Origin of the sequence: Streptomyces lateritius, assembly GCF_014649715.1 — a bacterium.
GTDB lineage: Bacteria > Actinomycetota > Actinomycetes > Streptomycetales > Streptomycetaceae > Streptomyces > Streptomyces lateritius.
On the sequence record NZ_BMTO01000009.1, the window covers coordinates 1 to 115,343 of the forward strand.

A 115,343-nucleotide genomic window follows, 5' to 3' on the forward strand; every position below is an offset into this window, starting at 1 on the left:
GCCGATGGTACTGCAGGGGGGACCCTGTGGGAGAGTAGGACGCCGCCGAACAATCATTGTGGGAAAGCCCCGCACCTTATGGTGCGGGGCTTTTCTGCGTTCAGAGCCAGTTGGCACGGCCACTACGGTGCGGACCCCTTGGAGAGGGCCCGCCCCGTCATACGTCAGAGGCGGCCGGCGGCCTTGAGGGCGAGATAGGCGTCCGCAAGGGCAGGCGCGAGATCCTCCGGGGTGGCGTCGACGACCGTCACGCCGTGGCGACGCAGCTGGTCCGCCGTACGACGGCGCTGAACCTGGGCCTGGGCCGCCGCTGCGGCCTCGTAGACGCCGTCGACCGTGCCGCGGCGCGTGGCCATCGTGGTGGTGTGGGGGTCGGCGACCGAGGCCAGCAGGACCGTGTGGCGCTGCGTGAGCTGAGGGAGGACCGGGAGCAGCCCCTCCTCGATCGGGGCCGCGTCGAGGCTGGTGAGCAGGACGAGAAGCGAACGACGAGGGGCCCGCGCCAGCGCCGTGGCGGCCAGACCACGGCAATCAGTCTCCACCAGCTCGGGCTCGAGCGGGGCCATGACGTTGACCATCGCGGACAAGACGTCCCCCGCAGGGCGGCCCTGTACGTGGGCACGCAGGCGGCGGTCGTAGGCCAGGAGGTCGACGCGGTCGCCGGCGCGGGAGGCCAGGGCCGTGAGGAGCAGGGCCGCGTCCATCGAGGCGTCGAGACGGGGGACGTCACCGACGCGGCCGGCGGAGGTGCGGCCGGTGTCGAGGACGATCAGGATGTGACGGTCGCGCTCCGGGCGCCAGGTGCGTACCGCCACCGTGGTCTGGCGGGCGGTGGCCCGCCAGTCGATCGACCGGGTGTCGTCGCCGGGGACGTATTCGCGAAGGCTGTCGAACTCGGTGCCCTCGCCGCGGGTGAGGACGCTGGTGCGGCCGTCGAGCTCACGGAGGCGGGCCAGTCGCGAAGGCAGGTGCTTGCGGCTGGCGAACGGGGGCAGGACGCGGAGCGTCCAGGGCACCTCGTGGTTGCCCTGGCGGGCGGCCAGCCCAAGAGGTCCGTAGGAGCGGACGGTGACGCGTGCCGCGCGGCGGTCGCCGCGACGCGTCGGACGCAGGGTCGTGCTGATCCGGCGGCGTTCGCCGGCGGGCACGGTGAGCCTCTGGCGCGAGGCGGCCTGCTCGGTGCCAGGGAGCCAGCTGCTGGGCGGCCAGGCGTCGCGGAGCTGGGCGCGCAGGCGGCGGCGAGAAGGGTTGGCGACGGTGAGCTGCACCTCCGCGCCGTCACCCAGTCGAACAGATGTGTCACCACTTCGAGTGAACCGCAGCGTTCGCACTGGCGCAGCCATCGCGTAGTCGCACAGAATTGCGATTGAGAGGGGCGCGTTCACCGCGAGCATCCCCGTCCAGCTGGGGGCGAGGATGCCGACGGGGAGCGATCCCAGGGCGGCGAGCAGTGCGGTTCGTCCGGTGAGGGCCATGGGGCGCCGTTCTCAGCGGGGTACGGGGACGTGGGCGAGGATCGAGCTGATGACGGAGTCGGCGGTGACTCCTTCCATCTCGGCCTCGGGGCGCAGCTGGATGCGATGGCGCAGGGTGGGCAGGGCCAAGGCCTTCACATCGTCCGGGGTGACGTAGTCCCGGCCGGTGAGCCAGGCCCAGGCGCGGGCGGTGGAGAGCAGCGCTGTGGCACCTCGGGGAGAGACACCGAGGGTGAGGGAGGGGGATTCACGCGTGGCACGGCAGATATCGACGACATAGCCGGCGATCTCGGGGGAGACCGAGGTCTTGGCGACGGCGGCGCGGGCGGCCTCGAGTTCGGCGGGGCCGGCGACCGGGCGGACTCCGGCGGCTCGGAGGTCGCGGGGGTTGAAGCCGTCGGCGTGCCGGGTGAGAACGCTGATCTCGTCCTCGCGTGAGGGCAGTGGGACCGTCAGCTTGAGGAGGAAGCGGTCGAGCTGGGCCTCGGGGAGGGGGTAGGTGCCCTCGTACTCGACCGGGTTCTGGGTCGCGGCGACAAGGAACGGGTCGGGGAGCGGGCGGGGGGTGCCGTCGACGGTGACCTGACGCTCTTCCATCGCCTCGAGGAGCGAGGACTGGGTCTTGGGGGGCGTGCGGTTGATCTCGTCGGCGAGCAGCAGGTTGGTGAAGACCGGGCCGGGCTGGAAGGAGAACTCGGCGGTACGGGCGTCGTAGACCAGGGAGCCGGTGACGTCGCTCGGCATGAGGTCGGGGGTGAACTGGACGCGCTTGGTGTCGAGTTCGAGGGCGGCCGCGAGCGCGCGGACGAGGAGCGTCTTGGCGACGCCGGGCACTCCTTCGAGGAGGACGTGTCCCCGGCAGAGCAGGGCGACGACGAGCCCCGTGACGGCGGGGTCCTGGCCGACCACGGCCTTCGCGATCTCGGTGCGCAGCGCCTCCAGGGAGGCGCGGGCGCTGTCCGAGTTCGTAGGGGTCGCGGGGGTCGGGGCGCTCATGAGGTGCGTACCTCTCTTTCGAGGGCGTCGAGTTGGTCCGCCAGGCGGATGAGGGCGGCGTCGCCGGCGGGAGCCGGGCCGAAGAGGAGGTCCCTGAAATCTGCGGCGGTCTCGGGGAGACGGACGGAGAGCGCGGGGAGCAGGGCCTCGGGGGAGTGGGCGTCCCGTTCGGGGACGCCGAGGAGGGGGGCGACCCGGGTGCGGGTGGCGGTACGCAGGACGGTCGCCGCCCGGTCGCGGGCGTTCGCCTTGCGGTAGAGGCGGGCACGGCCCTCGGTGGCTTCCGAGGCGCGGATGGCGACGGGGAGCGGTTCGGTCACCAGCGGACCGAGGCGCCGGCCGCGCCAGATCGCGGCGAGGACGGCGGCGACCGCGAGTTGGAGGGTGCCCCACAGCCAGCCCGAGGGGACGAGGGAGAGGAAACCGTCTGCGGTGCTGTCGGGGGACTCGTTCTCAGGGTCGCCCTCGGCGGCGGAGACATCGGACAGCGAGGGGAGGTACCAGACGAGATGCGGGCGCGAGCCGAGGAGTTGGAGCGCGAGCGAGGCGTTGCCCTGCTCGTCGAGACGATCGTTCTGAAGGAGGTCGGGGGAGCCGAGCAGGAGGGTGTCACCGGTGCCGGGGTGGTCGAGGCTGACCAGGGTCGGCAGGCCGCCGCTGAGATAGCAGGTGTCGGCGTCGTCCTCGCGGGTGGTGTAGCGCTCGCCGCCGATGTCGACGCTGCCGGCGCGGACGGCGGCGGGCAGGGGGCAGCCGGGTTCGCGTACGGCCACCGAGGTGCTGGTGGCGGCGCTGACGCCGGGCGCCAGGGTGGTGACGGAGGCGTCGCCGGCGCCGAGGAGGACGGTGCGGCCGCCGGAGGCGGTCATGGCGGCGCGGAGGGTGCGCTGCTGGTGGTCCGTCAGGAGATCGGGGGTGGTGACCAGGAGGGTGGTGTCGGCGCCTGTCAGGGCGGTGGCCTCGTCCAGGGTGGTGGTCACGCGGAGGGTGACGCCCTGGGCCTTGAGGATCTCGGCGACGGCGCGGCTGCCGTTGGGGTCGGCCGAGCGCGGGTCGAGTGCGCCGTGGGCGTCGGCGGAACGCATGGTCGCCAGGACGATGCCGCCGATGAGGATCAGGGCCAGGACGAGGAGCACACCGCGGGCTCGGGCCCAGATCTGGCGGGGGGCGAGCGAGGTCGAGGTGGGGCTGGTGGCGGGCGGGGTCATTCGGCCGCTCCCGAGGAGGCGGTGTCGAGTGTGGGCCTGGTCCGCTCGAGGGCCGTGTCCAGTTCCTCGACGCGGCGGTACGCGGGCTCGTCGGCGGTGCGCCCGCCGTATGTGACGTCGTCGAAGGCGCGGGCGGCGGCGCGGAGTTCGTCCGCGTGGGCGGGGAGGGAGCGGCCCGCCTCGGCGGCGGCCTCGTCGGCGGTGCGGCCGGGGCGCGGGTCGAGCAGCGTCCGCTCCTCCAGGGAGCGGACGACGGCCCTCATCCGTTCCTGGAGGGCCTGGTTCCAGCGACCCGCGGCGGCGTGCCGGGCGGCGGCGGCGCGGTGCTCGGCGGCCGTGCGGGGACCGTCCGTGAACAGGGAGTCCGCGGTGGTGGGTGTGCGCTGGGGGGTGCCGAGCCGCCACCAGAGGGCGGCGGCCAGGGCGAGTGCCACCAGGACGATGGCGAGAAGTCCGATCAGGCCTCCGGGGGTTGCGCCGGAGGCCGCGTCGAAGAGCTCGCCAACCCACTCCCAGAAGCGGTCGAGGCCGCGTTCGAGCAGGTTGGGATCGTTCTCGTGGTACATCGGTTTGGACAGTTCCCGCTCGGCCGCCTCTCTGGCGGGCACGCGCGGGGTGTCCAGTGGAATGTCGTCGGCGCTGATCAGGCCGGCGAACGCGCCCCCCGTGGCCGTCACCGCATCAGCTCCCGGACGTGTAACCGGGGAGGCCGGCGGCCCGGGCGAGTTCGAGGTCCAGGGCCTCGCGACGGATCCGCTGGTCCACGTAGAGCAGAACGGTCACGCCGGCGGAGATCGGGTACGTGATCGCGCTGGTGATCACGCCGCCGATGCCGGTGATGATGAGGAAGGTCCAGCCGAACTCCGGGTCGGAGCCGGAGAGGATGCCGCTGAAGCCGTCGCCCTCGGCGGCGATTCCGATGGTGGCGAACGGGATCGCGATGATCATGGCGACGAGGAAGATCAGCAGCTGCGTGAGCAGCGTGATGCCGAAGATCCGCCACCAGGAGCCCTGGACCAGCTTGGCGGAGCGTTTCATCGACTGGACGATGCCCTGCCGCTCCAGCATCAGGGCGGGAGACGCCAGGCTGAAGCGGATCATCAGCCAGATGACCAGGACGAAGCCGCCAAGGCCGCCGATGCCGGCGAGGGCGGCGCCGCCGGAGCCGCCGAGCAGGAGCCCGGGCAGCATGCAGACGAACATGATGGCCGCGCTCAGCAGGGGCAGCAGGAGGGTCAGACCGAGGAGTTGGAGCAGGCGAGGGCGGGCTTCCTGCCAGGCGGCGCCGACGGAGATCGGGCGGCCCAGGACCGCACGGCTGATGACCACCGTGAGGAGTGCGGCGCTGACCAGCGTGGCCATCAGCATGATGAGGAACGCGGGGCCGAGGCCGATGAGGCTGGACTGCATGGAGTCCATCGCGTGGTCCAGCTTTTCGGCGGGGGTCGCGTCCGGGTTGAGCTTGGGCGGGGCCGGGACGAGATAGCGCTGGGCCAGGAGTTCGGCGACCTGGGAGATCACCGCGACGGTGACCGAGATGGTGAGGACCGTGCGCCAGTACGTACGCAGGGTCGTCACCGCGCCGTCGAGGATCTCGCCCACGCCGAGGGGGCGCAGAGGGATCACGCCGGGCTTTGCGGCCGGCGGCTTGCCCCAGCCGCCGGGACGGCCGGGGCCACCCCATCCGGCAGTGGGCTGGGGAGGGGGGGACTGGCCGGGGACCGGGGCCGACGGCGCGGACCACTGTCCGGCGGGCGGCTGGTCCTTGGACCACTGAGGAGCGGAGCCGTTCGCGTCACCGGGCGTGGCGGGCCGGGGGACCCCGGAACCGTCCTGGCCTTCGGAGGGAGCAGACCCGGGCGAGGTCCAGCCCGGAGTGTCGTTCACGGTCGTCCACCTCGAGGAATGGTCGCGGGGCCGGTTCGGCGAGCCGGCACGGTCACAACGGCCGACCGCCTTACGGAGCGGCGGGCCGGGGGCCATCGTGCCACGAGGGGCCCGCCGGTGGGCGGGGGCAGGGATCTTCTTCTCACCTTCATTGTGCGCGCCCCGGGAGGAGGACCGGCCAGCCGCCTCAACGGTGCGTAAGAACCGTGCCGCGGAGGCGAGGAAGGGACGGAGCGAGAGGGGGCGAGAAGTTGCCCGAGCCGCTCCGTGGGCCACGGGAGTCCGCTCGGGGTACGGTTCAGCACGGCCACGGGGGTACGGGGGTGACATCCATGTCTGGCATCAGCACCCACGGACAGGGGCGAGCGACGGTGGACGATCACGGACGTCGCCGCTGGTCAGTGAGGTATCTCACCAGCCGCCTTGAGACTGATACGGAAATGGGATGATGTCGATATGAAGGGACGCGTTCTTGTCGTCGATGACGACACCGCACTGGCCGAGATGCTCGGGATTGTGCTGCGGGGTGAAGGGTTCGAGCCGTCGTTCGTAGCGGACGGTGACAAGGCGCTCGCCGCATTCCGTGAGGCCAAGCCGGACCTGGTGCTGCTGGACCTCATGCTGCCCGGCAGGGACGGTATCGAGGTGTGCCGGCTGATCAGGGCCGAGTCCGGTGTGCCCATCGTCATGCTGACGGCCAAGAGCGACACCGTCGACGTGGTCGTGGGACTCGAGTCCGGGGCCGACGACTACATCGTCAAGCCGTTCAAGCCGAAGGAGCTCGTCGCCCGTATCCGGGCGCGGCTGCGGAGGTCGGAGGAGCCCGCTCCGGAGCAGCTCACCATCGGCGACCTGGTCATCGACGTGGCCGGTCACTCGGTGAAGCGGGACGGGCAGTCCATCGCCCTGACGCCGCTCGAGTTCGATCTGCTCGTCGCGCTGGCCCGTAAGCCGTGGCAGGTGTTCACCCGTGAGGTCCTGCTGGAGCAGGTCTGGGGTTACCGGCACGCGGCCGACACCCGGCTGGTGAACGTCCATGTCCAGCGGCTGCGCTCGAAGGTCGAGAAGGACCCCGAGCGCCCGGAGATCGTGGTGACCGTCCGCGGTGTCGGTTACAAGGCGGGGCCGAGCTGACATGAGCGCAGGCAGTACTGCTCCGAAGCCCGGCGAGCCGGGAGACCGGTCGGGGCGGACTGCCGGACCGGGGCGGGGGGGCTCGCGATTCGGCCGTCTGCTCCATGACGGACGGCTGCTCCAGGACGGGGCACCGGGCGGCCCGGTGCTGCGGCTCTTCGCGCGCTGGGTGCGCCGTCCGCTGCTGCCCGCCGTACGGCTGTGGCGGCGGAACATTCAGTTGCGGGTGGTGGCGGGCACCCTCCTCATGTCACTGGGTGTGGTGCTGCTGCTCGGCCTGGTCGTCATCGGTCAGGTCCGCAACGGTCTCCTCGACGCCAAGGAGAGGGCCGCTCAGAGCCAGGCCGCCGGAGGGTTCTCGGCGGCGCAGGATCGCGCGGCGACCACGCCGTCCGTTCCCGGCGCGCAGGACGGCGGCCGCGCGGGTGCGTCGGTGAACTGGCGCTCCACGCTCGTCGAGCAGCTCGCCAGCGGTGGCCAGAGCGCCTTCAACGTGGTCGCGCTCTCCCTGGAGGACTCCGACGGGGCCGCGAGCCGGGGTGCCCGGGCCTCCGGCGAGGTCGACCCCGCCACCAGCATCCCCGGCGAGCTGCGGCACGCCGTGGCGCAGGGGGCGGGCACCTTCCAGACGTACGCCCGGATCCACTACACCAACGGCAAGGGGTCCGAGCCGGGCCTCGTGGTCGGCAAGCGGCTCAACGACGCCGAAGGCACCCAGTACGAGCTGTACTACCTCTTCCCGCTGGCGCAGGAGGAGGACTCCCTCGACCTGGTCAAGGGCACGCTGGCGACGGCCGGACTGTTCGTGGTGGTGCTGCTCGGCGCCATCGCCTGGCTGGTGGTGCGGCAGATCGTCACCCCGGTGCGGATGGCGGCCGGGATCGCCGAGCGGCTCTCGGCCGGCCGGCTGCAGGAGCGGATGAAGGTCACCGGCGAGGACGACATCGCCCGGCTGGGCGAGGCCTTCAACAAGATGGCGCAGAACCTCCAGCTCAAGATCCAGCAGCTGGAGGATCTCTCCCGGATGCAGCGGCGGTTCGTCTCGGACGTGTCGCACGAGCTCCGGACCCCCTTGACGACCGTACGGATGGCGGCGGACGTCATTCATGAGGCTCGTGTCGACTTCGACCCGGTCACGGCGCGCTCCGCGGAGCTGCTCGGCGACCAGCTCGACCGTTTCGAGTCGCTCCTCTCCGACCTGCTGGAGATCAGCCGCTTCGACGCGGGAGCCGCGGCGCTGGAGGCCGAGCCGATAGACCTGCGCCAGGTCGTACGGCGGGTGATCGGCGGCGCGGAGCCGCTCGCCGAGCGCAAGGGCGGCCGGATCGTGGTCGTCGGCGACGAGCAGCCGGTGGTGGCCGAGGCGGACACCCGCCGGGTCGAGCGGGTCCTGCGCAATCTGGTCGTCAATGCCGTGGAGCACGGCGAGGGCAAGGACGTCGTCGTCAAACTGGCCGCCGCGGGCGGGGCCGTCGCCGTCGCCGTGCGCGACTACGGCGTGGGGCTCAAGCCGGGCGAGGCGACCCGGGTCTTCAACCGGTTCTGGCGGGCCGACCCGGCACGCGCGCGTACCACCGGCGGCACCGGCCTGGGCCTGTCCATCGCGGTGGAGGACGCACGGCTGCACGGCGGCTGGCTGCAGGCGTGGGGCGAGCCCGGGGGCGGCTCGCAGTTCCGGCTCACGCTGCCACGTACGGCGGACGAGCCGCTGCGCGGGTCGCCGATCCCGCTGGAGCCGGAGGACTCGCGGCGCAATCGCGAGCAGGCGGCGGGTGGGCCGCGGGAGGACGGGGCGCGCCGGGTCTCGGTGCCGGTGCAGTCCGGTGCGGACCGTGCGTCCCTGCCCGTGCCGCCCAGGATGCCGCCGGTGCCGCGAGCCACGGCGGATCCCACCGCTCTGCCGGGCAGTGGCGCCCGGGTGGTGGCGCGGGCGGCGGCCGAGGCCGACATCAGTGAGGCGAGGGCGTCGACGAACGCCGAGGCGGAGGACGGTTCACGTGGGCGCTGACTTCCGAGGGAAGCGGAAGCGGGCGGGCGGCGGCGGGCGCGGGGCGCGGACGAGCGTCCTGCTCGCCTGTGGCGGGTTTCTGGTGGCCGGGTGCGCGACCATGCCCGACAGCGGGGACGTACGGAACGTGAAGGCGTCCAATCCGGGGGACTCGCAGGTCCGGGTGTACGCCGTGCAGCCGCGGGAGAACGCGGAGCCCGACGAGATCGTCGACGGCTTCCTGGAGGCCATGACCAGTGACGATCCCGGCTTCGCCACGGCCCGGACGTACCTGACGAAGCAGGCCGCGCGCACCTGGCGGCCGGCGCAGAGCATCACGGTGCTCACCACGGCCCCCGACCGTGAGCAGGCCGACCGGCTGGCCGACCCCGAGAACCAGGGGCGGTCCTATCCGATCCGTGGCCGGCAGATCGCGACCGTGGACTCCCGGCACGCCTATCAGCCCGTCCACCCCGTGGAGTACAAGGACTTCATCCACGTGGTGCAGCAGCCGGCCGCGGACGGCAAGGGCAAGGAGTGGCGCATCGACCACCTGCCGCCGGGTCTGGTGCTCAGCGAGGCCGACTTCCAGCGCAACTACCGCTCCGTCAACAAGTACTACTTCGCGTCCGGAGAGGACTGGGTCGTCGCCGACCCGGTCTACATCCGGCAGCGGCAGGACCCGGCGACGCGGATGGATCCGGTGACCCAGACCGTCAAGGCGCTGCTGGAAGGGCCGACGAACTGGCTGAAGCCGTCCGTCGATTCGCGGTTCCCCTCCGGTACGCAGCTGAAGGCGGGCGTCACCTCGCTGGCGACCGACGACCAGTCCACGCTGAAGGTGCCGCTCAACGCCAAGGCCGACCGGGTGGGGGGCGAGGTGTGCCGGCGGATGGCGGCTCAGTTGCTGTTCACGCTCGGAGGGCTGACGTCCGTTCGTGTGGAGCAGGTGGAGCTGCAGCGGGCCGACGGCGAGCGGCTGTGCGTGCTGTCCAAGGCTCAGGCGGAGGAGTTCGCGCCGGTGCGCGACTCGGGCAGGGCGGAGATTCCGTTCTTCGTCGACGAGGACGGCACGCTGATGGCGATGCCGGTCGGCGGAAAGGCGGACACGCCGGCGGACGAGACGCCGGGACCGTTCGGCAAGGGCCGGATGCCGCTGCGCTCGGTCGCCGTGGACCGTGACGAGAGCCGGGCGGCCGGCGTGAGCAAGGACGGCAGGGAGCTGCGCGTGGCGTCGATCCTGTCGGACCAGGAGCTCCGCCCCGCGTTGCTGACGAGCCGCGCGGCCCGCCCGGAGGACCGGCTGTCCGCCCCGAGCTGGGACGGCAGGGGCGACCTGTGGGCGGCCGACCGCGACCCCTCGAAGCCCCGCCTGTGGGTGGTGCCGGACGGTGAGGGGGAGCCGGTCGAGGTGCGTGCGCCCTGGCTGACGGACGGAGTCCGCGTCGAGTCCCTGCGGGTCTCGGCGGACGGGGTCCGGATCGCTCTCCTTCTCAAGGGGAAGGACGGTGACACGACCCTGAGGATCGGGCGGGTGGAGCGTGAGGGAGGCGGGGCGCGGCCGGCGGTCGCGGTCGTGGACCTGCAGCCCGTGGCGCCGCGGATGGAGGCGGTCACCTCGGTGTCCTGGGCCGGCCCGAGCAGGCTGGTGGTGGTCGGCAAGGAGGCCGGCGGGGTGCAGCAGATCCGGTACGTCCAGACGGACGGTGCGACCTCCACGGCTTCGGTCCTGCCGGGTCTGAACGGGGTGACCGCCGTGTCCGCGCCGCACGACGACCGCGCTCCGGTGGTGGCCTATTCGGGCAACGACGGCATCGTCCGGCTGGAGACGGGCGCGAACTGGCAGCGGATGGTCAAGGTCCTGGGCTCCTCGCCGGTCTACCCGGGCTGACCCCCGCCTGCCGTTGTCCACAGGGCCGCTGTCCAGGGTGGCGGCGGGGGGCCGGCAGGAGGACAGTGGTCCCATGCGGGGGTGGTGGCGCGAGATCGCCGGGCTGGTGCTGCCGGTCGCCTGCGGAGGCTGCGGCCGACCGCGCACAGAGCTGTGTCCGTCGTGCCGGGCGGAGTTGGAGGGCCCCGGGCCCCGCCGGGTCCGTCCTCGTCCCGAGCCGGCCGGCCTGCCGGCCGTGCACGCCGCCGCTCCGTACGCCGATGCCGTACGGTCCGTTCTCCTCGCCCACAAGGAGCGGGGTGCGCTTCCCCTCGCAGGGCCCCTGGGCTCCGCGCTCGCGGGCGCCGTGGAGGCCGCTGCCGGGCGCTGGGACGACCGTGGGGGCGGCCCCCTTCTCCTCGTACCGGTGCCCTCCTCGCGGCGCTCGGTGCGGGCGCGTGGACATGATCCGACCCGGCGCATCGCCCTGGCCGCGGCGGGCCGGTTGCGCCGTCGGGGGTGGGCCGCCCGGGTGGTTCCGGTGCTGCGCCAGCGCCGGTCGGTGGCCGACCAGGCGGAGCTCGACGCCCGTGGGCGGTTTGCCAACCTGGCCGGGGCGCTGGAGGTCGTGGCGGGCGGTGAGCGGCTCGTCGAGAGCGGGCGGGTGGTGCTGGTGGACGATCTGATGACCACGGGGGCGTCGCTGGCCGAGGCCGCCCGGGCACTGCGTGCCGTACATCCCCCGTTCATTCCGGCATGGAACGGAGAGGTCGGGGAATCCCGTTTCTTACGTCCGGTGGCGGCGGTGATCGCATGCTCTCCTTCGTCGTTCGATTTGAGGCGGAACTGACCGAGAGCCTGTGTCGTTGCAGGTGGTGAGAGGTGAAAACACCCGAACGGAGGTATGTGGCGGCAGCGGGTGCCGACACCCGTCCGAACGAGCTATGTTCGGTTGTGAGGAATGGCGAATGCCACGCCTCACCGAATGCACGGGTGCGCCTACAGGACAGGAGTTCAAGGCGAATTAACCTCAGGTTGGTGGGGTGGGGATCATGCCGACTGGGGAGGAGGAGGTGAAAGTCGCCAGTCCGAGACTCCGGCATTCACCGGAGTCTGGTGCAAAGGGAGATGCTCAGCGGCCGTGGAGCCGATCTGAGTGATCCGGGAACGGAGTTCTGCGTGGACATCGTCGTCAAGGGCCGCAAGACCGAGGTGCCCGAGCGGTTCCGCAAGCACGTGGCCGAGAAGCTGAAGCTGGAGAAGATCCAGAAGCTCGACGGCAAGGTGATCAGCCTCGACGTCGAGGTGTCCAAGGAGCTGAACCCGCGGCAGGCCGACAGGTCCGACCGCGTGGAGATCACCCTCCACTCCCGAGGCCCGGTGATCCGGGCGGAGGCGGCAGCCGGCGACCCGTACGCAGCCCTCGACCTCGCCAGCGACAAGCTGGAGGCGCGACTGCGCAAGCAGCACGACAAGAGGCACACCCGCCGTGGCAGCGGCAGGCTGTCGGCGGCCGAGGTCGCCGATGTGGTGCCGGGCGTCGCCCAGCTGAACGGAAGCGGCCAGCTCGTGGGTGAGGAGACCTCCGAGGTGCCCACCACGATGATGGGCCCGCTCGAAGTGCAGGGCGAAGGGCCGCTGGTGGTCCGCGAGAAGACCCACCGGGCCGCGCCGATGACGCTCGACCAGGCGCTCTACGAGATGGAGCTGGTCGGGCACGACTTCTATCTGTTCGTCGACTCCGACAACAAGCAGCCGAGTGTTGTCTACCGGCGACACGCGTACGACTACGGCGTCATCCATTTGGAGAGCGACCCGCTCGCCGAAGGCGGCGGTGCCGGTGGTGCCCTCGGCGGCTGACCCCGCAGGCCGCACACCTCGTTCACTTGTCTGTCACGGTGCCCCTGGAGCGCCCTTTGCGCCCCCAGGGGCACCCCCGTGCGACCACGGGATCACCACGCTGTCGTCCGGGCATGAAATCATGGCGTGCACGCCAACCGGTGCTCCAAGAGCAGTGGTTGGAGGACCGAACACGAATTCAGGCCACGGCCTTCAGGGGGAGGAACGATGGCGGACAGCTTCGGGCCGGTGCACAGCGGGCGGGAGCCCCATTGCGCGGCCACCCCGGAGGGATCGGATTCGGACAACGGCGAGTCTCGCCGGGAGCCGATCCGGGTCCTCGTGGTGGACGACCATGCCCTCTTCCGGCGGGGTCTGGAGATCGTTCTCGCCCAGGAGGAGGACATTCAGGTCGTCGGCGAGGCCGGTGACGGGGCCGAGGCCGTCGACAAAGCCGCGGATCTGCTGCCCGACATCGTGCTGATGGATGTCCGCATGCCCAAGCGCGGCGGCATCGAGGCCTGTACCTCCATCAAGGAGGTGGCCCCCAGCGCGAAGATCATCATGCTGACGATCAGCGACGAGGAGGCCGATCTCTACGACGCGATCAAGGCGGGCGCGACCGGCTACCTCCTCAAGGAGATCTCCACCGACGAGGTCGCCACCGCCATCAGGGCGGTCGCCGACGGCCAGTCGCAGATCAGCCCGTCGATGGCGTCGAAACTCCTCACCGAGTTCAAGTCGATGATCCAGCGGGCCGACGAGCGCCGGCTCGTCCCGGCGCCCCGGCTGACCGACCGGGAGCTGGAAGTCCTCAAGCTCGTGGCGACCGGGATGAACAACCGGGACATCGCCAAGGAACTGTTCATCTCCGAGAACACCGTGAAGAACCACGTCCGCAACATCCTGGAGAAGCTGCAGCTCCACTCCCGGATGGAAGCGGTCGTCTACGCGATGCGGGAGAAGATCCTCGAGATCAGGTGAGCGCGGCGGCGAGCCGGCCGGCCAGCTCGGGGTGGTCCGTCCGCTCGACCCGTACCGTGTCGCAGCCCACCCATTCGGCCGCTTCCCGCAGCGCCCGCGCCATCGGCTCGACCGCCTTGGCCGACTCCAGGGACACCTGCTTCGCCACCAGCGTCCCCCCGTCACGGGCGGGGTCGACCCGGCCGAGCAGCCTGCCGCCCGCGAGCAGCGGCATCGCGAAGTAGCCGTGCACCCGCTTCTGCTTGGGGACGTACGCCTCCAGACGGTGTGTGAAGCCGAAGATCCGCTCCGTGCGCGCCCGCTCCCAGATCAGCGAGTCGAACGGGGACAGCAGCGTCGTGCGGTGCCGGCCGCGCGGCTCGGTCGCCAGCGCCGCCGGATCCGCCCAGGCCGGCTTCCCCCAGCCCTCCACGACGACCGGGACGAGCCCGGAGGCCTCGACCACCGCGTCGAACGCCTCACCCTTGATCCGGTGGTAGTCCGCGATGTCCGCGCGCGTCCCCACGCCCAGCGCCTCGCCCGCCTGCCGCACAAGGCGCCGCAGGCACTCGGTGTCGTCCAGATCGTCATGGAGCAGGGTCTCCGGAATCGCCCGCTCGGCCAGGTCGTAGACCCGCTTCCAGCCGCGCCGCTCGGTGCACACCACCTCGCCGTACATCAGCGCCCGCTCGACGGCGATCTTCGACTCGGACCAGTCCCACCACTCGCCCTTGTTCTTCGCCCCGCCGAGCTCCGTCGCGGTCTGCGGGCCCTCGGCCCGCAGCTGCTTGATCACCGCGTCGTACGCCCCGTCCGACAGCTCGTGGTGCCACTGCGGGCGGTCGCGGTAGGCGCGGCGGCGGAAGGCGAAGAGCGGCCACTCCTCGATGGGAAGGATGCAGGCCGCGTGCGACCAGTACTCGAAGGCGTGCCTCTCCGTCCAGTACGCGTCCTCGACCGTCGTACGGCCCACCGCGCCCAGGCGCGCGTACGGGATCAGCTCGTGCGAGCGGGCAAGGACCGAGATGGTGTCGAGCTGGATCTGGCCGAGGTGCCGCAGCACCCCGCGCACACCCCCCCGCCGGTCTGGCGCGCCGAGGAACCCCTGGGCGCGCAGGGCGATCCGGCGGGCTTCGTCCGCGGAGAGTTCGGCAACGGGCGGCTGCGCAGTCGTCATGCTCCGCACCCTAGAAGGCGCCACTGACACCGCCGCCGGCGGCCGGGGCGGGCAGATACGGCAGCGGCCCCGGCAGGCCGAGGTCGGAGGGGAGCAGCGAGGCGACCCAGCAGTCACGGAGCGTGCCCTTGTTGGTCAGGCCGGCGCGCTGGACACCCTCCATCCGGAAACCGCTCCGCTCGGCCACCGTGCGCGAGCCCGTGTTGCCGACCTCCGCCCGCCACACCAGACGGTGACAGCCCCCCTCGGTCAAGGCCCACCGGGACAGCGCGCCGACGGCCTCGGTCACGTAGCCCTGGGCGCGGTGCTCCTTGACGGCCCAGAAACCGACCTCCCGCACGCCCGGACCGCGGTCGTGCAGACCGGTCGCGGCGATCAGCGGCCCGCCGTCCCGGGGCTCGACGGCGAAGGTGTACTCCACGCCGTCGCGCCACCCCTCCGGCACGAGCCGCTCCAGGAAGTACACGGCGTCCTGGCGGGTGTACGGCGAGGGCACCGTCGTCCAGCGCTGGATGTCGGGGTCCTGACAGGCGGCGAAGACCGCCTCCACGTCCTCCGGGACGAAGGGGCGCAGTCGCAGGCGGTCCGTGGTCAAGGTGATCGGCTCCATGACGGGATTGTGGTGACCGCGACACGGAGACGCGAACACTTTTCGGACCCGGCGGCACCTTCCACGCACCTCGTGCGTTCTCTTTCCGGGCGGTAGTGGCACTCCGGCACTGCGGGCCTCCCGACGCGACGGCGGTCTCGCTTACGATGGCCGTTGCGGTGGGGACCACCTGCCGTGCCCGCGCCCGAGTCATGACAAGACCCAGTGCCAGGCCCGACCGGCAAGGAGACCAGCCTCAGTGTCCGTCTTCAACAAGCTCATGCGTGCAGGCGAAGGCAAGATCCTGCGCAAACTGCACCGCATCGCGGACCAGGTCAACTCCATCGAAGAGGACTTCGTCAACCTCTCCGACGCCGAGTTGCGGGCGCTCACCGAGGAGTACAAGCAGCGGTACGCCGACGGTGAGAGCCTCGACGACCTGCTCCCCGAGGCCTTCGCGACCGTCCGCGAGGCCGCCAAGCGCGTCCTCGGCCAGCGCCACTACGACGTCCAGCTGATGGGCGGCGCCGCCCTGCACCTCGGCTACGTGGCCGAGATGAAGACCGGTGAGGGCAAGACCCTCGTCGGCACGCTGCCCGCGTATCTGAACGCGCTCTCCGGCAAGGGCGTGCACCTGATCACGGTGAACGACTACCTCGCCGAGCGCGACTCCGAGATGATGGGCCGGGTCCACAAGTTCCTGGGCCTGTCCGTCGGCTGCATCCTGGCGAACATGACTCCGGCCCAGCGCCGTGAGCAGTACGCCTGCGACATCACGTACGGAACGAACAACGAGTTCGGCTTCGACTACCTGCGCGACAACATGGCGTGGTCCAAGGACGAGCTCGTCCAGCGCGGCCACAACTTCGCCTGTGTCGACGAGGTCGACTCCATCCTCGTCGACGAGGCCCGTACGCCGCTGATCATCTCCGGCCCGGCCGACCAGGCCACCAAGTGGTACGGCGACTTCGCCAAGCTGGTGACCCGCCTGACCAGGGGCGAGCCCGGAAACCCGCTGAAGGGCATCGAGGAGACCGGCGACTACGAGGTCGACGAGAAGAAGCGGACCGTCGGCATCCACGAGTCCGGCGTCGCCAAGGTCGAGGACTGGCTCGGCATCGACAACCTCTACGAGTCGGTGAACACCCCGCTCGTCGGGTACCTGAACAACGCCATCAAGGCCAAGGAACTCTTCAAGAAGGACAAGGACTACGTCGTCATCGACGGCGAAGTCATGATCGTCGACGAGCACACCGGCCGTATCCTCGCCGGCCGCCGCTACAACGAGGGCATGCACCAGGCGATCGAGGCGAAGGAAGGGGTGGACATCAAGGACGAGAACCAGACCCTCGCCACGATCACCCTGCAGAACTTCTTCCGCCTCTACGACAAGCTGTCCGGCATGACCGGTACGGCCATGACCGAGGCCGCCGAGTTCCACCAGATCTACAAGCTCGGTGTCGTCCCGATCCCGACGAACAAGCCGATGGTCCGCAAGGACCAGTCGGACCTGATCTACCGCACCGAGGTCGCCAAGTTCGCGGCCGTCGTCGACGACATCGCGGAGAAGCACGAGAAGGGCCAGCCGATCCTCGTCGGTACGACGTCGGTCGAGAAGTCCGAGTACCTCTCGCAGCAGCTCTCCAAGCGCGGCATCCAGCACGAGGTGCTCAACGCCAAGCAGCACGACCGTGAGGCGACGATCGTCGCCCAGGCCGGCCGCAAGGGCGCCGTCACCGTCGCGACGAACATGGCCGGCCGAGGCACCGACATCAAGCTCGGCGGCAACCCGGACGACCTCGCCGAGGCCGAGCTGCGCCAGATGGGCCTGGACCCGGTCGAGCACGTGGAGGAGTGGGCCGCGGCCCTCCCCGCCGCCCTGGAGCGCGCCGAGAAGGCCGTCAAGGCGGAGTTCGAGGAGGTCAAGTCGCTCGGTGGGCTCTACGTGCTGGGCACCGAGCGCCACGAGTCGCGCCGCATCGACAACCAGCTGCGCGGCCGTTCCGGCCGTCAGGGCGACCCGGGCGAGTCCCGCTTCTACCTGTCGCTCGGCGACGACCTGATGCGCCTGTTCAAGGCCCAGATGGTCGAGCGCGTCATGGCGATGGCCAACGTGCCGGACGACGTGCCGATCGAGAACAAGATGGTCACGCGCGCCATCGCCTCCGCGCAGTCCCAGGTCGAGACGCAGAACTTCGAGACGCGTAAGAACGTCCTGAAGTACGACGAGGTCCTCAACCGCCAGCGCGAGGTCATCTACGGCGAGCGTCGCCGGGTCCTGGAGGGCGAGGACCTGCACGAGCAGATCCGCCACTTCATGGACGACACGATCGACGACTACATCCGCCAGGAGACCGCCGAGGGCTTCGCGGAGGAGTGGGACCTCGACCGGCTGTGGACCGCGTTCAAGCAGCTCTACCCGGTGAAGGTCACCGTGGAGGAGCTGGAGGAGGCGGCCGGCGACCGCGCGGGCATCACCGCCGAGTTCATCGCCGAGGCCGTCAAGGACGACATCCACGAGCAGTACGAGGCCCGGGAGAAGTCGCTCGGCTCGGACATCATGCGTGAGCTGGAGCGCCGGGTCGTCCTCTCCGTGCTCGACCGCAAGTGGCGCGAGCACCTCTACGAGATGGACTACCTCCAGGAGGGCATCGGCCTGCGCGCGATGGCCCAGAAGGACCCGCTGGTCGAGTACCAGCGCGAGGGCTTCGACATGTTCACCGCCATGATGGAGGGCATCAAGGAGGAGTCCGTCGGCTACCTGTTCAACCTGGAGGTCCAGGTCGAGCAGCAGGTCGAGGAGGTCCCGGTGCAGGACGCGGCTCCTTCGCTCCGCAAGGAGGACGCGGTGCCGGCCGGGCGTCCGGAGATCCGCGCCAAGGGGCTCGAGGCCCCGCAGCGGCCCGACCGCCTGCACTTCACCGCTCCCAAGGTGGACGGTGAGGGCAGCATCGTCGAGGGCGACTTCGTCAGCGACGACGCCGCCGGTGACGGTCTGACGCGCGCGGAGCGCCGCAAGGCGCAGAAGAGCAGCGGCGGACGGCGCCGTAAGAAGTAAGGCGCCGCGAGACGCAGGACGGATGGGCGGAGGGGCCGGGCACCTGGTGAGGTGCCGGCCCCTCCGTCATGTCCGGCCGGCGGGACGGCCTTGGGCGGGCACGCGCGCGTGGAGGCCGTCCAGCTCGATCGCGGCGCAGCGCCACCGGCGGTCGGCTCCCCGCTCCAGGCGGAACGCCATGGCCCTGACCCTTCCTCCGCCGACGGCGATCACCGCGAAGGCCTCGACGGCGCCGGGGCGGGCCTGGACGGCGCAGCGGCGGATCACGGGGCGGGTGCCGTGAGCCTGAGCCCTGAGGGGGCTCTGCGGGGCGAGCCGGACGAGCTGTTCGTACGCCTCTCCGACCGTCTGCCCGAGCATCCAGTGGACGGGCCGCTCGCCGCTCAGGACGGCGAGCAGACGCTCGGCGAACATCGCGTGCGGGGGGAGGACGCGGGGCGCCGTCCGGGCGCGTGAGAGGCCCACCGGGGGGCGGCTGCCGGCCGTACCGCGGGGGCCGGTTCCGGCGGGGCCCCGGGGCGCGGTTCGCGGGCGTGGGGTCCGGGGGCGGGTGGTGGCCGCGGGTGGGGCGAGATCGTCGGCGGTCGTTTCCCGGCCGCGGGTGGCTGTCGTGGTGGTGGTGATGGTGTCCATTCCCGGTCCCCGTCCTTCGCACCCGGCGGTCTACCGGGCGGTAACTTCTGTTGGGGATCTTGTACGGGGCTGCTCACCGCCCCTGCAAGAGGCTCGGGGCGCCCGGGTGGCCGCCCGGAAGATTCACCTATCAGAGTGACCGCGTGCTTCTGCGGGCCTGATGTCACGGGGCCCGGGCAATGCGTCGGGTGGACCGCCGGGAGGGCGGCCTGGAGACCCCGAAGGGGGACTCCGCACGTATCCTGAGGGCGTTTCCGACTACGAAAGCGGCCAGCCAATGCGCGTGTACGTCCCCCTGACCCTCCCCGGTCTCGCACAGGCGCACAAGGCGGGCGAGCTGGGCCCCGGCTTGCTGACCGCCTACGCCGTCACCCCCGCCCTGCGCGAGTGGTACGTCTCCGACGACATCGAGGAGCTCGAGTACGCGGCGCTCAGCAGGGCCGCCGCCGCCTCGCTGCGACTGATCGCCGGCGACCCCTCGGCCGCGCGGCGCCGGGTCGTCGTCGCCGTCGACGTGGCGGACGAGGACGCGACGGCCGACCCCGACCGGGGCTTGGACGCCGGTTCGCTGGGTGAGGTCCGGATCGCCGGTCCCGTACCGCTGACGAAGGCGGCGGCCGTGCACGCCGACGCGGATGACGCGGAGACGGACGTCGCCGCCGCGGCGGCCGCGCTCGGGGCGGCGGACCAGGGTGACGACGACGCGCAGTTCACGGTGGACGGGGCGGAGGACCACGAGCTGCTGTGGTTCGGGGTGCAGGAGATTCCGGGGCTGCTGGCCTGAGGAGCGGCCGGCCCAGGGCGTTTGTCGGAGCGGGCCGGTACCGTCTTCGCATGGGGAAGCGCGGGAAGAACGGCAAGCACGCCAAGCACCTGGTCTGGGACTGGAACGGCACACTCCTCGACGACATCGAGGCCGTCATCGGGGCGACGAACGCGGCCTTCGCCGAACTCGGCCTGGCGCCGATCACGCTCGCGCGCTACCGCGAGCTGTACATGGTGCCCGTGCCGAAATTCTACGAGCGGCTCATGGGACGGTTGCCCACGGACGACGAGTGGACGCTGATGGACGGCGTCTTCCACAAGCACTACTGGCAGCGGGCGGAGACGTGCGGGCTCACGGTCGGGGCGGCGGAGCTGCTGGCCGCGCGGCAGGAGTCCGGACTGACACAGTCGCTGCTCTCGCTGGCGCCGCACACGGACCTGGTACCGCTGGTGCGGCGGCACGGGATCGAGGAGCGGTTCGTCCGCGTGGACGGGCGGGTCGGGTCCTCCACGGCGGGGAAGTCGGCGCACATGGTGCGCCATCTGGCCGCCCTGGAGGGTGTCGACCCCTCGCGGATCGTGGTGATCGGGGACGCGGCGGACGACGCGGTGGCGGCGGCGCACGTCGGTGCGCGGGCGGTGCTGTACACCGGGGGGTCGCACAGCCGGGCGTCGCTCGAGAGGGTGGGTGTGCCGGTGGTCGACTCGCTCGCGGAGGCGGTGGAGGTGGCGGAGGAGCTGGTCTAGGCAGGGGTGACGCGGCTCGGTGACACGGCCGGGGAGCCCGGGTGCGTGGCGTCAAGCCTCACCTTCTGCCAAACCAGAGCCCGTCGCTGTCCATAACGTCAAACTTCCACACCCCCTCTTGTACACAAACGGAACATGACGGCACCGTGGCGACGACCGGTAGGCTCGTGATGCGCTGACGGACGGTCACACCTCTCAACGGGCTTACGCCCAGCGGGTCTTGACGGAAGCGTCCGATGGCAGCGCGTCCGACGGCCCCTGGACGTGACGAAGGGAGACCCGGGCGAGGCCCTTGCTTGGCGGCTGGCCTCGTTCTTTCCCGGATCTCCCTCGCGCGCCGACGGGGTCCCCTGTTGCGAGGAGAGTGGTTCCCATGGCGTCTCTCGACGGTATCTCAGACAAGCCCGACGGCGGCAGCCGTGCTCTGCCCTGGTTTACGGCCTGCGTGGGTCTGCTGGCGATGGTCGTGGCGGCCGGCCTGGCGGTGGGCGGTCACGGCGAGGTGGCCGTGGCCGTCGGTGCGGTCGGGGTGGCTGTCGCCGGTACCGGCGGGCTGCGGGTGACCGTGAACGTCCGGCGGTGAGCGAGAGGCGCGGGCGGAGGTGGTCGCAGAACGACGCCCCGCCCGCGCCCCCGCCCGTCGCCCCCCGGTCAGGCCTTGCTGCGGAGGACCTTCAGGAATTCGCGCATCCAGGCGGGGTGGTCGGGCCAGCCGCGGGAGGAGACGAGGGTGCCGTCGATGACGGCCTCGGTGTCCTGGAAGCTCGCGCCCGCCGCCTGCATGTCGATCTCGAGTGCGGGGTACGCGGTGACCCTGCGGCCCTCCAGGCCGCCGATCGCAGCCGTCAGGAGGGGGCCGTGACAGATCTGGGCCACGGGCTTGTCCGCGTCGAAGAACGACTTGAGGATCTTGCGAAGCTCCGGGTCGTTGCGGAGGTACTCCGGGGCGCGGCCGCCCGGGATCACCACGGCCACGTAGTCGCCCGGGTCGACCTCGGAGAAGGCCAGGTCGGCGGGCCAGGTGTACCCCGGCTTCTCCGTGTACGTGTCGTAGCCCGGCTCGAAGTCGTGGACCACGAACCGCAGCCGCTTGCGCGCCGGGGCCGCGATGTCGACTTCGTAGCCCTCCTCGAGGAGACGCTGGTAGGGGTAGAGGACCTCCAGCGACTCCGCCGCGTCCCCGGTCACGATCAAGATCTTCGCCATCACGACTCCCAGATCCGGTGGTGGTGCCCCGCGCGTCGGAGTGTTGCTGCCAGACTCCTCGCGTCGCCGTGCCTTGCCAAGAGGACATGTGTCGCTGTCCATAACGTCAAACTTCCACCCCCTCTTTTGTACACATACGGCTCATGACGGCGCGGGGGTCGGGAGCGATAGGCTTTTCCCGTGATCAGCGCGATACGCCGTGGGGGCAGCGAAGCCCCCGGCCTCCGCCCGGCCCGTGTCAACGGCCGGGTCGACAGGGCGTTCGCTGATCCTCTCCGTCCGGACGTGCCACCCGCGGTGGCCGGATTCGACCTGGACATCTCTCATCACGGCCTCACGTCGACTTCGACCGGTATCACCGCGTCGTGGCGATGTGCCGTTTCTACCGACGTCACGCAACGGCGCGCGACAGGAGCCAGAGGACATGCAGACCAAGCTGGACGAAGCCAAGGCCGAGCTGCTCGACAGGGCCGCCCGGGTAGCTGAGAACAGCCCGGCCGGGGGGCGACTTCCGACGGGGCCTGAGAACGGGGAGAGGCCCGACCGGGACACCCTGCTCGACTACCTCCAGCGCTACTACCTGCACACCGCGCCCGAGGACCTCACGGACCGCGATCCGGTGGACGTCTTCGGCGCCGCCCTCTCGCACTACCGGCTCGCGGAGAACCGCCCCCAGGGCACCGCGAACGTCCGCGTGCACACCCCGACGGTCGAGGAGAACGGCTGGACCTGCAGCCACTCCGTCGTCGAGGTCGTCACCGACGACATGCCGTTCCTCGTGGACTCCGTCACCAACGAGCTCTCCCGCCAGGGCCGCGGCATCCACGTCGTGATCCACCCGCAGGTCCTCGTCCGCCGTGACGTCACCGGCAGGCTCATCGAGGTGCTCAGCTCCGAGTCCGCCGGGACCAAGGCCGGGCTGCCGCACGACGTGCTCACCGAGTCCTGGATCCACGTCGAGATCGACCGCGAGACCGACCGGGCCGACCTCAAGCAGATCACCACGGACCTGCTGCGCGTCCTGTCCGACGTCCGCGAGACGGTCGAGGACTGGGAGAAGATGCGCGAGGCGGCGCTGCGCATCGCCGAGAACCTGCCCGGCGAGCCGACCCCCGACGACCTGCGCTCCACCGAGGTCGAAGAGGCCCGCGAGCTGCTGCGCTGGCTCGCCGCCGACCACTTCACCTTCCTCGGCTACCGGGAGTACGAGCTGGTCGACGGTGACGCGCTGGCCGCCGTCCCCGGCACCGGCCTCGGCATCCTGCGCTCCGACCCGCACCACAGCGGCCAGGACGACCACCACGCCCACCCGGTCTCGCCGTCCTTCAGCCGGCTGCCCGCCGACGCCCGCGCCAAGGCGCGCGAGCACAAGCTGCTGATCCTCACCAAGGCCAACAGCCGCGCGACCGTGCACCGCCCCTCGTACCTCGACTACGTGGGCGTGAAGAAGTTCGACGCCGAAGGAAACGTGGTGGGGGAGCGGCGCTTCCTGGGCCTGTTCTCCTCCGCCGCGTACACCGAGTCCGTCCGTCGGGTTCCGGTCATCAGCCGCAAGGTCCAGGAGGTCCTGGAGGGCGCCGGCTTCTCGCCGAACAGCCACGACGGCCGCGACCTGCTCCAGATCCTGGAGACGTACCCCCGCGACGAGCTCTTCCAGACCCCGCCCGACGAGCTGCGCGAGATCGTCACCAGCGTCCTCTACCTGCAGGAGCGCCGCCGGCTGCGGCTGTACCTGCGCCAGGAGGAGTACGGCCGTTTCTACTCGGCCCTCGTCTACCTGCCGCGCGACCGCTTCAACACCGGCGTCCGCGAGCGCCTGACCGACATCCTCAAGGAGGAGCTCGGCGGCACCAGCGTCGACTTCACCCTCATGAGCACCGAGTCGGTGCTCACCCGGCTGCACTTCGTCGTGCGCGTCGCCGCCGGCACCGAGCTGACCCACCTGACCGACGCCGACAAGGAGCGCATCGAGGCCCGTCTCGTCGAGGCCGCCCGCTCCTGGGCCGACGGTTTCGCCGAGGCCCTCAACGCCGAGTGCGGCGAGGAGCGCGCCGCCGAGCTGCTGCGCCGCTACGGCAACGCCTTCCCCGAGGGGTACAAGGCCGACCACTCGCCGCGCGCCGCCGTGGCCGACCTGGTCCACCTGGAGCAGCTGAAGCGCACGGGCAAGGAGTTCGCCCTCTCGCTGTACGAGCCGGTCGGCACCGGCCCCTCCGAGCGCCGCTTCAAGATCTACAAGGGCGGTGAGCAGGTCTCCCTCTCCGCCGTCCTGCCGGTCCTCAACCGGCTCGGCGTCGAGGTCATCGACGAGCGCCCGTACGAGCTGCGCTGCGCCGACCGTACGCACGCGTGGATCTACGACTTCGGTCTGCGGATGCCCGCCGCGACCGGCAACGGCGGCGACTACCTCGGTGACGACGCCCGCGAGCGGTTCCAGGAGGCGTTCGCCGCGACCTGGACCGGCGAGGCCGAGAACGACGGCTTCAACGCGCTGGTCCTCTCCGCCGGGCTGACCTGGCGTGAGGCGATGGTGCTGCGCGCCTACGCGAAGTACCTGCGCCAGGCCGGTTCGACGTTCAGCCAGGACTACATGGAGGACACCCTCCGCAACAACGTCCACACCACCCGGCTCCTCGTCTCCCTCTTCGAGGCGCGGATGGCGCCGGAGCGCCAGCGCGCCGGCACCGAGCTGATCGACGGGCTCCTGGAGGAGCTGGACGGCGCCCTGGACCAGGTCGCCTCCCTCGACGAGGACCGGATCCTCCGCTCCTTCCTCACCGTCATCAAGGCGACCCTGCGGACCAATTTCTTCCAGAAGTCGGACAGCGGACGCCCGCACTCGTACGTGTCGATGAAGTTCGACCCGCAGGCCATCCCCGACCTCCCCGCGCCCCGCCCGGCGTTCGAGATCTGGGTCTACTCGCCGCGCGTCGAGGGCGTCCACCTGCGCTTCGGCAAGGTTGCCCGAGGCGGCCTGCGCTGGTCCGACCGGCGTGAGGACTTCCGTACCGAGATCCTCGGCCTGGTCAAGGCGCAGATGGTGAAGAACACCGTCATCGTGCCCGTCGGCGCCAAGGGCGGCTTCGTCGCCAAGCAGCTCCCGGACCCGTCCGTGGACCGCGACGCCTGGCTGACCGAGGGCATCGCCTCGTACAAGACGTTCATCTCGGCGCTCCTCGACATCACAGACAACCTGGTCGCAGGCGAGGTCGTGCCCCCGGTCGACGTGGTCCGCCACGACGAGGACGACACCTACCTGGTCGTCGCCGCCGACAAGGGCACCGCGACCTTCTCCGACATCGCCAACGAGGTCGCCGTCGGCTACGGCTTCTGGCTCGGGGACGCCTTCGCGTCCGGCGGCTCGGCCGGCTACGACCACAAGGGCATGGGCATCACCGCCCGCGGCGCCTGGGAGTCCGTCGAGCGGCACTTCCGCGAGCTCGGCCACGACACCCAGACCGAGGACTTCACCGTCGTCGGCGTCGGCGACATGTCCGGCGACGTCTTCGGCAACGGCATGCTGCTCTCCGAGCACATCAGGCTCGTCGCCGCCTTCGACCACCGCCACATCTTCATCGACCCGAACCCGGACGCGGCCGTCTCGTACGCCGAGCGGCGCCGTCTCTTCGAGCTGCCCCGCAGCTCCTGGGCCGACTACAAGACGGAGCTGCTCTCCGCGGGCGGCGGCATCCACCCCCGTACCGCCAAGTCGATCCCGATCAACGCGCACATGCGCACGGCCCTCGGCATCGACGCCGGCGTCACCAAGATGACCCCGGCCGAACTGATGCAGGCGATCCTCCACTCGCCGGTCGACCTGCTGTGGAACGGCGGCATCGGTACGTACGTCAAGTCGTCCGCCGAGACCCACGCGGACGTCGGCGACAAGGCGAACGACGCCATCCGCGTCAACGGCGAGGACCTGCGGGTGAAGGTCGTCGGCGAGGGCGGCAACCTCGGTCTGACCCAGCTCGGCCGCATCGAGTTCGCCCGCAGGGGCGGCCCCGAGGGCGAGGGCGGCAAGGTCAACACCGACGCCATTGACAACAGCGCCGGCGTGGACACCTCCGACCACGAGGTCAACATCAAGATCCTGCTCAACGGGCTCGTCGTCGAGGGCGACATGACCGTCAAGCAGCGCAACAAGATCCTCGCCGAGATGACCGACGAGGTCGGCCGACTCGTGCTGCGCAACAACTACGCGCAGAACGTGGCCCTGGCCAACGCCGTCGCCCAGTCGCCGTCCCTGCTCCACGCCCACCAGCGCTTCATGCGCCGGCTGGGCCGGGACGGGCACCTCGACCGCTCCCTGGAGTTCCTGCCCAACGACCGGCAGATCCGCGAGCTGCTCAACGCCGGCAAGGGCCTGAGCCAGCCTGAGCTCGCCGTTCTCCTCGCGTACACCAAGATCACCGTGGCGGACGAGCTGATCGGCACCGGCCTGCCGGACGACCCGTACCTGCGCGAACTTCTCCACACGTACTTCCCGACGCTGCTGCGCGAGAAGTTCCCGGAGGCGATCGACAGCCACCCGCTGCGCCGGGAGATCATCACCACGATCCTGGTCAACGACACGGTCAACAGCGGTGGCTCGACCTTCCTGCACCGCCTCCGCGAGGAGACGGGCGCCTCGATCGAGGAGATCGTCCGCGCGCAGACCGCCGCCCGCGCCATCTTCCGGCTCAGCGACGTCTGGGACGCCGTCGAGGCGCTCGACAACCAGGTACCGGCCGAGTTCCAGACCCGGATGCGGCTGCACTCGCGGCGCCTGGTCGAGCGCGGCACGCGCTGGCTGCTCGGCAACCGCCCGCAGCCGCTCGAGCTCGCCGAGACCGTCGACTTCTTCGGCGACCGCGTGGAACAGGTCTGGGCCGAGCTGCCGCAGCTGCTGCGCGGCGCGGACCTGGAGTGGTACCAGCAGATCCTGGAAGAGCTGACGGCCGTGGGCGTCCCGGAGAAGCTCGCCCTGCGGGTCGCCGGCTTCTCCTCCGCCTTCCCGATCCTCGACATCGTCGCGATCGCGGACCGCACGGAGAAGGACCCGATGGCGGTCGCCGAGGTCTACTACGACCTGGCCGACCGGCTGCGGATCACGCAGCTCATGGACCGGATCATCGAACTGCCGCGCGCCGACCGGTGGCAGTCGATGGCCCGCGCCTCCATCCGCGAGGACCTGTTCGCCGCCCACGCCGCTCTCACGGCGGACGTGCTGGCGGCGGGCGACGGGAGCGCGAGCCCGGAGCAGCGGTTCAAGGCGTGGGAGGAGAAGAACGCGGCGATCCTCGGCCGGGCGCGGACGACGCTGGAGGAGATCCAGAGCTCCGAGACGTTCGACCTGGCCAACCTGTCGGTGGCCATGCGGACGATGCGGCAGCTGCTGCGCACGCACAGCTAGCGGGAGCGGCACGTACGTGTCGTAGCGAACGACGAGGGCCCCGCCGGGACGACCGGCGGGGCCCTCGTCGTTCCGCTCGTTCCTCATTCGGCTCGTTCCTCGACGGCCACGGACGAGGTCCACAGGCGGCGTGCGGCCAGCAGCGCGGCGGCGACCAGCAGTGCGTTGCGGACCGCCATGACCCCGAGGCCGGGCAGGGTGCCGGCCAGCACGTCGTCGTAGAGGACCGGGTACGCCAGGGAGCTCAGCGCGGCCGCCGGCAGGAGCAGCAGCGCCACCGGGCGCATCACGGTGCGCCGCGAGGTCAGACAGACGGCGGCCAGGCCGAGGAGCCAGATCATGTACTGGGGGCTGATCACCCGGCTGGTGACGGTGAGGAGCAGGACGGCGGCGAGGGCCGCGTCCGCCGGGGTCGCCTCGGTCCAGCCGCGGGCCCGGAGCCGCCAGATCAGCAGCCAGACGCAGGCGAGGACGGTCAGGAGCAGCGCGAGCCGGCCGATGCTGGAGACGTACGGGCCGACGTATTCGAAGGCGCCGTAGCGGTACTGGACCGTGCCCGGCCAGACGCCCGCCGCCCTGGCCAGGGAGAGGGCGGTGCCGCCCAGGGACTCGATCTGGATCCCACGGCTGCCCTGCTGGCGCAGGAAGCCGAGCGAGTGCGAGAAGAAGAGCGCCAGGGTGGCGAGGAGGGCCGCGGCGGTGACGGCGGCGGAGACCCAGGCGTCACGGGTGGTACGGCCCCGGGGCGTGCCGATGAGGGTGAGCACCGGCCACACCTTGACCAGCGCGCCGAGCGCGGCGAGCGCCCCGCCGAGGCGGTGTCCGGCGGCCGAGCGGGACCGCAGCGCGAGCAGCGCGAGCACGGCGAGGGCGGTGGCCTGGACGTCGTACCGGGCCAGCGGGAGGTGCAGGAGCAGCGGCAGTCCGCAGACCCACACCCAGGCGCCGTGTGTGACGCGGTCGCTGTCGGCGCGGGCGAGGGCGAGGGTGACGGCGGCGTCCGCGAGGAGGGTGAGGGCGACGAACGCCTGGAAGTACGTGAGCCAGGGCAACGCCCCAGGGGACATGATCACCAGCCCGGCGCCGGGCGGGTACTGCCAGGTGACGTCGTTCACGGGGAACGTGCCGTGGGCGAACTGCCGGTACCAGTACTGGTAGAGGACGTACACCTCACGCCCCACGCCACCGACGCCCAGGGTGTCGCGGAGCAGAAGCAGCAGCATGCCGACGCGGGTGACGACCCAGACGCCGGCGAGGGAGAGGAGGGGGCCGTTGCCGACCGAGACGAAGGTGGCCGAGGTGAAGGTGTCCGAGTCGAAGGGGGAGCCGGTGAGATCCGGCGGAGCGGGGGTGCAGGCAGCCCGCGCCGCCCCTGCCTCGGGCGCCGCCGACGGGGGCCGGCCGCCGGGACCGGGGCCTGGGCCGCGGTCGGGCGAGGGGGGCGGCGTGGGGTCTCGATGCGTCGTCATCGAGCCGCACTCTATTCAGGTCTACGCCTGTATCACTCCTTTTGTCCGTCCTTCCTGGTGAATGCCCGCTTCCCTCGGCCGGCCGCCCGGCCCGCTTCCCTCGCCCGGCCCGGGGTCTGCCCCGTCTACTTCACCGCGCCCGCCATCACCCCCGAGACGAACTGGCGCTGGAAGGCGAAGAAGACCACCAGCGGAATCACCATCGAGACGAATGCTCCCGGGGCGAGGACGTCGATGTTGTTGCCGAACTGGCGTACCTGCTGCTGGAGGGCCACCGTGATCGGTGGGGATTCGGAGTCCGCGAAGATCAGGGCGACCAGCATGTCGTTCCAGACCCAGAGGAACTGGAAGATGCCCAGGGAGGCGATCGCGGGGCCGCCCAGGGGCAGCACGACCCGGGTGAAGAGTCGGATCTCGCCCGCACCGTCCAGCCGGGCCGCCTCCAGGAGCTCACGGGGGATCTCGGCGAAGAAGTTGCGGAGCAGGAAGATCGCGAACGGCAGCCCGAAGGCGGTGTGGAAGAGGACGACCCCGAGTGTCGTCTCGAAGATGCCGATCGTGCCGAAGAGCTTCGACACCGGTACCAGCGCGACCTGTACCGGTACCACCAGGAGTCCCACGACCACCAGGAACCACCAGTCGCGGCCGGGGAAGTCCAGCCACGCGAAGGCGTACCCGGCGAGTGAGCCGATGACGACGACCAGGAGGGTCGCAGGGACGGTGATCAGGACGGTGGAGACGAGCGAGCCGGTGATGGTGTCGTTCGCGAGAAGGGCGGAGTAGTTCTCGGTGGTCAGTTGCGCCGGGGTGGTGAAGACCTGCCACCAGCCGCTCTCGCTGATGTCGGTCGGCCCGCGCAACGAGGAGAGCAGCAGTCCGACCGTGGGCATCAGCCAGAAGAGGCCGACGAGGACGAGGAATATCCGCATCCCACCGCCGGCGGCGCGGGCGGCGATCCGTGACCCCAGGCGGCCGGCCCCGCTCCCGCCCCCGCCCCCGCTTCCACCTCCGCCTCCGTTCGACGCTGTCATCGGCGGGCCTCCCTTCGCATACGGCGGATGTTGAAGGCCATCACCGGGAGCACGAGGAGCAGCAGGAGCACGGCGATGGCGGAGCCGACGCCGAGGTCCGCGTCCGTGCCGAAGGACGAGCGGTAGAGCTGGAGCGCGAGCACGTTGGCGTCGTCCTGTGCCGAACCCGGCGCGATGATGAAGACCAGGTCGAAGACCTTCAGCACATTGATCACCAGGGTGACCAGGACGACGGCGAGGACCGGTGCGAGGAGCGGCACCGTGATCCGGCGGAAGACCTGCCACTCGTTCGCCCCGTCGACCCGGGCCGCCTCGAGCAGCTCACGCGGCACGCTCGCGAGCCCGGCCGCGATCAGGACCATCGCGAACCCGGCCCACATCCAGACGTAACTGCCGATGACGGCGGGCGTGACGAGCGACGGGCCGAGCCACTCCACGCCGTTGTACTGCTCCCGGAAGTTGCTCGCGGGCAGCCGCAGACGGGCCCCGTCGGCTGACGCCGGGAGGCTGAAGGTGCCGTCGGCGGCCGCCGACGTGGACGCGGCCACGCTGCCGTCCTCCCGTACGGCCTCGATGCGCAGCCCCTTCAGGCCGCGCTCCTGCGCGTCGACGACGTTCGGTTTCCCGCCGCCGCCCTTGGTGAAGTCCAGCCAGGCGGTGCCGTTGATCCGGCCCCCCTCGACGGCCGGCCTCCGCGCGGGGCGGGCGTCCCCCGGCATCTGCGCGGGAGCCACCCCGACCAGGGGGAGCAGCGCGATCTCCCCCGCACGGACCGGCTCCTTGGTGACGTACGCGCCGCCGCCCGCCGCCTCGACGGGGTGGACGGGAAGCGGACGCGCCCTCGGGAAGACGGAGGACTCGGCGAACGTGTCGTGGACCCCGACCCAGACCGCGTTCGCGACCCCCCGGTCCGGATCCTGCTCGTACACGAGCCGGAAGATGATCCCGGCGGCGAGCATCGAGATCGCCATGGGCATGAACACGATCAGCTTGAACGCCGTCCCCCAGCGCACCCGCTCGGTGAGGACCGCGAAGATCAAGCCGAGGGCGGTGGCGACGGTCGGGGCGAGGACCACCCAGATCGCGTTGTTCTTGACGGCGGTGAGGATGGTGTCGTCGGTGAAGAGCTCGATGTAGTTGTCGAGACCGGCGAAGGAATCGCCGGACTTGTCGAAGAACGAGCGGTGGACGGAGTACCCGATCGGGTAGACGACGAGCGCGCCGAGCAGCAGCAGGGCGGGGAGGAGGAACCCCGCCGCCACTGACCTACGGGTGCCGGTGACGCTCTTGGACGCGGAGGGACGCGGAGCCGAGGCCATGACGGCGGATCAGTTCTTGTACGCCTTGGCCGCGTCGGCCTCGAGCCGCGCCTGGGTCCCCGCCACATTCTTGGGGTTCTTCAGGAAGTCCTGGAGCGCCTTCCACTCGCCCTTGCCGGGCGTGCCGCCGAACGACTGCGGCATCTGGTCCGACATGTCGAAGCGGAAATCGTCCCCGGCCGCGATCAGCGCCTTGGCGATCTCTCGCTGTACGTCGTTCGGGTACGCCGCCGGATCCAGGCTCTTGTTGGGCGAGAGGAAGCCGCCGGCCTTCGCCCAGATCGCCGCCGCGTCCGGCGAGGCGAGGAAGGTCAGCAGCGCCTGCGCCCCCTTGGTGTCCTTCAGCGCCACGGCCGCGTCGCCTCCCGTCACCACCGGGGGCTGAGCGCCGTCACCGACGGCGGGGAAGGGAAACACCTTCGCGTCCGTGCCGATCTTCGCGCTGGTCTGCGCGATGTTGACCGAGACGAAGTCGCCTTCGAAGACCATCGCTCCCTTCGGCTGGTCACCGCCGCTGAAGGTCTGGGTGACCGAGGCGGGGAACTCCGTCTGCAGCGCGCCGTCCGCGCCGCCCGCGATCAGATTCGGCTTGCCGAACAGCTCGCCGAGCGTGGTGAGAGCCTTGGTGACCGACGCGTCCGTCCACTTGATCTCGTGCTTGGCCAGCTGGTCGTACTTCGCCGGGCCGGCCTGAGAGAGGTAGATGTTCTCGAACCAGTCGGTCAGCGTCCAGCCGTCCGCGCCGCCCACCGAGACGGGCGTGACCCCGGAAGCCGAGATCGTCTCGGCGGTGGAGAGGAACTCCTTCCAGGTCTTCGGCTCGGAGGCACCCGCGTTCTCGAAGGCCGCGTTGTTGTACCAGATCAAAGACTTGTTGGCGGCCTTGAAGTACACGCCGTACTGGGTGCCGTCGACGGCGCCGAGATCCCGCCAGCCCTGGGAGTAGTGGGCGGCGAGCTGTGCCTTGGCCTCGGGGCCGACCGGCTTGATCCACTTCTGGGCGGCGGCCTGCTGGATCGCGCCGACCTGGGGGAGCATCGCCACGTCGGGCGGAGAACCGCCGGCGATCTTCGTACCGAGGAAGTTCACGATCGGATCCTGGGCGGGCACGAAGGTGACCGTCGCGCCGGTGCGCTTCTCGAACTCCTTCAGGACCTTGGTGAAGTTCTCCTGCTCAGGGCCGGTCCAGACGGCGGCGACCTGGATCTTCTGACCCTTCAGGGAGGGCAGCGTGACGCCCTCGCCTCCGGCGCTCCGGCTCGGGGGTCCGCCGGGGCCCGGGTCCGTGCTGTCGGCGCCGCCGCACCCGGCGAGGGTGAGGGCGCCGAGCGCGGCGAGGGTGGTGATTGCCTTCGCGGCCCTGGGTGTGCGAGATGTGCGAGGTGTACGAAGAGTTGTACGCATTGCTGCCCCGTCTCTCCTGTGCGCGTGCTCGTCCCGTGCGTGGCTCGTGCGTGTGCTCGCTTGCTCGTGTGTGTGCTCGTGCCGACAGGTCTACGCCGGGTGATGAGGGCCCGCAATACCGCCTTGCGTGTCCAACTCGGGATCGTGATGGGCTCGTGACGTCGTGTCAGGCCCGTGCCAGGGCCTGTATCAGCCGTGTCAGCTGTGCGTCACAGGTGTCAGTGGGGCCACCGGTGTCGCGTCGACCGAACGGGCGGCGCGGTCCAGGGCCGAGGCCAGCAGCGCCAGGTCGGTCGGGCCGTTGCCGAGTTCGCGGACGGGTCTGCGGGTGGGCGGGTCGCCCATCCGCTCCCACTCCAGCGGGACCACCGTCGGCCGGAGCGTCGCCGTGCGCGGGATGCGTCCCGTCACCCGCCCCGACTGGAACGGCGTCACCCGTCCGTCCGGGTGCCCCAGCCGGCCCCGGCCGGGCGCGGGGTCGTCGGGACCGGCCGCTACGGGGGCCGCGTCGAGCACGACCCGCAGCCGGGCGCCGTGGGCCAGTTCCGTGTCCGCCGTACGGTCCGGGCGGGCCGAGGTCGCGATGAGGTGCACCCCGAGCCGCTCGCCGCAGCGCGCGACAGCTTCGAGCGCGCGGACGACGGACCCGGCGGCGGGCCGTCCGGGTGAGCCGAGTGCCGGTGCCACGAGCGCGTCGTAGTCGTCGACCAGGATGACGAGCCGGGGGAGGGGCGCGCCGCCCACGTCCCAGGAGGTGCCTGCGCCTGCGCCGGTGGTGCCGGCCGCCTCCGTCCGGGGGGCGGCCGACTGGTCGGTCCGCAGGTGCAGGGTCGCGCCGCTCTGCGGGACGCGTTCCCCGCCGGGGCGGGGAACCCGGCCGGAGGCGTCGCCGTCACCGCCCCGCCGGGGCAACCTGCCGCTGGGCCGGTCGCCCAGTTCGTCGGCGCCGGCACCGGGGCGGGCCGTGCGGCCGCTGGGGCGGGGGGAGAGGTCATCGGCGGGGTCCGGGTCGCTCGTACGGAGGGCACGGCCGCTGGGGTGGTAGGTCAGGTCGTCGGCGCCGGGGCGGGCCGTGCGGCCGTTCGGGCGGTGAGGGCGGTCGTCGCCGGCGGCCGCGTCACCCGTGCGGAGGGTTCGGCCGCTGGGGTGGTAGGCCAGGTCCTCGGCGCTGAGGCGGGTCGTGCGGCTGCTGGGACGGTCGCCCAGGTCGTCCGCGCCCGTGCGGACCGTCCTGTCGCTCGGGCGGGACGGAAGGTCGTCGGCGGCCCGCGGGGCGTCGAGGGCGCCGGGGCGGGCGTCGATCGGTCCGGTGCCCGTGCGCAGGGTTCGGCCGCTGGAGCCGTCGGGGGTGCGGGAGACGCGGCCGCTCGACGGGTCGGCGAGGGCGTCGGGGACGCGTGCGGTCGCCCGTGCGCCCGGGGTAACCGTCTCCGCCGCGCTCGGCGGGCGTTGGCCGATCAGCCGGCCGGCGGCCCGGCGGTCCGCGAAATGGGCGTCGCCCAGGATCTCCGCGCGGCGCTTCAGCTCGGCCCCGAGAGCCTGGGCGAACTGCCGCATCCGGACCGGGTCCGAGGCCACCAGGTGCTGGGTGACGTGCGGCAGCTCCGTACAGGCGGCCAGGCCCTCGCCCCGCTCGCCCCCCGCGCCGTCCACCAGGAGCAGGCCGAGCCGGTCCGGGCGGCTCCCGGCCGCGAGGGACGCGGCGATCGACCGGAGCAGCTCCGTGCGCCCGCTGCCTGGGGGCCCCTCGATGAGCAGGTGTGGGCCTTCCTGGGTCAGGTCGACCGAGACCGGACCGCGCGGGCCGGCGCCCAGGACGGCCGCCCCTTCCCCGGCGGAGGCCCAGCGGGCCATGAGCGAGGCGGGGGTGGCCCGGGCGAGACCCAGCTCGTCGAGCAGCCGGGCCGAGCGGGGGAGCGCCGCCGTGGCGGTCCGCCCCTGCGTGGCGGGCGCATCGGTGCGCAGAGGGGCGACCGCTCGCGCGAAACGCTCCGCCCAGGCGACGGAGACCGCGTCCACCACGCCGACGGTGCCGTGACCCGCGGCCCGGCCTCCCGCCGTACGCAGCAGTCGCAGGGCCGTCGCCACGTCGCCGCTCAGCAGGGCGACCGCTCCGCACTCGCGGAAGGCGAGTGAGGCCGCGCAGGCGCTTTCGTACGTCGCCGCGACCGGGGAGACGGGCGAGGCGGCCGGCGCCTCGGCCAGACAGATGAGGTGGATGCCCGCCGCCGCTCCGGCTCCGGCGAGCCGAGCGGTCGTCTCACGCAGGGCCGCGGACCCGGGGTCGCCGTCCACGATCACGACCGTGACCGGTCCCTCGTGGCGTGCGGCCGCCTCGGCGACGGCGGCGCGGTCGGCGCTCGGCCAGCCGGGCCCGAGCGGTCCGTCGTCGAGCCGCCGGGTGAGCTCGGACGTACGGGCGTGGGCCTGCTCGCGGTCGTACGCGAGGAGGAGCCGGCAGTCCTGGCCGTGTGCCGGGCGGAGGTGGGGGAGCCAGCCGAGCCAGCCCCAGGCACGGCGCCGTTCCTCCAGGGGCCGGTTCCGGTCGGCGCTGATCAGCACGATCTCCAGGTCGGAGGGTGCGTGCAGGGCGGTGAGCTGCGCCACGACCGAGCGAGCGAGTCCGGCGAGCCGGTTCCCGGGCCCCGCGAGCCCGAGTGATCCGACCTCGCGCAGACCGACGGTGACCGGAACCCCGGAGAGCTCGGCCCGGTCGGTCGTGCCGAGCCGGACCACCAGGGATTCGGGATGGTCCGGGGCACGCTCCCAGAGCCGGGGGCCGGGGCCGAGCGCGGTCAGTAGCACGGCGGCCGGGTCGGGCCAGGTCTCGGCGGCCGGAGCGTGACCGGCGCGGGGACCCGTACCGGACACGGCACCGGTGGCCTCCGCGCCCGTCTCCGCCGCCGCGACCTGCGGCTGCTCCTCTTTTGCGCCCGCGAACCGGCGGGCCCAGGCCCCTATGCCGCGTCTGCCGCGCGGGGGCGGGGCCGTGGCCTGGAGCCGGTTCTGCCGGGTCCTGCTGTGCCCCTCGCCTCCACCGCCCTCGCCGCCGTCCCCGCCGTCCGCCTCCGCGCGCGCGTGGGCGGGGGAGCCGCCGTGCGTGACGTCCTGGGACCGCTGGCCGGGGTGGCGGGGCGCGGGCACCGGCGCGACGCCGGGGCCGTACCCCTCGTCCGTACCGTGTGCCGGGCCGCCGCGCCGGTGACCGTCCGCCTCCGGCTGCGCGCCGGCCCCACGGCCGTGTTCGTGGCCGTACCCACCGGGCCCGTCGGCAGGCGCGCCCGCACCCGCACCCGCGTACGCGCCCTCGTGGCCGCCGAAGCCGCCGCGCGCGACCGCGCTCCCGCCGGAGGTCTCCCGCCCGAGGTCCACCCGCAGGTGGCCCTCGCCGTCGGGGGTCGTCGCCAGCGCGTCCGTACCGCAGGCGCCGGGGCCCGCCAGGCGGAGGGCGGACTCGCCGAGGCGCAGCAGGGCGCCGGGGAGCAGCCGGACGGGGCGGTCGCCGACCGCCGCGCCGTCCAGGGTCGTGCCGTTCGTGGAGCCGAGGTCCGCGACCGTGACCCGGCCGTCGCTGCCGACGGTCACCGTGCAGTGCACCCGGGAGACGTCCGGGTCGTCGAGCGGAACGTCGGCGTCCAGTGACCGGCCGACCCTGATCGGGCCGCCGTGCAGCAGATGCACCCCGCCCGCGTCGGGCCCCGCGACGACGTGGAGCCGGGCCTGGGCCCCTTCGCCGACCCGGTCGTCCTCTCCGGGGACCTGGAGGGTGAGCACCGCGCCGTCGACGAGCGGCGGCTCGCCGAGCGCACAGCGGCGGGCGTCGAGCCGCTCACGGCCCGCGTAGAGCACGGTCGTGCCGGAGGTGGAGGCGTCGGGGCCGGAGACGGCCGTGGCCAGGGCGGAGGCCACGGCGGCGAGGGCCGTTCCCGCCGGAGCGGTGACGAGCACGTCGCAGGCGCGCCCGAGGCCGTGGCCGGCGTGCGGCGCGAGGACGGTCAGCCGGATCTGCATCGCCGTCAGCGGTCCCTTCTGCGCGTGGTGCTCGGCAGGGGAACCGCCCCGTCACTCCCCCCACCCGGCACGGACGCGTCGTCCGGTACAGGTCGGCACGGCGCGGGGGCTCCCGACCCCTGATGCGACGTGCTGTGTGCATCCTCGCACCTGCCACTGACAACCCGCCCGCGGGTCGCCTCCAAGTGATCTTGAATGGTCGGCTGTGGACGTAAAAGTGCCTGGTTGGGCACGTCGTGCGTTGCTTCCCGCAACCTGCGGTACGACAAACGCGTCTTGTTTTCGGACAAGTCCGGCGCCGAAATCAGCCAGTGAGGACCGCGGGGTGACTCGTTCGGCGGCACTAAAGTGGGTCGGACACCCGGAGGGGTCACAACACATAGAAGGACCACCGGGATCACCGAGGACCATTCAGGACCACCCCGGACCACGATCAGCAGGGAGCGCGTGACGTGCGGCCTATCGGCAGCAAGTACCTGCTCGAGGAGCCGCTCGGACGCGGCGCCACGGGCACCGTCTGGCGAGCCCGCCAGCGGGAGGCGGCGGGCGCCGAGGCCGCCGTGCCGGGCCAGCCCGGGGAGACCGTGGCCATCAAGGTCCTCAAGGAGGAGCTGGCCAACGACGCGGACATCGTGATGCGCTTCCTGCGCGAGCGCTCGGTACTCCTCCGGCTCACCCACCCCAACATCGTGCGGACCCGGGACCTGGTCGTCGAGGGCGATGTCCTCGCCCTCGTCATGGATCTCGTCGACGGCCCGGACCTGCACCGTTATCTCCGGGAGAACGGCCCGCTCACCCCGGTCGCCGCCTCGCTCCTCACCGCGCAGATCGCCGACGCGCTCGCCGCCAGCCACGCCGACGGCGTGGTCCACCGCGACCTGAAGCCCGCGAACGTGCTGCTCGCGGAGCGCGACGGCCAGATGCACCCGATGCTCACCGACTTCGGCATCGCGCGGCTCGCGGACTCCCCGGGCCTGACCCGTACGCACGAGTTCGTCGGCACACCCGCGTACGTCGCGCCCGAGTCCGCCGAGGGCCGCCCGCAGACCTCGGCCGTCGACATCTACGGCGCGGGCATCCTGCTCTACGAACTGGTCACCGGCCGTCCCCCCTTCGCGGGCGGCACCGCCCTGGAGGTCCTGCACCGGCACCTCAGCGAGGAGCCCCGCCGTCCCTCCACCGTCCCCGGCCCGCTGTGGACGGTCATAGAGCGCTGCCTCAGCAAGAACCCGGACCAGCGGCCCAGCGCCGAGAACCTGGCCCGGGGGCTGCGCGCGGTCGCCGCCGGCATCGGCGTCCACTCGACGCCCGCGCAGATCGAGGCGGCCGAGGGCGTCGGCGCGCTGCTCGCGCCCGACCCCTCGCCCGCACCGGTCCCGGAGACGCCCGGTGCGGCCGATCCGACCCAGGTGCTGCCGAGCGGCGGGGGAGCGCACCGGTACGACCCGGCCGCCGCGACGAGCGTCATGCCGACCAGCGGTCCGGGGGCCGGCGGTCCGGGAGCCGGCGGCGCCGATCCGACGGCGGTCATGCCCCCTGTACCGCCGCACGATCCGCAGGCCCCCCAGGGCGAGGACCCGCACCCCTGGCAGAGCCAGCTGCGCGCGGCCCGGGACCGCAACGAGCAGACGCAGGTGCAGTACCTGGACCCGAGCCAGGACCCGCTGCGGCGGCGCCCGCAGCGCCAGCCGCAGCCGCCGCAGCATCAGCCGCACCACCAGCCTCAGCAGTACGGGCAGCAGCCGCCCCAGTACCAGCAGCCGCAGCGCCCGCCGCAGCGGCAGCAGTACGCACCGCAGGCTCAGCAGCCCCCGCAGCAGCAGTACGCCCCCCAGCACCAGCCGCAGCACCAGCCGCAGCGCCCGCCGCAGCGGCAGCAGTACGCGCCGCCGCAGCCGCCGCCCCAGGCGCCGGCCCCGCGCGAGCCGCGACAGCCGAGGCAGCGCAGCGCCAACCCGATGCGGATCCCGGGCCTCGGCTGCCTGAAGGGCTGTCTGTTCACGGTCCTGCTGTTCGTGGTCGCGGGCTGGCTCATCTGGGAGCTGACCCCGCTCCAGGACTGGGTGGCCCAGGGCAAGGGCTACTGGGAGGCCATCGGCGACATGATCTCGTCGGTCTCCACCTGGGTCTCCGAGATCGGAAGCGCCACGGACACGGGCGGTACCACCGGCGGTACGGGGCAGTAGGGCACGGTAGTACTGCCGATTTGTCGACTTCCGAGGGGTGATTTCCCCTCGGAAGTGACGGCGGGCGCCCCCGGACGCGTAACTTTGTCGCGACCGCCAGCCGCTGAGGGAGCAGTCTTGGCACGGAATATCGGCAGCCGCTACACGGCCCACCAGATCCTCGGGCGGGGCAGCGCCGGCACGGTGTGGCTCGGCGAGGGCCCCGAGGGCCCCGTCGCCATCAAGCTGCTGCGCGAGGACCTGGCCTCGGACCAGGAGCTGGTCGGACGCTTCGTCCAGGAGCGCACCGCCCTGCTCGGGCTCGACCACCCCCGGGTGGTCGCCGTCCGCGACCTCGTCGTCGACGGCAACGACCTCGCGCTCGTCATGGACCTGGTCCGCGGCACCGACCTCCGTACGCGGCTCGACCGGGAACGCCGGCTCGCCCCCGAGGCGGCAGTCGCGATCATCGCCGACGTCGCCGACGGCCTCGCCGCCGCGCACGCCGCCGGAGTCGTCCACCGGGACGTCAAGCCGGAGAACATCCTGCTCGACATGGAGGGCCCGCTCGGGCCGGGCGGCGCCCATCCGGCGCTCCTCACCGACTTCGGCGTCGCCAAGCTCATCGACACCCCCGGCCGCACCAAGGCGACCCGGATCATCGGCACGCCCGACTACCTGGCGCCCGAGATCGTCGAGGGCCTGCCGCCGCGCGCGGCGGTCGACATCTACGCCCTCGCCACCGTCCTGTACGAGCTCCTGGCCGGCTTCACGCCCTTCGGCGGCGGCCACCCGGGGGCCGTGCTGCGCCGCCACGTCACCGAGACGGTCGTACCGCTGCCCGGCATCCCCGAGGAGCTGTGGCAGCTGGTCGTCCAGTGCCTGGCCAAGGCCCCGGCCTCCCGCCTGCGCGCCTCGGAGCTGGCCGCGCGCCTGCGGGACGTCCTGCCGCTGCTCGCCGGCATCCCGCCGCTCGACGTGGACGAGCCGGACGCCGAGCCGACCTCGGAGGCGCAGGAGGAGGACCCGTACCCGACCGGCGCCGCGCCGGCTGCCCCGCGCCGCGCCGCCGTCCCCCTGGTCCCGGGCGCCTCGCCCGACTCCAACCGGGACACCCACACCTCCATGCGGGTGCCCGCCCCCGACGAGCTCGCGGGCGGCCCCCTGGGCACCGCCCGCGCCCCCCGTCCGTCCGGCGCCCGGCGCCCCGGCTCGGCCCGCCACAAGGCGGAGGCGGTCCGCAAGCGCCGCATCACCCTCTCGATCGCGGCGCTCGTGGTCGCCGGCGCGCTGGGAGCGGGCGGCTACCTGGCGACCGCGGGCGACTCCGACGTAGCGCCACAGGACTCGAAGACGTCGACGCAGCCGTAGCCGACGGCTCGGGGCCGGTGCGGCGCCGGGCCGGTGCGGCGCCGGGCCGGTGCGGCGTCCGAGCCTCCCCGGCCGTCGGGTCCCGCAGGGAGCCGCGCTTCGCCCGACGGGGGCCTCGTCGACCGCCGGGCCCCACCCCGCCAGGCGTCACCGTGCGCGAGCTTGTCGGCCACCCGCGCCTCACCGGGCACCGGCCTCGTCGGTCGCGGGCCTGCTGACGCCGGGCTTTGCCGCGCGTCAGGCCTCGTCGACCGCCGGCCCCACCCGCCGTCAGGCCTCGTCGACCGCCGGCCCCACTCGCCGCCAGGCCTCCCCGGCCGCCGGGCGGGTCGTGGGGAGCCAGGTCCGGGGCCTTGCCATGAGCCGTTACGCTGGACGCGTGGCAGTCGTCGATGTATCCGAAGAGCTGAAGTCCCTCTCCTCGACCATGGGGTCGATCGAGGCCGTCCTGGACCTCGAGAAGATGAGGGCCGACATCGCCGTGCTCGAAGAGCAGGCCGCGGCCCCGTCCCTGTGGGACGACCCGGAGGCGGCGCAGAAGATCACCAGCAAGCTTTCGCACCTCCAGGCCGAGGTCCGCAAGGCCGAGGCCCTGCGCAGCCGGATCGACGACCTCGCGGTGCTCTTCGAGCTCGCCGAGGAGATGGACGACTCGGACACCCGCACCGAGGCGGAGGCGGAGCTCGTCACCGTCCGCAAGGCGCTGGACGAGATGGAAGTCCGTACGCTCCTCTCCGGCGAGTACGACGAGCGCGAGGCCCTGGTCAACATCCGCGCCGAGGCGGGCGGCGTCGACGCCGCCGACTTCGCCGAGCAGCTTCAGCGCATGTACCTGCGCTGGGCCGAGCGGCACAGCTACGGCACGGAGGTCTACGAGACCTCGTACGCGGAAGAGGCCGGCATCAAGTCGACCACGTTCGTGGTCAAGGCCCCGTACGCATACGGCACGCTCTCGGTCGAGCAGGGCACGCACCGCCTGGTCCGTATCTCCCCCTTCGACAACCAGGGCCGTCGCCAGACGTCCTTCGCGGGCGTCGAGATCCTCCCGGTCGTGGAGTCGTCCGACCACGTGGAGATCGACGAGTCCGAGCTGCGCGTCGACGTCTACCGCGCGTCGGGCCCGGGCGGCCAGGGCGTCAACACGACCGACTCGGCGGTGCGCATCACGCACCTTCCGACGGGCATCGTGGTCTCCTGCCAGAACGAGCGCTCCCAGATCCAGAACAAGGCGAGCGCCATGAACGTCCTCCAGGCCAAGCTCCTCGAGCGCCAGCGCCAGGAGGAGCGCGCCAAGATGGACGCCCTGAAGGGCGACGGCGGCAGCTCCTGGGGCAACCAGATGCGTTCGTACGTCCTCCACCCGTACCAGATGGTCAAGGACCTCCGTACGGACTTCGAGGTCGGCAACCCGCAGGCGGTCCTGGACGGCGAGATCGACGGCTTCCTCGAGGCGGGCATCCGCTGGCGCAAGCAGCAGGAGAAGTAACGCCGTTCGGCTGTGGTTCGACGACGCCGGGCTCCTCGCATCTTCGGACGCGAGGAGCCCGGCGTCGTTCCCGGCCAGGTGTGACGCACGAGTTGACGTGACGTCACCCCATGCAGGCCACCAGCGGATTCGCGGGCGCAAGCGGAATCAGAGGTCACGGGACGCTTTGTCGACAAGGGAACTGGCGTAGTGGGGCCGGAAGTTCTGCGTTTACGTCACAGTTGCATCCCCGCATGGCGGGCAACCTGTGATCTTTCGGGCATCGCACGCGCAACGACCTTGACGCGTATGCGGAAACTCGCAAGGGTGGCGCATGGCATGCGTATCTCTGGGGCGCGTGTGAACGGGGGCCGGGTCAGTTCAGCGTGACCGCTCCCCAGTGTCCGTGCCCCTGAGCGCTGCTCCACTGACGAGATGAGCTACTGGGGGTAGCAGCCAGATGACCAAGAAGACGCGCGTTCGTATCGCGCGCATAACCGCCGGCGCCGTGATCGCCGCGGGTGCGTCCCTCACCGCGGCCGGTGCCGCGCAGGCCGTGGGCGTGGAGATCGGTCTCACCGCCGAGATCAGCGGTGGTCAGGGCGAGCCCTGCGAGATCGACCCGACGCTGTGCCCGACGCCGCCGCCGGTCACCACTCCGCCGGTGACGACGCCGCCGCCGGTCACCACTCCGCCGGTGACGACGCCGCCGCCGGTCACCACTCCGCCGGTGACGACGCCGCCGCCGGTGACGACCCCGCCCGTGACGACCCCTCCGGTCACCACGCCGCCGGTCACCACGCCGCCCAAGCCCACCGAGCCGACGACTCCGGGTGAGACGCCCGCGCCGACCGTGCCCGGTGACGACTCCACCGGTGAGGGCCCGGGCACCTGCACCGTCGACCTCGACGGTGCCGAGTGTGTCGACAACAACACCGACACCAACAACGCCGGCTCGCAGCCCGTCGAGCAGGGCAAGGCCAAGGAGGAGCTGGCCGAGACCGGCGCCGCCGAGACCTCGTTCCTGATCATCGGTGCCGCGACGATGATCGCCGGTGGCATCGGCTTCCGGATGCTGCCGCGTCTCGTGGGTGGCGGGCACGCCGCCGTCTGAGGGACGTAACGCATGACGAAGAGGGCCGGGGGCGCACCCCCGGCCCTCTCTCGTGTCCGCGTCCTGTCCGGCTCGCTACGCGGTCTGCAGCGCCGCCAGCAACGCCACCGCCACCACCAGGGCGACGAGCAGAGTCAGCAGCTTCGCCGGAGTCAGGCCCGTCGACGGGTCCAGTCGCTCCCGGTTCGCGCGGCAGACGGGGCAGCGGCCCTCTGCGACGGGGGCCGCGCAATTGGCGCACACCAGTCGGTCATAGGTCATGCGCTCTCCTCCTCCCGCACGGGGATCCACACCGAACTCAACGCTCGGCGGCACCCGGGCGTTCCCCCTACCACTGTGCCAGCTCCGAAGCTTTTCGGCGCGCCCCGCCGGATTGCACCCGTTCCGCCCGGAAGGATGAAAAGGATAAAGCGCGCAAGCCCGGACCGCGACTGCGCGGGCCATCCCAGGTCGCGTAAGGTCGCGCACACCTACTCCCGGCCGACCGTGGTGCATCCGTGATCCGATTCGACAACGTCTCCAAGTCCTATCCGAAGCAGAACCGCCCCGCCCTCCGGGAGGTCTCCCTGGAGATCGAGAAGGGGGAGTTCGTCTTCCTCGTCGGTTCCTCCGGCTCCGGAAAGTCGACTTTCCTTCGGCTGATCCTTCGCGAGGAGCGCGCCAGCCACGGCCAGGTGCACGTCCTCGGCAAGGACCTGGCCCGGCTCTCCAACTGGAAGGTGCCTCACATGCGCCGTCAGCTGGGGACGGTCTTCCAGGACTTCCGCCTGCTGCCCAACAAGACCGTCGCCGAGAACGTGGCCTTCGCCCAGGAGGTCATCGGCAAGCCGCGCGGCGAGATCCGCAAGGCCGTGCCCCAGGTCCTCGACCTCGTCGGCCTCGGCGGCAAGGAGGACCGCATGCCGGGCGAGCTCTCCGGCGGTGAGCAGCAACGCGTCGCCATCGCCCGGGCGTTCGTCAACCGGCCGATGCTGCTGATCGCCGACGAGCCCACCGGCAACCTCGACCCGCAGACCTCCGTCGGCATCATGAAGCTGCTCGACCGCATCAACAGGACAGGGACCACCGTCGTCATGGCGACCCACGACCAGAACATCGTCGACCAGATGCGCAAGCGCGTCATCGAGCTCGAAAAGGGCCGTCTCGTCCGCGACCAGGCGCGCGGCGTCTACGGATACCAGCACTGAGCAGGTAGGGGATAGAACACCATGCGCGCTCAGTTCGTGCTCTCCGAGATCGGTGTCGGTCTCCGGCGCAATCTCACGATGACCTTCGCCGTCATCGTCTCCGTGGCCCTCTCTCTCGCCCTCTTCGGCGGCGCGCTGCTCATGCGCGAGCAGGTCAGCACGATGAAGGACTACTGGTACGACAAGGTCAACGTCTCGATCTTCCTCTGCAACAAGAACGACGCGGCCACCTCCACCAAGTGCGCCAAGGGCGCGGTGACCGCGCAGCAGAAGGAGCAGATCGAGGCTGATCTGCAGAAGATGGACATCGTCGAGACCGTGCACCACGAGTCGACCGACGAGGCGTACAAGCACTACAAGGAGCAGTACAGCGACACCGCCATCGCCTCCGTCATCACGCCGGACCAGATGCAGGAGTCGTTCCGGGTCAAGCTGCACGACCCGGAGAAGTACAAGGTCGTGGCCACCGCCTTCGCCGGCCGGGACGGGGTCGAGTCCATCCAGGACCAGCGCAACATCCTGCAGAACCTCTTCGACCTGATGAACGGCATGAACATCGCCGCGCTCGGCGTCATGGGGCTGATGCTGGTCATCGCGCTGATGCTGATCGTCAACACGGTGCGCGTCTCCGCCTTCAGCCGACGGCGTGAGACCGGCATCATGCGGCTGGTCGGCGCCTCCAGCTTCTACATCCAGATGCCGTTCATCATGGAGGCCGCCTTCGCCGGACTCCTCGGGGGCGCCGTCGCCTGCATCATGCTGCTGGTCGGCCGTTACTTCCTGATCGACCACGGCATCGCGCTCGCCGACAAGATGCAGCTCGTCAACTTCATCGGCTGGGACGCCGTCCTCGCCAAGCTGCCGCTCGTCATCGCCATCGGCCTGCTGATGCCCGCCTTGGCCGCTTTCGTCGCGCTGCGCAAGTACCTCAAGGTGTGAGAAGAGCCGCCTGAGTACCCCGGGCGCCGTACGGTCAACCACCGTACGGCGCCTTCCGCTTGTCCTAGAGTGGGCGACATGCCGGTCGGCCCCGGGCTCCGTCCCGACCACTGTCTCCGGCCCCGCGGAGTCCTCCGTGGGGCCGCTTTGACGTTGGTCTTCGCGGGGGTGCTCGCCACCGCCGCAGCCACCGGGTCGCTGCCCCGGCAGCAGACGGACACGGCGAAGGCCGTACGGGCCGCGCCCTCGCGGGCGACCGTCGACCGGGCGACCGTCGACCGCGCCGCGCTCGCCCGCGCCGCCGCCGAGGCGATGGCCGACGGCAAGTCGGGTGAGAAGGCCGCCGAGGAGTTCGTCAGCCGCAGCGGCGACCGCTGGGGCGCGGTCTACGGCCCGCAGGAGTACGAGGAGTTCGAGCGGGCGCTGGACGGCTCGTACACGGGCGTCGGGCTCTCCGCGCGGAAGGCGGGCGCGGGGCGGGTCGAGATCAGCCGCGTGCGGGCCGGCGGACCCGCCGCCCGCGCCGGACTGCTCACCGGCGACCGTCTCGTGACCCTCGACGGCCGGCCCGTCGGCGGTCTCTCCGTCTCGGAGGTCGTCTCCCTGCTGCGCGGCGACGGCGTCCCCGGCTCCACCGTCGTGCTCGGCGTGGAGCGTGGCCGCGCCGCCTGGACCGTGACGTTGCGCCGGGCCCGGCTCGCCACCGAGGACGTCACCGTGCGCCGCCTCGACGACGGGACGGTCCTGATCAAGGTGTCCGCCTTCACCAAGGGCGCGGGTGAGCGGGTACGGGCGGCGGTACGGGCCGCTCCGGCCGGCGTCGGAGTCCTGCTGGACCTGCGCGGCAACCCCGGGGGCCTGGTCACCGAGGCCGCCGTCGCCGCCTCCGCCTTCCTGGACGGCGGCCTGGTCGCCACGTACGACGTCGACGGTGAGCAGCGCGCGGTGTACGCCCAGAGCGGCGGAGACACCGAGCGGCCCGTGGTGGCGCTCGTCGACGGCGGCACGATGAGCGCCGCCGAGCTCCTGACCGGCGCCCTGAAGGACCGGGGCCGGGCGGTCACCGTCGGTTCTCGCACCTTCGGCAAGGGCGCGGTGCAGATGCCGAGCACCCTGCCCGACGGCTCCGTCGCCGAGCTGACCGTCGGGCACTACCGCACTCCCTCCGGTCAGGGGGTGGACGGCCGCGGCATCACACCGGACCTGGCGGTCGGCGACGCCACGGGCGAACGGGCCGAGGAACGGGCGAGAACGGTATTGAGTGGCCTCGGAGGGGGCTCGTAGTGCGAAAATGGCCGCACTATGGCAAAGGGACTGGTCAACGTACAGGGCAAGCCGGCGGCGAAGAAGGACAAGGAGCCGGAGCGCAAGCTGATCGCGCAGAACAAGAAGGCGCGGCACGACTACCACATCATCGACACCTATGAGTGCGGTCTCGTGCTCATGGGCACCGAGGTGAAGTCGCTCAGGATGGGCCGGGCCTCGCTGGTCGACGGCTTCGTCCAGATCGACCGGGGCGAGGCGTGGCTGCACAACATCCACGTGCCCGAGTACTTCCAGGGCAGCTGGACCAACCACGCGGCGAAGCGGAAGCGGAAGCTTCTGATGCACCGCGAGGAGATCGACAAGCTGGAGTCGAAGGCGCAGGAGACGGGTCACACGATCGTGCCCCTCGCCCTCTACTTCCTGAACGGCCGGGTCAAGGTCGAGATCGCGCTCGCCAAGGGCAAGAAGGAGTACGACAAGCGGCAGACGCTCCGCGAGAAGCAGGACACGCGCGAGACGAACCGGGCGATCGCGGCGGCGAAGCGGCGCCAGCGGGCCGCTCAGGTCTGACCCGCTTCGGTCTGAGCGCTCCGGGCCCAGGGGAATACGCTGGCAACGGCCCCCGTTGTTCACGTACGATGGGCCCCGCACCTCGACAGCGGGTGCGTCTTGAAAAATCAACATGGGGATGATCGGTTTCGACAGCGGATGTCGAAGCAGGGGAAGCGTGTCGAGGAAGCGGCAATGATCTCGTAAACCATATGTCGCAACCAATAATCGCCAACTCCAAGAGCGATAACTCCCGCTTCGCCCTCGCTGCCTAATTTTTAGGTAACGAGTAGAAGCCTCTGTGAGGAGCGTCAGCCCGGGGATGGTCCCGACCCGGATCCTGGCGTCATCAAGGGATCTAAACCTCTAGCCCCGGTCACGGGGGCCTGAGGGAAATCAAACAGTGACTGAGCCCGTCGGAGACTTGTCCGCGTGATCTCCGGGGCTGAGAAACTCATAGCGGACTGCACACGGAGAAGCCCTGGTTCTGCACCGTTGGACGCGGGTTCGATTCCCGCCATCTCCACTCATCCCATGTGGGCCAAGGCCCGGCAGTCGTCCCGACGACCGCCGGGCCTTCGTCATGCGCCCGTGCTCCCGGCCCGAGGCCCGCCGTCCGGCGGAGCCCCCACCCTGGTCGCCGTGCAGAGAAGCAGGGCCAGGGCGGCCGAGGCCGTCGAGGCCAGGAAGGCGTAGGTCGTCGCCGGGGCGTGGTCGGCGGTCCAGCCGGCGGTGGCGGAGCCGACGGCGATGCCGCCGAGGAGGGCGGTCACCGCGAGGGTCATGCCCTCGTTGAGGCGGCCGGGCGGTGTCAGCCGCTGGACCAGGGACATGCCCGTCACCATCGTCGGGGCGGTCGCCATGCCCGCCGCCAGCAGGCCGGCCGCCAGCGCGAGGAGGGAGCCCGAGGAGGCCCCCAGGAACGGCAGCGTCATCAGACAGGCCATCGCCGCCAGGCAGCTGCGGAGGCGGACCGAGCGGCCCGTGCGGCCGTAGACCAGACCGGCCGCGCAGGAGCCCGCCGCCTGGAGGGCGAGGATCGGACCCGCCAGAGGGCCGTCCACGTGCGCCAGGGTGGCGACCTCCAGCGCGCCGAAGACCGCGCCCGTCGCCAGGAAGACGCCGAGCAGCGGCGTCATCCCCGGCGCCCGCACCAGGGAGCCGGCGGCCGTGGTGGCGCGAGGGGCCGGCGGCGGCTCGGTGGCCCGCTGGGCCGCGAAGATCAGGACGCCCGTGAGCAGCAGGACCGCCCCGATCAGCGTGCCCGCCTCCGGGAACAGCGCCGCGCAGAGGAAGGCGGCCAGGACCGGGCCCAGCATGAAGCACAGCTCGTCCGCGGCCTGCTCGAAGGCGTTGGCCGTGTGCAGGGACGCCGGGTCGCCCCGGTGGAGGTGGGCCCAGCGGGCGCGGGACATGCCGCCGGTGTTGGGCGTGGTGGCGGTCGCCGCGTAGGCGACGAACAGGCTCCAGGCCGGCGCCTCGTAGTGCACGCACAGCAGCAGGGCGAGCGAGCCGAGCGCGGCGAGCGCGGTGGCCGGCACCGCGACCCTGGCCTGTCCGTACCGGTCGACGAGCCGCGCCGTCCGCGGTGCGACGAGGGCGGTGGCGGCGAGCCCGGTCGCCGTCACCGCACCGGCCAGCGCGTACGAGCCGTACGCGCCGGCGATCATGATCACGGCGCTGACGCTGAACATCCCCATCGGCAGGCGGGCGAGCAGATTGCCGAGGGTGAAGGCGCGGGTGCCGGGCAGGGCGAAGAGCCGCAGGTAGGGGTTGGTGGACGGGCGGGTTTCGCGGTAACGGGGGGCGAGCGCGGGACCCGCCGGGGTGAGGGCGAGGCTGGGGGCGAGGCGCGGCTGCGGCATGGACGGGCTGGACGGCGTGGACGGGCTGGACGGCGTGGACGGTCTGGACGGCATGGATCAAGGTTCGGGCCGGGCGGGTCGCGCGGTCCAACACCTGCTCCGTGGCCATTCACGCGCCCGCGTTGTTGAATACGGGGTGCCCACTTCGTACGAGATCGAGCCCCGGCTCCTGCGCGCCTTCACCGCCGTCGCCGACGAGCTGCACTTCACCCGCGCCGCCGCCCGGCTCTACGTCGCCCAGCAGGCGCTCAGCCGCGACATCCGGCGCCTGGAGCGGGAGCTGGGCGTGGAGCTCTTCGTCCGGACCACCCGGCAGGTGGCGCTCACCCCGGACGGCGAGCGACTCCTCCCGTACGCGCGCAAGGTCCTGACGGCCTGCGACGAGCTCTCCGACGCCTTCCGGGCGGCGACCCGGCCGCTGCTCGTCGACCTCAACACCACGGACCTGGCGAACGGCCGCGTCCTGGAACGGGCCCGCGAACTCGCCCCCGACCAGGAGCTGATGGCCCGTTACGAGAGCGGCCTCACGGGGGCCGCGGCACAGATCCTCGCCGGGGGCCTCGACGTGTCCTTCGGCCGGTTCGGGGGGCTCGGCGCCGTCGAACGGGCGGGACTCGCCTCGCAGTTCGTACGGTACGAGGCGATGGCGGTGCTGCTGCCGGAGCGGCACCGGCTCGCGGACCTGGCGGCCGTACCGCTGGCCGCGCTGGCGGGCGAGAGCGTCTACGCGGCAGCGGGCAACGACCGTACGCGTGAGTGGACCGACCTGGCCGCCCGGCTCTTCGAGGGCCGGGGCATAGCCGTGGCGCCGCGCGCGCCGATGGCCGTGGGGAAGGAGGAGTTCCGCCGGATCATGGCCAAGCTCGGCATCCCCGCCCTCGTGGTGGTCGACTTCCCTCCCATCCCGGGGCACGTGCTGCGGCCCCTCGTCGATCCCGTGCCGCTGTCCCCGGTGAGCCTGGTGTGGCGCAAGGGCCTACGGCACCCGGCGCTCGACGCGCTGCGCGCGGCGGCGGCGGAGATCGGCGCGCGGGAGGGCTGGCTGGAGCGCCCCGAGGGCGCCTGGCTCCCGGAGGCGGAACCGGGCGTGCCGGCGGCCTGAGGGCGCGGCGTACGACATGAGGTCGGCCGCTCCGTGCCCTCGTGAACGGCCACCCCCGCCCCCGGGCGCTCACAGCAGCCGTCCGCGCCGGGTGAGAGCAAGGTTCCGTACCCGTCACTTCCCGCCACCGGTCTGAAACGCTGCCCGTCTAGCGTCGGCCGCAAGAGGTCCAGAGCATCTGGACGCTCGGGACCCGACACCGTGGAGGTACGTGATGGGCGGCCGGTGGATCGAACGGTGGGAGCCGGAGGACGAGACCTTCTGGCGTGAGAAGGGGGAGCGGATCGCACGACGGAATCTCCTCTTCTCAGTCTTCTCCGAGCACATCGGCTTCTCGATCTGGAGCCTGTGGTCGGTCATGGTCCTGTTCATGGGACCGCAGTACGGCATCGACCCTGCCGGAAAGTTCTTCCTGATCGCGACCGCCACCTTCGTCGGCGCGCTCATCCGCATCCCGTACACCTTCGCCGTCGCCCGGTTCGGCGGCCGGAACTGGACGATCTTCAGCGCGCTGCTGCTCCTCCTGCCGACCGGCTTCGCCTTCGCGGTGATGGAGCCGGGCACCTCGTACGGCACGTTCGTCCTGGTCGCGGCGCTGACCGGCGTCGGCGGCGGCAACTTCGCCTCCTCCATGACCAACATCAACGCCTTCTTCCCGCTGCGGAAGAAGGGCTGGGCGCTCGGCCTCAACGCGGGCGGCGGCAACATCGGCGTCCCGGTCGTGCAGCTCGTCGGCCTGCTCGTCATCGGCACCGCGGGCGCCCTGCACCCGCGGATCGTCCTCGGCGTCTACCTGCCGCTGGTCGTGGTCGCCGCGGTGTGCTCCGCGCTCTTCATGGACAACCTGGCCCCGGTCAAGAACGACACCGGCGCCGTCAAGGAGGCCGTGGCCGCCAAGCACACGTGGATCATGGCCTTCCTCTACGTCGGCACCTTCGGCTCCTTCATCGGCTACAGCTTCGCCTTCGGTCTCGTCCTGCAGACCCAGTTCGGCCGGACCCCGCTGCAGGCCGCCTCGCTCACCTTCATCGGCCCGCTGCTCGGCTCCCTGATCCGGCCCGTCGGCGGCTCGCTCGCCGACCGGCACGGCGGCGCCCGCATCACGCTGTGGACCTTCGTCACGATGGCCGCCGCGACCGGGATCGTCGTCTACGCCTCGGTCGTGGAGTCGCTCGCCGTCTTCCTGGTCGGCTTCATCGGACTCTTCGTCCTCAGCGGCCTCGGCAACGGCTCCACGTACAAGATGATCCCCGCGATCTTCCTCGCGCAGGGGCACCGCAAGGGGCTCTCCGGCGAGGCGGCGGAGGCGTACGGCCGCAGGCTCTCGGGGGCCTCCATGGGCCTGATCGGCGCGGTCGGCGCACTCGGCGGCCTCGGCATCAACCTCGCCTTCCGGCAGTCCTTCCAGACGGCCGGCACCGGCACCTCGGCCTTCGTCGCCTTCCTGCTCTTCTACGCCGCCTGCATCGTCGTGACCTGGGCGGTATACCTTCGCCGGCCGGCCGCCGTGCCGGACACGGCCGAGACGGCGGAGGCCGCGGAGGGCGAGAAGCCGCGGCTCGGTTACGCCGAGGTGTGATCCACGGTGGTCCGTAACGGCCAAGAAATACGGGCGAACCCAGTCTGTCACGCTTCACCGTCAGGCTCGGTCGTCATGTACGAGCAAGAGCAAGGTCCCCTCGCGGGGTTCACCGTCGGAGTCACGGCGGCGCGGCGCGCGGACGAGCTGAGCGCGCTCCTCCGCCGGCGTGGCGCGGCCGTCGTCCACGGTCCCGCGCTGCGGATCGTGCCGCTCGCGGACGACACCGACCTCCTCGCGGCGACCAAGGAACTCATCGACCACGCGCCCGACGTCGTCGTCGCCACCACGGCGATCGGCTTCCGGGGCTGGGTCGAGGCGGCGGACGGCTGGGGGTACGGCGAGGAGCTGCTCGACTGCCTTCGGGGCGTCGAGCTCCTCGCCCGCGGCCCCAAGGTCAAGGGCGCGGTCCGCGCGGCCGGGCTCAACGAGTCGTGGTCGCCGTCCTCCGAATCGATGGCCGAGGTCCTCGACCGGCTGCTCGGCGAGGGCGTCGCCGGGCGGCGGATCGCGCTCCAGCTGCACGGGGAGCCGCTGCCGGGCTTCGTGGAGTCGCTGACGGCGGCCGGCGCGGAGGTCGTCGGCGTCCCCGTCTACCGGTGGATGCCGCCGGAGGACCTCGGCCCGCTCGACCGGCTTCTCGACGGGGTGCTGACCGGCACCCTGGACGCGGTGACCTTCACCAGCGCCCCGGCCGCCGCGTCGCTGCTGACCCGGGCTGAGGACCGGGGGGTGCTGGCGGAGCTGCTGGCGGCGCTGCGGCACGAGGTGCTCGCGGTGTGCGTGGGTCCCGTGACGGCGCTGCCGCTGCAGGCGCACGGCATCGACACGCTCCAGCCGGAGCGCTTCCGGCTCGGGCCGCTGGTGCAGCTGCTCTGCCAGGAGCTGCCGTCCAGGGCCCGTACGCTCCCGGTGGCGGGGCACCGCATCGAGATCCGCGGCCACGCGGTCCTCGTCGACGGCTGCCTGCGCCCGGTGCCGCCCGCCGGGATGGCGCTGATCAACACCCTGGCCCGGCGCCCCGGCTGGGTCGTCTCCCGGGCCGACCTGCTGCGCGCCCTGCCGGGCGCGGGCCGCGACGAGCACGCCGTGGAGACGGCGATGGCCAGGCTCCGGACGGCCCTGGGCACGCCGAAGCTGATCCAGACGGTGGTGAAGCGGGGGTACCGGCTGGCGCTGGACCCGTCGGCGGACTCGAAGTACGGAGACGGGTAGCGGGCCGCCTGGGGGGCGGCGGCGGGTGGCGTGGTGGCCCGCCGGCCGTCGGGTGTGGCCCGGTGCCCGGCCGGACCGAGGCCGGCACGGCCCTCGCCGACCACGCCCGCCAGCGCCTCCTGGCCAAGAGCGGTTTGAGCGGATCGGCACCGGGCCCCGCTACCTGCACATCGACGGCGCCTGGCGCGACCACCACCTCTTCCAGCGCATCCTTCACGACAACCCGCCGCCGAGGGGCTAGTCGCGCACGACGGCCGGGTGCACTCTGGTCGGGCGCCCGAAGGGCTTCCGAACGCGAGGTGGTGACAGGGACATGACCGTACGGTTCGACTCCGGGCGGATCTGCCTGGACCTGGCCGCCCAGCCGCTCGACCGCACCGCGGCGATCGCGGCGCTCGGCCACTTCCTGCACACCACCGGACTCGTCCCGGCCGGCGCGGCACTGCGCGCGCTCGACGCCCAATGGGTCGCCCGCTTCAGCGAACTGCGCGACTGCGTCACCGCCCTGGTCGACGCCCAGCTCGACGGCGGGTGCGCCGAAGCCGGCCGTGCCGACCTGGCCCTGGAACGGCTCAACACCCTCGCCGCCGCCTCCCCGCCCCCGGCGCCCCGTGCCGTACGGACCGAAAGTGGCCTGCTCGTACGGGCGCCGGGCGACGCACCCGACTGCCGGGCCCTGCTCGCCGCCGTCGCCCGCGACGCCGTCGACCTGCTCACCGACCCGGTCGCACGCGCCCTGCTCCGACGGTGTGAGAGTGACGGATGCCACCGCTGCTACCTCGACACCTCCCGCGGGCGCCGACGCCGCTGGTGCTCCAGTGAGACCTGCGGTAACCGGGAACGCGTTGCCCGGCATCGGGCAGCCCGCCGCGCAAAGGTGACGGCCTGAAAAAATTCGCTTCCGCGTTGAGCACAACCCGCCCGCGCCGCGTACCACTTGGCGACCACAGGGGCTCGACCGGGAGGTGCAGGTGCGCAAGGATGCGGCCGTGGCCGATGACCGTCCGCATCGGGCCCGGCATCGCAGCGAGGAGAGACGCCTCCGACCCGCCGTCCCCGACGAGGAGTTGATGCGCTCTCTCTACCGCGAGCACGCCGGGCCCCTGCTCGCCTACGTGCTTCGCCTCGTCGCCGGTGACCGCCAGCGCGCCGAGGACGTCGTGCAGGAGACGCTCATCCGTGCCTGGAAGAACGCCGGTCAGCTCAACCGGGCGACCGGCTCTGTCAGACCCTGGCTGGTGACGGTCGCCCGGCGCATCGTCATCGACGGCCACCGAAGCCGGCAGGCCCGGCCGCAGGAGGTCGATCCGTCACCGCTCGAGGTCCTGCCCGCGGAGGACGAGATCGACAAGGCGCTGTGGCTGATGACGCTCTCTGACGCACTCGACGATTTGACCCCCGCCCACCGGGAAGTGTTGGTCGAGACCTACTTCAAGGGGCGTACCGTCAACGAGGCGGCCGAGACCCTCGGCATACCGGCCGGGACCGTGCGTTCCCGGGTGTTCTACGCACTGCGTTCGATGAAGCTCGCGCTGGAGGAGAGGGGGGTAACGGTATGACGACGCCACATGACGCGGCAGGTGCGTACGTGCTCGGCGTCCTGGACACCGCCGACGCCGCCGCGTTCGAAGCTCATCTCGCGGGCTGTGACGTGTGCGCCGCGCACGTAGAGGAATTCGCCGGCATGGAGCCCATGCTGGCGATGCTGGCGGAGGGACCCGCTCCGGCCCCCGACCCGCGTTCCACGGGCACGGCCCCCGGCCTGTACGCCGTCGATCCCGCCGCTCCCCTCGACCCGTACGCCGACGAAGCCTTCGACGCCTTCGCGCCCCGCCCACCCGCACCGGCGCGGTCGGCGCCCCCGGCCCGTACCCCCGAGCCCGCCGTCGCGGCCGTCTCCCCCGGACCGGGGCCCGAGCTCCTCGAACGGCTCATCGACGAGGTGGGCGCCCGGCGGGCCCGCTCGCGCCGCCGCGCCTTCGCCCTCGTCGCGGCCGTCGCCGTCCTCGTCGTCGGCGGCCCCGCCGTCGCCGTCGTCGCCACCTCCAGCGGCGAGAAGGAGAACCGGGCCGTCGAACCCCACCCGACCAGCCCCGCCGAGGACGCCTTCTTCCGCCACATGGAGGAGAAGATCGGGGCCACCGACCCGGTCACCAAGGTCAGCGCCACCGTCGGCATGGAGAAGAAGGGCTGGGGCACCCACACCGTCCTGGAGCTCAAGAACGTCAAGGGCCCCCTGAAGTGCCGGCTCGTCGCCGTCTCCAAGACCGGCGACGAGGAGGTCGTCACCTCCTGGGCGGTGCCGAAGTGGGGGTACGGCATCCCCGGCGCCACCCAGGAGAGCGCCAGGAACCCGCTGTACGTGCACGGCGGAGCGGCCATGGACCGGGGCGACATCGACCACTTCGAGGTCCGGACCTTCGACGGCACCTCTCTGGTGGAGGTCGACGCCTGACATACGCCCCCGCGTGGCATAAGCTCGACGGCTGCCCAGTGCACATCAGAAGGGGGCCTCGGTGGCCGCGCAGGAAGCCGTCGATACGGTCCGGGACCGCGAGATCGGTGTCGAACAGGAACATCTTGATCAGGTCTACCGCCGTCTCGAGGAGAAGATCCACGAGGCGGAGTTCCTGATGCACGACGCCGCCAAGCGCGGCCAGGTCGGCACGCCCGGCGCACTCGCCGAACGGGACGCCCAGGTCTTCCGGGCCGGCGTCCATCTCAATCGGCTGAACAACGAGTTCGAGGACTTCCTCTTCGGCAGGATCGACCTGCTGTACGGCAAGGACGGCAAGAAGGGGCCCGACGGCGCGTACACCTCCGTCGAGCCCGCCGAGGACGCCGTGCGGTCCGACGGCACCCATCAGTACGCCGACATCGGGGAGACCCTCCACATCGGCCGGATCGGCGTCCTCGACTCCGACTACGCGCCGCTGGTCATCGACTGGCGCGCCCCCGCCGCGGCCCCCTTCTACCGCTCCACCCCGGTCGACCCGGGCCGTGTGGTGCGCCGAAGGGTCATCCGCTCCAAGGGCCGCAAGGTCCTCGGCGTCGAGGACGACCTGATGCGCCCCGAGCTGAAGGCCACCCTCGACGGGCGCGAGCTGCCGGTGATCGGCGACGGCGCCCTGATGGCCGCGCTCGGCCAGGCCCGCAGCCACACCATGCGGGACATCGTCTCCTCCATCCAGGCCGAGCAGGACCTGGTCATCCGCGCCCCCGCCGCCTCCGTGACGTACGTCGAGGGCGGCCCGGGCACCGGCAAGACCGCCGTCGCCCTCCACCGGGCGGCCTACCTGCTCTACCAGGACCGGCGGCGGTACGCGGGCGGCATCCTGATCGTCTCCCCGACCCCGCTGCTCGTCTCGTACACCGAAGGCGTGCTGCCCTCGCTCGGCGAGGAGGGCCAGGTCGCCATCCGCGCCCTCGGCTCGCTCGTCGACGGCGTGGAGGCCACCGCGTACGACGATCCGGCCGTCGCCCGCGTCAAGGGCTCCTCCCGCATGGTCGCCGTCCTGCGCAAGGCGGCCCGTGGCGCCCTGGAGACCCCGGCGCCGAAGCCGGCCCCCGGCGACCGCTCCGGCCAGCTCTCCTTCGGAGAGGAGGAGGACGCCGCCCCGGCCCCCGCCGGTACCCCCACCCGCCTGCGGGTCGTCGCCTTCGGCCGACGCCTGGAGCTGGAGGCCGACGAGCTCCAGCGCATCCGGCACAACGTCCTCGGCGGCTCCGCCCCCGTGAACCTGCTGCGTCCGCGCGCGCGCCGGCTGCTGCTCGACGCGCTGTACGCCAAGTCCGGCGCCGTAGGCCGGCACAGCGACCCCGAGCTCGCCGCCGAGCTGCGCTCCTCCTTCGACGAGGACGTCTCCACCGAGGACTCCTTCCTCGCCTTCCTCGACGCCTGGTGGCCCGAGCTCACCCCGCGCCGGGTACTCGACGCGATGGCCGACGAGAAGCGCCTGGGCCGCTGGGCCCGGCGGATCCTCAACCCGGGCGAGGTCCGGCGCCTCGCGCGCTCCCTGCGCCGCGACGCCCTGTCCGTCCACGACGTGGCGCTCCTCGACGAGCTGGGCACCCTCCTGGGCGCCCCGGCCCGGCCCCGCAAGAAGCGGGAGTACGACCCGCTGGACCAGCTGACGGGGCTCGAGGAGCTGATGCCCGTACGCGAGGAGACGCAGCGCGAGCGGGCCGAGCGGCTCGCGGCGGAGCGCGTCGAGTACGCGCACGTCATCGTCGACGAGGCCCAGGACCTCACGCCCATGCAGTGGCGGATGGTCGGGCGCCGCGGCCGGCACGCGACCTGGACGGTCGTGGGCGACCCGGCGCAGTCCTCATGGTCGACCCCGGACGAGGCGGCCGAGGCCCGGGACGAGGCGCTCGGCAGCCGGCCGCGCCGCCGCTTCGAGCTGACCGTGAACTACCGCAACCCGGCGGAGATCGCCGAGCTGGCCGCCAAGGTTCTCGCCCTCGCCATGCCGGGCAAGGAGTCGCCGCGGGCGGTCCGCTCCACGGGGGTGGAGCCGCGGTTCGTCGCCGTGGGCCAGAAGGAGGAGTTGGCCGAAACCGTACGGTCGGAGGCGGCCCGGCTGCTGGAGCGGGTGGAGGGCACGGTCGGTGTCGTGGTCGCCATGAACCGGCGCGAACAGGCCGCCCGCTGGCTGGCCGGTCTCGGCGACCGGGTGGTGGCGCTCGGCTCCCTGGAGGCCAAGGGCCTGGAGTACGACGCCACGGTGGTGGTCTCGCCCGCGGAGATCGCGGACGAGTCCCCGGCCGGGCTGCGCGTGCTGTACGTGGCGCTGACCCGGGCCACCCAGCAGCTGACGGTGATCTCGGGCGCCCGGGACGTACCGGACGCGGACGGTGTCCCGGATCTCCTGAGGGAGTGAGGGCGGGGGCTCACGGGGGCTGATTCAGGTCAACCCGCGCGGGAGGAATCACTTACCAGGGTGGTTTGTTAGCCTTGTGGTGGCACCGGCTCGATCCAAGCCCCCGGGCCCAACCTTCGTCCCTCAGAGGGACCACTTGCCGCGAGGCGAGCATGGCGGGTCGGTGCCACTTGACGTAGACACAGAAGAGGTCCGTGTCACCCCCGGGTGACACGGACCTCTTCTGTTTGCCCGCCGTTTCTCGTATGGTGGAAAATACTTTCCGAAAACAAAATGACCGTATTACCTGCTACCGGCAGGTAGGTGCGACCATCGGAGGGCGCCGCCGGGCGACCAGCCGGGGTGGCGTAGCAACGAAGCTCAGGGAAAGCAGAGGAACTCGGCCATGGCAACGGCGCCCAGCGTCTCGTACTCGATGACGGTCCGGCTGGAGGTTCCCGCGAGCGGGACCGCGGTCTCCCAGCTCACCACGGCGGTGGAGTCCCACGGCGGTTCCGTCACCGGCCTCGACGTGACCGCCTCCGGCCACGAGAAGCTCCGGATCGACGTCACCATCGCCGCGACCTCCACCGCGCACGCCGACGAGATCGTCGAGCAGCTGCGCGGCATCGAGGGCGTCACGCTGGGCAAGGTCTCCGACCGTACGTTCCTGATGCACCTCGGCGGCAAGATCGAGATGGCGTCCAAGCACCCCATCCGCAACCGCGACGACCTCTCCATGATCTACACCCCGGGTGTGGCCCGGGTCTGCATGGCGATCGCGGAGAACCCCGAGGACGCCCGCCGCCTCACCATCAAGCGCAACTCCGTCGCGGTCGTGACCGACGGCTCCGCCGTCCTCGGCCTCGGCAACATCGGCCCGATGGCCGCGCTGCCGGTCATGGAGGGCAAGGCGGCCCTCTTCAAGCGCTTCGCCGGCATCGACGCGTGGCCCATCTGCCTCGACACCCAGGACACCGACGAGATCGTCGCGATCGTCAAGGCCATCGCCCCCGGCTTCGCGGGCATCAACCTCGAGGACATCTCGGCCCCCCGCTGCTTCGAGATCGAGGCCCGGCTGCGCGAGGCCCTCGACATCCCCGTCTTCCACGACGACCAGCACGGCACCGCGATCGTCGTCCTCGCCGCCCTCACCAACGCCCTGCGCGTGGTGGGCAAGGGCATCGGCGACGTCCGTGTCGTGATGTCCGGCGCCGGCGCGGCCGGTACGGCCATCCTCAAGCTGCTCATCGCCGCCGGCGTCAAGCACGCCGTCGTCGCCGACATCCACGGTGTCGTGCACGCCGGCCGCCCCGACCTCGTCGACGCCGCTCCCGGCACGCCGCTGCGCTGGATCGCGGACAACACCAACCCCGAAGGCGTCACCGGCACCCTCAAGCAGGCCGTGGCCGGCGCCGACGTGTTCATCGGTGTCTCCGCCCCCAACGTGCTCGGCGCGGACGACGTCGCCGCCATGGCGGAGGGTGCGATCGTCTTCGCGCTCGCGAACCCGGACCCCGAGGTCGACCCGGCGATCGCCCGCCAGACGGCCGCCGTCGTCGCCACCGGACGCTCGGACTTCCCCAACCAGATCAACAACGTGCTGGTCTTCCCCGGCGTCTTTCGCGGCCTGCTCGACGCCCAGTCCCGCACGGTCAACACGGAGATGATGCTGGCCGCCGCCACCGCGCTCGCCGACGTCGTCACCGAGGAGGAGCTGAACCCCAACTACATCATCCCCTCCGTCTTCAACGACAAGGTCGCGGGCGCCGTCGCCGGTGCCGTTCGCAACGCCGCGAAGGCGGCCGGAGCGGGCGCGGACAGCGGTACCCAGGGGCTGTGACCGGCACCACGTCCGCCCGGGGACGGCGCGTCGCGAGTCGCCGCGCCGTAAACCCGCCTTTAGGGTGGCGGTTCGGCTCCAAAGAGTTTCCGCGGAGTCGACGGAACGTCACCACGTCAGAGGCCGTGGCGCTTTTCGTGTGACCCCGGAGGGTGCCGGATTGGCGTTCCCGCCGCTGGTGGGGGCAGGATGCCTATTCGGGCGCGAGGGTCTGTCAGCAGACCCGGGTCCGGGGACTGTCCGAGGGCCCTGGCAGCATCGGCTTCGATCTCACGCCTCACAGGCAAGAAGAACACGGGAGTAACAACATGAACCGCAGTGAGCTGGTGGCCGCCCTGGCCGACCGCGCCGAGGTGACCCGCAAGGACGCCGACGCCGTGCTGGCCGCTCTCGCCGAGACCGTCGGTGAGGTCGTCGCCAAGGGCGACGAGAAGGTCACCATCCCCGGCTTCCTGACCTTCGAGCGCACCCACCGTGCCGCTCGCACCGCTCGTAACCCGCAGACCGGCGACCCGATCAACATCCCGGCCGGCTACAGCGTGAAGGTCTCCGCGGGCTCGAAGCTCAAGGAAGCCGCCAAGGGCAAGTAAGGCAGCCTGTAGGCAGTAGAAAGGGCGGCCACCCTGTCAGGGGGTGGCCGCCCTCTCGTTTGCCTCTGTACGGGCCTCCAGGGGCCTGTACGGGCCGGAGAAGCGCCGGCACAGGCCCGTAGGGGCCCGGGAAGAAGCGCCTGTACGGGCCCGTGTGCCGGGGAAGCGCCGGTACACGGGCCCGTACGGGTCGGGGGAGTGCCTCAGACCAGCGCGCTGCCCGGGAGCTCGACCTTGGCGCCGAGTTCGACGAGCTTCTCCATGAAGTTCTCGTAGCCGCGGTTGATCAGGTCGATGCCGTGGACGCGGGAGGTCCCCTGCGCCGCCAGCGCCGCGATCAGGTACGAGAAGCCGCCGCGCAGGTCCGGGATGACCAGATCGGCGCCCTGGAGCTTCGTCGGTCCCGAGACGACCGCCGAGTGCAGGAAGTTGCGCTGGCCGAAGCGGCAGTCCGAGCCGCCCAGGCACTCGCGGTACAGCTGGATGTGGGCACCCATCTGGTTCAGCGCGGAGGTGAAGCCCAGCCGGGACTCGTACACCGTCTCGTGGACGATGGAGAGGCCCGCGGCCTGGGTCAGGGCCACCACCAGCGGCTGCTGCCAGTCGGTCTGGAACCCGGGGTGCACGTCCGTCTCCAGGGCGATCGCGTTGAGCGACCCGCCCGGGTGCCAGAAGCGGATGCCCTCGTCGTCGATCTCGAAGGCGCCACCCACCTTGCGGTAGGTGTTGAGGAAGGTCATCATCGAGCGCTGCTGGGCGCCCCGGACGTAGATGTTGCCCTCGGTCGCCAGCGCCGCCGACGCCCAGGAGGCCGCCTCCAGGCGGTCCGGGAGCGCCCGGTGGGTGTAGCCGTCGAGCCGGTCGACACCGGTGATCCGGATCGTCCGGTCGGTGTCCATGGAGATGATCGCGCCCATTTTCTGCAGGACGCAGATCAGGTCCTCGATCTCCGGCTCCACGGCCGCGTTCGAGAGCTCGGTGACACCCTCGGCCAGAACGGCCGTGAGCAGCACCTGCTCGGTCGAGCCGACCGAGGGGTACGGCAGCCGGATCTTGGTGCCGCGCAGCCGCTGCGGGGCCTCCAGGTACTGGCCGTCCGCCCGCTTCTCGATCGTCGCGCCGAACTGGCGCAGCACGTCGAAGTGGAAGTCGATCGGCCGGCCGCCGATGTCGCAGCCGCCCAGGCCCGGGATGAAGGCGTGGCCGAGGCGGTGCAGCAGCGGGCCGCAGAAGAGGATCGGAATGCGCGACGAACCCGCGTGGGCGTCGATGTCCGCCACGTTGGCGGACTCGACGTGCGTCGGGTCCAGGACCAGCTCGCCCGGCTCCTCGCCGGGGCGGACCGTCACTCCGTGGAGCTGGAGGAGTCCGCGCACCACGCGGACGTCACGGATGTCGGGCACATTGCGCAGTCGGCTCGGTCCGCTGCCGAGCAGGGCGGCGACCATCGCCTTGGGCACGAGGTTCTTCGCGCCGCGGACGCGGATCTCGCCCTCCAGCGGGGTTCCGCCGTGGACAAGCAGTACATCGTCTGTGCCGGTCATGAATCTCGCGTTCCGGAGAGGTCGGGCAGGGGGCCAGGGAAAAGGGTAAGGGGGGAGAAGCCCTCCGATGTCAGTCCGAGGGGGGCCCGCAGATGTAATGAATTCGGCACAACACCCTCTGTTCATACGATCTTGCGGAGCGTCACCGTCCGCTTCTACCCCCGATCGGCCCGCCCATCCGTGCCCTTCCCTCCTGAACTGCGCCGGTGCGCGGACGAGGCTCACCGCGCCGGACAGCCCCCGCGAAAGCCGAAGATGCGGGATCATGTGTCGCATGACCGAGGTGTCCTCGCTCACAGGACGGCTGCTCGTCGCCACCCCCGCCCTGGCCGACCCCAATTTCGACCGCGCGGTGGTGCTCCTCCTCGACCACGACGACGAGGGCTCGCTCGGCGTTGTCCTCAACCGGCCGACGCCGGTGACGGTGGGCGACATCCTCGCCCCCTGGGCCGACCTCGCCGGCGAACCGGGCGTGGTCTTCCAGGGCGGCCCCGTCTCCCTGGACGCGGCGCTCGGCATCGCGGTGATCCCCGGCGACGAGGGTCCATTGGGGTGGCGGCGCGTGTTCGGCGCGATCGGCCTGGTGGACCTGGAGGCCCCGCCCGAGCTCCTCGGCCCCGCGCTCGGCTCGCTCCGGATCTTCGCCGGGTACGCGGGGTGGGGCCCGGGCCAGCTGGAGACGGAGCTGGGCGAGGGTGCGTGGTACGTCGTCGAGTCCGAACCCGGCGACGTCTCCTCACCCCGCCCGGAGTCCCTCTGGCGCGAGGTCCTGCGCCGCCAGCGCGGCGACCTGGCGATGGTGGCGACGTATCCGGACGACCCGTCGCTCAACTGAGACGCGCGGTGCGGCGCGGGCAGGGGGCGCGCTTCAGTACCCTTGCTACTTATGAGCACTCTCGAGCCCGAGCGCGGGGCAGGAACGGGAACCCTCGTCGAGCCGACGCCGCAGGTGTCCCACGGTGACGGCGACCACGAGCGCTACGCCCATTACGTCCAGAAGGACAAGATCATGGCGAGTGCCCTCGACGGCACTCCCGTGGTGGCACTGTGCGGGAAGGTCTGGGTGCCGGGGCGCGACCCCAAGAAGTACCCGGTCTGCCCGATGTGCAAGGAGATCTACGAGTCCATGGGTCCCGGCGGGGACAAGGACAAGGGCGGCAAGGACAAGAAGTAGGACGTTCCTGCCTCGGGGCGGCCCCCGGTGCGCGTGCTTCGGTACGTGCGCCGGGGGCCGTTTCGCGTTGCACAGGGTGCTTCCGGCGGTCACAGAGTGGTTGAGACCACTTGTCCGGGCGGTGGTCCGGGCCTAACCTCTCGCGTGTTGTGCAGCACGAAACGCCCGTTGCGCATGCTGCAACGAGCGGGCTGCAATGCCGATTGGTGGGAGCCCCCGTATGAAGCTTTCTGCCCGAATCGCCGCCCCGGTCACCGTCCTCGCGCTGGCAGGCCTCACCGCCACCGCCTGCGCCCCGCAGACTTCCGACGGCAAGGCCGCGACGGACGAGAAGAGCGGCACCCTGCGCGTCTGGCTCTTCCAGGAGGTCAACAACGCCCCCAAGAAGCAGGTCGTCGACGCGGCGGTCACCGACTTCGAGCAGCGGAACAAGGGGGCCGAGGTCGAGGTCGAGTACATCCCCGTCGACACCCGCGCCCAGCGCGTCAAGGCCGCCTTCAACGACCCGAAGTCGGCGCCCGACCTCATCGAGTACGGCAACACCGACACCGCCGGCTATGTGAAGGACGGCGGCCTCGCCGACATCACCGCCGAGTTCGGCGCCTGGGCCGACGCCGGGGACACCGACCCCACCGCCAAGTCCTCGGTCACCGTCGACGGCAGGATCTACGGCGCCCCGCTCTTCGTCGGCGTACGCGCCCTGTACTACCGCACCGACGTCTTCAGGGAACTCGGCCTGAGCGCCCCCAAGTCGCAGGACGAGCTGATCTCCACGGCCAAGAAGATCCGCAAGGCCAGGCCCGAGCTGTACGGCATCGCCGTCGGCGGCGCGTACACCTACGGCGCGATGCCGTTCATCTGGGCCAACGGCGGCGAACTCGCGACGGAGGAAGGCGCGTCGTACAAGGCCGCCGTCAACAGCGAGGCCGCCCGCAAGGGCATCGCCTCCTACACCTCGCTCTTCGGCGACGACAACTGCCCCGCCGCCAAGTGCGCGCAGATGGGCGGCAACGCCACCGTCACCGCCTTCGCCTCGGGCAAGGCCGCCATGGCGATCGGCGGTGACTTCAGCCACGCGGCGGTCGAGGCGGGCACGGTGAAGGGAAAGTACGCGGTGGTGCCGCTGCCGGGCGTGACACCGGGCTCGATCGCTCCGGCCTTCGCCGGCGGAAACAACCTGGGTGTGCTGAAGAGCAGTTCGCACCACACGCTCGCCGTCGACCTGATGAAGTCCCTCGCCGGCAAGAAGACGCAGGGTGAACTCTTCGATGCGATGGGCTTTCTGCCGACCTACACCGACGTACGGGCGCAGGCCGCACGGAAGGAGCCCTTCGTGAAGCCGTTCATCGACTCCCTCGACGCCGGCGCCGAGTTCGTCCCCACGTCCCCGGGCTGGGGTCAGATCGACGCCTCGCTCGTGCTGCCGACGATGTTCCAGGAGGTCGTCAGCGGTCGGAAGGACGTGAAGACCGCCTCGGACGACGCCGCGAAGAAGATGGACGCGGCCTTCGCGGCCGCGAGCCGATGACCACGGGCCGACGACGATGACGGCTCCCAACGGTACGAGGCACGGCGGGGCGCCGAGCCGTGGCGCGGCGGGCGGTGGGGCGGCGGGCGGTGGGGCGGGCATCCCGGAAGTCCCCCGCCCCCGCAAGGGGCCCGCCCGGCCGGCCGCCCAGCAGGCGGCGCGGCCCCGCAAGGGCTCCGGGGACTCCGGGCGGCCCCGGGGCGGCTCTCCCTGGACGCCCTGGCTCTATCTCCTCCCCGCGCTCGTCGTCCTCGGCGGGCTCCTGATCTACCCCATCTACCAACTCGGACTCATCTCCTTCCTGGAGTACACCCAGGCCCAGGTCAGCGGCGGTGAGCCCACCACCTTCCAGGGGTTCGGCAACTACACCGCCCTCTTCTCCGACCCCCAGTTCTGGCAGGTCCTCCTCGCCACCGTCCTCTTCGCCGCCGCCTGCGTCGTCACCACCCTGGCCGTGGGCTGCGCGCTCGCGGTCCTGCTGAGCCGCGTACGGGCTCTGCCCCGCCTCGCGCTCATGCTCGCCGCGCTCGGCGCCTGGGCCACCCCCGCCGTCACCGGCTCCACCGTCTGGGTCTTCCTCTTCGACCCGGACCACGGCCCCGTCAACCGGCTGCTCGGTCTTGGCGACTTCTCCTGGACGTACGGCCGCTACAGCGCCTTCGCGCTCGTCCTCTTCGAGGTCGTCTGGTGTTCGTTCCCGTTCGTGATGGTGACGGTGTACGCGGGCATCAAGGCCATCCCGGGCGAGGTCCTGGAGGCCGCCGCCCTCGACGGCGCCTCGCAGTGGCGGATCTGGCGCTCGGTCACGGCGCCGATGCTCCGGCCGATCCTGGTCGTCGTCACGATCCAGTCGATCATCTGGGACTTCAAGGTCTTCACCCAGATCTACGTGATGACGGGCGGCGGCGGCATCGCCGGCCAGAACCTCGTCCTCAACGTGTACGCCTACCAGAAGGCGTTCGCCTCGTCGCAGTACAGCCTGGGCTCGGCCATCGGCGTGGTCATGCTGCTGATCCTGCTGGCGGTCACGCTGGTGTACCTCCGACTGCTGCGCCGCCAGGGAGAAGAACTGTGAACGGGGAACTCAGCCGCGAACCGAGTGGAGAAGGACTGTGAGCGCATTCCGCATCCGGCTGCCCCGCCGACCCGGACGGCTCGCCGCCGAGGCCGGCGCCCTCCTCGTCGCCCTCGTCGTCGCCTTCCCGCTCTACTGGATGGTCCTCTCGGCCTTCAAGCCGGCGGGCGAGGTCCAGTCGGCCCGCCCCCGGCCCTGGACGCTGTCCCCGTCCCTCGACTCCTTCCGCCGGGTCTTCGAGCAGCAGGAGTTCGGCCGGTACTTCCTCAACTCGCTGATCGTGGCGAGCGCGGTCGTCCTCGCCTCCGCGCTGATCGCCTTCCTGGCCGCGACGGCGGTCACCCGGTTCCGGTTCCGCTTCCGGACAACGCTGCTGATCATGTTTTTGGTCGCCCAGATGGTGCCGATCGAGGCCCTGACCATCCCGCTGTTCTTCCTGATGCGGGACTTCGGCCAGCTCAACACGCTGGGCTCGCTGATCCTCCCGCACATCGCCTTCTCCCTCCCGTTCGCCATCTGGATGCTGCGCGGATTCGTGAAGGCGGTCCCGGAGGCGCTGGAGGAGCAGGCCCAGATCGACGGCGCGAGCCGCACCCGGTTCCTGTGGCAGATCCTCTTCCCGCTGGTCTTCCCGGGGCTCGTCGCGACGAGCGTCTTCTCGTTCATCTCGACCTGGAACGACTTCCTCTTCGCGAAGTCCTTCCTCATCAGCGACGTCTCGCAGTCGACCCTCCCCATGGCTCTCCTGGTCTTCTTCAAGCCGGACGAGAACGACTGGGGAGGAATCATGGCGGGGTCCACCGTCATGACGATCCCGGTGCTCGTCTTCTTCGTACTCGTACAGCGCCGTCTGGTCTCGGGACTGGGCGGGGCGGTGAAGGACTGACGCGATGTCCGAGACAGACCTGATTCCCGGCCAGGACCTCATCCCCGCACCCCTGTCGGTCGAGCACCGGGGGAGCGCCCCCGGGTACGTCTCGCTCGACGAGCGGACGACCCTCGACGCCGGCCCCGGCACCGAGTCCACAGCGCGCTGGCTGCGGACCACCCTGGGCGCCGCCACCGGGCTGCCCTTCGCCGACGGTGCCGGGCCGTGCGCGATCCGGCTGCGGATCAGCGAGGAGACGGCGCGCGAGCGCGGCCCCGAGGGGTACCGCCTCTCCGTCGACGACTCGACCGCCGACGGTTCGGTCGGCGGCGGTTCGGTCGGCGGCGCGGCCGTCGTCATCGAGGGCGGCGGTCCCGCCGGAGTCTTCTGGGGCGCCCAGACCCTCCGCCAGCTGCTCGGCCCCGAGGCGTACCGCAGGGCGCCCGTCCGGGAGGAGGCGTGGAGCCTCCCGCCGATCACGATCGAGGACGCCCCCCGCTTCGGCTGGCGGGGCCTCCTGCTGGACGTGGCACGGCACTTCATGCCCAAGGACGACGTCCTGCGCTACCTCGACCTCCTCGCCGCGCACAAGCTCAACGTCTTCCACTTCCACCTCACCGACGACCAGGGCTGGCGCATCGAGATCAAGCGTCACCCGAGGCTCACCGAGGTCGGCGCCTGGCGGGCGCGGACCAAGTGGGGGCACCGGGCGTCGCCGCTGTGGAACGAGACACCGCACGGCGGGTACTACACCCAGGACGACATCCGCGAGATCGTCGCGTACGCCGCCGAGCGGCACATCACCGTCGTCCCCGAGATCGACGTCCCCGGCCACTCGCAGGCCGCCATCGCCGCGTATCCCGAACTCGGCAACACCGACGTCGTCGACACGAGCGCCCTCACGGTCTGGGACACCTGGGGCGTCAACCCGAACGTCCTCGCCCCCACCGACGCGGTCCTCCGCTTCTACGAGGGCGTCTTCGAGGAGGTCCTCGACCTCTTCCCGGCCGCCACCTCGCCGTTCGTCCATGTCGGCGGTGACGAGTGCCCCAAGGACCAGTGGAGGAGGTCCCCTACGGCCCAGGCCCGTATCGAGGAGCTTGGTCTCGCCGACGAGAACGAGTTGCAGTCGTGGTTCGTCCGCCACTTCGACCGCTGGCTCGCCGAGCGCGGACGCCGACTCATCGGCTGGGACGAGATCCTGGAGGGCGGCCTCGCGCCCGGCGCCGCCGTCTCCTCCTGGCGGGGCTACGCGGGCGGGGTCGCCGCCGCCGAGTCCGGACACGACGTCGTCATGTGCCCCGAACAGCACGTCTATCTGGACCACCGTCAGGCACCGGGCGACGACGAGCCGATGCCCATCGGGTACGTACGGACCCTGGAGGACGTCTACCGCTTCGAGCCCGTGCCGCCGTCCCTGCCGCCCGAGGCGGCCACCCGCGTCCTCGGCACCCAGGCCAACGTATGGACCGAGGTGATGGAGAACCGGGCCCGCGTCGACTACCAGGTCTTCCCGCGCCTCGCCGCCTTCGCCGAGGTCGCCTGGTCGGCCCTGCCGGCACCGGCCGAGCGGGACTTCGCCGATTTCGAGCGCCGCGTGACGGTCCACTACCGGCGCCTGGACGCCCTCGGCGTCGACCACCGGCCGCCCACCGGCCCGCGGCCCTGGCAGCGGCGCCCCGGGGTGGCCGGCCGCCCCATCGAGGGGGCGCCCCCGAACGTGTGAGACACCTCGCCCCCCGACGTCACCCAAGAGCGGCAAAACGGAAGTTACCGTCAGGGGTGGGGCGTCCGGGACGGAACCATCCTTCGTGGACCCTCGCGTCGGACGGCTCGGAAGATGTGCCAGAGTTGCCACGTCCGGGCTGTGAGCACGTACGGTACGGCCACACACGCTTGCCGGCGCAGGCGTGACAGCCGGGGACGGTCGGGGACCGCCGGGGACACCGGGAAGGGGCAGCGGGTTGACCACGCACGCACCACAGACGGCGCAGTCCGTGACGCTGCCCGCCTCGCTCGACGAGGCCGTGGCGGCGCTCACCGCCATGCCCGCCGCCGTACCGGTCGCGGGCGGCACCGACCTGATGGCGGCCGTCAACAAGGGCCACCTCCGGCCGGCCGGGCTCGTCGGCCTGGGCCGGATCAACGAGATCCGCGGCTGGCAGTACCAGGACGGCCACGCCCTGCTCGGCGCCGGCCTCACCCACTCCCGGATGGGCCGCCCCGACTTCGCCGCCCTCATCCCCGCCCTCGCCGCGGCCGCCCGCGCGGCCGGACCGCCGCAGATCCGCAACGCCGGCACCCTCGGCGGCAACATCGTCACCGCGGCCCCCACCGGCGACTCGCTGCCCGTCCTGGCCGCCCTGGAAGCCGACCTGGTGGTCATGGGCCCGCTCGGCACCCGCGAGATCCCCATCTCCCACCTGCTGGCGGGCCGCGACCTGCTGGCCCCCGGCGAACTGGTCGCCTTCGTCCGCGTACCCCTGCTGCACGCCCCCCAGGTCTTCCTCAAGGCCACGGGCCGTACGGGCCCGGCCCGCGCCACCGCCTCGGTCGCCGTCGTCCTCGACCCGGCCCGGCGCGGGGTGCGCTGCGCGGTCGGCGCGATCGCCCCGATGCCGCTGCGCCCGCTGGAGGCGGAGCACTGGATCGCCTCGCTGGTGGACTGGGACGCGGAGCGCGGACTGGCCCCGGAGGCGCTGACGGCCTTCGGTGAGTACGTGGCCGCCGCCTGCATCCCGGACCCGCCGGGCGACGAGCAGCTGCCCCCGGCCGTACTGCACCTGCGGCGCACGGTCGCCGCGCTGGCTCGACGGGCACTGGGGAGGGCGCTGTCGTGAGCAACGAACACCACGGCCATGGCCATGAGCACGACCCTGAGCACGGCCAGGGGGGCGGCTGGCAGCCGATCCCGCAGAGCGAGGGGTACGACGGCGACGCCACCGCCTTCGTCCAGCTGCCGCCGGAGTTCATGCTCGACGGCGTCCCGCTGGAGGCGCCCGGCCACGGCTACGTACCACCGATGATCACCCCGCTGACGCCCGTGGTGGCGACGGACCCGGGGGCGACGGGCTCGTGGGTGGTGCAGCTGCCGACGGCGGCGGAGGCGACCGAGCCGCACGACACTGATCCGCACGGGGTGGACCCGCACGCGACGGGTCAGTGGAGCTTCCCGGAGGCCGAGGCGGCCGCCGCGTCGGGGGCGGCCACGGGCCAGTGGGAGATTCCGGTCGTTTCCGATGCGGTGGACTTCCCGGATGAATCGGGCGAGTACACGGCGTCGATGTTGGCGCAGTACGCGAGCAGCGCCCCGGCGACCCTGCCGGGGGGCGCGCCGGCGCCGTGGGCGGTACAGGAGCCGGAGCCCGAGCCGGAGGCGCCTGTCGACGAGCCGGTTTCGGCAGCGGCACCGGATCTCCCACCGGGACCGGAACTCGAAGCGGCACCCGTACCGGAACCGGAACCCGCGGCGGCGCCCGAGCCCCAGCCCGCGCCCGATTCCGTGCCCGCGCCCGCGCCCGAACCGGCGGCCGTGCCCGAACCGGCGGCCGTGCCGGTCTCCACGGGCAACAGCGCGGACAGCGACGAGCACCCGCACACCTCGTACGTCCTGCGGGTGAACGGCGCCGACCGCCCCGTCACCGACTCCTGGATCGGCGAGTCGCTGCTCTACGTCCTGCGCGAGCGGCTCGGTCTGGCCGGCGCCAAGGACGGCTGCTCGCAGGGCGAGTGCGGCGCGTGCAACGTCCAGGTCGACGGCCGGCTGGTCGCCTCCTGCCTCGTGCCCGCGGCGACCGCCGCCGGGAGCGAGGTGCGGACGGTCGAGGGCCTCGCGTCCGACGGTGAGCCGTCGGACGTGCAGCGCGCCCTCGCCCGGTGCGGCGCGGTCCAGTGCGGATTCTGCGTCCCGGGCATGGCCATGACCGTGCACGACCTGCTCGAGGGCAACCACGCCCCGACCGAGCTGGAGGCCCGCCAGGCCCTCTGCGGCAACCTCTGCCGGTGCTCCGGCTACCGCGGTGTGCTCGACGCCGTACGCGAGGTCGTCGCCGAACGAGAGGCGAGCGCGGCGGCGACCGCCGCGGCGAACGAGGCCGCGGACGAGGCCCCCATCCCGCACCAGATCCCCCACCCGCACGACGGAGGCATGGCGTGAGCAGCGACGCGACCACCGCCACCACCGGCGCCGCCGCGGGCGCCCCGGTCCCGGCGCTCGACGGCCCCGCGCAGGAGGCGCCCGCCCACGGCATCGGCGCCTCCCTCTCCCCGGCCGACGCGCGGGCCAAGACCGAGGGCACCTTCCCGTACGCCTCCGACCTGTGGGCCGAGGGGCTGCTGTGGGCGGCGATCCTGCGGTCGCCGCACCCGCACGCCCGGATCCTCTCGATCGACACCACGGCCGCGGCCGAGATGCCCGGCGTACGGGCCGTGGTGACCCATGCCGACGTGCCGGGGGAGCCGGCGTACGGCCGTACCGTCGCCGACCGGCCCGTCTTCGCCTCCGAACTCGTCCGCCACCACGGCGAGTCGATCGCCGCCGTGGCCGCCGACCACCCCGACACGGCCCGTCTCGCGGCGGCGGCCATCGCCGTCGAGTACGAGATCCTCGAACCGGTCACGGACCCCGAGAAGGCATTCGCGGCCGAGCCGCTGCACCCGGACGGGAACCTGATCCGCCACATCCCGCTGCGCTTCGGCGACGAGGGGGCGACGGGCGAGGTCGTCGTCGAGGGGCTGTACCGGATCGGACGCCAGGACCCGGCGCCGATCGGCGCCGAGGCGGGCCTCGCCGTACCGCGCCCCGACGGCGGGGTGGAGATCTACACCGCGTCGACCGACCCGCACACCGACAGGGACCTGGCCGCGGCCTGCTTCGGCCTGCCGCCCGACCAGGTGAAGGTCGTGGTCACGGGCGTGCCGGGCGCGACGGGCGACCGTGAGGACCCCGGCTTTCAGATCCCGCTCGGCCTCCTCGCCCTGCGCACCGGCTGCCCGGTCAAGCTCACCGCCACGCGCGAGGAGTCCTTCCTCGGCCATGCCCACCGCCACCCGACGCTGCTGCGCTACCGCCACCACGCGGACGCGGAGGGCCGCCTGGTGAAGGTGGAGGCGCAGATCCTCCTCGACGCCGGCGCCTACGCCGACGCCTCCTCGGAGTCCCTGGCCGCGGCGGTCTCCTTCGCCTGCGGCCCCTACGTCGTCCCGCACGCCTTCGTCGAGGGCTGGGCGGTCCGTACGAACAACCCGCCGTCCGGCCATGTGCGGGGCGAAGGCGCCATGCAGGTGTGTGCCGCCTACGAGGCGCAGATGGACAAACTCGCCCTGAAACTCGGGCTCGACCCGGCGGAGCTGCGGCTGCGGAACGTCCTGGCGACCGGTGACATCCTGCCGACCGGCCAGACGGTGACGTGCCCCGCGCCCGTCGCCGAACTCCTCGCCGCCGTCCGCGACTTCCCGCTGCCGGCCCTTCCCCTGGACACCCCGGAGGAGGACTGGCTGCTCCCGGGCGGTCCGGAGGGGGCGGGCGAACCGGGCGCGGTGCGCCGGGGCGTCGGCTACGCCCTCGGCATGGTCCACATGCTCGGCGCGGAGGGCGCGGACGAGGTCTCGACGGCGACCGTGAAGGTCCAGGACGGGGTCGCGACGGTCCTCTGCGCGGCGGTGGAGACGGGTTCGGGCTTCTCGACCTTGGCGCGCCAGATCGTCCAGGAGATCCTGGGCCTGGAAGAGGTCCACGTCGCCTCGGTGGACACGGACCAGCCCCCGGCGGGCCCGGCGACGCACGGCCGCCACACGTGGGTGTCGGGCGGGGCGGTGGAACGGGCCGCGAAGATGGTCCGCACCCAGCTTCTCCAGCCGCTGGCCCACAAGTTCGGCATGTCGACGGAGCTGCTGCAGATCACGGACGGCAAGATCACGTCGTACGACGGCATCCTGTCGATGACGGTCGCCGAGGCCATGGACGGCAAGGAACTCTGGGCCACGGCCCAGTGCCGCCCCCACCCGACCGAGCCCCTGGACGACTCGGGCCAGGGCGACGCCTTCGTGGGCCTGGCCTTCTGCGCGGTGCGCGCGGTGGTGGACGTCGACATCGAGCTGGGCTCGGTACGGGTGGTGGAGATGGCCGTCGCCCAGGACGTCGGCCGCATCCTCAACCCGGCCCAGCTGAACGCCCGCATCGAGGCCGGCATCACGCAGGGCGTCGGCGCGGCCCTGACGGAGAACCTCCGCACGGCCCGCGGCCTGATCCGCCACCCCGACCTGACGGGCTACGCACTCCCGACATCCCTGGACGCCCCGGACATTCGCATCGTGAAACTGGTCGAGGAACGCGACGTGGTCGCCCCCTTCGGCGCGAAACCGGCGAGCGCGGTCCCCGTGGTCACAGCCCCGGCGGCAGTCGCGTCAGCAGTACGCGCGGCCACCGGACGCCCCGTCAACCGCCTCCCGATCAGGGCCCAGGCGGCGGTGGGCGTACCCAATTCGTAATCGTGTGATGCGCGTTGCTTCTGCAACCGGGAGGTGCGCGGTGTCACTCCTCCTCGGTACAGTGAACCCCTAGGCTTTGTTAATACGGGGAGGCGTCGATGGCGGAGGCGACGGACGGCGGGTCGAGCGGGGGTACGCCGGGATTCATCCCGCCCATAGTCGGCGGGGTGTTCGGCGTGGCGGCGGCCGCCAAGAAACTGGTCGTCGAACTCGGCGAGATGGACAGCCTCAAGAAGCGGGTGGACAAGCTTCTCGAGGACTTCGGCACGTCACAGGCCGGTCCGGCGAAGATCGGCGACGAGTGGCTGGACAAGGACCGGCTCGGGGGACCCGGCTTCAAGGAGGCGGAGTTCCTCTACGGCTCGTACAACGTTGTCCGGGACCAGCTGGTGAAGTTCTCGAAGGTCCTGGAACTGCAGATGGAGAGCATGAAGCTCGCGATCCATGCCTCGCAGAACGGGTACCAGTCCATCGACGACGACATCCGCGCCCGGATGAAGCGGCTGAACAGCGAGATCGCCGACATCCAGAAGCGGGACGACCAGAGGGCCGGCGCGAAGGGCATGGGCGGCTCGTCCGACCAGCCGCTCCCGCAGGAGAAGTCGTCGGCCGGCGGCGAGAGCGACTACTAGTGCACTTCCAGAAGGAAACGGGGGAAGAGTCGAATGGGTAGCAAGCCGGAGACACCGCAGGCGCAGGAGACGCCGCTCGAAGGCCTGACCAACGAGCAGCTGCTTGCGATGCTGACCCCGCTGCAGAAGGACAGGGCGAGCCTCCTGTCCCAGAAGCTCACGGCGGCGGGCGACGAGATCCTGTCCATTGGCACGGACCTCCGTCTTCGCGCGTCCCTGCTGCGCTGGGACGGCGAGGGCGCGGACGCGTTCGTGGAGTGGACGGGAGCGACGGCTCTCGCCACGATGAAGCTCGGCGAGTACGCCAAGAAGGCCGGCACCTGCCTGAGCGACGTCGCGCAGGCGATCGCCGAGGCGTCGAGTGGCGTGGATGGCCTGGCCAAGTCGAGTGCGGGGGCGCAGAGCAGCTACACGAGCGCCCAGAAGGCCCTCCACGCGGCGAAGCACGACCCCGACGCGGGCAAGGACGCGGCCAAGGACGCCTCGTCGAAGATGGCGGCGGCGGAAGCGACCCGCGAGGCCACGCGCATCGCGGCGCTGATGAAGCTGCGGAGCCTGGGGCAGACGTACACGCACTCGGGGCAGCAGATCAACAAGGAGCCGGTACCGGAGTTTCCGCCTCCGGCGGGGTACTTGGGCAAGAGCTGGGTCGACAGTGGCGGCTACACGAACGTGTCCAGCAGCCCTTCGCGCAGCGGGGTGTCATCGCGTGCTGACGACACCACCGGACGTTCGAGGACGACGGGCAGCAGGGACGAGTCCACCGTGGGCACGGTCGACAACGGCACGGTTCGCCCGGGCGAACCGACCAGGCCGGGCGAACCGACCAGGCCCGGCATTGTCGTTCCCGACCGCCCGGTCGACATGGAGATCGACGGCGTCGCGACCCTGCCCGAGCGGCCGACCGCCCCGACGGCGCCGCCCGCCCCGCTTGCGCCCAGGCCCGACGGCCTTGGCCCGCACACGGGTATCGCGACGCCGTTCCCGCCGACAACCTACCCCGGCGGCACCCAGCAAGGCACTCTGCCGCCGGGGGGGACCGGACGGACGGCGCCCGGCATGCGTGGCATCACCGGGCCTGGTATGCCTCCGGGTGGGACCGCTGCCTCGCGCATGCCGCGTGACACCGGCATCGTCGGCGGCCGCGCGGTCCCGCCGAATTCAGGTCGTCCGACCGGCGGCATTCCGCGTGGCACCGTGATCGGCACCGAGAGTGGCGGCTACGGGCGTGGCATGGCGGGCGGCGGCATGGCCGGCGGGCACGGCGGCATCGGTGGGCAGGGTGGAACCGCAGCCGGCCGGCGTCTGGCCACGGAGACCGGTGGTGTCGTCGGCGGTCGCGCCCAGCACGCGGGACAGGGCGGCGCACGACCGTTCACCCCTGGCGGTTCCGGACTCGTCCGGGGCGGCCAGCCCGGCGTCCGCACCGGAGACGAACGTCGGGACGAGCGGAACGGGGAGCGTCCTGACTACCTGGTCGAGGACGAGGAGACCTGGCAGCCCGGCAGCCGTCGTATCGTCCCCCCGGTCGTCGACTGATCTCATAGGCAAGGACACGGAGAAGCGCATGCGGACCAGCAGTGGACGGGCCATCGGTTCCGGTTCCCTCGTGGCAGCAACCATGGCCCTGACACTGCTGGGCATCGGCGCGACGCCGGCCCACGCGGAGACCGTGCGTGACCGGCAATGGCACTTGGATGCCATGAAGGCCGACGAGATGTGGAAGGTCAGCAAGGGGGAAGGCGTTGTCATTGCCGTCATCGACTCCGGCGTCGACAAGTCCGTTGCCGATCTCCGGGGCCAAGTTCTGCCCGGCAAGGACTACTCGCTTCTGAGCGGTGACGAGAACACCGACATCGACAACCATGGCACCAGCATGGCGGCCCTCATCGCCGGAACGGGGGCCCGAGGAGCTGCCGAGGGCTCGTTCGGCCTGGCGCCCGCCGCGAAGATCCTGCCCATTCGGATTCCGTACAGTCAGGAGCGGTGGTCCCAGAAGAACCGCGTCAAGGAAACCTCTGCGCAGAGCATGGCGAAGGCCATTCGGTATGCGGCTGACTCGAAGGCCAAGATCATCAGCATCTCGGTGGCTGAGAGGAAGGACGGGCCGGAGCTCGCCGAAGCCGTCAAGTACGCCTTGGGCAAGAACAAGCTCATCTTCGCCGGTGTCGGAAACAGTGCCGACGAGGGCAATGGTGTGCTCTACCCCGCAGGAACCCCGGGGGTTGTCGGCGTTGGCGGTCTGAATCGGAAGGCTGCCTGGTGGCCGGAGTCGCAATCGGGTCCACAGGTCGACCTCGCGGCGCCGGCCGAAGGCATCATCAAGGCGTGTTCCGGCGGCACTCAGCTCTGCGATGGTGACGGAACCAGCAACGCCACCGCCCTCGCCTCCGCTTCCGCCGCGCTCATCTGGGCTGAGCACCCCGACTGGACCAACAACCAGGTCCTCCGCGTCATGCTCAACACCGCGGGCAAGCCCAAGAGCGGAGAGAAGCGCACCGATCTCATCGGCTATGGTGCGGTGCGGCCCCGTATCGCCCTGGCGACGCCCGGGGATCCCGGGCCCGCCGATGTCTACCCGCTGCCCGATCTCGCCGCCGCCGAGCCCAAGGCGCCGTCCGCGAGCGCCTCTTCGGGGCCCGCCCCCGCAGAGCAGGGCAAGGGGTCCGAGAGCGACAGGCCGGCCGCGGCGGCCCCCGCCGCGGCGTCCGACAGCAGCAGCGGCACCGGCGTCTGGATCGCGCTCGGCGTAGGTGCCGCGCTGCTCGTCGGTGGAGCGGTGGCAGCGTTGGTCGTCCGCGCCCGTCGCCGCGGTGCCACTTCCGCGCATCAGCCTCCGATGATGCCGCGGTACGCCCCCTCCTACGGCCACCAGCCCCAGCCGGCTCCGTATCAGCAGAACCCCCCGTACGGAACGCCCCCCGGGCCGGGGCAACCCGGCTGAGGCCGCGTCTCTTGGGGGCCGGAGATTGCGTTCGTGAAGTAGTAGTGCGCAGGTCGTGAAGGGGCCGGGGATCCCTGGGTTTTTCAGGAGGCGACCGGCGAGCTCGGCACGGGCGGGCTAGGATCATTCCGTCTTCGTGGGCGAGAAAACTTGCTGAGGCGAAGTAGAGAAGGCCACCACTTCGGGGGAATCATGTCGTTCGACGACGAGTGGGCGTCCGTGCGTACGAAGGCCGAGGTCGATGTGACCATGCGGCTCAACCAGGTGCCGGCCGATCCGGGAGGCGGAAGCGGGAACGCCGACCTCGGTGTCGATCAGGGCAAGCTCGGTGCCATCGGGAGTGCCGCCTACGCACTCCACGGCCGGCTGGCGAAGGACGGGAGCCACGCCCGGACGAACACTTCGGAGGCGGCGACCGGTATGTCCACCAGCGGCTTCCGTACCGGCTCCGCGATGGCGACCGTGCAGGAAACCTGGGGTTCTCAACTCAGCACGCTGCTCGACGCGTGCGCCAACATCTCCAACCATCTGGACTACAGCGCCGCCTCCCACGCCAAGGAAGAAGCGGACATCAAGGCGGCCCTCGCCGCCTCGCAGATCAACGAGTATCTGAAGTAGGGGCGGGGAGCAGGAGCCGTGCTGACCTTTGACAACGTCTACCAGGCGCCTCTCGACAAGATGAAGGCCGCGGCCGACAACTGGTCGGAGATGAAGGGCAAGCTGGAGAAGCTCGCCGAGGACGCCCGTACGACCATGGCCGCCAAGGCCAAGGACGAGTACTGGCGCGGTGTGAACGCCGAGGTGACGAAGCCGTTCGTCGACAAGACGGCGAAGGAGTTCGATGACGCGGCGAAGGCCGCCGGTGGTATCCACCGAATCCTCGAGGACGGCTACAACGCCTTCAAGAAGGCGAAGGACGACCTCAAGAAGATCGTCGACGTCGACGCCCCCGCTCAGCACCTGCTCGTGAAGCCGGACGGCAAGGTCGAGGCGAGGAACCCGCTGTCAGCGATCAAAGACCCTGGCGCGCGGCACGACCCGGACTATCCCGAGCTGGTACGCAAGGAGCGTGCCGCGATCGATGCGATGCAGCGGCGGATCGACTCGATCCTCGAGACCTGTGACGACGCCGACGTGGCCTGCTCCAACGCGCTGAAGGCCAACATCACCGGCGACAAGCACAACTTCAGCGCTCCCAAGTACGGCAGCATCGACGCTGAAGAGGCCCAGCGCGCACTCGACCTGGCCAAGAAGGGCCGAGCCCTCTCCCACGAGGAGCTTGAGCGGCTCAATGAGCTGCTCAAGGACAACAGTTCGTCCAAGGACTTCTCCCGGACGTTCTACAACGGGCTCGGGCCCAAGGGCTCGCTGGAGTTCTTCGGACAGCTCTCCACAGATACGTACGAGTACGGCAAGCTCGACGAGCAGCGCCTCAAGGACGTCCAGGAGCTTCAGAGGAACCTCGGTCTCAACCTTGCCGCCGCCACCCAGGGTGGCGACAAGTGGACGGAGAACTGGTCCGCCGAGATGCGCAAGCTCGGCACCGAGCGCGTCCCGCTGGCCAAGAACGACTACAACGGCCCCTTCGGTTACCAGTTGCTCGGCGGCATCATGCGCAACGGCAACTACGACCCGAAGTTCCTCAACCCGATCGTCGAGCATGTGACGCAGCTGCACGCCAAGGACCCGGACCTATTCGCCGGTAACAAGAGGTTCGGCGGGTGGCAGCCGAATCCCTTCAACCCGTCAGGGGTCAACGGCGCCGGCTACGACCCGATGGTGTCGATGCTGGAGGCCCTCGGTCACAGTCCGGAGGCTGCGAAGCAGTTCTTCTCGGCCGAACCCACCTCGTACAAGGAGGACGGCGCTCCCGGCGGGGACCTCAGCCTCGGCAAGAACAAGGACGGCGAGGACATCACCACCTACCTCGAGTTCTTTGCCAACGAGAAGTACGAGCGCTTCCCGGATGTCGATAGTCACCATCCGGACGAGGTGAAGAAGTCGGCGGACTTCATGCCCGACGCCCTCGGACACGCACTGGAAGCGGCGACCCTCGGTCACGCCTGGGACGATCCGAACCCGAAGTTCGGCCGGGACGAGACGACGGCCAAGATCATGAAGGACGTCGTTGCCACCTACGGCGATGCGGAACTCCTGAAGAAGCACCAGTCCTCGATGGCCGACAGCCTCGGCACCATGGGTGCCGGTTACATTGATGACCTCAACTGGGCTCTGACGAAGAACGATCCGGAGAATGTCTACGCGCCGAAGAGTCTGGACGCGGAGGTGAGAGCGGCACATCCCGAGTTCGGTCGCGAGGCGACGGTCGCGTTCCTGAGTGCCTTGGGGCAGCACCCGGACGCCTACGCGACTGTTTCCACCGCCGAACGCATCTACGCCACCAGCGTATTGGAGGCCCAGGTCGGTTCGGACGGCCAGATCAACGAGGGGCGCGCCAAATCGGCCGTATACACCAGCGGCATGTTGCAGGGCCTGTTGGACCAGGCGCGTGCTGACCAGGTCGAGGCCGAGGGCATGAAGGTCCACGAGGACTACGAGAAAGCCCAGGCGAAGAAATCCGCTTGGATCGGCTTCGGCACCACTGCGGCCATCGCAGCCGGCGTGGCATTTCTGCCAGCGACCGCTGCGGCCGCGGGTGCGGCTGCCGTGCTTGTCCCGCTCGCGGTCGAGACAGGGAGCGGCGCCATGGAGACGTTGGCGGGGCAGGTGATCGGCGACTGGTCCGACAAGTCTGCCGAGAAGCACAAGGACGACATCGAGGGCGGGATCCGGGAGGAGAAGACCTCGCTCTATACGGCGGGCAGGTACAGTGCCGAGGCGCCCATGGAGCGCTTCGTCATGCAGCATCGGAGCCAGGTGGGTGACGACTTCAAGCAGGAACTCATCGAGTCGTCGGACCACGGGTACATCCAGGGGAATTCCCGAGAGAACCAGCAGGGCAATGACCCGCAGACGGATTGACCGCATGACAGGGGCGATGCGTTTCATGCGAAGGGGAGTTAGGTCGGCGTCCGTGGTCCTGGCTTCCTGCGTTCTTCTTGGGGCGTGCGGGGGCGGGGAAGAGGAGCCGAGAGTGACTGCCCAGCACCAGTGCGACGGCACCATCTCGCCGGGCGCGGCCGGTGCGCTCGAGAAGGTATTGAATACCAGGAAGTTCAACCACGCCCCTGGGGGCTGGCTGACCAGGACCACGGAGCAGCTGCAAGCGGATTACGATGCCCGTGCCAGATGGACGCTGAAATTGCACCGATGCAAAGTCCATGCCGACCCGGGTCCCGAGGATCTGGCCATCGACTTCGGTCTGTATGACAACTCCGACCTGGTCGGGAACGGGCGTATCAGCAATATGCACCCGTACGAGATGGGCATCGAAGCTCATGCGGGTTTCATGAAGGCTTATATCTTTGCGGAGTGCGTGAGTCCGCAACTGAAGGGTTCTCAGGAGCGACCCGCCCGAATCAGGGGGACGTTGAACGTGGGAACCCCGGTGCCTTCGGACACCGTCGCCACCCGCGAGGCCAACCTCACCGTGCTTCATTCCGTCGCACTTGCCGTGGTCAAGAAGCTGGGCTGCGAGAACAACGCGGGTCTGCCCGACAAGCCGGTCCTCAAGGCCAAGTCAATTACTCACAGTGCGGGATGAGCCGTTTGTCGTCGGCGGCAGAGGCCCCCGGTCGTCGATCGACCAAATGGAGAAACGCATGTGGAACAGCAGTGGACGGGCCATCGGTTCCGGTTCCCTCGTGGCGGCGACCATGTCCCTGGCACTGCTGGGTCTCGGTGCGACTCCGGCCCATGCGGAGACCGTGCGTGATCGACAGTGGCACCTGGATGTCATGAAGGCCGACGAGATGTGGAAGATCAGCAAGGGCGCGGGCATCACTGTCGCAGTCATCGACTCCGGTGTGGATGACTCCGTGGCGGATCTGCGCGGCCAGGTGCTGCCTGGTAAGGACTATTCGCGCTGGTCCGGTGATGAGAACAAAGACATCGCGGTCCACGGCACCGGGATGGCGGCTCTGATTGCCGCGACGGGCGCACGAGGAGCCGCGCAGGGCTCCTACGGGCTTGCGCCAGGCGTGAAAATCCTTCCCATCCGGATTCCCTACGGCGGGGAACGATGGGAGGTGAACGGCACCGACGAGACGTTCGCGCAAAGTATGGCGAAGGCCATCCGGTTTGCAGCGGACTCGAACGCCAAGATCATCAACATCTCCGTCGGTAACAGCAAGGATGGGCCGGAACTTGCTGAGGCCGTGAAGTACGCGCTGGGCAAGAACAAGCTTATTTTCGCCGCAGTCGGAAACAGCGCAGATGCGGGGAACGAGGTCGAGTATCCGGCAGCGACTCCTGGTGTTGTAGGCATCGGTGGGGTGAGCAAGAAAGCGGCATGGTGGCCGAAGTCGCAAACCGGCCCACAGGTTGACCTGGCCGCTCCGGCGGAGGACATCACCAACGCCTGCACGGGAGGCACGCAGCTGTGTGAAGGCGACGGCACCAGCGCTGCCACCGCCCTCGCTTCGGCCTCCGCTGCTCTGATCTGGGCCAAGCATCCGAACTGGACCAACAACCAGGTCCTCCGCGTCATGCTCAATACGGCTGGTAAGCCTAAGAGCGGAGACGAGCGCACCGACCTCGTCGGATACGGGGCCGTCCGGCCCCGGGTCGCGCTGACCAATCCCGGTGACCCCGGTCCCGCCGGCGCCTACCCACTGCCCGACCTGGCTGCCGCGGAGAAGGCCGCGTCGCCTTCTGCGAGCGCCTCTTCGGTGCCGTCGTCCGCGCCCAGCGAGAAGCCGGCCACGGCCGCTCCCGGGCCCGCCGCGTCGGACAGCGACAACAACTCCGGTCCATGGATCGCTCTGGGGGTCGGCGCCGCCGTGCTGATCGGCGGAGCCGTTGCCGCCGTTGTCCTGCGGGCCCGGCGGCGGAGTGCGATGCCTCCCGTTCCAGGCATGCCTCCCGCCATGCCGCCGTACGCGCCCTACGGGTCCCCCCAGCAGCAGGCGTCCAACCCGTATCCGCGACACAACACCCGGTACGGCCCACCCCCAGGCCCTGGCCAGCCTGGATGATGCAGGCGTGCACCTGACGGCCCCCACCGCTCATTGCCGGCCTGACTTCGTCGCCTGGGCCTACGCCCGGCAGAGCTCCGGAGGCGAGCGGTGCAGGGGTGCCTGCTGCCGCGCTCCCTGTCCCGGAGGCGAGTACGGTCGGGAACGGGCGTATCAGCAATATGCACCCGTACGAGATGGGCATCGAAGCTCATGCGGGTTTCATGAAGGCTTATATCTTTGCGGAGTGCGTGAGTCCGCAACTGAAGGGTTCTCAGGAGCGACCCGCCCGAATCAGGGGGACGTTGAACGTGGGAACCCCGGTGCCTTCGGACACCGTCGCCACCCGCGAGGCCAATCTCACCGTGCTGCATTCCGTCGCACTTGCCGTGGTCAAGAAGCTGGGCTGCGAGAACAACGCGGGTCTGCCCGACAAGCCGGTCCTCAAGGCCAAGTCGTTAGTGGTTGAGCGGCATGAGCTGTCGTCGGCGGCGGAGCTCCCCGGTCGTCGATCGACCGAGTAGCGAAGGACACGGAGAAGCGCATGCGGACCAGCAGTGGACGGGCCATCGGTTCCGGTTCCCTCGTGGCAGCGGGGCGTGGCCATGCCCGTCCCGTCAGAAGACCGGCATGGCCACGACCTTGCCGCGGCTGATGAGGAAGACCCGGTTGCCGGCCCCGGTCATGGTCCAGGGGCCCCGGTCGTCCCGCTCGTAGGTCCAGACGCGTTTGTCGCTCGGCTTGGAGAGGGCGGAGACTCCGAACTCCGGCATGCCCTCGATCACCCAGATGCAGTGACCCTGGATCACGGGAGGGGTCAAGGGTGACCTCGTACCCTTCAGGTCGGCGAACAGCGTAGTGTCCCGCGTCCCGGACGTGGTGAACCGGTAGACGAAGGCGCCGTCGGCCGCGATGACCCCCTCGCCGTCGAGCGCGGGAGGTCCCCAGCCGCCCTCGGTGCCCTCCGGCTTGGTGTAGGCATCCACCGCCCACAGCTGACGTCCCTCCGCGAGGGCCACGGCGGCCAGGGTCCGGCCGCCGAGGTAGACGGTGTCGCCGTCGACCAGAGGTTGCAGGGCGGTCGTGCCCTGGCCGCGGATCTCCCACACCGAGCGGCCTGTCGTGGTGTCCACGACGGAGACGTCGCCGCTCGGCAGTGACAGAACGAGGCGGTTCCGCCCGGCCGCGGCGAGTGGTCCGGTTCCGTCTTCCGTGGTCTTGACGGAGGGGCCGGTCCAGCGCACCTTGCGGCCGGCCGTGTCGACGGCCCGCAGCTTTCCCTTCTTCGTGAGGAAGTAGATGCCACCGGCGTCCGCGGCAAGGAGCAGAGCCACGTCGGCGTCCGCCACCGACCACTTCTCCGCGCTGGTCGACGCCTCGATGAAGAAGAGCCGGCCTGATTCGTCCGCCGCGGCGAAATGGTCCCGGTCGACGGCGAATTGACGCGCACGCGGCGACAGGTGAGGCAGCGTCCACTTCTGCGTTCCGTCGGTGACCTCGAGGGCCGTGAGGCCGCCGTCCCTGGCAGCGAGGATCACCACGTCCCGCAGGACGACCGGGGTCGGTAGCGGGCCACGAGCGGCAGCTTCGACCGGACCCCACAACGGCTTCGGCCTGATTCCCTCGTTCTCCGCCTTGAGCAGGGCGGCGTCCGGAGCGTCCCCGGCCGGCGGCAGCGCGTTCGCGGCGCGTTCCGTGAGCCACCAGGCGGACCCGCCGCCACCGGCCGTGAGTACGGCGCCTCCGAGACCCCAGGCGAGGAACCGGCGCCGGGCGGGCAGGCGCTCGACCGAGCTTTCGGCCGAGGCCGTCTGCCGGTGGACCGCCGACTCCCGCCGTTTGATCTCCTGGAACACGGGCCCCTGACGCCACAGCGTCCGGGCGCTCTTGGGCGTGGAGAAGACGCGGGCGATCTGGCCCGGTGACGGGCGGAGGGCCGGCTCCTTCGCGAGGCAGGGCGCCACGAGTGCCGCCAGCTGCGGAGAGAGCGAGCCGAGATCGGGCTGGGCATGGACGACGGCGTACTGTACGGCCGCGACATGCGGCCCTGTGAACGTGCGCCGCCCGGTCGCCGCGAACACCAGAACGGCGCCGAGCGAGAACACGTCCGCGGCACCCGTCACACGCTGGCCGAGCACCTGTTCCGGCGCGCCGTATCCGGGCGTGACAGGGATCTGGCCCGTCGTCGTCAGCGTCAGCCCGTGCTCGGGGCGGGCGATGCCGAAGTCGATGACGCGGGGCCCGTCCGAGGTCAGGACGATGTTGGCCGGTTTGATGTCGCGGTGGACGAGCCCCGCCGAGTGAATCGCTTCCAGAGCCTCGGCGAGCGACGAGGCCAGTGCGCGAACGGCCAGGTCGTCGAGGGCCCCGTGCGCGGCGACGGCCTCCTCCAGCGTGGGGCCGGCCAGGAACTCGGTCGCGATCCAGGGCCTGCCACCCTCCATCTGCGCTGCCAGAACGCGGGCGACCCCCTTGCCCGTCACCGCCTGCGCGGTGTGGGCCTCGCGGACGAAGCGCTGGGCCAGGTGCTGGTCGTGCGCGAGTTCGGGGCGGAGCACCTTCACCGCCGCGGGGCGGCCGCTCTTGTCTGTCGCGAGGTAGACCTTGCCCATGCCGCCTTCGCCCAGTACACCGATGATGCGGTACGGGCCGAGCCGCAGCGGATCGCCGACACCGAGGGGGTTCATGGGTGGGTCACGTCCTGTCTGTACGGGTCACTGGAGGGGAAGGGCGATCAGGAAGTCCTCGCCCACGGCGAAGATCCGGCCGTCCCGCTCCTGCGCGACGAGCCGGCTGACGTCGGTCTGGAAGACCCAGCTGCTGCGGTGGGTCTTGAGGTCGACGGCGCTGAGCCCCGACGCGATCTTTGTGTAGACATACCGTTCGCCCACGACCGGGGGCACGCGCTCGAGCGTCTGCTCGTTGGCCTGCGCACCGGTGCCCTGCTCGCGCCAGCGGATCTTCCCGTCGGACGCACCGATGGCGGCGACGCCCAGCCGGCCGAGGGCGTAGACGACACTGTCCCGGACCGTCATGGCACCGAAGGCCTCGCGCTCGCCGACGGCGAGCGACCAGGCGCGGCTCCCGTCGGAGAGCCGGTGGGCCACGAGGGACTCGCTCGCGACGTACACGTGGTCGTCGTCCATGCAGGGCCGGCTGCCGATCCCGCCGCCGAGTCCGTTCGGAAACGTTCGCGACCAGCGCGTGACGCCGGTCCGGGCGTCGCGCACGGCCACGCGGGAGGTGGATTCCTCGCTGCCGGTCTCGTAGGTGACGAGCCGGCCGCCGCGTACGGCGGCGGCAGCCACGTACGGTGTGTCCCTCTCCGGGTTGACGACCTCCAGCCGCCACACCTCCCTGCCCGTGGCGACGTCGACAGCGAGCAGGTACGACTTCTGCGGCGAGGCGAGCGTCCCGCCGCCGCCCGCCAGATACACGACTCCGTCCGCGGCGCAGAGCAACTGCGTGGAGTACCTGTTGGCGTTGAGATCCTTGATCCGCGCGAACGCCGGCCGGAGGTCGCCGTTGTCCAGGTCGACGGTATGGATGCCGAAGTCCTTGTACGCGTCCTGCCGCTGCTGCGGCACGACGTAGACCTGCTTCCCGTCCGTGGTGACGGCCGCCGCGGACGTCTCCACCGTGCAGAACCACGCGCTGTCACCGGTCGCCTGGTCCTGGGCGGCGATCCCTGTGCCGGCCACCATGGCCACGGCACCCTGGATGACGAGGGGAAGGCCGCGCTCGTCCGGGTCGCCGACGGCCATGTCCCGGCTCCACAGCGATGCCGGTGCGTCGCCGAGCAGGGGAGCGGAGGGCAGCTTCTCCTCCTCTGCCGCCTTCCGACTCTGCCACAGCCATGTGCCGCCCCCCGCCGCGAGCAGCGCGCCGCCGCCGAGCGCCAGAAAGGAGCGTCGCGAGAGCGGGCGGGAGGACGAGCGGCGAGAGCCGGCCGGCACCGTCTGGGCGTACGGGTCGTCCGCGGGGGCGGGGAGGCGGTGGGGGTGGGGGAGCCAGACGGTGGTGGCGCGGTGGGCGATGTCGGTGAGGAGGAGGGGTGGGAGGTGGTCCGCGAAGTCGCCCCGGCCGTCGTGGAGGCCGGTCGTCAGGGCGGTCGTCGTGGGGCGGGCCGCGGGGTCCTTGGAGAGGCAGGCCGTCAGGAGAGGGACCAGGGACGGGGGGAGGCCGGTGAGGTCGGGGTCCGCGTAGCGGACGCGGTAGAGGAGGTCCGCCGGGGCGCCCGTACCGAAGGGGCCGTGGCCCGTCGCCGCGAAGACCAGGACGCCGGCCAGGGCGAAGACGTCGCCGGCGGGGGTGTGCTCCTGGCCGCCGGCCTGTTCCGGGGACATGAACGCGGGAGTGCCCGCCGCCGCTCCCGTGCGCGTCAGGTGGTCGTCGCCGGCCGCACGGGCGATGCCGAAGTCGATGATCTTCGGGCCGTACGCGGTGACCAGGACGTTCGAGGGCTTCAGATCGCGGTGCACCACGTCCGAGGAGTGCAGCTGGGCCAGCCCGCCGGCCAGCGCCGCGCCCAGGGCGCGGACCGTGGGTTCGGGGAGCGGGCCGGCCAGGGCGACCGCGTCGTCGAGCGGCGGGCCGAGGACGTACTCCGTGGCCAGCCACGGGGTCTCGGCCAGGGGGTAGGCGTCGACGACGGCCGCGCCGTGCCGGGCGCCGATGATCCGGGCGGCGTCCGTCTCCAGGCGGAAGCGGGTACGGAACGCGGGGTCGGCCGCCAGCCGCGCGTGCACCGTCTTCAGCGCGACCGTACGGCCGCCGGGCGAGCGGGCCAGGTAGACCGTGCCCATGCCGCCGGAGCCCAGACGGGCGAGGAGGCGGTACGTGGCGATCGCGGCGGGATCGTCGTGGGTGAGCGGTGACAGCATCGGCTAGTTCCCGGAGTTCTGGGAGGGGTACGGCAGTTCGGCCGCGAGGAGCTCGGACGACTGCCGGGCGAGCGCCGCGACGACCCGGCCGGGCAGCCAGCCGGGGGCCAGCAGCGACCCGGCCGAGCTGAGGACCGTCTCGTGCGGGGTCGGCGGTGCCAGGGCGGTCAGCAGCTCCGCCGACGTGGGACGGTTCGCGGGGTCGCGGGCGAGGCAGCCGGAGACGGACTGCCTCAGCGCGGGCGGGAGTTCGGAGCGTTCCGGGACGGTGTGACCGGTGGCCGCGTACGCCAGGACGGCACCGAGGGCGTACACGTCTCCCGCCGGCCGGGGTCGCCCGCCCGACGCCTGCTCGGGCGCCAGCGCGCCCGGATCGAGGCCCGGCAGCCCGGCCCGCGGCTCCCCGTCCGGCGCCGCCGCCCGTACCGCCCCGAAGCACGTCAGCCGCGGGCCGTCGGCGGTGAGCAGCACGGCGGCGGGAGAGACGCCCGCGTGCGTGACGTCCTGCGCGTGCGCGGCGGCCAGCGTCTCGGCGAGGGCGGCGCCGATCGCCCGTACCGTTCCCTCCGGCAACGGGCCCCCGTGCACGGCGACGGCCACGGGGAGCGGGAGCAGCGGCAGATAGGGCGTGGCGTACCAGGGAGACCCAGTCGGTTCCGACACCTCGGTGACCGGGGTGATCCAGGGGCCGATGAGCCGTTGTCCCGCCCGTGCCTCCGTCAGGAAGCGGGCCGGGTCGGCGCCGGGCAGGGGCGCGGAGAGCAGGACCGTACGGTCGCCGTCGGCGCTGCGGGCGACGAACCGGCGGCAGGGGACGTGGCCTTGGTGCGGTGCCGGCGGGTCGAGACGGGTGATCAGCCGGTACGGGCCGATCCGCCGCGCGGACTCCTCGTGCGGGCGCGGCCGTTCCACGTGCGAATCCCCCTCGTCATTCGCTCCGGTGTCACCCCGTCGGTCACGGGAGCAACAGGAGCCTACTCAAAGGGAGGAGGGGGCCCGCACTCGGCGGACGGCGCCTCGGCGACGGCGCCTCCGCGGCGGCGTCTCGGCGGACAGCGGCTCCGCGGTGGCGCACTCGCCGTCGCGGAGCGCCACGGCGCGGACAGCGCCGGTCCGTCAGTCCGCCGTGGCCGGGGAGGCGCCGACCAGGGAGAGCGCCAGGATCGAGACACGCGTGATCAGGCCGGCGAGCAGAATCGTGCCGATCCCCTCGACCCGCATCGTCCCGGTCTCGTCCCCAAGCCAGGACAGCAGCCACCAGATAAGGGAGTCCTGGACGAACCCGGCCGCGCCGAAGACCAGCAGGGCCGGGGCGGGAACGGGGGCCGACGGGCCGATGTGGATGAGCTGGGTGAGGACGCCGATCGCCAGGCCCGCCAACATGACGGCGAGGACCGCGTCCGTCCCGTCGCCGTTCAGCGTGATGCCGGGCAGCGCGGCTGCCGAGATGCCGGCTCCGGCGAGGGCGCCCAGTCTGCGGCGTGTGCCTGTGTCAGCCATGGCCGGATGCTGGCACAGGCGGTGGGATCTTGTGAAGATCCCGTGGAGGGGATTCTGTGGAGGGGGTTCCCGTGGAGGAAGACCCCGTAGAGACCGTGATCGGATTCGAACCGACGTCACTCGCTTTGCAGGCGAGCCCCTGAACCACTCGGGCACACGGTCGTGCTGTTCATGGAACGACCGTAGGGCGGGGTGTGCGGGCGGCTCAAGGGATCCGGGCGGGCCGCAACACGACTGCCATACGCCGTTCGCGGTCGTACGACCAAGGGACGAGCCGGCTCCGTCCTGACGACAGGGTCCTTCTGCTGCTATGCCCCTTACTCTGAAGGGCATGAGTGCCTTGGACCCCCGCGACACCGGCGTCGCCCCGCCCGCTGACGCCCCCCTGCCGGAGCGCACCGGCGGATCCGTACTCGACCGGGAGCACCGGGCGCTCAGCATCGGCATCGTCTCCGTCGTCCTGCTCATCGCCTTCGAGGCGACCGCCGTCGGCACGGCCATGCCCGTCGCCGCCCGCGAGCTGAACGGCATCCCCCTCTACGCCTTCGCCTTCTCCGCGTACTTCACCACCAGCCTCTTCGCCATGGTCCTGTCCGGGCAGTGGTCCGACCGCAGCGGGCCCCTCGCCCCGCTCACCGTCGGCATCTCCGCCTTCGCGGCCGGGCTGCTGCTCTCCGGCACCGCCGGGACGATGTGGCTGTTCGTCCTCGGCCGGGCCGTCCAGGGGCTCGGCGGCGGCCTGGTGATCGTCGCGCTGTACGTCATCGTCAGCCGGGCCTACTCCGAGACGCTGCGGCCGGCGATCATGGCCGCCTTCGCGGCCAGCTGGGTCGTCCCGTCCGTCGTCGGGCCGCTCGCCTCCGGAACCGTCACCGAACACCTCGGCTGGCGCTGGGTCTTCGTCGGCATCCCGGTCCTCGTCGTCTTCCCGCTCGCGCTCGCCCTGCCCGCCATCCGGCGCACCGCCTCCGGGCCGACCGACCCGGACGCGCCGGTGCCTCCGTACGACCGGCGGCGGATCCGGCTCGCGCTCGGCATCTCGGCCGGGGCGGGGCTGCTGCAGTACGCGGGGCAGGAACTGCGCTGGCTCTCGCTGCTCCCCGCCGTGGCCGGGGCCGCGCTCCTGGTGCCGGCGGCGCGCGGACTGCTGCCGCGCGGCACGTACCGCGCGGCCCGGGGACTGCCGTCCGTGGTGCTGCTGCGGGGGATCGCGGCGGGGTCCTTCATCGCCGCCGAGTCCTTCGTACCGCTCATGCTGGTCACCCAGCGGGGCCTGAGCCCGACGCTCGCGGGCCTCTCGCTCGCCGTCGGCGGTGCCACGTGGGCGTTCGGCTCGTACCTCCAGTCGCGGTCGTGGACGGAGCCGTACCGGGAGCGGCTGGTCGTGATCGGCATGCTCCTGGTCGCGGCGGCGATCGCGGCCGCCCCGAGCGTGCTGATCGCCTCGGTGCCGGTGTGGGTGGTCGCGGTGGCGTGGGGGCTCGGGTGCCTGGGGATGGGCATGGTGATCGCCTCGACGAGCGTGCTGCTGCTGAAGCTGTCGGCGCCGGAGGAGGCGGGCGCGAACTCGGCGGCGCTGCAGATCTCCGACGGCCTGTCGAACGTGCTGCTGCTCGCGGCGGGCGGCGCGGCGTTCGCCGCGCTGGGCGGGGGAGCGGTGGGTCACGCCGCCCACACCGCCGCGAGCGCGGGCGCGTCCTCGCACCCGGCGGCCTTCGCGGCGGTGTTCCTGCCGATGGCGGGGGTGGCGGCGGCGGGGGCCTGGGTCGCGACGCGGCTCGGAGGGCCGGATCGGGCAGAGGCGCCGAAGAGCCGATGACCCCGCGTGGTACCGCGCGGTGGGTGCCATGGCCGGTCTCAATGTCAGGTTCACCGAGGAAGAGCTGGACGCGCTGCGTGAGCGCGCCGAGGCGGAGGGCCGCAGCATGCAGTCCTGCGCCCACGACGCCGTGGTCCGGGCGGTGAACGAGCACTCCCGGCTCTTCGACGAGGCGGCCGAGCACGTGCTGAAGGTCAGCGAGGAGCCGAACCGGCGGTTCGCGTGACGTATCACCTCACGCTTCCCGAGCTCCTGAACCTCGCGGAGCGGCTCGGGGCGAACGAGGTGCGCGACTACGGTCTCCTCGACTCCGCCCTGGCGCGCCCCCGGTCGAGTGTGTTCGGTCGGGACGCATACCCCGACGTCTGGCAGAAGGCCGCGGCGGACATGGAATCGCCGGCCCGCAATCATGGCCTCGTGGACGGGGACAAGCGCATCACCTGGTACGCGACCTGGGTCTTCCCGCACCTGAACGGGCACCCGTCGGACTCCGGCTTCGATGTCGACGAAGCCGAGATCTTCGAGCTGGACGTGTGCCAGGGGGCGCTCGACGTGCCCAAGATCGCCGCGCAGCCGCCCGGGTTCGCGCGCTGACCCGAGGCTGTGACCCTCGCCGCACCGCGCGAGGTCACGGCCTCGTCCGGGCCGGGTGGCGGCGGCCGCACCGGTAGGGTGGCCCGGTTGTCGTATCTGGACGAGCGTCGAACCGGAGACCGTGACTACCACCGCCACCTCCTCCCATCACCTCTCTCCCGCCTTTCCCGGCCGTGCCCCCTGGGGCACCGCCAACAAGCTGCGAGCCTGGCAGCAGGGCGCCATGGAGAAGTACATCCAGGAGCAGCCCCGCGACTTCCTCGCGGTGGCGACGCCCGGCGCCGGCAAAACCACCTTCGCGCTGACCCTCGCCTCCTGGCTGCTGCACCACCATGTCGTCCAGCAGGTGACGGTGGTCGCACCCACCGAGCACCTGAAGAAGCAGTGGGCCGCGGCCGCCGCGCGCATAGGGATCAAGCTCGACCCCGACTACAGCGCCGGGCCGCTCAGCAAGGAGTACCAGGGCGTCGCCATCACGTACGCAGGCGTCGGCGTGCGGCCCATGCTCCACCGCAACCGCTGCGAGCAGCGCAAGACCCTCGTCATCCTCGACGAGATCCACCACGCCGGCGACTCGAAGTCCTGGGGCGAGGCCTGCCTCGAAGCCTTCGACCCGGCCACCCGCCGCCTCGCGCTGACCGGTACGCCCTTCCGGTCCGACACCAACCCCATTCCCTTCGTCACGTACGAGGAGGGCAACGACGGCATCCGGCGGTCCTCGGCCGACTACACGTACGGATACGGCAACGCCCTGGGCGACGGCGTCGTGCGGCCCGTCATCTTCCTCAGCTACAGCGGCAACATGCGCTGGCGCACCAAGGCCGGCGACGAGATCGCCGCCCGCCTCGGCGAGCCCATGACCAAGGACGCCATCTCCCAGGCCTGGCGCACCGCCCTCGACCCGCGCGGCGACTGGATGCCGAACGTGCTGCGCGCCGCCGACCAGCGTCTGACGGAGGTCAGGAAGGGCATCCCCGACGCCGGCGGTCTGGTGATCGCGAGCGACCAGGACTCCGCCCGCGCGTACGCCAAGCTGATCCGCGAGATCACCGGCACCAAGGCCACCCTCGTGCTCTCCGACGAGGCCGCCGCCTCGAAGCGGATCGACGAGTTCAGCGAGAGCAACGACCGCTGGATGGTCGCCGTCCGTATGGTGTCCGAAGGCGTCGACGTCCCCCGCCTCGCCGTCGGGGTGTACGCGACCACGATCTCGACCCCCCTCTTCTTCGCCCAGGCCGTCGGACGTTTCGTACGTTCGCGCAGGCGCGGCGAGACCGCCTCCGTGTTCCTTCCCACGATCCCCAATCTCCTCGGCTTCGCCAACGAGATGGAGGTCGAGCGCGACCACGTCCTCGACAAGCCGAAGAAGGACGGCGAGGACGACCCGTACGCCGAGTCCGAGAAGGAGATGGCGGAGGCCGAGAAGCAGCAGGACGAGGACACCGGCGAACAGGACATGCTGCCCTTCGAGGCGCTGGAGTCCGACGCCGTCTTCGACCGGGTGCTGTACGACGGCGCCGAGTTCGGCATGCAGGCCCACCCGGGGAGTGAGGAGGAGCAGGACTACCTCGGCATCCCCGGGCTCCTCGAACCCGACCAGGTGCAACTGCTCCTGCAGAAGCGGCAGGCACGGCAGATCGCGCACAGCCGCAAGAAGCCGGACGGCGAGGCGGACCTGCTGGAGCTTCCAGCCGAGCGGCGGCCCGTCGTTTCGCACAAGGAACTGCTCGAACTCCGCAAGCAGCTGAACACGATGGTCGGTGCGTACGTACACCAGAGCGGCAAGCCGCACGGGGTCATCCACACCGAACTCCGCCGGGTCTGCGGCGGCCCGCCGAGCGCGGAGGCCACGGCCGGGCAGATCCGTGAGCGGATCAAGAAGGTGCAGGAGTGGGCCACCCGCATGCGGTGAGTGCGAGGTGCGGTCCGGGGGCGGGGCCCGTACGCGCAGACGCGTGCGGGCCCTTTCGCGCTCGGGGCTCCTTCCGCTTGCTGCCACGTCGGCACCGTTATGTCCGTCGAACTCTCCTGACCGGCTGACTTGAGACCCGAACCGGCTGTATCCGGTCGTCGACGCCCGGATTCTGGACGAGGTCTTCCGCTGAGCGGAGTGGCTCGCTACTGTCCCCCGCAATGCAACCGCCCCGTGGCAGCGCCGCCGCGGAGCGCAGCCGGTGCGCATGGCCTGCCGGCGGCCTCTGACGTGCGTCGCCGCGGGACCGGCGCCGCTGCTCTCGTTTGAAGGTCCGCCGTCACTCACTCCGAAGGAGAGGGCGTCGTGACCGCGGAAACCTCCCAGACGCTCGACCGGGGACTTCGAGTCCTCAAACTGCTCGCCGACACCGACCACGGCCTGACCGTCACCGAGTTGTCCAACAAACTCGGGGTCAACAGGACCGTCGTCTACCGTCTGCTCGCCACACTCGAACAGCACGCTCTCGTACGACGGGATCTGGGCGGCCGCGCCCGGGTCGGCCTCGGCGTGCTGCGGCTGGGCCGTCAGGTCCACCCGCTGGTCCGTGAGGCCGCGCTGCCCGCGCTGCGCTCCCTGGCCGAGGACATAGGGGCGACCGCCCACCTGACCCTGGTGGACGGGGCGGAGGCGCTGGCCGTCGCGGTCGTCGAGCCGACCTGGACCGACTACCACGTGGCCTACCGGGCCGGCTTCCGGCACCCGTTGGACCGGGGCGCGGCCGGCCGCGCCATCCTCGCGGCGCGGCAGGGAGGCCTGACCGACCCGGGCTTCACGCTCACCCACGGCGAGCTGGAGGCGGGCGCGAGCGGCGCGGCGGCTCCGCTGGTCGGCGTCACCGGCATCGAGGGCAGCGTGGGCGTGGTCATGCTCGCGGACGCGGTGCCGGAGCGGGTCGGGCCGCGGGTCATGGACGCGGCCCGGGAAGTCGCCGACGCGTTGCGCTAGGACGCGCGGGTACGACCGGTACGGCGGGTACGACCTTTACGGCGGGTACGGCCGTTACGCAGCTCACGGCAGCCCGGCGGCTCCGGTGGCCCCCGCGGTCACGCCTGACTGGGTCAGGTGCGGGGGCGATCGCCCACCAGCAGGGTTCCCAGTGCCGTCCTGAGGTGCAGGACCGATCTGCCCGCTCTCGCCGTCGTGATCAGACCCGCTCCCCGCAGGGCCGACGCGTGGGCCGAGACCGTTGCGTTGCTGACGCCCAGGCGGCGGGCCAGGGACGTCGTCGTGTGTTCCCGGGACAGCAGGAGGAGCAGGGCGAGACGGGTCCGGCCGAGGACCGTCGCCAGGGAGTCGGCCGAGTCGGGCGCGCCGTCCGGTGCGAGGGGCAGGCCAGGGCCCGCCGCGTACGTCACGACCACCGGCCGGCCCGGCAGGTCCTGGATCATGGGGTGGCCCGTCCAGTGGAAGGTCGGCAGCAGGACCAGCCCGCGGCCGTCGAGCCTGACGTCGCGTTCGCCCGGCGCCGCCCACTCCCACACGCCGTCGCGCAGCCGGCTCCCCGCGACCAGCGCCGGCAGCGCCGCGCCGACGCCGTGTTCGGCGAAGGCCAGAGCGCCCCGCGCGAACTCCGCCCGGTGCAGGTCCCGCACCAGCGGCCACACCGGCGCCAGCATCGTCTCGAAGGCGGCCCGCTGGGCCCGGCGCAGGACCCGCCAGGCGTCGCCGTCGCCCCCGTGCAGCTCGCGGATCCAGCGCGGCGAGGGGTGTCCCGCGTACACCCGCTCCAGTTCCGACCGCACCAGCTCAGGCCGCGCCGCCGCGACCAGGTCGAGGCCCTCGTCGAGCGTCTCGCCGAGGACGTCGAGGAAGACCGGGGCCCGGCCCGCCGGTACCAGGTCACCCAGCGGCTCCACCGCGCCCGGCAGGGAACGCAGCACCCGCCGTCGCCAGCGGCCGAAGAGCAGCTCGTCGCGGCGGCCGAACAGCATCGTGAAGGCCGCGTTCAGCTCCTGCACCGGAGCCGGCCGGGGCGCGAACCGGACCCGGGCGACGTCCTCGGCCGTGAGATGGATCCGTGTCACCGCGCTCCTCGCTCCTCACCTCGCGCAAGCCTTTCGGGCAGGGCCTCAACCTTCGCCCGGGCCACCCGCCCGGCGCCAGCATGATCCGCATGACAGCACACCTCCCGACACACCTTCCGAACCGGCGTACCGTCGTCAAGGCCGCCGCCCTCGCCGCCACGGCCCTGGCGCTCACCCCCGTCGAGGCACACGCCGCGGACCTCACCCTTCGACTGCCCGCTCCCACCGGCCCGTACAAGGTCGGCGCCACCGTCCTGCACCTGGTCGACACGGCTCGCAACGACCCGTGGGCGCCCGCGATCGGTGTACGGGAGGTCATGGTCACCGTCCGCCACCCGGCCCGTACCGTCCGCGGCTTCCCGCCTGCCCCCCAGCTGACGGAGGGCGCCGCCGGTCTCTTCGCCTTCCTCGCCCCGGCGATCCGCCCCGGATGGCTGCCCCGTTCCGGCGTCGACTGGGCGGCCACCGTCACCCACACCCACGTCGGCGCCCCCGTCCTGCCCGGACCCTGGCCCGTACTGCTCTACAGCCCCGGGGGCGGCGACGCCCGCACCATGGGCACCTCCCTCGCCGAGGACCTCGCGAGCCACGGCTGGGCGGTCGTCACCGTCGACCATCCCGGGGACGCGAGCGAGGTGGACTTCCCGGCCGAGCGGCCGGGGCGCGAGAAGGTACGCCCCACCGTCTTCACCGGGCCGCCGGGACCGGAGCAGTGCCGCACCATGATCGACACCCGGCTCGCGGACATCCGTTTCGTGATCGACCGGCTGGAGAGCCTGCCGGGGGAGCTGGGCCGCGCGCTGGATCTGGAGCGGATCGGGGTCTACGGCCACTCGGCCGGCGGCACGACCGCCGCCCAGGCGCTGTACGACGACCGGCGGATCGCCGCCGCCGTGAACCTGGAGGGTTACCTGGACCAGGTGGAGGGCGAGCTCTTCCCCGTCGCCCGGTACGGCGTCGACCGGCCGCTGCTCCTGCTCGGCACCGACGGCTTCCGCGACGCCCGGTTCGACCGCTCCTGGTCGGCGATGCTCGCCCACCCCGGGGGCCGTACCCGCCGCCGGCAGCTCGACGACGCCTCGCACTGGGCGTTCACCGACTACGCCGCTCTGGTGCCGCAGCTGCACGCCGCCGGCCTGATGAGCACCGCGGCCCGGACCGAGATGGTCGGCACCATCGGACCCAGGGCGTCGGTACGGGCGGTGCGCTGCCAGGTACGTACGTTCTTCACGCGGAATGTCCGGCCGACGGGCTCGCCCTCGGCCGTCCGTAGCCGCCCGGTGGCCGCCCAGTAGATTGGGGGGCGTGCTCTCCCGTCTCACGCGCACCCGTGCGCTCGCGCTCTGCGCCCTGCCCGTCGCCGCGCTCTTCGCCGTCGTCGGGCTCGCGCCGCTGCCGTACGCCATCGCACAGCCCGGTTCGACCGCCGACGTGCTCGGCGCGGACGAGGGGCGGCCGGTGATCACGGTCAGCGGCGCTCCCGTCCGGCCGACGGAGGGCAAGCTGCTGATGACGACCATCGTGGCCACCGGCCCGAGCGTGGACAACGACTTCGCGACCGTCGCCGACGCCTGGTTCCGTGCCGACCGGGCCGTGCTGCCGCGCGACTCCGTCTACCCGCCGGGCAAGTCGGACGCCGAGGTGGAGAAGCACAACCTCGGGCAGATGAAGGAGTCGCAGGACGCGGCCACCATGGCCGCCCTCCGTCATCTCAAGCTGGATCCGAAGGACGTCAGGGTCACCCTCCACCTCGCCGACATCGGCGGGCCGAGCGCCGGATTCCTCTTCTCCCTGGGCATCGTCGACAAGCTCGCCGGCGACGGAGCGGGCGGCGATCTCACGGGCGGCAGGACCATCGCCGGGACGGGGACGATCGAGCCCGACGGGACGGTCGGCGCGGTCGGCGGGGTCTCCCTGAAGACCCAGGCCGCCGGACGGGACGGCGCGAGCGTCTTCCTCGTACCGAAGGCGGAGTGCTCCGAGGCGGAGGCCGAGCTGCCGCAGGGCATGCGACTGATCCCGGTTTCCACACTCAACGACGCGGTGTCGTCCTTGAAGGCGCTGGAGCGGGGGCAGGAGGCGCAGATCCCGAGCTGCTGAGCCCCGCACCGGCGGCCGCGTCCCTCGGGCCGTCGCCCGAGCCGTCCCCCGCGCCGGCCTCCGAGGCTCCCGCGCCCGCCACCAGGTCGTCCGCCAAGCCGTCCGCCGGGTGGTCCATCTCCCGCCAGGACGGGAACACCGCCGGCGCGAGCGTGGCGAGGAGGTAGACGGCTCCCAGCGCGAGCAGCGCGGTCGCCAGACCGGCCCACTCGATCAACTGGCCTGCGGCGAGGCCGCCGAGCGGGGTGGTCAGGAGCACTCCGGCCGTGGTCACCCCGGAGACCCGGCTGCGCAGTTCGTCGGGGACGCGTTCGTACGCGACGGTTGCCAGGATCGGGTTGAGCACCCCGGCCCCCAGCCCGGCCGCCGCCATGGTGGCGAGCAGCGGCGCCGTGGTGTCGGTGAACGCGGCCACGACGTACGGCGGTGCGCCGCAGAGCAGGAAGCCGGCGGTGAAGACGGCCCGGCGCGGGAGGCGGTGCCCGACGGCTCCGTAGAGCAGGGCGCCGAGCAGCGCGCTGCCGCCGAAGACGGCGACGAGCAGACCGAGGGCGGCGGAGCCTTCCAGGTTCTGCCGGGCGTGGACGGGCAGAAGTACCGAACTCCAGCCTTGGTTCAGTCCGTTGGTGACCATCACCATCAGGACGACGCCCAGCAGCAGCCGGGAGCGGAGCACGAAGGCGTACCCCTCGCGCAGTTCGGCGCGGTAGCCGGCGAGGGAGATGGGGGCCGGGTTCCGCTGCGGCTCGGCGGACGGCACGCCCCGCAGGCCGGCCAGGACGAGAAGCGCGGAGAGCCCGAAGGAGACGGCGTCCAGGAGCAGAACCGTTTCCGCGCCGATGAGGGCGACCAGGACGCCGGCGAGGGCCGCGCCCGTCATCCGGGCGCCGCGCGAGACGGCGTCGTAGAGGCTCGCGGCCCGGGCGAGCGGGGCGCCCGCGCGCTGGGCGAGGTCGGGGACGAGGACGTACCTGGCCGTCTCGCCGGGCGCGTGGAACAGGCCGGTGACGGCCATGAGCGCGCACAGCATCCAGAACCGCAGGAGCCCCGCGCCGTGCAGGAGCGGGATCGCGGCCAGGGCGAGGCCGCAGACGAGATCGGAGGCGACGCTGATCCGGCGACGGCCGATGCGGTCGATGACCGGACCGCCGACGATCGCGGAGACGACGACGGGGAGTGCCGCGCAGAAGGCGACGAACCCCGCCTTGCCGGGGCTTCCCGTGGTCTCCAGGGCGAACCACGGGACGCCGATGAGAGTGAGCGAATTGCCGGTGACCGAGACCGCGTTGGCGGCCAGGACGGTCGCCAGCGGTGCGCGCGAGGAGCCTCCCCCCGGCTGTCCCCCCGGCGGTCCCGCCGGCGGTTTCCCCAGTGGTTTCCCCGGCTGTCCCTCCGGCGCGGCGCTCACGCGACGAGCGGGCGGGGTCGGGCGGTGGCGGGCACGGCCAGGCGCAGTCCTAACGTGACCAGGGCCCAGCCGACGTGCGTACGGAGCGGCGTGCGGGGGAGTGTGTGGGCCGCCGCCCACCGGAGTTCGGCGGCGTCGAGGCGGTGGAGCTGAAGATGGATGTCGGGGTGCATGGCGTCGTCGTGGTCCCTTCCGTCAGTTCTCGTGCTGGGGGAACGCGTGCAGGTGCATCCGTACGCGGGCGGCGCCCGGAGCCTCGGGGTCCGCGCTCGCGTGGTACTCGCCGATCAGGTCGTGGATCTTGACGTTGAGCTCGTGCAGCCGCTCGGGCGGCAGGCGCAGGATGAAGTCGCTCATGTCGGACGCGCCGGCCCAGGCCGCGTCCCAGTCGTGGCGGGTGCCGAGCCAGGTGTTCAGCTCCTGGGTGTGGATGGTCGCGATCTCGTGGAGGTAGACCTCCATGGCGCCCCGGACCTCGGGGTCGGCGTTCCGGTACAGCGACTCGTCGACGTACGTGCCCTGCTGGGCCGCCTTCCACCACCGTTCCCGGCCCTTGCCCCGGGTCGGGTCGTCCTCCACGAAGCCGTGCGCGGCGAGCTGGCGGAGGTGGTAGCTGGTCGCGCCGCTGGACTCGCCGAGCCGCTCCGCCAGTTGGGAGGCGGTGGCGGGCCCGTGGTGGCGCAGGGCGCGCAGCAACTGGATGCGGAGCGGGTGGGCGAGCCCGCGCAGTGAGCGCGGGTCGAGCGTGCGGCTGACGCGTTCCTCGGGTGCGGACATGGATCGAGCCTAGAGTTGCAAAGGATTAGTTGCAAGGGATTCTTTGCAAGTACTCCTTTGCGGACGCCGTTCCGGAGTCAGCCGGCGTCCTCCGCCGCCTGTTCCACCAGCGGGATGATCCGCAGCGGTACGGGGTTCTCCATCACGATCGCCGTCGAGGCCCGGACGATGCCCTCGAAGCCGACGACCCGGTCGATCACCCGCTGGAGGTCGGCGTTGGAGCGCGCGACCAGGCGGCAGAGCATGTCGCCGTGACCGGTGGTCGTGTGCAGTTCCAGGACCTCGGGCACGGTCGAGAGGTGGGCCCGGACGTCCTGCCCCTGTCCCTGCTTGATCTCCAGGGTGGCGAAGGCGGTCACCGGATAGCCGAGGGCGGCCGGGTCCACCTGCGGGCCGAAGCCGCGGATCACGCCGTTCGACTGGAGACGGTCGAGCCGGGCCTGGACCGTGCCGCGCGCGACGCCCAGCCGCCGCGATGCCTCCAGGACCCCGATGCGCGGCTCCCGTGCGAGCAGCACGATCAGGCGCCCGTCCAGATGATCGATCGCCATAGCGGCCTCCCCATGGTCATCCTGTACAAGTCGAGCGGCTCTATCGGCCGGTCGCTGAGCATATTGCCCAGTCGCACGGCGAACTATTGCGCAGCTTGCCGATCGGCGGGACTCTGCCCCCATGACTGAGACCATCCAGCACACCCCCTCCACGGCGCGGCAGGCCGACCCCTTCCCCGTGAAGGGAATGGACGCGGTCGTCTTCGCCGTCGGCAACGCCAAGCAGGCCGCGCACTACTACTCCACGGCCTTCGGAATGAAGCTCGTCGCCTACTCCGGACCGGAGAACGGCAGCCGCGAGACCGCCAGTTACGTCCTGACGAACGGCGCCGCCCGCTTCGTGTTCACCTCCGTCATCAAGGCCTCCAGCGACCGGGGCCGCTTCCTCGCCGACCACGTCGCCGAGCACGGCGACGGCGTGGTCGACCTGGCGATCGAGGTGCCCGACGCGCGCGCCGCGTACGCCTACGCCGTCGAGCACGGCGCCACCGGCATCACCGAGCCGTACGAGGTCAAGGACGACCACGGGGTCGTCGTCCTCGCCGCCATCGCCACGTACGGCAAGACCCGCCACACCCTCGTCGAGCGCTCCGGCTACGACGGCCCGTACCTGCCGGGGTTCGTGGCCGCCGACCCGATCGTCGAGCCGCCGGCCAAGCGCACCTTCCAGGCCATCGACCACTGCGTCGGCAACGTCGAGCTCGGCAAGATGAACGAGTGGGTGGCCTTCTACAACAAGGTCATGGGCTTCACGAACATGAAGGAGTTCGTGGGCGACGACATCGCCACCGAGTACTCGGCGCTGATGTCCAAGGTGGTCGCGGACGGCACCCTCAAGGTGAAGTTCCCGATCAACGAGCCGGCGATCGCGAAGAAGAAGTCGCAGATCGACGAGTATCTGGAGTTCTACGGCGGCGCGGGTGTCCAGCACATCGCGCTCGCCACCAACGACATCGTCGCCACCGTCCGCTCCATGCGGGCCAACGGTGTCCAGTTCCTCGACACCCCGGACTCGTACTACGACACCCTCGGCGAGTGGGCCGGCGAGACCCGGGTGCCCGTCGAGACCCTGCGCGAGCTGAAGATCCTCGTCGACCGCGACGAGGACGGCTACCTGCTGCAGATCTTCACCAAGCCGGTCCAGGACCGCCCGACCGTCTTCTTCGAGATGATCGAGCGCCACGGCTCCATGGGCTTCGGCAAGGGCAACTTCAAGGCCCTCTTCGAGGCGATCGAGCGCGAGCAGGCCAAGCGCGGCAACCTGTAACGGTCACGCCGGCGGTTACGGTCTCGGCGCCTCGGGGGTCTCCCGGGGCGCCGGGACCTCCGCGCCGTCGGCCGGAACGCCCTCGCTCGCGCCGTCGCCCCCGGACGCCGACCGCAACTCGTCGGGCAGCTCGTCCGGCGGCTCCCCGAGGGCCGCCACCGCCGCCTCGGCCTTCGGCGCCAGCAGCGGCGAGAAACGCGGGTTGATCCGCAGGGCCTCCGCCAGATGGCGACGGGCCGGCCCGAACTCCTCCAGGGCGCGCTCGATCTCGCCCCGGTGGTACGAGAACAGCGCGCTCCGCAGTCCCTCGTCGGTGGCCTTCTTCGCGTACTCCAGCGCCTCCTTCGGCTCCCCGGCCCGGAAGAGCGCCCATCCCAGCGCGTCCGCCACCCGCACCGACCGGTGCCCGCGCTCCCATTCGGCCTTCAGCCGCCGCACCGCCGCGTCCGCGTCGCCGTGGTCCGCCTCGAACAGCCCGAGGACGACCTCCCCGTACGGGCCGTGCGTCCACGTCCTCGTCCGCAGTTGCTCGTACTGGGACCGCGCGTCCTCGTCCAGGCCCAGTGACTGGTAGAGCTCGCCCGCCTCCAGGACGTACTCCGGCAGCGGGAGCCGCGCCAGCACCGCCCGGTAGTCGCCGAGCGCCTCGGCCGTGCGGCCGAGCGCCGCCCGCGCCCGCGCCCGCCCGGCCAGCGACGGACCGTGGTCCGGTACGACACCCAGCGCCGTCCCGTACTGCGCCACCGCCTCCTCAGGCTCGCCCCTCTCCCACGCCAGGTCACCGAGCCGGCCGAGCGCCGCCGCCTTCTCCGCGGGCGTCTCCGCCTGCGCCACCGCGTCCGTCGCCGCCGCCCACGCGTCCTCACGCCAGCCGCGGTCACGGTACGTCTGGGCCGCCCGCCCGCTGACCGCCCCGCCCGAGTGCAGCTCCTCCAGCGAGGCCATCGCCTTCCGGGCCGACGCGTACTCCCCGAGCCCGTTGTAGGCGTCGATCAGCACCGGGTACGCCGACCAGCGCTTCGGGTTCTTCTTCGCGACCGCCTCGCCCCACGTCCGCGCCGTCTTCCAGTCGCCCCGGGCGTTGGCCAGCGCGCCGAGGCCCAGCTGCGCGTCGAGGTTCCCGCGCGCGGCCGGCAGCACCTCCAGCGAGCGGCGCAGGGCCCGTTCGGCCCGCGGGTAGTAGGAGGCGTCGCCGAGCCGCGCGCCCCGCTCCGTGTACGCCGCCCCCAGCACCGCCCATGACGCGTCGTCGGCCGGGTGCTTCTTCAGCCAGGTCTCGCGGTCGCCGATCAGCGCGGCCAGATCCGGCAGCGACGCCTGGGTGCCGGCGTTCGCCGCGAGCACCGCCCGCGCGACCGGCCCGGGAGCGGGCGGCGGCCCGTCGTCGAACAGGCCGGGGGCGAACTCGGGGGCGTACAGCAGAGCCGTCGCCGCGAACACCGCCCCCACCCCGGCCGCGAGCACCGTCCTCGACACGTTCTCCGTCTTCATGGCGCTCACTGTGCGCCAGTACGAAGAGCACACGAAGCGTCCACTCCGCTCGGCGAAGGCGAACGCCGGGCGGGTTCACACCGATGGCCCCGGGTGCCACGCTGGACGCATGGACGATCTTCTGACGCGGCTCCACGAGGCACTGCGCGCGGGCCTGCCCGCCGAGGCCCTGATCACCGACCCGGACGTCACCGCCTCCTACGCCCACGACATGGCGAGCTTCTGCCCGGCCGGCACCCCCGCCGCCGTCGTGCTGCCGCGCACCGTCGAGCAGGTCCAGCACGTCATGCGCACCGCGACCGCGCTGCGGGTCCCGGTCGTCCCGCAGGGTGCGCGCACCGGCCTGTCCGGTGGGGCCAACGCCTCAGAGGGCTGCATCGTGCTGTCGCTGGCGAAGATGGACCGCATCCTGGAGATCAACCCGGTCGACCGGATCGCCGTCGTCGAGCCGGGCGTGGTCAACGCCGTCCTGTCCCGGGCCGTCGACGAGCACGGCCTGTACTACCCGCCGGACCCCTCCAGCTGGGAGATGTGCACCATCGGCGGGAACATCGGCACCGCCTCCGGCGGTCTGTGCTGCGTGAAGTACGGGGTGACGGCCGAGTACGTCCTCGGCCTGGACGTGGTCCTCGCCGACGGCCGGCTGCTCTCCACCGGCCGCCGCACCGCCAAGGGGGTCGCCGGATATGACCTGACCCGGCTCTTCGTCGGCTCGGAGGGCAGTCTCGGCATCGTCGTCGGGGCGACCCTCGCGCTGCGGCCGCGGCCGCCCGTCCAGCTCGCGCTCGCCGCCGAGTTCCCCTCCACGGCAGCCGCCTGTGAGGCCGTCTGCGCGATCATGGAGCGCGGCCACACCCCGTCCCTGCTCGAACTGATGGACCGCACCACCGTCCAGGCGGTCAACGCGCTCGCGAACATGGGGCTGCCGAACACCACCGAGGCGTTGCTCCTGTGCGCTTTCGACACCCCTGATCCGGGCGCCGATCTGGCCGCCGTCGGGGAGCTGTGCGTCGCGGCCGGCGCCACCGAGGTCGTGCCCGCCGAGGACGCCGCCGAGTCCGAACTCCTCCTCCAAGCGCGCCGGCTGTCCCTGACGGCCCTGGAGACGATCAAGTCCGCGACGATGATCGACGACGTGTGCGTGCCGCGGACGAAGCTCGCCGCGATGCTCGACGGCACCTCCGCCATCGCCGAGAAATACGGGCTGACCATCGGCGTCTGCGCGCACGCCGGCGACGGCAACACCCATCCCGTGGTCTGCTTCGACCACGCCGACGAGGACGAGTCCCGGCGGGCGCGGGAGTCCTTCGACGAGATCATGGCGCTCGGTCTCGCGCTGGGGGGCACGATCACCGGCGAGCACGGGGTGGGCGTCCTGAAGAAGGAGTGGCTGGCGCGGGAGTTGGGGCCGGTCGGTGTGGAGTTGCAGCGGGGCATCAAGCGGACCTTCGACCCGCTGGGGATCCTGAACCCCGGAAAGATCTTCTGACCCCTCCGGCGGGGGCGTCACATCTCACCGTCCTGCGGCTCGTCGGAGGGCCAAGGGCCGCGCAGCCACGGCTCGTCGGTCACCGCGGTGGTGGCCAGGAGTCCGGCGAGCCCGTCGTCGATGCCGAGCTGCTCGGACTCGGTGCCCGGCGGGACGACGCGCAGGGTCCGCTCCAGCCAGGCGGACACCTGCGCGGAGGGCGCTTCGAGCAGCGCGTCGCCGTCGGGGGAGGAGAGCGCCATCAGGACCACGCCGCGGCCGTCGACCTCGGTGGGCCGGATACGGACGTCACCGTGACCGCACGGCCGGAACACCCCCTCGACGAGCAGTTCGCGCGCGAACGTCCAGTTGACGGGGTGGTCCGAGCCGGTGTGGAAGGTGATGTGGACGGCGTACGGGTCGTCGGTGCGGTAGCCGAGCCGGGCCGGGACGGGGATGCTGCGCTCGGGGGAGAGCACCAGCTTCAGCTCCAGTTCCCGCTCCACGACGGTGTTCTCGGTGTTCTGCACGGTCCCGCTCCTTCGCGTGTTACGGGGCCCCGGATGGGCCCGCACGGGGAGAGAGCGTGCTCCGCTTCGGCCATTACGCGACTTCGGGAGAGTTTTCCGAAGAGTTTCTCCGGGCCGGATTCCGGAGGATCGTCGGCCTGAGCGTAACGGTGAGTGGCAGGTTTTGTGGGTATGTCGCTCGAAGGCGGGTTTCTGTCGGCCTCTTTGTTCCCAGAGCGGCGTTCTTCGTTACTGTCCTCCCTGAGACAAGCGTTGTGACGGAACGGAGTCGGGGCAGTGGCTACTCCTCCTGGAGGCGGCGGAGAGGTACCGCAGGCCGGGTACTACCCGGACCCGTCCATTCCCGGATACATCCGGTACTGGAACGGGGGCGCCTGGGTGCCCGGGACGAGCCGGCCCGCGCCCAAGGAGGGCGAGTCCCTGCCCGCGGCGCCGGTCTCGGCGATGCCGGCCGGACCGGCACTGGTCCCGAACCCCTCGCCCGCACCCGTCCCCGCGTCCGCCTCCGCGCCGGCGGCCGCTCCGGTTCAGGCGGTGGAGGAGACCGGTCCGGTCTTCCTGGACGAGGAACCGGTCGCCGAGACGCGGCCCGAGCCCGAGCCGGCCTCGGCCTGGCAGGCGGACGTCTCCCGGCAGACCGGCTTCGGCGGCGACCGGGACCAGAAGGTCTCCTGGGGCGCGCCGGAGACGGAGCAGGGGGACCCGGGGCCCGGCGCCCCCGCCGGCGGCGAGCCGCCGCGGTCCCAGGCGCCCGCGCAGGACCCCCGCGTGGCCGCCGATTCCCGGCCCGCGCCCAGCTCGTCCCCGGCGCGGCTCGGCGGGATGCCGGTGACCCCGGCGTCCGCCCCCGGCCCGGCCGCCGACCCGACGGGCGGCGCGCTGCCCGGCGTACGGCAGGTGCGGCCGGAGGCGGCGCGGGCGTCCGCGCCGGTGTCCGAGGGCACGATGACCATTCGCGCCCTCCCTCCGGAGAGCCCGCGCAACCCCCAGGCCGCTCAGGCCGCGTCGGCCGCTCCGGCGGCCCGGACGCCGGCGCCGGCTCAGGCCCCGCAGGGGCCGCAGGCCGCCCCGCAGCCCCACGTCCCGGCCCAGACCCACGCACCCGCCCAGGCGCAGGCCGCCCAGGCCCAGCAGCCCGCACCCGCCTCCGGTCAAGGTCCCGTGACCACCGGTCCCGGCGGTGGCGCGCATTCGTGGCCCCAGCAGGTGCACCAGCTCGCCCAGGCGCAGCAGCCCGCTGCCGCCGCCGAGGCCGAGCAGCCTGTCCTCCCCTGGAAGCCGCCGGTCGAGGACCCCTTCCTCCAGGCCGCCCGCGCGCAGGCCTCGGCCCGGCCGGCCGGGCTCGGGAAGCGGCTCCTCGCCCGGCTCGTCGACACCCTGGTGCTGGGCGCGATCACCGGCGCGGTGTCCTTCCCCTTCGTCACCAAGGCGCTCGACCACATCGACGGCAAGATCGAGGCGGCCAAGCAGTCCGGTCTCACCGTCCAGGTCTGGCTGCTGGACGGCACCACCTCCCTCTACTTCGGCATCGCGCTCGCCGCCCTCCTCGTCCTCGGCGCGCTGTACGAAGCGGTGCCGACCGCCAAGTGGGGTCGCACGCTGGGCAAGAAGCTGTGCGGGCTCGATGTGCGGGACATCGAGGCGCACGAACCGCCGACCTTCGGCGCGGCCCTGCGCCGCTGGCTGGTCTACAGCGTCCTCGGACTGCTCGTCCTCGGCGTCCTCAATGTGCTCTGGTGCCTCTTCGACCGCCCCTGGCGGCAGTGCTGGCACGACAAGGCGGCGCACACCTTCGTGGCCGGCTAGCGTTCGCGGCCCGCTGAAGCGCGGCCCCGAACGGCGGTCCCCCGAACGGGCGGCGAATCGTTGCGGGGTGGTGTCCCGCGCGGTGCACTGCCCCCATGAGCAACGACCAGCCGACGCCCGGCCAGCCGCCCGAGGACGATCCGTTCCTCAAGAAGCCGCAGGACCCCACGCCGCCGTCGGCGGGGTCTCCGTACGGCACCCCGCCCCCCGGGGGTCCGCCGCCCGAGGGTCCTCCTCCGGGCGGTCCTCCTCCGGGAGGGCCGCCACCGGGAGGCCCGTACGGCTCGCCGTACGACAGCGCGCCTCCCCCTCCGCCGTACGGGGGTTACGGCGGCGGCTACGGCGGTGGCGATCCCCTGGCCGGGATGCCGCCGCTCGCCGAGACCGGCCGGCGCATCGTCGCGAGGATCATCGACTGGCTGATCATCGCCGTACCGCTCGCGATCATCGGCATCCCGTTCGACATCTACACCCGGGCGACCGACGGCGACAACGACTTCGGTGACACGATCAACAGCTACAACGGCGGCAGCCAGCTGGTCTTCCAGCTCATCACCATCGTCGCGTATCTCGCGTACGACACCGTGATGACGGCCAAGAACGGTCAGACGCTGGGCAAGAAGTGGATGAAGCTGCGGGTCGCGATGCTCAACGACGGCTCCACGCCGCCGATGAACGCCTCGCTGATCCGCGCCGTGGTGCTGTGGCTCCCCGCGCTGATCTGCTGCGCCTGCCTGTGGCCCCTGCTCATCCTGATCCTGATCATCATCGACAAGCCCTACAAGCAGGGTCTGCACGACAAGGCCGCCAAGACCGTGGTGGTGTCCGTGGCGCGGTAGGGGTCGTCAGGAACCGATCCGGGTATCGGCCCCCGCACCCACGCGGACGGCCGGTGCCCGGTTCTCTCCGTGCTGGGGGACGTGCGCCACGGCGGACGGCTCCGCCTTCCGGTGCGCCGGCATGGTCACGGCGACGAGGAGTCCGAGGATCAGCCCCGTGGCACAGATCACGGCGACGCCCAAGGCCGTGGTCGTGCGGGACAGCAGCAGCAGAGCGACGGTCGCGAAGACGACGGTGGTCGAACCGTAGGCGAGCTGTGCGGCGTTCGGACGCGGCATGACGGGTACCGTCCTCGAAGCATCGGGTCGATCGGACTCTACGACGGTGGATGCCCGAGCGGAGCGGGTGTAAGCGTGACCTAACCCACGGTACCGGTGCACGGGGGGCGCATGGAGTCATCGAGTGAGCCAATCCCCTTGCGCAGTGCGCCGGTTGACCGTTCGGATGGTGTTTCCGTGGTGTCCGACTATCGGAAACGCGCTCCTGCATAGTGTAGTTGGTCTGTTCAAGTCAAGATCTGTCTTTTCTCTGGTATCTCCGGTCGAATGTCGTCACTTGTGACGCGCGACCCCGCAGCGGACACCCCACCTCCGGTCCGTGGGCGCGGGCGCCGGGGAGGACAACATCAAGTGACCAACAGACGACGGGCGATCAGAGCGTCCGCAGTCGTCGTGGCGCTCGCGGCCACCGCCGCCACCGCCTCGACCTTCACCACCGCCTGGGCCGAGAACAAGGGGCCGAACGCGCCGGCGGGCATCGAGCGCCATGACCCGGCGGGCCACGACCACGCCGACAAGACGGCGGTCGACCACGACCTCGAGGGGCCCTACAGCAAGCAGCAGGAGCAGCAGCGCCAGGCCGCCCTCGAGCAGGTCCTGAGCGGCGAGACCAAGGTCGAGCGCCGCGGAGGTTCCCAGGTCGTCAAGCTCGACAGCAAGAAGTACGTCGAGCTGGGCCGGGAGAAGACCGACAAGATCTTCACGATCCTCGTCGAGTTCGGCGACAAGGTGGACACCACCACCCTGGTGAACCGCGCCGACGACGAGACGGACGAGCTGAAGCCGAAGTTCGGCGGCACGCCCGGTCCGCTGCACAACCAGATAGCCGAGCCGGACCGTGCGAAGGACAACTCCACGGCCTGGCAGAAGGACTACGACCAGCAGCACTTCCAGGACCTGTACTTCGGCACCGGCAAGGACGCCAAGGGACAGCCCAAGCAGTCGCTGAAGACCTACATGGAGAAGACCTCCTCCGGCCGGTACTCGGTCGAGGGCGGCGTCTCGGACTGGGTCAAGGTCGAGTACAACGAGGCCCGTTACGGCTCGAACTACTGCGGCAACAGCAACTGCGCCAACGTGTGGGACGCCGTCCGCGACGGTGTCACCGCGTGGGTCGCCGACCAGAAGGCCAAGGGGCGCACCGACGCCCAGATCAAGGCCGACATGGCGCAGTACGACCAGTGGGACCGCTACGACTTCGACGCCGACGGCAACTTCAACGAGGCCGACGGCTACATCGACCACTTCCAGATCGTCCACGCGGGCGAGGACGAGTCGGCGGGCGGCGGCGCCCAGGGCGGCGACGCCCTGTGGGCCCACCGCTGGTACGCGTACGGCACCGACGCCGGCAAGACCGGCCCGGCGCACAACAAGTCCGGTGGTACGCAGATCGGCGACACCGGCATCTGGGTCGGCGACTACACGATGCAGCCGGAGAACGGCGGCCTCGGCGTCTTCGCCCACGAGTACGGTCACGACCTCGGTCTGCCGGACCTGTACGACACCTCCGGCAAGCCCGGTGCCGAGAACTCGACCGGCTTCTGGTCCCTGATGTCCTCCGGCTCCTGGCTCGGCCAGGGCAAGGATTCCATCGGCGACCTGCCCGGCGACATGACCGCCTGGGACAAGCTGCAGCTCGGCTGGCTCAACTACACCAAGGTGAGCAACGAGCAGCGCGGTACGAAGTCCACCCACAAGCTGGGCGTGGCCGAGTACAACACCAAGAACCCGCAGGCGCTCGTCGTCGAGCTGCCGAAGAAGAAGGTCACCACCGATGTCGTCGCGCCCGCCGAGGGTGCCACGCAGTGGTGGAGCGACATGGGTGACGACCTCAAGAACACCCTGACCCGCTCGGTCGACCTCACCGGCAAGTCGAAGGCCACCCTTGAGCTCAAGGGCTGGTACGACATCGAGCTGGACTACGACTACCTCTACACCGAGGTGTCGACGGACGGCGGCGCCAACTGGACCGCGCTCGACGGCACGGCCGACGGCAAGCCGCTGCCGCGCGACGCGAGCGGCGCCCCGGCGCTGACCGACGTCTCCGGCGCGTACAAGAACCTCGTGTTCGGCCTGGACGCCTACGCCGGCAAGAAGTTCGACCTCCGCTTCCGCTACCAGACGGACGGCGGCGCGGGCGGCAAGGGCTTCGCGGCCGACGCCATCACGCTGACCGCCGACGGCGCCACCGTCTTCTCGGACAACGTCGAGAACGGTGACAACGGCTGGACGGCCAAGGGCTTCTCGCGGATCGGCAAGGGCTTCACGAGGGAGTACGAGCAGTACTACCTCGCGGAGAACCGCCAGTACGTCTCCTATGACGCGACCCTCAAGGTCGGCCCGTACAACTTCGGTTTCGCGGGTGACAAGGCGAGCTGGGTCGAGCACTACCCGTACCAGAACGGTCTGCTCGTCTGGCTGTGGGACACCTCGCAGAAGGACAACAACACGGCCGTCCACCCGGGCCAGGGCCTGATCCTGCCGGTCGACGCGCACCCGACGCCGCTGAAGTGGACCGACGGGACCCTGATGCGCAACCGCGTCCAGTCCCACGACGCCCCGTTCGGCACCTACCGGACCGACGCCTTCCAGCTCCACAAGGCGGACGTGCCGGTGTGGATCAGGTCGCAGGCCGGCAACCCGGTCTTCGACGACCGCAAGGGCACGTACTGGTTCAAGGAGACCGAGCGCGCCGGTGTCCAGGTAACTGACACCAACACCAAGATCGCGGTCGTCAAGGAGCCGAAGAACGGCCAGACGATCACCGTCCAGGTGGGTCCGTCGACGAAGTAGTTCGCATCGTCGCAGGTCAAAGCGCGATCGGCCGTCGCCCTCTAGCGGGCGGCGGCCGATCGTGTTTAGGTGCGTCTGACCGAGTCCTTATTGACAGCAAGCTCACAGGGGGAGTGGTTCCGGCATGCCCGGTGGAGGTTTCTGCAAGTTGCCAGGTGGCAGCGTGGTCGTCGCGATAGGGCTGCCGAGTCCGGCGGACGACGGCGCGACGGTCCGCTTCCTGGTCCACGCCGCCAACCGGGCACGCGCCCTGACCCGCCTGCGGAACCTGGGCCTGCGGGCGGTGTACCTCCGGGGCAACGCGGAGCCGCCCACCCCGGACGAGATCACCGCGGTCCTGCACCACCCGGACGGCCTCCTGTGGAGATCGACCCCGGTCACGGCCCAGGAACTCTGGCACCCGGTCCGCGCCCTGCCCCGCCCCGCCGCGTAGGCGCGCAGGGGCCGGAGACCGCCGGACCGCCCAGGCCGTGTCCGTGAAGTCCCGCCTGGCCTACGGGCAGAGGGCGCTACTTTCCGGACACGACCGAGGCGACCACTGGCTTGCCGGTGAGCTCGACGCCGGCGGCCCGGAGCTCCTCCAGGGCCCGCTCCGTCGTCTCCTTCGCCACTCCGGCGGTGAGGTCCAGCAGGACCTGCGTACGGAACCCCTCGCGGGCCGCGTCCAGCGCCGTCGCCCGTACGCAGTGGTCCGTCGCGATGCCGACCACGTCGACCTCGCTCACGTCCCGCTCCCGCAGCCACTCCGCGAGCGTCAGGCCGTTCTCGTCCCGCCCTTCGAAGCCGCTGTACGCCGCTTCGTAGGCGCCCTTGTCGAAGACGGCCTCGATCGCCCCGCAGGCGACGGCGGGGGCGAAGTTCGGGTGGAAGCCGACGCCCTCGGTGCCGGCGACGCAGTGCACCGGCCAGGAGGTGACGTAGTCGGGCGCCTGGCCCTCCGGCGCGAAGTGCTCGCCCGGGTCGACGTGATGGTCGCGGGTGGCCACGACGTGCTGATAGGCGGCGCCCGCCGCCTCGCCGACCAGGTCGGTGATGGCGGCGGCGACGTCCGCGCCCCCCGTCACCGCGAGGCTGCCGCCCTCGCAGAAGTCGTTCTGAACGTCGACGACGATCAATGCGCGGTGCATGGCCTGTGTCCTTCGGTGGGCGGGAAGCGGGCGGCGGGTGAGGTCGCTCGGGGATGGCATCGAGCCTAGAGACTTCCCCCTCCCTTCGGGAGGGGGCCTTTCGCGGCGTTATGGATACGCCGTGCGTGCCTCCGTGCACATGCTCCGCATACGTCTCTTCACACGTCCCCTCACACGTACTCCGTCGGCAGCACCGGCTCACCCCGCGACAGCTGCATCGCCGACATCGGCAGCCCGGCCCGCGCCGCGATGTGCCGCTCCCGCGCCGCCTCCAGCGGCTCCCGGGCCACCACGTCGCCGCCCTTGACCAGCTCGACGAGGAGCTGGCGGTCGGCGAGCTCCGGCGGCACCGGGCCCGTGCCCACGACCTCCGCCTCCGCCACGCCGTCCTCGTCGGTCCGCCGGGCCGCCCACTTGCGGCCGCCCACCGACGCCTTGCCGCCCACCGACTTCTTCGCCACCGGGGTCAGCGGCGCCTTCGGGTCGGCCGACTGGGCGCGGGCGACCAGCTTGTAGACCATCGAGCAGGTCGGGTGCCCGCTGCCGGTCACCAGCTGCGTCCCCACCCCGTACGCGTCGACCGGCGCAGCCGCCAGGGAGGCGATGGCGTACTCGTCCAGGTCCGAGGTGACGACGATCTTGGTGCCCTTCGCGCCCAGCTCGTCGAGCTGCTGCCGCACCCGGTGCGCCACGAGCAGCAGGTCCCCGGAGTCGATCCGCACCGCTCCGAGGTCCTTGCCGGCCACCTCGACCGCGGTACGGACGGCCTCGGTCACGTCGTAGGTGTCGACGAGCAGCGTCGTACCACTGCCCAGCGAGTCGACCTGGGCCCGGAACGCGTCCCGCTCGCTGTCGTGCAGCAGGGTGAACGCGTGCGCCGAGGTGCCGACGGTCGGGATGCCGTAGCGGAAGCCGGACGCGAGGTCCGAGGTGGAGTCGAAGCCGCCGACGTACGCCGCTCGCGCGGAGGCGACGGCCGCCAGCTCGTGGGTGCGCCGGGCGCCCATCTCGATCAGCCGCCGGCCGCCGGCCGCGGCCGACATCCGGGAGGCCGCCGCCGCGATGGCCGAGTCGTGGTTGAGGATCGAAAGGATCACGGTCTCCAGGAGCACGCACTCGGCGAAGGAGCCCTCGACCCGCAGGATGGGGGAGCCGGGGAAGTACACCTCGCCCTCGGGGTAACCCCAGATGTCCCCCGAGAAGCGGTAGCCCGCGAGCCACTGGAGCGTCGGCTCGTCGACGATGTCCCGCTCGCGCAGGAAGCCGAGGACGCCCGGGTCGAAGCGGAAGTTCTCGACCGCGTCCAGGACCCGCCCGATGCCCGCCACCACGCCGTAGCGCCGCCCCTCGGGCAGCCGGCGGGTGAAGACCTCGAAGACGGAGCGCCGGTCCGCGGTGCCGGCCCTGAGGGCCGCCTGCAGCATGGTCAGCTCGTACTGATCGGTGAAGAGCGCGGTCGACGGCACGTCCACCGGCAGCCCAAGGTCCGCAGCGTTCATGTCAGCGATGCTACCCCGAATACTCGTCAGAGTGACGATTTCTATCGCCGCGCGTGCGCCCCGTTTGTGCGACGGGCCGCTCCGGGTGGCAGCATGGGCTGAGTGAGCGTCGCGCCAATTGAGATCGAACGTACGGAATCGGCCCAGGAGAACCAGGCGGTCGTCGAACCGGACGTGCCCTGGGTGACCCTCGTGCACAACGATCCGGTCAATCTGATGAGCTATGTGACCTACGTCTTCCAGGCGTACTTCGGTTACTCCAAGGACAAGGCGCACAAGCTGATGCTCGACGTGCACCACAAGGGCCGCGCGGTGGTCTCCAGCGGCACGCGTGAGGAGATGGAACGGGACGTGCAGGCGATGCACGGCTACGGCCTGTGGGCGACGCTGTCGCAGGACCGCGGCTGATGTCCGGGCACTTCGAGGCGCTGCCGGGCGGCGGCGCGGCCGTGGCGCTCGACGAGGTCGAGGTCTCCATCCTCCGCTCCCTCGCCGTCCAGCTCCTGGAGCTGATCGGCCCGGGCGACGAGCCCGTCGAGGGCGAGGACCCGCTGGCCGCCCTCTTCGCCGAGGGGCCGAGCGAGGCGCCGAGCGACCCGGCGCTCAAGCGGCTCTTCCCCGACGCGTACGGCGACGAGGACGAGGAGCTGCGGGCGGCGGCGGCCGACTTCCGCCGCTTCACCGAGAACGACCTGCGGGCCCGCAAGAGGGGGGACGCCCTCGCGGTGATCCGTTCCCTGGACTCCCTGGATTCCCTGGACACGTTCTCCTCGCCCGGCGAGGGCGGGGTGGTCCTCAAGCTCACCGCGGACGAGTCCCGGGCCTGGCTCGGCGCGCTCAACGACCTGCGGCTGACGATCGGGACCCGCCTGGAGGTCACCGACGAGGACGAGGGCGGCGAGCTGTACCGGCTGCCGGACTCCGATCCCCGCAAGCCGATGGTGATGGCGTACCTCTGGCTCGGCGCGCTGCAGGAATCCCTCGTCGAGACGCTGATGCCGTAGCCGCGTCTCCCCGCCGGATCCGGTGTGACTCCGGTGACGTCTTTCCGTTGTTCCCCGTTCGCTCAGCGGACGCTCAAATCCGGATAACGAATACGTCACCAAAGTCTTCTGCCTTGCTGTGTTGGGCCCTCTTTGTCCGCTTCTTCCTGTGGTGTGCGCCACATTCACGTCCCCCGATCACTGTTTCCCCCGTGATAAATCTTCACGACCGCCCGGGGACGCCACCCCTGTCCCCGGGGGCGCTTCGGCCGGCTGACCGCCGGTAGCACTCCATCCACATCCGGGGGGATCAGGACCTGACCCGCAGCAGACGCAGTCGGCGCGGATCAGCATGGAGAAAGGCGCACCACCATGACCTCAGTGCAGGTCGACAAGGAACACGACGGCACCGACGGGGCCGTGGGCGGCGGCGAGGGCTACCAGCGTGGCCTCGGCGCCCGGCAGATCCAGATGATCGCGATCGGCGGCGCCATCGGCACCGGCCTCTTCCTCGGCGCGGGCAAAGCCATCGCCAAGGCCGGCCCCAGCCTGATCCTCGCCTACGCCATCGCGGGCCTGGTCATCTTCTTCATCATGCGGGCCCTGGGCGAGCTGCTCATGTACCGCCCGGTGTCGGGCTCCTTCGCGGAGTACGCCCGTGAGTTCATCGGCCCCTTCTGGGGCTTCGTGACCGGCTGGACGTACTGGCTCTTCTGGGTCGTCACCGGCATCACCGAGGTCACCGCCGCCGCCACCTATATGACGTACTGGTGGAACATCCCGCAGTGGATCTCGGCGCTGGTCTTCACCGTCATCCTCTACGGCGCCAACCTGATCTCCGTGAAGCTCTTCGGTGAGCTGGAGTTCTGGTTCTCCATGGTGAAGGTCACCGCCATCATCGGCATGATCCTGATCTGCGCCGGCATCCTCACCATCGGCTTCTCCGACGCCGGCGACACCGCCTCCGTGACCCACCTGTGGGACCAGGGCGGCTTCTTCCCGACCGGCATCGGCAACACGCTGATGACCCTGCAGATCGTCATGTTCGCCTTCCTCGCGGTCGAGCTGGTCGGCGTCACCGCCGGCGAGTCCAAGGACCCGAAGACGGTCCTGCCCAAGGCGATCAACACCGTGCCGTGGCGCATCGCCGTCTTCTACGTCGGCGCGCTGATCATGATCCTGTCGGTCGTCCCGTGGACGCACTTCAAGCCGGGTGTCTCGCCCTTCGTCGCCGCCTTCGAGCAGATGGGCCTCGGCGTCGGCGCCGCCATCGTCAACTTCGTGGTGCTGACCGCGGCGCTGTCCTCCTGCAACTCGGGCATGTACTCCACCGGCCGCATGCTGCGCGACCTCGCGCTCAACGGCCAGGGCCCGAAGGTCTTCACGCGGCTCACCAAGAACGGCACCCCGCTGCTCGGCCTGACCTTCTCGGCCGCGCTGATGCTCGTCGGCGTCTGGATCAACTACGTCGCCCCCGGCAAGGCCTTCGAGTACGTCGTCTCCTTCGCCACCATCTCCGGCATGTGGGCCTGGATCATGATCCTGGTCTGCCAGATCCGCTACCGCGCCAAGGCGAACCGCGGCGAGCTCCCCGAGTCCACCTTCAAGGCCCCGGGAGCCCCGTACACCAGCTGGTTCGCGCTCCTCTTCATCGGCATGGTCATCGTGATGATGGGCATCGACGAGGGTGCCCGTACCGCGCTCTACTGCGCGCCGGTCTGGGGCCTGATCCTGGGCGTCGCCTACCTGGTGCTGAAGTCCCGCAACCCCGAGGGTGCGGCCTTCGCCAAGCGTTCCTGACGCGCTCGTCCCACCATTCGGGCCGTCCCGTACCACTCCTCGGTACGGGACGGCCCGTCTGTCTATCCTGTCGGACATGCTGACCATCACACGGGCCCTGTACGACCAGATCGTGGAACACTCCCGCGCGGACCACCCCGACGAGGCCTGCGGCGTGGTCGCGGGCCCGGTGGGCAGCGGCCGCCCCGAGCGGTTCATTCCGATGCTGAACGCCGCGCGCTCGCCCACGTTCTACGAGTTCGACTCGGCCGATCTGCTCAAGCTGTACCGCGAGATGGACGACCGGGACGAGGAGCCCGTGGTCATCTACCACTCGCACACGGCGACCGAGGCCTACCCGTCCCGTACGGACATCTCGTACGCGAACGAGCCCGCCGCGCACTACGTCCTGGTCTCCACGGCCGACACCGACGGCGCGGGACCCTTCCAGTTCCGCTCCTTCAGCATCGTCGAGGGCGTCGTCACCGAGGAAGAGGTCCAGGTCGTCGAGGCCTACGTGGAGGCCTGAGCACCCGCCGCGCTCGTGCTCGGGCTCGCGCTCGTACGGAAGCGGGCGAGGTGCGCGGAGGGTGTCACCCCGAAATGCCGGACGAACGCCCTGCGCAGGCTCTCGTCGCTGCCGAGCCCGCTGCGCGCCGCCGCGCCCGTGACGCCCGCCCCCGCCCTCCAGCAGGAGCCGGGCCGCCTCCACCCGTACCCGCTCCACGTGGGCGGCGGGCGTCGCCCCGATCTGCTCACGGAACAGCCGGGCCAGATGCCGGGCGCTCACCCCCGCCCGCCCCGCGACCGCCGGCCCGCTGTGGTCCGCCCCCGGATCCGCCGCCACCGCGTCGAGCAGCGGGCGGACCACCGGATGGTGACGGCGGGCGTGGAGTACGACGTCCTGGCATCGGCTGCGAGGACCCGGCCGTCGTCGCGCCCGAGGACCGGGCCGCGATCGTCGCCCTGCACCCGCGCCCCGACTTCAAGCGCCGGATCCTCCAGGCCTTCACGGAGGGGATCGCGCCCCGGCCGGAGACGACGTTCGGCAACGTCGAAGGCGGACGTGCTGCGGCGCTTCGTCCCGGCTTCCGTCCCGGCGACTTCGTGCAGACCGTTCGCGGATCCGCCTGGCCCGAGTGAGGGGCACCGGACCCGGGCTGACAGACTGACCGGACATCAGGGCGGCAGGACCCAGGAAGCCGGTGCGAATCCGGCACGGTCCCGCCACTGTGACCGTCCCCCAG

Annotated in this window: 92 protein-coding genes, 1 tRNA gene, 1 other RNA gene, 3 pseudogenes and 1 riboswitch (1 of these 98 running past the window's edge); of the genes and pseudogenes, 65 read left to right on the forward strand and 32 right to left on the reverse strand. The window is 71.4% G+C overall.

Annotation, left to right across the window (positions count from 1 at the left end; all coding sequences use genetic code 11):
- Window positions 1–164: 164 nt before the first annotated feature.
- From IE136_RS19215 to IE136_RS19235, 5 genes are read right to left on the reverse strand one after another with little or no spacing between them, the layout of a single operon-like run.
- Window positions 165–1,475: a DUF58 domain-containing protein gene (locus IE136_RS19215; protein WP_189600942.1), complete on the reverse strand. Its 1,311-nt coding sequence runs from the start codon at window positions 1,473–1,475 to the stop codon at window positions 165–167.
- A 12-nt stretch (window positions 1,476–1,487) separates the two neighbouring features.
- Window positions 1,488–2,471 carry an AAA family ATPase gene (locus tag IE136_RS19220; protein ID WP_158987849.1) on the reverse strand — a complete coding sequence of 328 codons (984 nt, stop codon included), beginning with the start codon at window positions 2,469–2,471 and terminating at the stop codon, window positions 1,488–1,490.
- The gene (locus IE136_RS19225) at window positions 2,468–3,679 is read right to left on the reverse strand and encodes a DUF4350 domain-containing protein (RefSeq protein WP_189600943.1); all 1,212 of its coding nucleotides are present in this window, start codon (window positions 3,677–3,679) and stop codon (window positions 2,468–2,470) included. Before IE136_RS19225 ends, IE136_RS19220 begins: the two co-directional genes overlap by 4 nt.
- Complete coding sequence (locus IE136_RS19230; protein ID WP_189600944.1) at window positions 3,676–4,356, reverse strand: DUF4129 domain-containing protein; 681 nt, start codon at window positions 4,354–4,356, stop codon at window positions 3,676–3,678. The genes IE136_RS19225 and IE136_RS19230 overlap by 4 nt, the downstream gene beginning before the upstream one ends.
- Window positions 4,357–4,360: 4 nt before the next feature.
- Entirely contained in the window at window positions 4,361–5,566 is a 1,206-nt protein-coding gene (locus tag IE136_RS19235) for a DUF7847 domain-containing protein (RefSeq protein WP_189600945.1), read from the reverse strand.
- Window positions 5,567–6,022: 456 nt separating this feature from the next.
- On the opposite strand from IE136_RS19235, the gene mtrA reads away from it, so the two are divergent.
- From mtrA to IE136_RS19265, 6 genes are all read left to right on the forward strand, one after another.
- Window positions 6,023–6,700, forward strand: a complete 678-nt coding sequence (mtrA, locus tag IE136_RS19240; RefSeq protein ID WP_010356958.1) for a two-component system response regulator MtrA — start codon at window positions 6,023–6,025, stop codon at window positions 6,698–6,700.
- A gap of 1 nt (window position 6,701) precedes the next feature.
- A complete protein-coding gene (gene mtrB / locus IE136_RS19245) occupies window positions 6,702–8,708 on the forward strand; it encodes an MtrAB system histidine kinase MtrB (RefSeq protein ID WP_158987841.1) in 2,007 nt (668 codons plus the stop codon).
- Window positions 8,698–10,578 carry an LpqB family beta-propeller domain-containing protein gene (locus IE136_RS19250; protein WP_373309091.1) on the forward strand — a complete coding sequence of 627 codons (1,881 nt, stop codon included), beginning with the start codon at window positions 8,698–8,700 and terminating at the stop codon, window positions 10,576–10,578. Before mtrB ends, IE136_RS19250 begins: the two co-directional genes overlap by 11 nt.
- Window positions 10,579–10,651: 73 nt before the next feature.
- Complete coding sequence (locus tag IE136_RS19255; RefSeq protein ID WP_158987839.1) at window positions 10,652–11,407, forward strand: ComF family protein; 756 nt, start codon at window positions 10,652–10,654, stop codon at window positions 11,405–11,407.
- 329 nt (window positions 11,408–11,736) lie between these two features.
- Window positions 11,737–12,417, forward strand: a complete 681-nt coding sequence (gene hpf, locus IE136_RS19260) for a ribosome hibernation-promoting factor, HPF/YfiA family (RefSeq protein WP_373309092.1) — start codon at window positions 11,737–11,739, stop codon at window positions 12,415–12,417.
- 207 nt (window positions 12,418–12,624) lie between these two features.
- Window positions 12,625–13,380 carry a response regulator gene (locus IE136_RS19265; protein WP_158987835.1) on the forward strand — a complete coding sequence of 252 codons (756 nt, stop codon included), beginning with the start codon at window positions 12,625–12,627 and terminating at the stop codon, window positions 13,378–13,380.
- Here the strand turns inward: IE136_RS19265 and IE136_RS19270 are convergent.
- Both IE136_RS19270 and IE136_RS19275 read right to left on the reverse strand, forming a co-directional pair.
- Window positions 13,373–14,536, reverse strand: coding sequence for a winged helix-turn-helix domain-containing protein (locus IE136_RS19270; protein WP_189600946.1), 1,164 nt, complete (start codon window positions 14,534–14,536; stop codon window positions 13,373–13,375). The genes IE136_RS19265 and IE136_RS19270 overlap by 8 nt on opposite strands.
- 10 nt (window positions 14,537–14,546) lie before the next feature.
- Window positions 14,547–15,146: a GNAT family N-acetyltransferase gene (locus IE136_RS19275; protein ID WP_158987831.1), complete on the reverse strand. Its 600-nt coding sequence runs from the start codon at window positions 15,144–15,146 to the stop codon at window positions 14,547–14,549.
- Between the two features lie 238 nt (window positions 15,147–15,384).
- On the opposite strand from IE136_RS19275, the gene secA reads away from it, so the two are divergent.
- Complete coding sequence (secA, locus tag IE136_RS19280; protein WP_158987829.1) at window positions 15,385–18,183, forward strand: preprotein translocase subunit SecA; 2,799 nt, start codon at window positions 15,385–15,387, stop codon at window positions 18,181–18,183.
- A 66-nt stretch (window positions 18,184–18,249) separates the two neighbouring features.
- Here the strand turns inward: secA and IE136_RS35805 are convergent, their stop codons facing one another.
- Window positions 18,250–18,816, reverse strand: a complete 567-nt coding sequence (locus IE136_RS35805; protein WP_229818962.1) for an Rv3235 family protein — start codon at window positions 18,814–18,816, stop codon at window positions 18,250–18,252.
- 277 nt (window positions 18,817–19,093) lie between these two features.
- On the opposite strand from IE136_RS35805, the gene IE136_RS19290 reads away from it, so the two are divergent.
- From IE136_RS19290 to IE136_RS19300, 3 genes are all read left to right on the forward strand, one after another.
- Complete coding sequence (locus IE136_RS19290) at window positions 19,094–19,600, forward strand: DUF6912 family protein (RefSeq protein WP_158987827.1); 507 nt, start codon at window positions 19,094–19,096, stop codon at window positions 19,598–19,600.
- A 50-nt stretch (window positions 19,601–19,650) separates the two neighbouring features.
- A complete protein-coding gene (locus IE136_RS19295) occupies window positions 19,651–20,328 on the forward strand; it encodes an HAD family hydrolase (RefSeq protein ID WP_158987825.1) in 678 nt (225 codons plus the stop codon).
- A 373-nt stretch (window positions 20,329–20,701) separates the two neighbouring features.
- A complete protein-coding gene (locus IE136_RS19300; protein WP_158987823.1) occupies window positions 20,702–20,911 on the forward strand; it encodes a hypothetical protein in 210 nt (69 codons plus the stop codon).
- A gap of 68 nt (window positions 20,912–20,979) precedes the next feature.
- Here IE136_RS19300 and IE136_RS19305 read toward each other — a convergent pair whose 3' ends face one another.
- A complete protein-coding gene (locus IE136_RS19305; protein ID WP_158987821.1) occupies window positions 20,980–21,537 on the reverse strand; it encodes a DJ-1/PfpI family protein in 558 nt (185 codons plus the stop codon).
- A gap of 421 nt (window positions 21,538–21,958) precedes the next feature.
- On the opposite strand from IE136_RS19305, the gene IE136_RS19310 reads away from it, so the two are divergent.
- Entirely contained in the window at window positions 21,959–26,929 is a 4,971-nt protein-coding gene (locus tag IE136_RS19310; protein WP_189600947.1) for an NAD-glutamate dehydrogenase, read from the forward strand.
- 83 nt (window positions 26,930–27,012) lie between these two features.
- Here the strand turns inward: IE136_RS19310 and IE136_RS19315 are convergent, their stop codons facing one another.
- The 5 genes from IE136_RS19315 to IE136_RS19335 form a co-directional block, all read right to left on the reverse strand.
- Window positions 27,013–28,398: a glycosyltransferase 87 family protein gene (locus IE136_RS19315; protein WP_229818963.1), complete on the reverse strand. Its 1,386-nt coding sequence runs from the start codon at window positions 28,396–28,398 to the stop codon at window positions 27,013–27,015.
- A gap of 125 nt (window positions 28,399–28,523) precedes the next feature.
- Window positions 28,524–29,327: a carbohydrate ABC transporter permease gene (locus IE136_RS19320; RefSeq protein WP_229818984.1), complete on the reverse strand. Its 804-nt coding sequence runs from the start codon at window positions 29,325–29,327 to the stop codon at window positions 28,524–28,526.
- Window positions 29,328–29,425: 98 nt separating this feature from the next.
- The gene (locus tag IE136_RS19325) at window positions 29,426–30,748 is read right to left on the reverse strand and encodes a carbohydrate ABC transporter permease (RefSeq protein WP_189600948.1); all 1,323 of its coding nucleotides are present in this window, start codon (window positions 30,746–30,748) and stop codon (window positions 29,426–29,428) included.
- 9 nt (window positions 30,749–30,757) lie between these two features.
- Complete coding sequence (locus IE136_RS19330) at window positions 30,758–32,152, reverse strand: ABC transporter substrate-binding protein (RefSeq protein WP_189600949.1); 1,395 nt, start codon at window positions 32,150–32,152, stop codon at window positions 30,758–30,760.
- 198 nt (window positions 32,153–32,350) lie between these two features.
- Window positions 32,351–36,163 carry an FtsK/SpoIIIE domain-containing protein gene (locus IE136_RS19335; protein ID WP_189600950.1) on the reverse strand — a complete coding sequence of 1,271 codons (3,813 nt, stop codon included), beginning with the start codon at window positions 36,161–36,163 and terminating at the stop codon, window positions 32,351–32,353.
- A gap of 452 nt (window positions 36,164–36,615) precedes the next feature.
- Between IE136_RS19335 and IE136_RS19340 the strand changes: the two genes are divergently transcribed.
- The 4 genes from IE136_RS19340 (at window position 36,616) to IE136_RS19355 (ending at window position 42,278) form a co-directional block, all read left to right on the forward strand.
- Window positions 36,616–38,349, forward strand: coding sequence for a serine/threonine-protein kinase (locus IE136_RS19340; protein ID WP_189600951.1), 1,734 nt, complete (start codon window positions 36,616–36,618; stop codon window positions 38,347–38,349).
- A gap of 117 nt (window positions 38,350–38,466) precedes the next feature.
- Complete coding sequence (locus IE136_RS19345) at window positions 38,467–39,699, forward strand: serine/threonine-protein kinase (RefSeq protein WP_158987811.1); 1,233 nt, start codon at window positions 38,467–38,469, stop codon at window positions 39,697–39,699.
- 379 nt (window positions 39,700–40,078) lie between these two features.
- Window positions 40,079–41,185: a peptide chain release factor 2 gene (prfB, locus tag IE136_RS19350; RefSeq protein ID WP_189600952.1), complete on the forward strand. Its 1,107-nt coding sequence runs from the start codon at window positions 40,079–40,081 to the stop codon at window positions 41,183–41,185.
- Between the two features lie 439 nt (window positions 41,186–41,624).
- On the forward strand, window positions 41,625–42,278 hold the full coding sequence (locus tag IE136_RS19355) for an LPXTG cell wall anchor domain-containing protein (protein WP_189600953.1): 654 nt from the start codon (window positions 41,625–41,627) through the stop codon (window positions 42,276–42,278).
- 75 nt (window positions 42,279–42,353) lie between these two features.
- On the opposite strand, the gene IE136_RS19360 is transcribed toward IE136_RS19355, so the two are convergent.
- Entirely contained in the window at window positions 42,354–42,539 is a 186-nt protein-coding gene (locus IE136_RS19360; RefSeq protein WP_158987805.1) for a hypothetical protein, read from the reverse strand.
- A gap of 236 nt (window positions 42,540–42,775) precedes the next feature.
- On the opposite strand from IE136_RS19360, the gene ftsE reads away from it, so the two are divergent.
- The 5 genes from ftsE to ssrA all read left to right on the forward strand — a co-directional run bounded on the left by ftsE (window position 42,776) and on the right by ssrA (window position 46,748).
- Complete coding sequence (gene ftsE / locus IE136_RS19365) at window positions 42,776–43,465, forward strand: cell division ATP-binding protein FtsE (RefSeq protein WP_147978208.1); 690 nt, start codon at window positions 42,776–42,778, stop codon at window positions 43,463–43,465.
- A gap of 21 nt (window positions 43,466–43,486) precedes the next feature.
- Window positions 43,487–44,404: a permease-like cell division protein FtsX gene (gene ftsX / locus IE136_RS19370; protein WP_158987803.1), complete on the forward strand. Its 918-nt coding sequence runs from the start codon at window positions 43,487–43,489 to the stop codon at window positions 44,402–44,404.
- A gap of 78 nt (window positions 44,405–44,482) precedes the next feature.
- A complete protein-coding gene (locus IE136_RS19375) occupies window positions 44,483–45,688 on the forward strand; it encodes a S41 family peptidase (protein ID WP_158987801.1) in 1,206 nt (401 codons plus the stop codon).
- 18 nt (window positions 45,689–45,706) lie between these two features.
- Window positions 45,707–46,240, forward strand: a complete 534-nt coding sequence (gene smpB, locus IE136_RS19380) for an SsrA-binding protein SmpB (protein ID WP_158987798.1) — start codon at window positions 45,707–45,709, stop codon at window positions 46,238–46,240.
- A 114-nt stretch (window positions 46,241–46,354) separates the two neighbouring features.
- Window positions 46,355–46,748: a transfer-messenger RNA gene (ssrA, locus tag IE136_RS19385) on the forward strand.
- A gap of 52 nt (window positions 46,749–46,800) precedes the next feature.
- On the opposite strand, the gene IE136_RS19390 is transcribed toward ssrA, so the two are convergent.
- A complete protein-coding gene (locus IE136_RS19390; RefSeq protein ID WP_229818964.1) occupies window positions 46,801–48,084 on the reverse strand; it encodes an MFS transporter in 1,284 nt (427 codons plus the stop codon).
- Between IE136_RS19390 and IE136_RS19395 the strand changes: the two genes are divergently transcribed.
- The 10 genes and pseudogenes from IE136_RS19395 (at window position 48,083) to IE136_RS19435 (ending at window position 59,275) form a co-directional block, all read left to right on the forward strand.
- Window positions 48,083–49,186 (forward strand): LysR family transcriptional regulator, encoded by a 1,104-nt coding sequence (locus IE136_RS19395; RefSeq protein ID WP_229818965.1) that lies wholly within the window; start codon window positions 48,083–48,085, stop codon window positions 49,184–49,186. The two genes, IE136_RS19390 and IE136_RS19395, sit on opposite strands and share 2 nt — an antisense overlap.
- A gap of 214 nt (window positions 49,187–49,400) precedes the next feature.
- Window positions 49,401–50,765, forward strand: coding sequence for a nitrate/nitrite transporter (locus IE136_RS19400; protein ID WP_158987796.1), 1,365 nt, complete (start codon window positions 49,401–49,403; stop codon window positions 50,763–50,765).
- A gap of 75 nt (window positions 50,766–50,840) precedes the next feature.
- The gene (locus tag IE136_RS19405; protein WP_158987794.1) at window positions 50,841–51,980 is read left to right on the forward strand and encodes a uroporphyrinogen-III synthase; all 1,140 of its coding nucleotides are present in this window, start codon (window positions 50,841–50,843) and stop codon (window positions 51,978–51,980) included.
- Between the two features lie 71 nt (window positions 51,981–52,051).
- A pseudogene (locus tag IE136_RS35810) lies at window positions 52,052–52,221 on the forward strand (GNAT family N-acetyltransferase); the annotation flags it as partial.
- A gap of 72 nt (window positions 52,222–52,293) precedes the next feature.
- On the forward strand, window positions 52,294–52,869 hold the full coding sequence (locus tag IE136_RS19410; RefSeq protein ID WP_189600954.1) for a CGNR zinc finger domain-containing protein: 576 nt from the start codon (window positions 52,294–52,296) through the stop codon (window positions 52,867–52,869).
- 76 nt (window positions 52,870–52,945) lie between these two features.
- Window positions 52,946–53,539 (forward strand): sigma-70 family RNA polymerase sigma factor, encoded by a 594-nt coding sequence (locus IE136_RS19415; RefSeq protein WP_189600955.1) that lies wholly within the window; start codon window positions 52,946–52,948, stop codon window positions 53,537–53,539.
- Entirely contained in the window at window positions 53,536–54,435 is a 900-nt protein-coding gene (locus IE136_RS19420) for an anti-sigma factor family protein (RefSeq protein WP_189600956.1), read from the forward strand. Before IE136_RS19415 ends, IE136_RS19420 begins: the two co-directional genes overlap by 4 nt.
- A gap of 61 nt (window positions 54,436–54,496) precedes the next feature.
- Window positions 54,497–56,863 carry a HelD family protein gene (locus IE136_RS19425; protein ID WP_189600957.1) on the forward strand — a complete coding sequence of 789 codons (2,367 nt, stop codon included), beginning with the start codon at window positions 54,497–54,499 and terminating at the stop codon, window positions 56,861–56,863.
- 385 nt (window positions 56,864–57,248) lie between these two features.
- Entirely contained in the window at window positions 57,249–58,685 is a 1,437-nt protein-coding gene (locus tag IE136_RS19430; RefSeq protein ID WP_158987785.1) for an NAD-dependent malic enzyme, read from the forward strand.
- A 308-nt stretch (window positions 58,686–58,993) separates the two neighbouring features.
- A complete protein-coding gene (locus IE136_RS19435; RefSeq protein WP_017237029.1) occupies window positions 58,994–59,275 on the forward strand; it encodes an HU family DNA-binding protein in 282 nt (93 codons plus the stop codon).
- 203 nt (window positions 59,276–59,478) lie between these two features.
- Here the strand turns inward: IE136_RS19435 and murA are convergent, their stop codons facing one another.
- On the reverse strand, window positions 59,479–60,819 hold the full coding sequence (gene murA / locus IE136_RS19440; RefSeq protein WP_158987783.1) for a UDP-N-acetylglucosamine 1-carboxyvinyltransferase: 1,341 nt from the start codon (window positions 60,817–60,819) through the stop codon (window positions 59,479–59,481).
- A 274-nt stretch (window positions 60,820–61,093) separates the two neighbouring features.
- Between murA and IE136_RS19445 the strand changes: the two genes are divergently transcribed.
- The 17 genes from IE136_RS19445 to IE136_RS19525 all read left to right on the forward strand — a co-directional run bounded on the left by IE136_RS19445 (window position 61,094) and on the right by IE136_RS19525 (window position 81,128).
- The gene (locus tag IE136_RS19445; protein WP_162467830.1) at window positions 61,094–61,654 is read left to right on the forward strand and encodes a YqgE/AlgH family protein; all 561 of its coding nucleotides are present in this window, start codon (window positions 61,094–61,096) and stop codon (window positions 61,652–61,654) included.
- A 51-nt stretch (window positions 61,655–61,705) separates the two neighbouring features.
- Window positions 61,706–61,993 (forward strand): DUF3039 domain-containing protein, encoded by a 288-nt coding sequence (locus IE136_RS19450; RefSeq protein WP_158987779.1) that lies wholly within the window; start codon window positions 61,706–61,708, stop codon window positions 61,991–61,993.
- A gap of 220 nt (window positions 61,994–62,213) precedes the next feature.
- Window positions 62,214–63,521 (forward strand): extracellular solute-binding protein, encoded by a 1,308-nt coding sequence (locus IE136_RS19455; protein WP_189600958.1) that lies wholly within the window; start codon window positions 62,214–62,216, stop codon window positions 63,519–63,521.
- A 16-nt stretch (window positions 63,522–63,537) separates the two neighbouring features.
- On the forward strand, window positions 63,538–64,596 hold the full coding sequence (locus tag IE136_RS19460) for a carbohydrate ABC transporter permease (RefSeq protein ID WP_229818966.1): 1,059 nt from the start codon (window positions 63,538–63,540) through the stop codon (window positions 64,594–64,596).
- Between the two features lie 37 nt (window positions 64,597–64,633).
- Window positions 64,634–65,482, forward strand: a complete 849-nt coding sequence (locus IE136_RS19465; RefSeq protein WP_158987775.1) for a carbohydrate ABC transporter permease — start codon at window positions 64,634–64,636, stop codon at window positions 65,480–65,482.
- A 4-nt stretch (window positions 65,483–65,486) separates the two neighbouring features.
- On the forward strand, window positions 65,487–67,190 hold the full coding sequence (locus tag IE136_RS19470; protein WP_158987773.1) for a beta-N-acetylhexosaminidase: 1,704 nt from the start codon (window positions 65,487–65,489) through the stop codon (window positions 67,188–67,190).
- A gap of 238 nt (window positions 67,191–67,428) precedes the next feature.
- Window positions 67,429–68,304, forward strand: a complete 876-nt coding sequence (locus IE136_RS19475) for an FAD binding domain-containing protein (RefSeq protein WP_158987771.1) — start codon at window positions 67,429–67,431, stop codon at window positions 68,302–68,304.
- Window positions 68,301–69,620 carry a (2Fe-2S)-binding protein gene (locus tag IE136_RS19480; RefSeq protein ID WP_229818967.1) on the forward strand — a complete coding sequence of 440 codons (1,320 nt, stop codon included), beginning with the start codon at window positions 68,301–68,303 and terminating at the stop codon, window positions 69,618–69,620. The genes IE136_RS19475 and IE136_RS19480 overlap by 4 nt, the downstream gene beginning before the upstream one ends.
- Entirely contained in the window at window positions 69,617–71,953 is a 2,337-nt protein-coding gene (locus tag IE136_RS19485) for a xanthine dehydrogenase family protein molybdopterin-binding subunit (RefSeq protein ID WP_189600959.1), read from the forward strand. Before IE136_RS19480 ends, IE136_RS19485 begins: the two co-directional genes overlap by 4 nt.
- Before the next feature lie 98 nt (window positions 71,954–72,051).
- Window positions 72,052–72,585 carry a DUF2563 family protein gene (locus tag IE136_RS19490; RefSeq protein ID WP_189600960.1) on the forward strand — a complete coding sequence of 178 codons (534 nt, stop codon included), beginning with the start codon at window positions 72,052–72,054 and terminating at the stop codon, window positions 72,583–72,585.
- Window positions 72,586–72,618: 33 nt separating this feature from the next.
- Entirely contained in the window at window positions 72,619–74,124 is a 1,506-nt protein-coding gene (locus IE136_RS19495) for a hypothetical protein (protein ID WP_158987765.1), read from the forward strand.
- A gap of 28 nt (window positions 74,125–74,152) precedes the next feature.
- Complete coding sequence (gene mycP / locus IE136_RS19500) at window positions 74,153–75,529, forward strand: type VII secretion-associated serine protease mycosin (RefSeq protein ID WP_189600961.1); 1,377 nt, start codon at window positions 74,153–74,155, stop codon at window positions 75,527–75,529.
- 192 nt (window positions 75,530–75,721) lie between these two features.
- A complete protein-coding gene (locus IE136_RS19505; protein ID WP_158987761.1) occupies window positions 75,722–76,147 on the forward strand; it encodes a hypothetical protein in 426 nt (141 codons plus the stop codon).
- An 18-nt stretch (window positions 76,148–76,165) separates the two neighbouring features.
- Complete coding sequence (locus tag IE136_RS19510; RefSeq protein WP_158987759.1) at window positions 76,166–78,511, forward strand: DUF6571 family protein; 2,346 nt, start codon at window positions 76,166–76,168, stop codon at window positions 78,509–78,511.
- A 112-nt stretch (window positions 78,512–78,623) separates the two neighbouring features.
- Complete coding sequence (locus IE136_RS19515; RefSeq protein WP_158987757.1) at window positions 78,624–79,193, forward strand: hypothetical protein; 570 nt, start codon at window positions 78,624–78,626, stop codon at window positions 79,191–79,193.
- A 46-nt stretch (window positions 79,194–79,239) separates the two neighbouring features.
- Complete coding sequence (gene mycP / locus IE136_RS19520) at window positions 79,240–80,625, forward strand: type VII secretion-associated serine protease mycosin (protein WP_229818968.1); 1,386 nt, start codon at window positions 79,240–79,242, stop codon at window positions 80,623–80,625.
- A 176-nt stretch (window positions 80,626–80,801) separates the two neighbouring features.
- Window positions 80,802–81,128 (forward strand): hypothetical protein, encoded by a 327-nt coding sequence (locus IE136_RS19525; protein ID WP_158987755.1) that lies wholly within the window; start codon window positions 80,802–80,804, stop codon window positions 81,126–81,128.
- Window positions 81,129–81,221: 93 nt separating this feature from the next.
- Here IE136_RS19525 and IE136_RS19530 read toward each other — a convergent pair whose 3' ends face one another.
- From IE136_RS19530 to IE136_RS19550, 5 genes are all read right to left on the reverse strand, one after another.
- Window positions 81,222–83,291, reverse strand: coding sequence for a serine/threonine-protein kinase (locus tag IE136_RS19530; protein ID WP_189600962.1), 2,070 nt, complete (start codon window positions 83,289–83,291; stop codon window positions 81,222–81,224).
- Window positions 83,292–83,318: 27 nt separating this feature from the next.
- The gene (locus IE136_RS19535) at window positions 83,319–85,487 is read right to left on the reverse strand and encodes a serine/threonine-protein kinase (RefSeq protein ID WP_189600963.1); all 2,169 of its coding nucleotides are present in this window, start codon (window positions 85,485–85,487) and stop codon (window positions 83,319–83,321) included.
- Window positions 85,488–85,490: 3 nt separating this feature from the next.
- Window positions 85,491–86,399, reverse strand: coding sequence for a protein kinase family protein (locus IE136_RS19540; RefSeq protein WP_189600964.1), 909 nt, complete (start codon window positions 86,397–86,399; stop codon window positions 85,491–85,493).
- A 204-nt stretch (window positions 86,400–86,603) separates the two neighbouring features.
- Window positions 86,604–86,987 carry a hypothetical protein gene (locus IE136_RS19545; protein WP_158987748.1) on the reverse strand — a complete coding sequence of 128 codons (384 nt, stop codon included), beginning with the start codon at window positions 86,985–86,987 and terminating at the stop codon, window positions 86,604–86,606.
- 90 nt (window positions 86,988–87,077) lie between these two features.
- Window positions 87,078–87,149: transfer RNA gene (locus IE136_RS19550), tRNA-Cys, on the reverse strand.
- Window positions 87,150–87,318: 169 nt separating this feature from the next.
- Here IE136_RS19550 and IE136_RS19555 point away from each other — a divergent pair.
- From IE136_RS19555 to IE136_RS19575, 5 genes are all read left to right on the forward strand, one after another.
- The gene (locus tag IE136_RS19555) at window positions 87,319–88,806 is read left to right on the forward strand and encodes an MFS transporter (protein ID WP_189600965.1); all 1,488 of its coding nucleotides are present in this window, start codon (window positions 87,319–87,321) and stop codon (window positions 88,804–88,806) included.
- 28 nt (window positions 88,807–88,834) lie between these two features.
- Complete coding sequence (locus tag IE136_RS19560) at window positions 88,835–89,032, forward strand: Arc family DNA-binding protein (RefSeq protein ID WP_158987744.1); 198 nt, start codon at window positions 88,835–88,837, stop codon at window positions 89,030–89,032.
- Entirely contained in the window at window positions 89,029–89,400 is a 372-nt protein-coding gene (locus IE136_RS19565; protein ID WP_158987742.1) for a type II toxin-antitoxin system death-on-curing family toxin, read from the forward strand. The genes IE136_RS19560 and IE136_RS19565 overlap by 4 nt, the downstream gene beginning before the upstream one ends.
- Before the next feature lie 121 nt (window positions 89,401–89,521).
- Window positions 89,522–91,312 carry a DEAD/DEAH box helicase gene (locus IE136_RS19570; protein WP_158987740.1) on the forward strand — a complete coding sequence of 597 codons (1,791 nt, stop codon included), beginning with the start codon at window positions 89,522–89,524 and terminating at the stop codon, window positions 91,310–91,312.
- A gap of 366 nt (window positions 91,313–91,678) precedes the next feature.
- The gene (locus IE136_RS19575) at window positions 91,679–92,320 is read left to right on the forward strand and encodes an IclR family transcriptional regulator (RefSeq protein ID WP_158987738.1); all 642 of its coding nucleotides are present in this window, start codon (window positions 91,679–91,681) and stop codon (window positions 92,318–92,320) included.
- A 113-nt stretch (window positions 92,321–92,433) separates the two neighbouring features.
- Here IE136_RS19575 and IE136_RS19580 read toward each other — a convergent pair whose 3' ends face one another.
- Window positions 92,434–93,399, reverse strand: coding sequence for an ArsR/SmtB family transcription factor (locus IE136_RS19580; RefSeq protein ID WP_189600966.1), 966 nt, complete (start codon window positions 93,397–93,399; stop codon window positions 92,434–92,436).
- A gap of 89 nt (window positions 93,400–93,488) precedes the next feature.
- Here IE136_RS19580 and IE136_RS19585 point away from each other — a divergent pair, with 89 nt between their 5' ends.
- On the forward strand, window positions 93,489–94,694 hold the full coding sequence (locus IE136_RS19585; protein ID WP_189600967.1) for an alpha/beta hydrolase family protein: 1,206 nt from the start codon (window positions 93,489–93,491) through the stop codon (window positions 94,692–94,694).
- 10 nt (window positions 94,695–94,704) lie between these two features.
- Window positions 94,705–95,499 (forward strand): S16 family serine protease, encoded by a 795-nt coding sequence (locus IE136_RS19590; RefSeq protein ID WP_158987734.1) that lies wholly within the window; start codon window positions 94,705–94,707, stop codon window positions 95,497–95,499.
- Here the strand turns inward: IE136_RS19590 and IE136_RS19595 are convergent.
- From IE136_RS19595 to IE136_RS19605, 3 genes are all read right to left on the reverse strand, one after another.
- Entirely contained in the window at window positions 95,432–96,871 is a 1,440-nt protein-coding gene (locus IE136_RS19595) for an MFS transporter (RefSeq protein WP_189601078.1), read from the reverse strand. The genes IE136_RS19590 and IE136_RS19595 overlap by 68 nt on opposite strands.
- A 231-nt stretch (window positions 96,872–97,102) precedes the next feature.
- Window positions 97,103–97,684 carry a winged helix-turn-helix domain-containing protein gene (locus IE136_RS19600; RefSeq protein ID WP_158987732.1) on the reverse strand — a complete coding sequence of 194 codons (582 nt, stop codon included), beginning with the start codon at window positions 97,682–97,684 and terminating at the stop codon, window positions 97,103–97,105.
- A 77-nt stretch (window positions 97,685–97,761) separates the two neighbouring features.
- Window positions 97,762–98,235: an Lrp/AsnC family transcriptional regulator gene (locus IE136_RS19605; protein WP_158987730.1), complete on the reverse strand. Its 474-nt coding sequence runs from the start codon at window positions 98,233–98,235 to the stop codon at window positions 97,762–97,764.
- A gap of 121 nt (window positions 98,236–98,356) precedes the next feature.
- Between IE136_RS19605 and hppD the strand changes: the two genes are divergently transcribed.
- A complete protein-coding gene (hppD, locus tag IE136_RS19610; protein WP_158987728.1) occupies window positions 98,357–99,502 on the forward strand; it encodes a 4-hydroxyphenylpyruvate dioxygenase in 1,146 nt (381 codons plus the stop codon).
- Window positions 99,503–99,517: 15 nt separating this feature from the next.
- Here hppD and IE136_RS19615 read toward each other — a convergent pair whose 3' ends face one another.
- Window positions 99,518–100,993 (reverse strand): tetratricopeptide repeat protein, encoded by a 1,476-nt coding sequence (locus IE136_RS19615; protein WP_158987726.1) that lies wholly within the window; start codon window positions 100,991–100,993, stop codon window positions 99,518–99,520.
- 109 nt (window positions 100,994–101,102) lie between these two features.
- Here IE136_RS19615 and IE136_RS19620 point away from each other — a divergent pair, with 109 nt between their 5' ends.
- The gene (locus IE136_RS19620) at window positions 101,103–102,482 is read left to right on the forward strand and encodes an FAD-binding oxidoreductase (protein WP_158987724.1); all 1,380 of its coding nucleotides are present in this window, start codon (window positions 101,103–101,105) and stop codon (window positions 102,480–102,482) included.
- 17 nt (window positions 102,483–102,499) lie between these two features.
- On the opposite strand, the gene IE136_RS19625 is transcribed toward IE136_RS19620, so the two are convergent.
- Complete coding sequence (locus tag IE136_RS19625) at window positions 102,500–102,991, reverse strand: SsgA family sporulation/cell division regulator (RefSeq protein WP_158987722.1); 492 nt, start codon at window positions 102,989–102,991, stop codon at window positions 102,500–102,502.
- Between the two features lie 276 nt (window positions 102,992–103,267).
- Between IE136_RS19625 and IE136_RS19630 the strand changes: the two genes are divergently transcribed.
- Window positions 103,268–104,797, forward strand: a complete 1,530-nt coding sequence (locus IE136_RS19630) for an RDD family protein (RefSeq protein ID WP_158987720.1) — start codon at window positions 103,268–103,270, stop codon at window positions 104,795–104,797.
- A gap of 95 nt (window positions 104,798–104,892) precedes the next feature.
- Window positions 104,893–105,636 carry an RDD family protein gene (locus IE136_RS19635; RefSeq protein WP_158987719.1) on the forward strand — a complete coding sequence of 248 codons (744 nt, stop codon included), beginning with the start codon at window positions 104,893–104,895 and terminating at the stop codon, window positions 105,634–105,636.
- Between the two features lie 6 nt (window positions 105,637–105,642).
- On the opposite strand, the gene IE136_RS19640 is transcribed toward IE136_RS19635, so the two are convergent.
- Window positions 105,643–105,915, reverse strand: a complete 273-nt coding sequence (locus IE136_RS19640; protein WP_189600969.1) for a hypothetical protein — start codon at window positions 105,913–105,915, stop codon at window positions 105,643–105,645.
- 351 nt (window positions 105,916–106,266) lie between these two features.
- Here IE136_RS19640 and IE136_RS19645 point away from each other — a divergent pair, with 351 nt between their 5' ends.
- Complete coding sequence (locus IE136_RS19645; RefSeq protein WP_189600970.1) at window positions 106,267–108,708, forward strand: immune inhibitor A domain-containing protein; 2,442 nt, start codon at window positions 106,267–106,269, stop codon at window positions 108,706–108,708.
- 124 nt (window positions 108,709–108,832) lie between these two features.
- Complete coding sequence (locus IE136_RS19650) at window positions 108,833–109,141, forward strand: hypothetical protein (RefSeq protein WP_158987713.1); 309 nt, start codon at window positions 108,833–108,835, stop codon at window positions 109,139–109,141.
- A 76-nt stretch (window positions 109,142–109,217) separates the two neighbouring features.
- Here the strand turns inward: IE136_RS19650 and IE136_RS19655 are convergent, their stop codons facing one another.
- Window positions 109,218–109,835, reverse strand: a complete 618-nt coding sequence (locus tag IE136_RS19655; protein ID WP_158987711.1) for a nicotinamidase — start codon at window positions 109,833–109,835, stop codon at window positions 109,218–109,220.
- 170 nt (window positions 109,836–110,005) lie between these two features.
- Window positions 110,006–111,334 (reverse strand): nicotinate phosphoribosyltransferase, encoded by a 1,329-nt coding sequence (locus IE136_RS19660; protein WP_158987709.1) that lies wholly within the window; start codon window positions 111,332–111,334, stop codon window positions 110,006–110,008.
- A gap of 102 nt (window positions 111,335–111,436) precedes the next feature.
- Here IE136_RS19660 and clpS point away from each other — a divergent pair, with 102 nt between their 5' ends.
- The 4 genes from clpS to IE136_RS19680 all read left to right on the forward strand — a co-directional run bounded on the left by clpS (window position 111,437) and on the right by IE136_RS19680 (window position 114,625).
- Window positions 111,437–111,742 (forward strand): ATP-dependent Clp protease adapter ClpS, encoded by a 306-nt coding sequence (gene clpS, locus IE136_RS19665; RefSeq protein ID WP_158987707.1) that lies wholly within the window; start codon window positions 111,437–111,439, stop codon window positions 111,740–111,742.
- On the forward strand, window positions 111,742–112,338 hold the full coding sequence (locus IE136_RS19670) for a DUF2017 domain-containing protein (protein WP_158987705.1): 597 nt from the start codon (window positions 111,742–111,744) through the stop codon (window positions 112,336–112,338). Before clpS ends, IE136_RS19670 begins: the two co-directional genes overlap by 1 nt.
- Window positions 112,339–112,689: 351 nt before the next feature.
- Entirely contained in the window at window positions 112,690–114,117 is a 1,428-nt protein-coding gene (locus tag IE136_RS19675) for an amino acid permease (RefSeq protein WP_158987703.1), read from the forward strand.
- Between the two features lie 76 nt (window positions 114,118–114,193).
- Window positions 114,194–114,625, forward strand: coding sequence for a M67 family metallopeptidase (locus IE136_RS19680; protein WP_158987701.1), 432 nt, complete (start codon window positions 114,194–114,196; stop codon window positions 114,623–114,625).
- 213 nt (window positions 114,626–114,838) lie between these two features.
- On the opposite strand, the pseudogene IE136_RS36755 reads toward IE136_RS19680, so the two are convergent.
- Window positions 114,839–114,967: pseudogene (locus IE136_RS36755) on the reverse strand (AraC family transcriptional regulator); the annotation flags it as partial.
- 3 nt (window positions 114,968–114,970) lie between these two features.
- Between IE136_RS36755 and IE136_RS35815 the strand changes: the two are divergent.
- A pseudogene (locus IE136_RS35815) lies at window positions 114,971–115,239 on the forward strand (HD domain-containing protein); the annotation flags it as partial.
- A 27-nt stretch (window positions 115,240–115,266) separates the two neighbouring features.
- A riboswitch (adenosylcobalamin (AdoCbl) riboswitch) is annotated at window positions 115,267–115,343 on the forward strand; it runs 73 nt beyond the window's last position.

What these genes read in the sequence shown, in the direction of transcription:
- IE136_RS19215 (WP_189600942.1), bottom strand. Translation starts at nt 1,475, where the DNA reads ATGGCCCTCACCGGACGAACCGCACTGCTCGCCGCCCTGGGATCGCTC.
- IE136_RS19220 (WP_158987849.1), bottom strand. Translation starts at nt 2,471, where the DNA reads ATGAGCGCCCCGACCCCCGCGACCCCTACGAACTCGGACAGCGCCCGC.
- IE136_RS19225 (WP_189600943.1), bottom strand. Translation starts at nt 3,679, where the DNA reads ATGACCCCGCCCGCCACCAGCCCCACCTCGACCTCGCTCGCCCCCCGC.
- mtrA (WP_010356958.1), top strand. Translation starts at nt 6,023, where the DNA reads ATGAAGGGACGCGTTCTTGTCGTCGATGACGACACCGCACTGGCCGAG.
- mtrB (WP_158987841.1), top strand. Translation starts at nt 6,702, where the DNA reads ATGAGCGCAGGCAGTACTGCTCCGAAGCCCGGCGAGCCGGGAGACCGG.
- IE136_RS19255 (WP_158987839.1), top strand. Translation starts at nt 10,652, where the DNA reads ATGCGGGGGTGGTGGCGCGAGATCGCCGGGCTGGTGCTGCCGGTCGCC.
- IE136_RS19265 (WP_158987835.1), top strand. Translation starts at nt 12,625, where the DNA reads ATGGCGGACAGCTTCGGGCCGGTGCACAGCGGGCGGGAGCCCCATTGC.
- IE136_RS19270 (WP_189600946.1), bottom strand. Translation starts at nt 14,536, where the DNA reads ATGACGACTGCGCAGCCGCCCGTTGCCGAACTCTCCGCGGACGAAGCC.
- IE136_RS19275 (WP_158987831.1), bottom strand. Translation starts at nt 15,146, where the DNA reads ATGGAGCCGATCACCTTGACCACGGACCGCCTGCGACTGCGCCCCTTC.
- IE136_RS35805 (WP_229818962.1), bottom strand. Translation starts at nt 18,816, where the DNA reads ATGGACACCATCACCACCACCACGACAGCCACCCGCGGCCGGGAAACG.
- IE136_RS19290 (WP_158987827.1), top strand. Translation starts at nt 19,094, where the DNA reads ATGCGCGTGTACGTCCCCCTGACCCTCCCCGGTCTCGCACAGGCGCAC.
- IE136_RS19295 (WP_158987825.1), top strand. Translation starts at nt 19,651, where the DNA reads ATGGGGAAGCGCGGGAAGAACGGCAAGCACGCCAAGCACCTGGTCTGG.
- IE136_RS19300 (WP_158987823.1), top strand. Translation starts at nt 20,702, where the DNA reads ATGGCGTCTCTCGACGGTATCTCAGACAAGCCCGACGGCGGCAGCCGT.
- IE136_RS19310 (WP_189600947.1), top strand. Translation starts at nt 21,959, where the DNA reads ATGCAGACCAAGCTGGACGAAGCCAAGGCCGAGCTGCTCGACAGGGCC.
- IE136_RS19315 (WP_229818963.1), bottom strand. Translation starts at nt 28,398, where the DNA reads ATGACGACGCATCGAGACCCCACGCCGCCCCCCTCGCCCGACCGCGGC.
- IE136_RS19320 (WP_229818984.1), bottom strand. Translation starts at nt 29,327, where the DNA reads ATGCGGATATTCCTCGTCCTCGTCGGCCTCTTCTGGCTGATGCCCACG.
- IE136_RS19325 (WP_189600948.1), bottom strand. Translation starts at nt 30,748, where the DNA reads ATGGCCTCGGCTCCGCGTCCCTCCGCGTCCAAGAGCGTCACCGGCACC.
- IE136_RS19330 (WP_189600949.1), bottom strand. Translation starts at nt 32,152, where the DNA reads ATGCGTACAACTCTTCGTACACCTCGCACATCTCGCACACCCAGGGCC.
- IE136_RS19335 (WP_189600950.1), bottom strand. Translation starts at nt 36,163, where the DNA reads ATGCAGATCCGGCTGACCGTCCTCGCGCCGCACGCCGGCCACGGCCTC.
- IE136_RS19355 (WP_189600953.1), top strand. Translation starts at nt 41,625, where the DNA reads ATGACCAAGAAGACGCGCGTTCGTATCGCGCGCATAACCGCCGGCGCC.
- IE136_RS19360 (WP_158987805.1), bottom strand. Translation starts at nt 42,539, where the DNA reads ATGACCTATGACCGACTGGTGTGCGCCAATTGCGCGGCCCCCGTCGCA.
- ftsX (WP_158987803.1), top strand. Translation starts at nt 43,487, where the DNA reads ATGCGCGCTCAGTTCGTGCTCTCCGAGATCGGTGTCGGTCTCCGGCGC.
- IE136_RS19375 (WP_158987801.1), top strand. Translation starts at nt 44,483, where the DNA reads ATGCCGGTCGGCCCCGGGCTCCGTCCCGACCACTGTCTCCGGCCCCGC.
- smpB (WP_158987798.1), top strand. Translation starts at nt 45,707, where the DNA reads ATGGCAAAGGGACTGGTCAACGTACAGGGCAAGCCGGCGGCGAAGAAG.
- IE136_RS19395 (WP_229818965.1), top strand. Translation starts at nt 48,083, where the DNA reads ATGGACGGGCTGGACGGCGTGGACGGGCTGGACGGCGTGGACGGTCTG.
- IE136_RS19390 (WP_229818964.1), bottom strand. Translation starts at nt 48,084, where the DNA reads ATGCCGCAGCCGCGCCTCGCCCCCAGCCTCGCCCTCACCCCGGCGGGT.
- IE136_RS19400 (WP_158987796.1), top strand. Translation starts at nt 49,401, where the DNA reads ATGGGCGGCCGGTGGATCGAACGGTGGGAGCCGGAGGACGAGACCTTC.
- IE136_RS19405 (WP_158987794.1), top strand. Translation starts at nt 50,841, where the DNA reads ATGTACGAGCAAGAGCAAGGTCCCCTCGCGGGGTTCACCGTCGGAGTC.
- IE136_RS19410 (WP_189600954.1), top strand. Translation starts at nt 52,294, where the DNA reads ATGACCGTACGGTTCGACTCCGGGCGGATCTGCCTGGACCTGGCCGCC.
- IE136_RS19420 (WP_189600956.1), top strand. Translation starts at nt 53,536, where the DNA reads ATGACGACGCCACATGACGCGGCAGGTGCGTACGTGCTCGGCGTCCTG.
- IE136_RS19430 (WP_158987785.1), top strand. Translation starts at nt 57,249, where the DNA reads ATGGCAACGGCGCCCAGCGTCTCGTACTCGATGACGGTCCGGCTGGAG.
- IE136_RS19435 (WP_017237029.1), top strand. Translation starts at nt 58,994, where the DNA reads ATGAACCGCAGTGAGCTGGTGGCCGCCCTGGCCGACCGCGCCGAGGTG.
- murA (WP_158987783.1), bottom strand. Translation starts at nt 60,819, where the DNA reads ATGACCGGCACAGACGATGTACTGCTTGTCCACGGCGGAACCCCGCTG.
- IE136_RS19445 (WP_162467830.1), top strand. Translation starts at nt 61,094, where the DNA reads ATGACCGAGGTGTCCTCGCTCACAGGACGGCTGCTCGTCGCCACCCCC.
- IE136_RS19450 (WP_158987779.1), top strand. Translation starts at nt 61,706, where the DNA reads ATGAGCACTCTCGAGCCCGAGCGCGGGGCAGGAACGGGAACCCTCGTC.
- IE136_RS19455 (WP_189600958.1), top strand. Translation starts at nt 62,214, where the DNA reads ATGAAGCTTTCTGCCCGAATCGCCGCCCCGGTCACCGTCCTCGCGCTG.
- IE136_RS19460 (WP_229818966.1), top strand. Translation starts at nt 63,538, where the DNA reads ATGACGGCTCCCAACGGTACGAGGCACGGCGGGGCGCCGAGCCGTGGC.
- IE136_RS19470 (WP_158987773.1), top strand. Translation starts at nt 65,487, where the DNA reads ATGTCCGAGACAGACCTGATTCCCGGCCAGGACCTCATCCCCGCACCC.
- IE136_RS19490 (WP_189600960.1), top strand. Translation starts at nt 72,052, where the DNA reads ATGGCGGAGGCGACGGACGGCGGGTCGAGCGGGGGTACGCCGGGATTC.
- IE136_RS19495 (WP_158987765.1), top strand. Translation starts at nt 72,619, where the DNA reads ATGGGTAGCAAGCCGGAGACACCGCAGGCGCAGGAGACGCCGCTCGAA.
- mycP (WP_189600961.1), top strand. Translation starts at nt 74,153, where the DNA reads ATGCGGACCAGCAGTGGACGGGCCATCGGTTCCGGTTCCCTCGTGGCA.
- IE136_RS19505 (WP_158987761.1), top strand. Translation starts at nt 75,722, where the DNA reads ATGTCGTTCGACGACGAGTGGGCGTCCGTGCGTACGAAGGCCGAGGTC.
- mycP (WP_229818968.1), top strand. Translation starts at nt 79,240, where the DNA reads ATGGAGAAACGCATGTGGAACAGCAGTGGACGGGCCATCGGTTCCGGT.
- IE136_RS19525 (WP_158987755.1), top strand. Translation starts at nt 80,802, where the DNA reads ATGGGCATCGAAGCTCATGCGGGTTTCATGAAGGCTTATATCTTTGCG.
- IE136_RS19530 (WP_189600962.1), bottom strand. Translation starts at nt 83,291, where the DNA reads ATGAACCCCCTCGGTGTCGGCGATCCGCTGCGGCTCGGCCCGTACCGC.
- IE136_RS19535 (WP_189600963.1), bottom strand. Translation starts at nt 85,487, where the DNA reads ATGCTGTCACCGCTCACCCACGACGATCCCGCCGCGATCGCCACGTAC.
- IE136_RS19545 (WP_158987748.1), bottom strand. Translation starts at nt 86,987, where the DNA reads ATGGCTGACACAGGCACACGCCGCAGACTGGGCGCCCTCGCCGGAGCC.
- IE136_RS19555 (WP_189600965.1), top strand. Translation starts at nt 87,319, where the DNA reads ATGAGTGCCTTGGACCCCCGCGACACCGGCGTCGCCCCGCCCGCTGAC.
- IE136_RS19560 (WP_158987744.1), top strand. Translation starts at nt 88,835, where the DNA reads ATGGCCGGTCTCAATGTCAGGTTCACCGAGGAAGAGCTGGACGCGCTG.
- IE136_RS19585 (WP_189600967.1), top strand. Translation starts at nt 93,489, where the DNA reads ATGACAGCACACCTCCCGACACACCTTCCGAACCGGCGTACCGTCGTC.
- IE136_RS19600 (WP_158987732.1), bottom strand. Translation starts at nt 97,684, where the DNA reads ATGTCCGCACCCGAGGAACGCGTCAGCCGCACGCTCGACCCGCGCTCA.
- IE136_RS19605 (WP_158987730.1), bottom strand. Translation starts at nt 98,235, where the DNA reads ATGGCGATCGATCATCTGGACGGGCGCCTGATCGTGCTGCTCGCACGG.
- hppD (WP_158987728.1), top strand. Translation starts at nt 98,357, where the DNA reads ATGACTGAGACCATCCAGCACACCCCCTCCACGGCGCGGCAGGCCGAC.
- IE136_RS19615 (WP_158987726.1), bottom strand. Translation starts at nt 100,993, where the DNA reads ATGAAGACGGAGAACGTGTCGAGGACGGTGCTCGCGGCCGGGGTGGGG.
- IE136_RS19620 (WP_158987724.1), top strand. Translation starts at nt 101,103, where the DNA reads ATGGACGATCTTCTGACGCGGCTCCACGAGGCACTGCGCGCGGGCCTG.
- IE136_RS19635 (WP_158987719.1), top strand. Translation starts at nt 104,893, where the DNA reads ATGAGCAACGACCAGCCGACGCCCGGCCAGCCGCCCGAGGACGATCCG.
- IE136_RS19640 (WP_189600969.1), bottom strand. Translation starts at nt 105,915, where the DNA reads ATGCCGCGTCCGAACGCCGCACAGCTCGCCTACGGTTCGACCACCGTC.
- IE136_RS19650 (WP_158987713.1), top strand. Translation starts at nt 108,833, where the DNA reads ATGCCCGGTGGAGGTTTCTGCAAGTTGCCAGGTGGCAGCGTGGTCGTC.
- IE136_RS19655 (WP_158987711.1), bottom strand. Translation starts at nt 109,835, where the DNA reads ATGCACCGCGCATTGATCGTCGTCGACGTTCAGAACGACTTCTGCGAG.
- IE136_RS19660 (WP_158987709.1), bottom strand. Translation starts at nt 111,334, where the DNA reads ATGAACGCTGCGGACCTTGGGCTGCCGGTGGACGTGCCGTCGACCGCG.
- IE136_RS19670 (WP_158987705.1), top strand. Translation starts at nt 111,742, where the DNA reads ATGTCCGGGCACTTCGAGGCGCTGCCGGGCGGCGGCGCGGCCGTGGCG.
- IE136_RS19675 (WP_158987703.1), top strand. Translation starts at nt 112,690, where the DNA reads ATGACCTCAGTGCAGGTCGACAAGGAACACGACGGCACCGACGGGGCC.
- IE136_RS19680 (WP_158987701.1), top strand. Translation starts at nt 114,194, where the DNA reads ATGCTGACCATCACACGGGCCCTGTACGACCAGATCGTGGAACACTCC.